The 115,343-nt window shown below is 35.2% G+C and carries 88 protein-coding genes and 1 tRNA gene (2 of these 89 only partly in view); 53 read left to right on the top strand and 36 right to left on the bottom strand.

Features of this window, described 5'->3' with window-relative positions:
• A protein-coding gene (locus ACM55M_RS01925; RefSeq protein ID WP_416855785.1) for a DUF1294 domain-containing protein crosses the window boundary here: on the top strand, nucleotides 1–227 show its 3' portion. Its footprint begins 43 nt before the window's first position; only the last 227 of its 270 coding nucleotides appear in the window; its start codon lies off the left edge, out of view; its stop codon occupies nucleotides 225–227.
• On the opposite strand, the gene ACM55M_RS01920 is transcribed toward ACM55M_RS01925, so the two are convergent.
• From ACM55M_RS01920 to ACM55M_RS01910, 3 genes are all read right to left on the bottom strand, one after another.
• Complete coding sequence (locus ACM55M_RS01920) at nucleotides 206–1,348, bottom strand: ATP-binding protein (protein ID WP_416855783.1); 1,143 nt, start codon at nucleotides 1,346–1,348, stop codon at nucleotides 206–208. The two genes, ACM55M_RS01925 and ACM55M_RS01920, sit on opposite strands and share 22 nt — an antisense overlap.
• Nucleotides 1,349–1,478: 130 nt before the next feature.
• Nucleotides 1,479–1,907 (bottom strand): ribose 5-phosphate isomerase B, encoded by a 429-nt coding sequence (gene rpiB, locus ACM55M_RS01915; protein WP_416855782.1) that lies wholly within the window; start codon nucleotides 1,905–1,907, stop codon nucleotides 1,479–1,481.
• A gap of 725 nt (nucleotides 1,908–2,632) precedes the next feature.
• On the bottom strand, nucleotides 2,633–2,866 hold the full coding sequence (locus ACM55M_RS01910; protein WP_416848600.1) for a DUF2007 domain-containing protein: 234 nt from the start codon (nucleotides 2,864–2,866) through the stop codon (nucleotides 2,633–2,635).
• 119 nt (nucleotides 2,867–2,985) lie between these two features.
• Here ACM55M_RS01910 and rnr point away from each other — a divergent pair, with 119 nt between their 5' ends.
• The 3 genes from rnr to ACM55M_RS01895 are packed head-to-tail and all read left to right on the top strand — an operon-like array spanning nucleotide 2,986 to nucleotide 6,565.
• The gene (gene rnr / locus ACM55M_RS01905; RefSeq protein WP_416855781.1) at nucleotides 2,986–5,178 is read left to right on the top strand and encodes a ribonuclease R; all 2,193 of its coding nucleotides are present in this window, start codon (nucleotides 2,986–2,988) and stop codon (nucleotides 5,176–5,178) included.
• A gap of 5 nt (nucleotides 5,179–5,183) precedes the next feature.
• Entirely contained in the window at nucleotides 5,184–5,849 is a 666-nt protein-coding gene (locus tag ACM55M_RS01900) for a head GIN domain-containing protein (RefSeq protein ID WP_416855780.1), read from the top strand.
• Nucleotides 5,850–5,887: 38 nt separating this feature from the next.
• Nucleotides 5,888–6,565, top strand: coding sequence for a LysE family translocator (locus ACM55M_RS01895; RefSeq protein WP_416855779.1), 678 nt, complete (start codon nucleotides 5,888–5,890; stop codon nucleotides 6,563–6,565).
• Nucleotides 6,566–6,908: 343 nt separating this feature from the next.
• Here ACM55M_RS01895 and ACM55M_RS01890 read toward each other — a convergent pair.
• Both ACM55M_RS01890 and folB read right to left on the bottom strand, forming a co-directional pair.
• Nucleotides 6,909–6,979 (bottom strand) — tRNA-Cys (locus ACM55M_RS01890).
• A gap of 104 nt (nucleotides 6,980–7,083) precedes the next feature.
• Nucleotides 7,084–7,443 (bottom strand): dihydroneopterin aldolase, encoded by a 360-nt coding sequence (gene folB, locus ACM55M_RS01885; RefSeq protein ID WP_416855778.1) that lies wholly within the window; start codon nucleotides 7,441–7,443, stop codon nucleotides 7,084–7,086.
• A gap of 105 nt (nucleotides 7,444–7,548) precedes the next feature.
• Between folB and ACM55M_RS01880 the strand changes: the two genes are divergently transcribed.
• The 4 genes from ACM55M_RS01880 (at nucleotide 7,549) to ACM55M_RS01865 (ending at nucleotide 10,983) form a co-directional block, all read left to right on the top strand.
• The gene (locus tag ACM55M_RS01880) at nucleotides 7,549–9,651 is read left to right on the top strand and encodes a glutamine--tRNA ligase/YqeY domain fusion protein (RefSeq protein WP_416855777.1); all 2,103 of its coding nucleotides are present in this window, start codon (nucleotides 7,549–7,551) and stop codon (nucleotides 9,649–9,651) included.
• 307 nt (nucleotides 9,652–9,958) lie between these two features.
• Nucleotides 9,959–10,291: a YtxH domain-containing protein gene (locus ACM55M_RS01875; RefSeq protein WP_416855776.1), complete on the top strand. Its 333-nt coding sequence runs from the start codon at nucleotides 9,959–9,961 to the stop codon at nucleotides 10,289–10,291.
• Between the two features lie 41 nt (nucleotides 10,292–10,332).
• Nucleotides 10,333–10,683: a competence protein gene (locus tag ACM55M_RS01870; protein WP_416842197.1), complete on the top strand. Its 351-nt coding sequence runs from the start codon at nucleotides 10,333–10,335 to the stop codon at nucleotides 10,681–10,683.
• A 3-nt stretch (nucleotides 10,684–10,686) separates the two neighbouring features.
• Nucleotides 10,687–10,983, top strand: a complete 297-nt coding sequence (locus tag ACM55M_RS01865; protein WP_416848612.1) for a DUF6327 family protein — start codon at nucleotides 10,687–10,689, stop codon at nucleotides 10,981–10,983.
• Between the two features lie 29 nt (nucleotides 10,984–11,012).
• Here ACM55M_RS01865 and ACM55M_RS01860 read toward each other — a convergent pair whose 3' ends face one another.
• Nucleotides 11,013–11,999 carry an SPFH domain-containing protein gene (locus ACM55M_RS01860; RefSeq protein ID WP_416855775.1) on the bottom strand — a complete coding sequence of 329 codons (987 nt, stop codon included), beginning with the start codon at nucleotides 11,997–11,999 and terminating at the stop codon, nucleotides 11,013–11,015.
• Nucleotides 12,000–12,076: 77 nt separating this feature from the next.
• On the opposite strand from ACM55M_RS01860, the gene ACM55M_RS01855 reads away from it, so the two are divergent.
• Nucleotides 12,077–12,718, top strand: coding sequence for an outer membrane beta-barrel protein (locus ACM55M_RS01855; RefSeq protein ID WP_416855774.1), 642 nt, complete (start codon nucleotides 12,077–12,079; stop codon nucleotides 12,716–12,718).
• Nucleotides 12,719–12,815: 97 nt separating this feature from the next.
• Here ACM55M_RS01855 and gltX read toward each other — a convergent pair whose 3' ends face one another.
• Nucleotides 12,816–14,327: a glutamate--tRNA ligase gene (gltX, locus tag ACM55M_RS01850; protein ID WP_416855773.1), complete on the bottom strand. Its 1,512-nt coding sequence runs from the start codon at nucleotides 14,325–14,327 to the stop codon at nucleotides 12,816–12,818.
• 154 nt (nucleotides 14,328–14,481) lie between these two features.
• On the opposite strand from gltX, the gene ACM55M_RS01845 reads away from it, so the two are divergent.
• From ACM55M_RS01845 to ACM55M_RS01815, 7 genes are all read left to right on the top strand, one after another.
• Nucleotides 14,482–17,784 (top strand): hypothetical protein, encoded by a 3,303-nt coding sequence (locus ACM55M_RS01845; protein WP_416855771.1) that lies wholly within the window; start codon nucleotides 14,482–14,484, stop codon nucleotides 17,782–17,784.
• On the top strand, nucleotides 17,781–18,200 hold the full coding sequence (gene ybeY, locus ACM55M_RS01840) for an rRNA maturation RNase YbeY (RefSeq protein ID WP_416855770.1): 420 nt from the start codon (nucleotides 17,781–17,783) through the stop codon (nucleotides 18,198–18,200). Before ACM55M_RS01845 ends, ybeY begins: the two co-directional genes overlap by 4 nt.
• A gap of 152 nt (nucleotides 18,201–18,352) precedes the next feature.
• Nucleotides 18,353–20,224: a tRNA uridine-5-carboxymethylaminomethyl(34) synthesis enzyme MnmG gene (gene mnmG / locus ACM55M_RS01835; protein WP_416855768.1), complete on the top strand. Its 1,872-nt coding sequence runs from the start codon at nucleotides 18,353–18,355 to the stop codon at nucleotides 20,222–20,224.
• A 159-nt stretch (nucleotides 20,225–20,383) separates the two neighbouring features.
• A complete protein-coding gene (locus ACM55M_RS01830; protein WP_416855767.1) occupies nucleotides 20,384–21,232 on the top strand; it encodes a class I SAM-dependent methyltransferase in 849 nt (282 codons plus the stop codon).
• A 290-nt stretch (nucleotides 21,233–21,522) separates the two neighbouring features.
• Nucleotides 21,523–22,086, top strand: a complete 564-nt coding sequence (locus ACM55M_RS01825; RefSeq protein ID WP_416855766.1) for an OmpH/Skp family outer membrane protein — start codon at nucleotides 21,523–21,525, stop codon at nucleotides 22,084–22,086.
• Nucleotides 22,087–22,427: 341 nt separating this feature from the next.
• The gene (locus ACM55M_RS01820) at nucleotides 22,428–24,698 is read left to right on the top strand and encodes a helix-turn-helix domain-containing protein (RefSeq protein WP_416855765.1); all 2,271 of its coding nucleotides are present in this window, start codon (nucleotides 22,428–22,430) and stop codon (nucleotides 24,696–24,698) included.
• A gap of 93 nt (nucleotides 24,699–24,791) precedes the next feature.
• Nucleotides 24,792–25,319 (top strand): energy transducer TonB, encoded by a 528-nt coding sequence (locus tag ACM55M_RS01815; protein ID WP_416855764.1) that lies wholly within the window; start codon nucleotides 24,792–24,794, stop codon nucleotides 25,317–25,319.
• 131 nt (nucleotides 25,320–25,450) lie between these two features.
• Here the strand turns inward: ACM55M_RS01815 and ACM55M_RS01810 are convergent, their stop codons facing one another.
• Nucleotides 25,451–26,398 (bottom strand): HU domain-containing protein, encoded by a 948-nt coding sequence (locus tag ACM55M_RS01810; protein WP_416855763.1) that lies wholly within the window; start codon nucleotides 26,396–26,398, stop codon nucleotides 25,451–25,453.
• Nucleotides 26,399–26,500: 102 nt separating this feature from the next.
• Between ACM55M_RS01810 and dprA the strand changes: the two genes are divergently transcribed.
• A complete protein-coding gene (gene dprA, locus ACM55M_RS01805) occupies nucleotides 26,501–27,601 on the top strand; it encodes a DNA-processing protein DprA (RefSeq protein ID WP_416855762.1) in 1,101 nt (366 codons plus the stop codon).
• Between the two features lie 24 nt (nucleotides 27,602–27,625).
• On the opposite strand, the gene trpS is transcribed toward dprA, so the two are convergent.
• Nucleotides 27,626–28,600: a tryptophan--tRNA ligase gene (gene trpS, locus ACM55M_RS01800; protein WP_416855761.1), complete on the bottom strand. Its 975-nt coding sequence runs from the start codon at nucleotides 28,598–28,600 to the stop codon at nucleotides 27,626–27,628.
• 137 nt (nucleotides 28,601–28,737) lie between these two features.
• On the opposite strand from trpS, the gene ACM55M_RS01795 reads away from it, so the two are divergent.
• A complete protein-coding gene (locus ACM55M_RS01795) occupies nucleotides 28,738–29,514 on the top strand; it encodes a lysophospholipid acyltransferase family protein (RefSeq protein ID WP_416855759.1) in 777 nt (258 codons plus the stop codon).
• Here ACM55M_RS01795 and ACM55M_RS01790 read toward each other — a convergent pair.
• From ACM55M_RS01790 to ACM55M_RS01760, 7 genes are all read right to left on the bottom strand, one after another.
• Nucleotides 29,477–30,916 carry a hypothetical protein gene (locus tag ACM55M_RS01790; RefSeq protein ID WP_416855758.1) on the bottom strand — a complete coding sequence of 480 codons (1,440 nt, stop codon included), beginning with the start codon at nucleotides 30,914–30,916 and terminating at the stop codon, nucleotides 29,477–29,479. The two genes, ACM55M_RS01795 and ACM55M_RS01790, sit on opposite strands and share 38 nt — an antisense overlap.
• A complete protein-coding gene (locus ACM55M_RS01785; protein WP_416855757.1) occupies nucleotides 30,913–31,455 on the bottom strand; it encodes an RNA polymerase sigma factor in 543 nt (180 codons plus the stop codon). Before ACM55M_RS01785 ends, ACM55M_RS01790 begins: the two co-directional genes overlap by 4 nt.
• A gap of 17 nt (nucleotides 31,456–31,472) precedes the next feature.
• The gene (locus tag ACM55M_RS01780; RefSeq protein WP_416855756.1) at nucleotides 31,473–31,886 is read right to left on the bottom strand and encodes a hypothetical protein; all 414 of its coding nucleotides are present in this window, start codon (nucleotides 31,884–31,886) and stop codon (nucleotides 31,473–31,475) included.
• Nucleotides 31,887–32,015: 129 nt separating this feature from the next.
• A complete protein-coding gene (gene recA / locus ACM55M_RS01775; protein ID WP_035674074.1) occupies nucleotides 32,016–33,023 on the bottom strand; it encodes a recombinase RecA in 1,008 nt (335 codons plus the stop codon).
• A 204-nt stretch (nucleotides 33,024–33,227) separates the two neighbouring features.
• Nucleotides 33,228–33,737 carry an acyl-CoA thioesterase gene (locus ACM55M_RS01770; protein ID WP_416855755.1) on the bottom strand — a complete coding sequence of 170 codons (510 nt, stop codon included), beginning with the start codon at nucleotides 33,735–33,737 and terminating at the stop codon, nucleotides 33,228–33,230.
• Nucleotides 33,738–33,780: 43 nt separating this feature from the next.
• A complete protein-coding gene (locus ACM55M_RS01765; RefSeq protein ID WP_416855754.1) occupies nucleotides 33,781–34,164 on the bottom strand; it encodes a DoxX family membrane protein in 384 nt (127 codons plus the stop codon).
• Between the two features lie 4 nt (nucleotides 34,165–34,168).
• Nucleotides 34,169–35,317, bottom strand: coding sequence for a DNA polymerase III subunit (locus ACM55M_RS01760; RefSeq protein ID WP_416855753.1), 1,149 nt, complete (start codon nucleotides 35,315–35,317; stop codon nucleotides 34,169–34,171).
• 466 nt (nucleotides 35,318–35,783) lie between these two features.
• On the opposite strand from ACM55M_RS01760, the gene ACM55M_RS01755 reads away from it, so the two are divergent.
• The 14 genes from ACM55M_RS01755 (at nucleotide 35,784) to ACM55M_RS01690 (ending at nucleotide 66,740) form a co-directional block, all read left to right on the top strand.
• Nucleotides 35,784–36,227, top strand: coding sequence for a hypothetical protein (locus ACM55M_RS01755; RefSeq protein WP_416855751.1), 444 nt, complete (start codon nucleotides 35,784–35,786; stop codon nucleotides 36,225–36,227).
• A gap of 187 nt (nucleotides 36,228–36,414) precedes the next feature.
• A complete protein-coding gene (locus ACM55M_RS01750) occupies nucleotides 36,415–37,701 on the top strand; it encodes a hypothetical protein (RefSeq protein WP_416855749.1) in 1,287 nt (428 codons plus the stop codon).
• A 106-nt stretch (nucleotides 37,702–37,807) separates the two neighbouring features.
• Entirely contained in the window at nucleotides 37,808–39,259 is a 1,452-nt protein-coding gene (locus ACM55M_RS01745; protein ID WP_416855748.1) for a T9SS type B sorting domain-containing protein, read from the top strand.
• Nucleotide 39,260: 1 nt separating this feature from the next.
• Nucleotides 39,261–41,987: a PorP/SprF family type IX secretion system membrane protein gene (locus ACM55M_RS01740; RefSeq protein WP_416855747.1), complete on the top strand. Its 2,727-nt coding sequence runs from the start codon at nucleotides 39,261–39,263 to the stop codon at nucleotides 41,985–41,987.
• A 159-nt stretch (nucleotides 41,988–42,146) separates the two neighbouring features.
• A complete protein-coding gene (locus ACM55M_RS01735; RefSeq protein ID WP_416855746.1) occupies nucleotides 42,147–59,108 on the top strand; it encodes a T9SS type B sorting domain-containing protein in 16,962 nt (5,653 codons plus the stop codon).
• Nucleotides 59,109–59,154: 46 nt separating this feature from the next.
• Nucleotides 59,155–60,126: a PorP/SprF family type IX secretion system membrane protein gene (locus tag ACM55M_RS01730; protein WP_416848639.1), complete on the top strand. Its 972-nt coding sequence runs from the start codon at nucleotides 59,155–59,157 to the stop codon at nucleotides 60,124–60,126.
• Between the two features lie 106 nt (nucleotides 60,127–60,232).
• A complete protein-coding gene (locus ACM55M_RS01725) occupies nucleotides 60,233–60,502 on the top strand; it encodes a hypothetical protein (protein ID WP_416855744.1) in 270 nt (89 codons plus the stop codon).
• A gap of 42 nt (nucleotides 60,503–60,544) precedes the next feature.
• A complete protein-coding gene (locus tag ACM55M_RS01720; protein ID WP_416855742.1) occupies nucleotides 60,545–60,730 on the top strand; it encodes a hypothetical protein in 186 nt (61 codons plus the stop codon).
• Nucleotides 60,731–60,742: 12 nt separating this feature from the next.
• Nucleotides 60,743–60,958, top strand: coding sequence for a pirin family protein (locus ACM55M_RS01715; RefSeq protein WP_416855740.1), 216 nt, complete (start codon nucleotides 60,743–60,745; stop codon nucleotides 60,956–60,958).
• A gap of 178 nt (nucleotides 60,959–61,136) precedes the next feature.
• Nucleotides 61,137–62,324: a phosphoglycerate kinase gene (locus tag ACM55M_RS01710; RefSeq protein WP_416855739.1), complete on the top strand. Its 1,188-nt coding sequence runs from the start codon at nucleotides 61,137–61,139 to the stop codon at nucleotides 62,322–62,324.
• Nucleotides 62,325–62,624: 300 nt separating this feature from the next.
• A complete protein-coding gene (locus ACM55M_RS01705; protein WP_416855738.1) occupies nucleotides 62,625–64,478 on the top strand; it encodes a LysM peptidoglycan-binding domain-containing protein in 1,854 nt (617 codons plus the stop codon).
• A gap of 80 nt (nucleotides 64,479–64,558) precedes the next feature.
• Nucleotides 64,559–65,209: a 3-keto-disaccharide hydrolase gene (locus ACM55M_RS01700; protein WP_416855737.1), complete on the top strand. Its 651-nt coding sequence runs from the start codon at nucleotides 64,559–64,561 to the stop codon at nucleotides 65,207–65,209.
• 76 nt (nucleotides 65,210–65,285) lie between these two features.
• The gene (locus ACM55M_RS01695; protein ID WP_416855736.1) at nucleotides 65,286–66,263 is read left to right on the top strand and encodes a DUF4837 family protein; all 978 of its coding nucleotides are present in this window, start codon (nucleotides 65,286–65,288) and stop codon (nucleotides 66,261–66,263) included.
• A 30-nt stretch (nucleotides 66,264–66,293) separates the two neighbouring features.
• Nucleotides 66,294–66,740 (top strand): GNAT family N-acetyltransferase, encoded by a 447-nt coding sequence (locus tag ACM55M_RS01690; protein ID WP_416855735.1) that lies wholly within the window; start codon nucleotides 66,294–66,296, stop codon nucleotides 66,738–66,740.
• Here ACM55M_RS01690 and ACM55M_RS01685 read toward each other — a convergent pair whose 3' ends face one another.
• The 3 genes from ACM55M_RS01685 to ACM55M_RS01675 form a co-directional block, all read right to left on the bottom strand.
• On the bottom strand, nucleotides 66,741–67,517 hold the full coding sequence (locus ACM55M_RS01685) for an OmpA family protein (RefSeq protein WP_416855734.1): 777 nt from the start codon (nucleotides 67,515–67,517) through the stop codon (nucleotides 66,741–66,743).
• Nucleotides 67,518–67,546: 29 nt separating this feature from the next.
• Nucleotides 67,547–69,184, bottom strand: coding sequence for a S41 family peptidase (locus tag ACM55M_RS01680; protein WP_416855733.1), 1,638 nt, complete (start codon nucleotides 69,182–69,184; stop codon nucleotides 67,547–67,549).
• Nucleotides 69,185–69,288: 104 nt separating this feature from the next.
• Nucleotides 69,289–69,726, bottom strand: coding sequence for a ribonuclease P protein component (locus tag ACM55M_RS01675; protein WP_416855732.1), 438 nt, complete (start codon nucleotides 69,724–69,726; stop codon nucleotides 69,289–69,291).
• Nucleotides 69,727–69,851: 125 nt separating this feature from the next.
• On the opposite strand from ACM55M_RS01675, the gene ACM55M_RS01670 reads away from it, so the two are divergent.
• The 3 genes from ACM55M_RS01670 to ACM55M_RS01660 all read left to right on the top strand — a co-directional run bounded on the left by ACM55M_RS01670 (nucleotide 69,852) and on the right by ACM55M_RS01660 (nucleotide 72,316).
• Nucleotides 69,852–70,586, top strand: coding sequence for a lysophospholipid acyltransferase family protein (locus ACM55M_RS01670; RefSeq protein ID WP_416855731.1), 735 nt, complete (start codon nucleotides 69,852–69,854; stop codon nucleotides 70,584–70,586).
• A 10-nt stretch (nucleotides 70,587–70,596) separates the two neighbouring features.
• The gene (locus ACM55M_RS01665) at nucleotides 70,597–71,583 is read left to right on the top strand and encodes an acyl-ACP desaturase (RefSeq protein ID WP_416855729.1); all 987 of its coding nucleotides are present in this window, start codon (nucleotides 70,597–70,599) and stop codon (nucleotides 71,581–71,583) included.
• A 79-nt stretch (nucleotides 71,584–71,662) separates the two neighbouring features.
• Nucleotides 71,663–72,316 (top strand): HD domain-containing protein, encoded by a 654-nt coding sequence (locus ACM55M_RS01660; protein WP_416855728.1) that lies wholly within the window; start codon nucleotides 71,663–71,665, stop codon nucleotides 72,314–72,316.
• 104 nt (nucleotides 72,317–72,420) lie between these two features.
• Here the strand turns inward: ACM55M_RS01660 and ACM55M_RS01655 are convergent, their stop codons facing one another.
• The 7 genes from ACM55M_RS01655 to ACM55M_RS01625 all read right to left on the bottom strand — a co-directional run bounded on the left by ACM55M_RS01655 (nucleotide 72,421) and on the right by ACM55M_RS01625 (nucleotide 79,164).
• Nucleotides 72,421–72,822: a hypothetical protein gene (locus ACM55M_RS01655; protein WP_416855727.1), complete on the bottom strand. Its 402-nt coding sequence runs from the start codon at nucleotides 72,820–72,822 to the stop codon at nucleotides 72,421–72,423.
• 155 nt (nucleotides 72,823–72,977) lie between these two features.
• Entirely contained in the window at nucleotides 72,978–73,760 is a 783-nt protein-coding gene (locus tag ACM55M_RS01650; protein WP_416855726.1) for an enoyl-CoA hydratase/isomerase family protein, read from the bottom strand.
• Between the two features lie 10 nt (nucleotides 73,761–73,770).
• Complete coding sequence (locus ACM55M_RS01645) at nucleotides 73,771–75,243, bottom strand: sensor histidine kinase (protein WP_416855725.1); 1,473 nt, start codon at nucleotides 75,241–75,243, stop codon at nucleotides 73,771–73,773.
• A 2-nt stretch (nucleotides 75,244–75,245) separates the two neighbouring features.
• Nucleotides 75,246–75,791 (bottom strand): CopD family protein, encoded by a 546-nt coding sequence (locus tag ACM55M_RS01640; protein WP_416855724.1) that lies wholly within the window; start codon nucleotides 75,789–75,791, stop codon nucleotides 75,246–75,248.
• Nucleotides 75,778–77,133 (bottom strand): MATE family efflux transporter, encoded by a 1,356-nt coding sequence (locus tag ACM55M_RS01635; RefSeq protein ID WP_416855723.1) that lies wholly within the window; start codon nucleotides 77,131–77,133, stop codon nucleotides 75,778–75,780. The genes ACM55M_RS01640 and ACM55M_RS01635 overlap by 14 nt, the downstream gene beginning before the upstream one ends.
• Complete coding sequence (gene hemH / locus ACM55M_RS01630) at nucleotides 77,134–78,189, bottom strand: ferrochelatase (protein WP_416855722.1); 1,056 nt, start codon at nucleotides 78,187–78,189, stop codon at nucleotides 77,134–77,136.
• 99 nt (nucleotides 78,190–78,288) lie between these two features.
• Complete coding sequence (locus ACM55M_RS01625) at nucleotides 78,289–79,164, bottom strand: helix-turn-helix domain-containing protein (protein ID WP_416855720.1); 876 nt, start codon at nucleotides 79,162–79,164, stop codon at nucleotides 78,289–78,291.
• 229 nt (nucleotides 79,165–79,393) lie between these two features.
• Here ACM55M_RS01625 and hemA point away from each other — a divergent pair, with 229 nt between their 5' ends.
• The 11 genes from hemA (at nucleotide 79,394) to ACM55M_RS01570 (ending at nucleotide 89,352) form a co-directional block, all read left to right on the top strand.
• Nucleotides 79,394–80,650 (top strand): glutamyl-tRNA reductase, encoded by a 1,257-nt coding sequence (gene hemA, locus ACM55M_RS01620; protein ID WP_416855719.1) that lies wholly within the window; start codon nucleotides 79,394–79,396, stop codon nucleotides 80,648–80,650.
• Nucleotides 80,647–81,567: a hydroxymethylbilane synthase gene (gene hemC / locus ACM55M_RS01615; protein ID WP_416856277.1), complete on the top strand. Its 921-nt coding sequence runs from the start codon at nucleotides 80,647–80,649 to the stop codon at nucleotides 81,565–81,567. Before hemA ends, hemC begins: the two co-directional genes overlap by 4 nt.
• A complete protein-coding gene (locus ACM55M_RS01610) occupies nucleotides 81,567–82,250 on the top strand; it encodes a uroporphyrinogen-III synthase (protein ID WP_416855718.1) in 684 nt (227 codons plus the stop codon). Before hemC ends, ACM55M_RS01610 begins: the two co-directional genes overlap by 1 nt.
• 22 nt (nucleotides 82,251–82,272) lie before the next feature.
• Entirely contained in the window at nucleotides 82,273–83,298 is a 1,026-nt protein-coding gene (gene hemE, locus ACM55M_RS01605) for a uroporphyrinogen decarboxylase (RefSeq protein ID WP_416855717.1), read from the top strand.
• 144 nt (nucleotides 83,299–83,442) lie between these two features.
• Entirely contained in the window at nucleotides 83,443–83,823 is a 381-nt protein-coding gene (locus ACM55M_RS01600; RefSeq protein ID WP_416855716.1) for a hypothetical protein, read from the top strand.
• Complete coding sequence (hemF, locus tag ACM55M_RS01595) at nucleotides 83,823–84,737, top strand: oxygen-dependent coproporphyrinogen oxidase (RefSeq protein ID WP_416855715.1); 915 nt, start codon at nucleotides 83,823–83,825, stop codon at nucleotides 84,735–84,737. Before ACM55M_RS01600 ends, hemF begins: the two co-directional genes overlap by 1 nt.
• Nucleotides 84,738–84,845: 108 nt before the next feature.
• Nucleotides 84,846–85,838: a porphobilinogen synthase gene (hemB, locus tag ACM55M_RS01590; RefSeq protein ID WP_416855714.1), complete on the top strand. Its 993-nt coding sequence runs from the start codon at nucleotides 84,846–84,848 to the stop codon at nucleotides 85,836–85,838.
• Nucleotides 85,839–85,934: 96 nt separating this feature from the next.
• The gene (locus tag ACM55M_RS01585; protein WP_416855713.1) at nucleotides 85,935–86,342 is read left to right on the top strand and encodes a c-type cytochrome; all 408 of its coding nucleotides are present in this window, start codon (nucleotides 85,935–85,937) and stop codon (nucleotides 86,340–86,342) included.
• A gap of 222 nt (nucleotides 86,343–86,564) precedes the next feature.
• On the top strand, nucleotides 86,565–87,035 hold the full coding sequence (locus ACM55M_RS01580) for a methylated-DNA--[protein]-cysteine S-methyltransferase (protein WP_416855712.1): 471 nt from the start codon (nucleotides 86,565–86,567) through the stop codon (nucleotides 87,033–87,035).
• A gap of 85 nt (nucleotides 87,036–87,120) precedes the next feature.
• On the top strand, nucleotides 87,121–87,834 hold the full coding sequence (locus ACM55M_RS01575; RefSeq protein WP_416855711.1) for a 3'-5' exonuclease: 714 nt from the start codon (nucleotides 87,121–87,123) through the stop codon (nucleotides 87,832–87,834).
• A 78-nt stretch (nucleotides 87,835–87,912) separates the two neighbouring features.
• Nucleotides 87,913–89,352, top strand: coding sequence for a nucleoside recognition domain-containing protein (locus ACM55M_RS01570; RefSeq protein WP_416855709.1), 1,440 nt, complete (start codon nucleotides 87,913–87,915; stop codon nucleotides 89,350–89,352).
• A gap of 85 nt (nucleotides 89,353–89,437) precedes the next feature.
• Here ACM55M_RS01570 and ACM55M_RS01565 read toward each other — a convergent pair whose 3' ends face one another.
• From ACM55M_RS01565 to trhO, 6 genes are all read right to left on the bottom strand, one after another.
• On the bottom strand, nucleotides 89,438–90,097 hold the full coding sequence (locus ACM55M_RS01565) for a CoA transferase subunit B (protein ID WP_416855708.1): 660 nt from the start codon (nucleotides 90,095–90,097) through the stop codon (nucleotides 89,438–89,440).
• A 2-nt stretch (nucleotides 90,098–90,099) separates the two neighbouring features.
• Complete coding sequence (locus ACM55M_RS01560; protein WP_416855706.1) at nucleotides 90,100–90,801, bottom strand: CoA transferase subunit A; 702 nt, start codon at nucleotides 90,799–90,801, stop codon at nucleotides 90,100–90,102.
• A 124-nt stretch (nucleotides 90,802–90,925) separates the two neighbouring features.
• On the bottom strand, nucleotides 90,926–93,238 hold the full coding sequence (locus ACM55M_RS01555) for a penicillin-binding protein 1A (protein WP_416855705.1): 2,313 nt from the start codon (nucleotides 93,236–93,238) through the stop codon (nucleotides 90,926–90,928).
• Between the two features lie 9 nt (nucleotides 93,239–93,247).
• Nucleotides 93,248–93,727, bottom strand: coding sequence for a gliding motility lipoprotein GldH (locus ACM55M_RS01550; RefSeq protein WP_416855703.1), 480 nt, complete (start codon nucleotides 93,725–93,727; stop codon nucleotides 93,248–93,250).
• A complete protein-coding gene (locus tag ACM55M_RS01545) occupies nucleotides 93,711–94,991 on the bottom strand; it encodes a PSP1 domain-containing protein (RefSeq protein WP_416855702.1) in 1,281 nt (426 codons plus the stop codon). Before ACM55M_RS01545 ends, ACM55M_RS01550 begins: the two co-directional genes overlap by 17 nt.
• Nucleotides 94,992–95,177: 186 nt before the next feature.
• Nucleotides 95,178–96,545: an oxygen-dependent tRNA uridine(34) hydroxylase TrhO gene (gene trhO / locus ACM55M_RS01540; protein ID WP_416855701.1), complete on the bottom strand. Its 1,368-nt coding sequence runs from the start codon at nucleotides 96,543–96,545 to the stop codon at nucleotides 95,178–95,180.
• Nucleotides 96,546–97,452: 907 nt separating this feature from the next.
• Here trhO and ACM55M_RS01535 point away from each other — a divergent pair.
• The 6 genes from ACM55M_RS01535 to ACM55M_RS01510 all read left to right on the top strand — a co-directional run bounded on the left by ACM55M_RS01535 (nucleotide 97,453) and on the right by ACM55M_RS01510 (nucleotide 109,453).
• Nucleotides 97,453–100,581 carry a SusC/RagA family TonB-linked outer membrane protein gene (locus tag ACM55M_RS01535; RefSeq protein ID WP_416855700.1) on the top strand — a complete coding sequence of 1,043 codons (3,129 nt, stop codon included), beginning with the start codon at nucleotides 97,453–97,455 and terminating at the stop codon, nucleotides 100,579–100,581.
• A 125-nt stretch (nucleotides 100,582–100,706) separates the two neighbouring features.
• Nucleotides 100,707–102,179 (top strand): RagB/SusD family nutrient uptake outer membrane protein, encoded by a 1,473-nt coding sequence (locus ACM55M_RS01530; protein ID WP_416855699.1) that lies wholly within the window; start codon nucleotides 100,707–100,709, stop codon nucleotides 102,177–102,179.
• A 28-nt stretch (nucleotides 102,180–102,207) separates the two neighbouring features.
• A complete protein-coding gene (locus ACM55M_RS01525) occupies nucleotides 102,208–104,127 on the top strand; it encodes an arylsulfatase (protein WP_416855698.1) in 1,920 nt (639 codons plus the stop codon).
• 207 nt (nucleotides 104,128–104,334) lie between these two features.
• The gene (locus ACM55M_RS01520) at nucleotides 104,335–105,402 is read left to right on the top strand and encodes a sterol desaturase family protein (protein WP_416855697.1); all 1,068 of its coding nucleotides are present in this window, start codon (nucleotides 104,335–104,337) and stop codon (nucleotides 105,400–105,402) included.
• Between the two features lie 159 nt (nucleotides 105,403–105,561).
• Entirely contained in the window at nucleotides 105,562–106,638 is a 1,077-nt protein-coding gene (locus tag ACM55M_RS01515) for a formylglycine-generating enzyme family protein (RefSeq protein WP_416855696.1), read from the top strand.
• 274 nt (nucleotides 106,639–106,912) lie between these two features.
• Entirely contained in the window at nucleotides 106,913–109,453 is a 2,541-nt protein-coding gene (locus ACM55M_RS01510; RefSeq protein ID WP_416855695.1) for a PAS domain-containing protein, read from the top strand.
• 82 nt (nucleotides 109,454–109,535) lie between these two features.
• On the opposite strand, the gene ACM55M_RS01505 is transcribed toward ACM55M_RS01510, so the two are convergent.
• The 4 genes from ACM55M_RS01505 to ACM55M_RS01490 form a co-directional block, all read right to left on the bottom strand.
• The gene (locus ACM55M_RS01505) at nucleotides 109,536–109,946 is read right to left on the bottom strand and encodes a BrxA/BrxB family bacilliredoxin (RefSeq protein WP_035668910.1); all 411 of its coding nucleotides are present in this window, start codon (nucleotides 109,944–109,946) and stop codon (nucleotides 109,536–109,538) included.
• A 109-nt stretch (nucleotides 109,947–110,055) separates the two neighbouring features.
• Nucleotides 110,056–111,207: a lycopene cyclase family protein gene (locus tag ACM55M_RS01500; protein WP_416855694.1), complete on the bottom strand. Its 1,152-nt coding sequence runs from the start codon at nucleotides 111,205–111,207 to the stop codon at nucleotides 110,056–110,058.
• Between the two features lie 35 nt (nucleotides 111,208–111,242).
• A complete protein-coding gene (locus ACM55M_RS01495) occupies nucleotides 111,243–111,710 on the bottom strand; it encodes a thioredoxin family protein (protein ID WP_416855693.1) in 468 nt (155 codons plus the stop codon).
• Complete coding sequence (locus tag ACM55M_RS01490; RefSeq protein WP_416856275.1) at nucleotides 111,711–113,972, bottom strand: TonB-dependent receptor; 2,262 nt, start codon at nucleotides 113,970–113,972, stop codon at nucleotides 111,711–111,713.
• 106 nt (nucleotides 113,973–114,078) lie between these two features.
• Between ACM55M_RS01490 and ACM55M_RS01485 the strand changes: the two genes are divergently transcribed.
• On the top strand, nucleotides 114,079–115,343 hold the 5' portion of the coding sequence (locus ACM55M_RS01485; protein WP_416855691.1) for an Nramp family divalent metal transporter. Its footprint extends 607 nt past the window's final position; the window shows 1,265 of its 1,872 coding nt (coding positions 1–1,265); it begins with the start codon at nucleotides 114,079–114,081; its stop codon lies beyond the right edge, outside the window.

The following is a 115,343-nucleotide window of genomic DNA, read 5'->3' as shown; positions in this document are numbered from 1 at the left end:
CTTTTTCAATAATAGGAGTTGACAAACGGCTGGCTATACAGCAAAAATGGCGCATTTCAGAACGTAATTTATTGCTTACGACTGTAATCGGAGGGACAATTGGTTCTGGACTAGCGATGCTGGTTTTCCGACATAAAACTTCAAAAATGTCTTTTTTATGGAAGTTTTTTTTAATTGGTATACTGCAGGTTATTATAGCGTATTTCTATGTTATAAAATCTAAATAATTACTCTTGTTGATTACTTCAAAAGTTGCTTCAGGATAGGCTTTTGCGAAAGCAGTTGGAATTTTTGTCTTTTTATTTTCATTCCATTTAAACTCAAAACCGGCTAAAGTAGACGCTTTTTCCTCTAACCAATCTAATTCTTGTTGATCATACGTACGCCAAAAGTAATTATTTGTTTTTATTTTTTGATAATTTTGCTTTTTTACTCTTTCTGAAGCAAGATAATTTTCCCATAAATCGCCTACATCATTTCTCGAATCCATTCGATTGAAATTATTGATAATGCCATTTCTAATACCATTATCATAAAAATACCAACGGCTGGATTTCACAATTTCCTTTCGAAGATTGCGACTGAACCCTTCTACTTTAAAGATAATAAATACTTTAGAAAGCAAATCTAAATAATTAGTAACAGTATTTTTTGACATTTGCAACTGGTTTGCTAATTCCTGCAACGAAACTTCTTTACCTAATTGATACGCTATCAAACGCAACAAATCATAAATTTTATCAGAATGTTTAATACCTTCAAATACTAAAATATCTTTCAGTAAATAGGAATTAATAATTTCATACAAATACTCTTTTTTATCCTCCCAATTTGAATATTGAATCAATTCCGGGTAACTTCCAAAAAGTAATCTTTCCTCTAATTTTTCGGTAGTTTGTTTGTAATTTTCGTATTGGGAATATTCCATTTGTGCCAATGGAAAAAGATATAAGGTGTTTTTTCGTCCTACCAATGGTTCGCCAAGAGTATTGTTTAAATCAAATATAGAGGAACCGGTAGCAATGATTTTGATTCCTTCAATAGAATCCACAATTAGTTTTAGAATAAGTCCAATATCAGCAATAGTTTGGGCTTCATCTATAACCAATAAATCAATAGTATGTAATAATCGCTTGTAATTCGCTACGGAACGCTCTTTAAGTAAATTAGCGTCATTGATATCTTCTCCGTTCAGTTGTAAATAACTTCCGTCCGGAATGGTTTGAAGGTAATTTTTTATTAATTCAGTTTTCCCAACACGACGAGCGCCCAGTAAAATCAATACTTTATTAGGAAGTACTTTTTTACCAAAATCTTGAAATAGCGCTCTTTTTAAATAATTTTCCATTCTATTTGATTTAGAAACATAAACCAAATATAATCAAAAAATAGTAATTCAGTCAACGTACTGACTGAATTTACATTAATTCAGTCAACGCACTGACTGAATTAATATAAATTCAGTCAATAAAAAGAGTCTAACAAGAAATTTTATCCACTCTTGTTTGGTGTCTTCCACCTTCAAATTCTGTATTTAAGAAAGTTTCCACCATTTCTACTGCTTGTGGAATTGAAGTGTAACGTGCAGGAATACTGATAATATTAGCGTCATTATGTTGGCGAGCTAATACTGCAATTTCTTTCATCCAGCATAAAGCAGCACGTACATTAGACTGTTTATTTACTGTCATTGAAATTCCGTTACCGCTTCCGCAAATAACAATTCCAAAATCAGCTTTCCCTTCAGAAACATCTATGGCAACCGGACGTCCAAAATCAGGATAATCTACACTATCTGCAGAATCTGTTCCGTAATTAGTTACTTTATGTCCTTTTACTTTAAGCATTTCAACGATTGCTTTTTTGTATTCTGGACCAGCGTGATCGTTTCCTATGGATATTTTCATTTTTACTATATATAAGTTGTGTGGTGCAAATTTAAATAAAGAAATTTAGTTTTATTGAATTTAAATATCGCTTTCTTTAATAGAATAACTCAATTCAAATAAATCTTTAAAAATCAAAGCAAATTGTAAATGCCATAACTATCAGAATGCTATTTGATTAGGTGTTATTAACAATTTTAATAAATATATAAATAGCTGTGAATCAATATATATATTATATTAAAAATGTTAATTTTTTACATTGTTAATAGCTAAACGCAATTACTTGATATTCAGTTAACTTTAAATTAACAAAACATGTTCATAACTTTGGATAGAATATTAGAAGTTTTTTTTGGTTCTAACTTAAAAATAAGTAATCCAAAACCCACATTAAAAATCCTAATTTTGTTTGTTGAATTTTTAGAATAGTTATCAGTATAAAAAAACAGTTTGTTAACAAAAATCTAAAAAGTACTTATTTACAAAATCAATTCTATTTGAATTATTAACCATTGTTAATTAAAATCTAAAAACACTTTAAAACTAAACCTTTACCTTAAAATAGCATTGTTGATAAGTCGGTATAACAACTTTAAACTTCATTCCAATACCTTTTGAAATAAATTTATTGTAGCTATTAACAAGCTATAATAACAACCAAAAAATAATTTAAATTTAATTTTTCTTTTTGTTTATATTAATATATGTTGACAACTTAAAAAAAATAAAACTTTCAAATTGAATTAAACGATGGTTAGATTGTTATTCAAACGATCTAAAATTTCCTGAACCTTTTCAAAATCGTTTAAATGTACTTTTAACTTAATTCCACCTAAAGCATTTGAATAAAATGGAGCAACGGATAAAGTCATTTCATTTTCAAAAAAATAAGAAATTCCTTCTTGATCTAAAATATGCTTTAGAACAACAATTTCATGCGAATAATTAAAAATTGCAATTGTTTGAAAATCTTCCATTTTGATTGTTTTTATAAAGATACAACTATTCTGTAAAGTTATATTTTCTTTAAAACTGTTAGCTGGTTATTGATAACGATTAACTATTTCGTAATTTTATGCGCTATAAGAAAAGAAGTATGAGTAAAAGATTAAGAAAGCCGATCAAAAAAGAGAAAGATTTCTCTGATAAAATATTAAAAATATTGTCGCAAAGTGCTAATAAAGCATTCAATTATAAACAAATAGGAGCAAAACTGGAACTCGATGACACCGAAAGTCGAAATCAAATCATAAAAGATTTGAAGATTCTGGCCTCTCAGGATAAAATTATAGAATCTGAACCGGGGAAATATTTAGTAAAAGCGGTAAGCAAAGATTATTACGAAGGTAAGATTGATATGACTGGTCGTAAAACAGCCTATTTTGTTTGTTCCGATTTAGAAGAAGATGTTTTTATTCCAACCAATAATTTAAATCACGCTTTAGATAAAGATATTGTAAGAGTATATGTTTACAATCGAAGAAAAGGAAAACGACCTGAAGGGGAAGTGATTGAAGTGATTGAAAGAAATAAAACTGATTTTGTTGGTGTTATTGACATTCAAGCTAATTTTGCTTTTGTTTCTACTGCCAATCCAAAAATGTATACTGATATTTTTATTCCAAAAGATAAAATAGGCGAGGCGGAGCAAGGAGATGTAGTTTTGGTTCATATTGAGGATTGGCCAGCTAGAGCAGATAGCCCTTTTGGTTCTGTAATAAAAGTTTTAGGGAAACCAGGAGAACACGATACGGAGATTCATGCTATTCTTGCTGAATATGGTTTGCCAGCTGAATTTCCTATAGAAGTAGAAACTTATGCCCAAAAAATAGATACATCGATAGAAGCAAGTGAAATTGCCAAACGTCGTGATATGCGCGACACGTTGACTTTTACAATTGATCCAAAAGATGCCAAAGATTTTGATGATGCCTTATCATTTAAAAAATTAGAAAATGGCAATTACGAAATTGGTATTCACATTGCCGATGTTTCGTATTATCTTGAAGAAGGAACCATCCTGGATGATGAAGCGTATCAAAGAGCGACTTCTGTTTATTTAGTAGATAGGGTAGTACCCATGTTACCGGAAGTATTATCAAATTTTGCTTGTTCGTTGCGTCCAAATGAAGAAAAATATACATTTTCAGCTATATTCGAAATCACCGAAAAATCTCAGGTAGTCAATCAATGGTTTGGTAGAACTGTAATTTTTTCTGATCAGCGTTTTTCTTATGAAGAAGCGCAGTATATCATAGAAACGAAAGACGATGTGATTCCGGAAGAAATTTCAATAACTGGAAGTTCTTATCAAGTTTCGAAAGAAATTGTCTCAGCGACTTTAAAAATGGATGAATTAGCTAAAATTTTTAGAAAAAGAAGAATGGCTGATGGAGCCATTTCTTTTGATAAAGTGGAAGTGAAATTCAATTTAGATGAAGCTGGAGAACCTCAAGGAGTTTATTTTAAAGTTTCTAAAGATGCCAATCATCTGATTGAAGAATTCATGCTTTTGGCCAATAAAAAAGTAGCAGAATTCATTGGAAAACAAAAGAAAACTTTCATTTATAGAATTCACGATGAACCAAACGAAGATAAATTAATTGCTATGCAAACGGTAATTGCAAAGTTTGGTTACAAAATAGATTTCCGTAATAAAGGCGATATTTCTAAATCATTGAATGCGTTGATGGAAGAAGTGAATGGTAAAAAAGAACAGAATTTAATTGATACTCTTGCGATTAGAAGTATGAGTAAAGCCAAATATTCTACTGATAACATAGGACATTACGGATTAGCTTTTGATTATTATTCGCATTTTACATCACCAATTCGTCGTTATCCAGATGTGATGGTGCATCGATTGTTACAGCATTATCTTGATGGAGGAAAATCAGCTGATGAAGAAACGTATGAAACTAAATGTGTTCATTCTTCAACTATGGAAGGTTTAGCTACCAATGCAGAACGGGATTCTATCAAATACATGCAGGTAAAATACATGCAAGATCATCAAGATCAGGAATTTTTAGGAGTAATTTCTGGTGTGACTGAATGGGGAATTTATGTAGAAATTATAGAGAATAAATGTGAAGGAATGTGTAGAATACGCGATATAAAAGATGATTATTACACATTTGACGAAAAACAATATGCACTAACTGGCGCAACTTCTGGTAAACTATTACAATTAGGAGATGAAATTTACGTTAAAGTAAAAAATGCCGATTTAGTTAAAAAACAACTAGATTTTAATTTTTTAAGAAGAATTGAAGAACCAATTAAATAAAAAAAATGAAAAAATTAGTGATTATTGCCTTTGTATTTTTAAGCCAAATAACAAATGCACAGGTAAGCAGAAATTTAGGAGATTTTGATGAAGTTAAAGTATTTGATAAAATTACTGTAAAATTAATTTCATCCACAGAAAATAAAGTTGTTATTACGGGAGACAGAGCAGATGAAGTTGAAACGGTTAATAAAAATGGAGAATTAAAAATAAGAATGCCTTTTCCACAATTACTATCTGGAAACAACATTGTAGTAAAATTGTATTTTAATAGTATTGAAAGTATCAGTGCAAGCGAAGGAAGTTCTGTTTCAAGTGAAACTGATTTTAAACAAACAATGTTAGATTTAAATGCAAAATCAGGAGCAGAGATAAAGATTAAAATAGATGTTGACAAAGTGAATGTAAAGGCTAGTGCAGGAGGAATAATCAATGTATCAGGTAAAGCCACAAATCAAGATGTAGTCATTACATCAGGTGGAATTCTAAAAGCAACCAATTTACATACGACTCAAACATCAATAAGCGTTGCTGCGGGCGGAAAATCTGAAATATATGCAACTACATTAGTTGATGCAAAAGTGAAGGCCGGAGGCTCTATTTACATTTATGGAAAACCAAAACAAATTAATAAAGAAGTTTTTATTGGTGGAACAATCCTAGAAAAATAATAGTTTTGCATTTCTATTCTGATAAATTTTAATTTTTAATGATAAACGATATTTTATCCGGTATTCCCTGGGGAATTTTTTTAAGTTTTATGGTTGGTCCTGTATTTTTTATACTGCTTGAAACTAGTATTATCAAAGGATTTAGAGCAGCTTTAGTTTTTGATTTAGGAGTTGTTTTAGGGGATATTGTTTTTATTACAATTGCATATTTAGGCAGTTACAGATTAATTCAAAGTTTAAAAGATAAACCTGCCCTTTTTATTTTTGGTGGAATCTTGATGTTAGTTTATGGCATCATTTCTTTTGTACTATTAAAAAAAGAAGAAAAAGTAAATACAGATGAAATAGACAATGAGATTATAAGAAAGAATTATGCAGGTCTTTTTTTAAAAGGTTTTTTATTAAATATTATAAATATTGGAGTTCTTGGCTTTTGGTTGGCGATTATTATTTCTGTAGGACCAAAACTAGAAATGCAAACGTCCAGAATGATAACTTTTTTTGTTACTGTAATTGTATCTTACTTAATAATTGATTGTATTAAAATACTACTGGCCAAACAATTAAAAACTAAATTAACACCCAACAATATTCTTAAAATTAAGAAAGGAATCAGCATTGTTATGATGGTTTTCGGAATAGTTTTAATCACACAAGGATGGTTCCCAAAGGAAAAAGAAATGATGAAAAATGCATTTGAGAAGATTGAAAAATAAGTAAATACGTTTTTATTTCAAAAAATAAAAAAAGTCTAAATCCGATAGAAATATTCAGATTTAGACTTTTTTTTTTCTAACAAATTGAATAATTACAGCATTTCTTAAATGAACTTACATTCCTTATATGTTGAAAATTCCAAACTATTTAAGGAATATAAGTTCATTTAAGTTTTAAAAGAATAGTATTAAATTCTATATTTTTCTTAAAAATTAGCTATAAAAAAACCTCCAAGTTTACTTGAAGGTTATGAGTTTCGTTCGGATTCGAACTATATCTTTATTTAATTTTTCTTAAAAATTTAGACATAAAAAAACCTTCAAATTGCTTTGAAGGTTTTAGAGGCATCGTCCGGATTCGAACCGGAGTAGGAGCTTTTGCAGAGCCCAGCCTAGCCGCTCGGCCACGACGCCGTAGTTGAACGGATGGCAAAAGTAACTAAAAAGTTTAAAGTTTAAAAATTTAAAGTTTAAAAATTTTAAAAAATATTTATTAAGCCTTTTGAAACATTTTTAATTTAACTTCTATATTCTTCCATTTCTATTGTAACCGCTTCAACATCACCACCAATAGGCGGATTCAATTTTGAAACACCCAGAATAACTCTTGAAATGGCTGGAACTTCTTTCATAATTCTGGTAATGATACGTTGTGCAACATGTTCTAATAAGTTGGCTCTGATAGCCATTTCTTCAACCACAATTTGATTTAACAACACATAATCAACCGTATCAACCAAGTTATCCGTAATAGATGATTGTCGTAAATCTGTTTTTACTTTTAAATCAACTGAATAATCAGAACCAATTTTTCCTTCTTCAATCAAACAACCATGATAGGAGTAGGTTCTGATATTTTTAAGTTTTATAAATCCCATTTTTTAATTTTTTGTTCAAGTTTTTTAGGTTTAAAGCTATCTCTGGTAACTTTAAACAGTAAACTTTAAACCATTTATTTATCTTTGCTAAAATTAAACAAAAAAATGTCAACCGAAGAAAAATCACTCCATTTTATAGAACAAATCATTGAAGACAGTTTATCCAATGGTTTTCCACAAGATAAATTACGTTTTCGTTTTCCGCCAGAACCTAATGGGTATTTACACATTGGTCATGCCAAATCTATTTGCTTAAATTTTGGTTTAGGATTAAAGTACAATGCGCCAGTTAACTTGCGTTTTGATGATACTAATCCAGCCAAAGAGGAGCAGGAATATGTAGATGCTATAAAAGAAGATTTAAAATGGTTGGGTTTTAATTGGACCGAAGAATTGTATTCTTCTGATTATTTTAAGCAGTTATACGAATGGGCGGTTGCCATGATTAAAAACGGTAAAGCGTATATAGACAGTCAATCTTCTGAAGAAATGGCAATTCAAAAAGGAACGCCAACACAACCTGGAGTTGATGGACCTTATAGAAACCGTTCCATTGAAGAAAATATTAGCTTATTTGAAGGAATGAAAAACGGTGATTTCCCGGAAGGAAGTCATGTTTTACGTGCCAAGATTGATATGAAATCTACTAATATGTTGATGCGTGATCCGTTGATGTACCGTATTTTGCACCGTCATCATCACAGAACTGGAAATGATTGGAATATATATCCCATGTATGATTATGCGCACGGAGAAAGTGATTATATAGAGCAAATTTCGCATTCTATTTGCACACTTGAATTTGTAATGCACCGTGAATTATACGATTGGTTTTTAGACCAGATTTATGATGAATCAAAAGTAAGACCACATCAATATGAATTCGCTCGTTTGAACTTGAATTACACCGTAATGAGCAAGCGAAAACTATTGCAATTGGTTCAGGAAAATATCGTAAATGGTTGGGATGATCCCAGAATGCCAACTATCTCAGGATTGCGTAGAAGAGGCTATACAGCCAATTCTATTCGTAAGTTTTGTGATATTATTGGTGTTGCCAAAAGAGAAAACATTATTGATTTTTCACTTTTGGAATTTTGTTTACGCGAAGATTTAAACAAAAAGGCGCCAAGAGTTATGGCGGTTTTAGATCCGATAAAATTGGTGATTACAAACTATCCTGAAGATAAAGAAGAGTGGTTAGAAGCCGAAAATAATCAAGAAGATGTTAGTGCAGGATTTAGAAAAGTTCCTTTTTCAAGAGAATTATATATTGAAAGAGATGATTTTTTAGAAGAAGCTCCAGCCAAATTTTTTCGTTTGAGTTTGGGCAGAGATGTGCGTCTTAAAAATGGTTATATCATTAAAGGAGAAAGTGTCGTTAAAGACGCTGCAGGAACTATTACTGAAATTCACGTGACTTATGATGAAGACAGCCGAAGCGGAAGTGGGAGTGAAGCCAGTCAAAGAAAAGTGGCCGGAACCTTGCATTGGGTTTCTATAAAACATGCAATTGAAACGGAAGTTCGTTTGTACGATCGTTTGTTTATTGATGAAGCACCAGACAGTCATAAAGAGAAAAATTTCTTGGAGTTTATGAATCCTGATTCTTTACAAATTGTAAAAGGATTTGTAGAGCCAAGTTTGGCAACTGTACAATCAGATGAGAAATTCCAGTTTCAACGTTTGGGTTATTTCAATGTTGATAAAGACACAACTGAAGGTAAAATTGTCTTTAATAGAACCGTTGGATTGAAGGACGCTTGGGAAGAAAAAGGCAAAAAAGAAGAAAATTTATTGATGAATACCCAAAAAGAAATCAATAAATATGTAAAGGAAAAGGATGAAAATAGTGCCAATTTAATATTGAATACTATTATTGATAACATAAGAAGTATTGATAACTACAGTTTAATTATTCAGACTATTGTCAAAAATATTAAGAACGATAATAACTCATTGTTGTTTTCTAATTTGATTTTGCATCATTCAAATAAAGTACATGTAAAAGATATTGAAGAAGAATCTTTGACAAAATTATACACGATGTCATTAAAAAGTCAAATGGCAGCTGTTAGAATTTTAGCTATTCAAAATTTACAAAATGATTTGAATAATTTGAATCTTTTCGAAACTCAGCTTTCAGAATTAAAAAAGAATGAAAAAATTGAAAAAGTTTTGGAATTATTAAACGAACTAAAATTTTAGAATTAAATCTACAGTATAAATTTTATTGATTAAAAGCGTCTTTTATAAGGCGCTTTTTTTATGATTGTAATTTATTATTACAATCAAACTTATCATAACAATTACCAATTAAAAATGGCTTAAATAAATCAGATTTAAAACTTTTTTTTAAGTTTTACGAGTTCTAATATACCTATTAAAGATTCGTTTCAATAGCGAGTTTTATTTCGTTTTTCAGCGTTGTTTAAAATAAATTAACGGCTTGTTAACATCGATATGTTAAATAAAATTTGTAATTTTAGATTATTAACAATCAAAAATCAATATCATGTCGAATAACGCAGGAAATACATTAATTGCTCTATTAACTGGTGCAGCCATTGGAGCTGGGATAGGAATTTTGTTTGCTCCTGATAAAGGTTCAAGAACAAGAGAAAAATTTAGAGATGGTTACGATGACGCCAAAAAAGATTTAAAACATAAATTCGAGAGTGCATCAGATGAATTAAAAAGCAAACTTGCTTTTACTAAAAATTATGATTTACAAGAAACATACGATGATTTGATTTCGAATGTGAGTCATAAAGCTGAAGATGTAATTTCTTTTCTAGAATCAAAATTGGCTGAGTTGAAAGAACAAAACGCCAAACTTCAGAAATAATATTGGTTTCTTCTCCTAATTAGTATTAAAAAAATAAAATTATGGCTTTTGAAGAATTAAAAGAAAATACGGAAAATATACAGGAACAAGTTCAAGCCTTCATCGAAAGCAATGTTTCTTATTACAAATTATGGGGTTTTAAAGTAGCAATGAAATCTACTACCATGATTCTTAAGTTTACATTGATTTTTTTGTGTTTTAGTATGGTTTTATTATTTTGTTCTGTAGCGGGGGCTTTAGCAATTGGAAACTATTTAGATTCTTATTGTTTAGGATTTTTAATTATTGGAGGAATATATCTTTTGCTAACAGGTCTTCTATTCACAATTAGGGATAAATTTTTTGAAGGATCGGTACTGGAAAAATTTTCTGAAATATTTTTTAACGACTAAATTATGGAAACCAAAAAATACTCATCCTACGCTCAAATTGATAGGGAACTAGAAATTTTGAAAATTGAAAAAGAAATCAGTTATCAAAAACTCGTTTTCGGAATTAAAAAAACCAAAGAGAGTTTTACTCCGCAAAATATTGTAAGTGGAGTTATAGGTTCCTCTTTGAATGCTTTTTCTGGTAATTATGGAACGCTAATCAATCTGGCAATTCCTTACGTCACGAAAGCTATTCCATTTGTTGCGAAAGCGGTTCCATTTGTTAAAAATTGGTTATCGAATAGAAAAAGAGGCAATTAAGCCTCTTTTTTATTTTTAAAAATCAAATATTATATTTCTATTTGAGGATTTTCTGGAGGTTGCGGAGCTTGATAACTAGTATGTTCCTCTGTTTTTGGTTTTGGCTTTCTGTTGGTTTTCTTCATCATTTCGCCCACTTGATTCGATGCAGAAAATGAAGCTACCATATTATTCAGCATATCACTTCCGGCTTGAGGAGAATTGGGCAATAAAATCAAATTGGAGTTAGTGTCTGCGCCAATGGCCTGTAGGGTATCATAATGTTGCGTAACCACAATCAAAGCCGAAGCTTCCTGAGAGTTTATACCCACTTTATTTAGTACATCTACACTTTCTACCAGACCTCTTGCAATTTCACGTCTTTGGTCAGCAATACCTTGTCCTTGTAAACGTTTGCTTTCTGCTTCTGCTTTTGCTTTGGCAACAATTCTAATTCTTGATGCTTCAGCTTCAAATTCTGCGACAGTTTTTTCTCTGTCTGCAGCATTAATTCTGTTCATCGCGTTTTTCACCTGAATATCAGGATCAATATCGGTTACTAATGTATTGATAATCGTGTAACCATAAGTAGTCATCGCTTCGTTTAATTCTCTTTTTACAGCAACGGCAATATCATCTTTTCTTTCGAAAACATCATCTAATTTTAGTTTTGGAACTTCGGCACGTACGACATCAAACACATAAGAAGTGATTTGATCGTGTGGATATTCCAATTTGTAAAAAGCATCGTAAACGGTTTCTTTTACAACCATAAATTGAACTGAAACTTTTAGTTTTACAAAAACGTTGTCTTTCGTTTTGGTTTCGATGATCACATCTAACTGTTGGATTTTTAGATTGACACGTCCGGCAATTCTATCAATTAAAGGAATTTTAAGTTGAAGGCCTGATTGTCGAATGCTTAAAAATTTACCGAATCGTTCAATTACAACAGAGGTCTGCTGCTTGACAGTAAAAAAGGAGGAAAGTAAAATAAATAACGCAAATACAAGAAAAATAATCAACGGAATGTCCATAGTATGAATAAATTAGTTAAAAAATTAGGGTTAAATTACAAAAAATCTTTAGGTTTGCCTTTGTTTAATATTATTTTATGAAAAAGAAATTTCTTACTACAGTTTTTATTTTGATTTCCATAGTGGCTTTTGCCCAATATGATTATAGGGATTCTAACAGAATCGGGATTAGTTTTGGTGTCAATCAATTTACGTTGAACACTAATAATTTCCAGACTAAACCTAGAACAGGATGGAACGCAGGACTTTCTATGCGAGGAAATTTTTACAATGATTGGGATATGGTTTACGCAATGCAGTTCAGCGAAAATAATTTTTCAGTAGCCACAAAAAACTTTTTTTCAGCAAATGAGGATGTAAATTATAAATTGGCTTCTGCTCAAATATCGTTGCAATTGAGTTATAAATTGATCGAAAATCATTTGAGTGTTGAGTTTGGACCTTTGGTTCAAGTAAACGGAAAATTTAAAATTGATAACGAAAATGAAAACAATAACATTTCCGGGACAACATTATTAGCCAAAGATATTTTGGATATTTCCAAGTTTAATTTCTATCCAACGGTAGGAATAACTGCCGGAGTGCGTCATTTACGTCTGAATGTTTCCTATCAATATGGAATAAACAATATGCTGGGTAACTTGAACACGAAGAATTTAGGAGTAAATTTCAAAGGAAATCCAGGAATCATAAATGGTGATTTGATTCTTTATTTATAAAAAAAAGCTTCTAATCCTGAATCTGGATAAGAAGCCTTTTATCATTAAACCTTTTCAGAGTTTTATCCCGAAGCTTCGGGACTGAAAGGGTTCTTTTTTATAAAGTAGCTATTGCTTTTTGAATTCTGTTAATCGTTTCGTCTTTTCCAATTACTTCAACGATATCAAATAGGTGAGGACCTTTTAGGGCGCCCACCAAACTCAAACGAAACGGTTGCATTACTTTACCCATTCCAATTTCGTTTTTCGTCATCCAATCTTTTACAATAGTTTCTATATTCATCGAAGTAAAATCAGTTATTTCTTCTATAACAGATATTAATTCTTCCATCAATGTTGGCGTTTCTTCCTTCCAGTTTTTCCTTGCTTTTTCATCATACGATATTGGAGCCATAAAAAAGAAATCACTTAATTCCCAAAATTCAGAAACAAAATGCGCACGTTCTTTGATTAATGAAACAATCTTTGTCAGTTCCACTAAAGAGTAATATCGGTTAACATTCTTAGATTCTACAATAGGAGCAAAGGATTTCGCTAAATCGACATCTTTTTGTTTGACCAAATATTGATGATTGAACCATTTGTTTTTTTCTGGATCAAATTTAGCTCCAGCTTTGTGAACTCTGTTTAAATCAAATGCTTCAACTAATTCTTCCAGTGAGAATAATTCTTTTTCAGTTCCATCATTCCAACCTAATAAAGCTAAGAAGTTAACAACTGCTTCCGGGAAAAATCCTTTTTCTCTGTAACCTGATGAAACACCTTCGGCGGTTTTCCAGTCCAATGGAAATACAGGGAATCCCATTTTGTCACCATCACGTTTGGATAATTTTCCGTTTCCAACAGGTTTCATAATCAATGGTAAATGTGCAAATTTGGGTGCTTCCCAACCAAAGGCTCTGTACAATAAAACGTGTAAAGGCATTGATGGCAACCATTCTTCACCACGAATTACATGAGAAGTTTCCATTAAATGATCATCTACAATATTAGCCAAATGATAGGTTGGCATTCCATCGCTTTTAAACAATACTTTATCATCTAAAAGACTCGTTTCAAACTTTACGTCTCCACGAATGATGTCATGCAAATGTAAGGTTTCGTTTACCGGAGTTTTAAAACGAATTACATAATGTTCTCCATCAGCAATTCTTCTGGCAGTTTCTTCAGAAGAAATAACTAAAGAAGTGTCTAGTTTTTCTCTGTTGTGGTGATTGTATATAAAGGTTTTTCCTTGTTCTTCTTCTAATTTTCTTGCTGCGTCCAACGCTTCTGCAGTATCAAAAGCATAATAGGCATTACCGGAATTGATTAATTTATCAGCATATTGGTGGTATAAATCTTTTCTTTCGCTTTGACGGTATGGACCAAATTTTTCGTTTTTTCCAATGGTTTCATCTGGTGCTATTCCTAGCCATTCCAGTGCTTCGATGATATATTCTTCGGCTCTGGGAACATAACGGTTTTGATCAGTGTCTTCAATTCGTAAGAAGAAAATACCATTGTTTTTTTTGGCAAATAAATAATTGAATAATGCGGTACGTACTCCGCCAATATGTAAAGGTCCAGTTGGACTTGGTGCAAAACGCACACGAACTTGTTTAGACATTGCTGTAAATTTTTTGCAAAGATACAAATTCGATTACTCAATTGGATTATTTGAAAATGAGTTAATGTAAGATTAATCAGTTTGATGTTTTTTAACATTTCTTTATTCATATAAATTATTACTTTTATTGGTTACAAAAAACAAAGTTTACGTTTTGGAAAATCAAAATTTTATTTATCAGAAACTGGAAGCTTTTATCCGAAAGTTTTATACCAATGAATTGATACGAGGAATCATTTTTTTTATTGGTTTAGGATTGTTGTATTTTCTATTTACGCTTTTTGTCGAATATTTTTTTTGGCTTAAGCCAATGGGAAGAACCATTTTATTTTGGGTTTTTGTGGGAGTGGAAGTGTACTTGTTGTCCCGATTTATTTTATTTCCAATATTTAAATTATTCAAACTCCAAAAAGGAATTGATTACAATCAGGCGTCGGCTATTATTGGAAATCATTTTACGGAAGTGAGCGACAAGTTGACGAATTTTCTGCAGTTATCAAATTCGGATAATCATCAGAATAAATCGGAATTGCTTGTGGCTTCGATTGAACAAAAAGCCAATGCGTTACAACCAATCCCTTTTGGGAAGGCCATAAACTTCAATACAAACCAGAAATATTTACCGTTAGCACTAATTCCTGTTTTGTTTTTTGCTTTCTTTTATTTTTCCGGTAACAGCAATGTGATTTCTCAAAGTTTGAATAGAGTAGTGCATTTCAATTCGGCTTTTTTACCTCCGGCTCCTTTTAAGTTTGTGGTTTTAAATTCGAATCTGCAAACGGAACAAGGAAAAGATTTTATACTTCAAGTCAAAACAGTAGGCAAAGTTGTTCCTGAGAATGTGATGATTTTCATTGGGGATGAAAGTTATTTTATGGAAAATACAAAAGGAGGGGAGTTTGAATTTAAAATTTTAAAACCTTCTGAAGCTGTTTTGTTCCACGTGGAGGGAAATGCGGTTTCTTCATCGGATTATGAATTGAAAGTGATTACGGTTCCGTCGATTGCTAATTTCGAAATGCAATTGAATTTTCCTTCTTATTTGAATAAAAAACCAGAGAACATCAAAGGAACCGGTAACGCCATTATTCCCGAAGGAACTCGTGTAATTTGGAAAATGGATACGCAAGCGACACAAAAAGTAGATTGGATGGACGGAAAGTCTAATATTCCCTTTTCGAAAACTGAGAACAGCTTTACTTTATCAAAAAATATACTTCAAAACACAGATTATCAAATTCTTACTTCGAATGACAAGGTTAAAAACTACGAAAAAGTGAATTATCAGCTTACAATTGTCAAAGATCAATTTCCAGCGATTACTGTGAACAATGCGCCAGACAGTTTGAAGGTGGGAAGGAACTATGTTTTAGGGCAAATCTCAGATGATTATGGATTGTCAAAACTTCAGATTGTGTATTACGAAAGAAACAAACCTCAGATTGCCAGACGTGGAACAATTGCTGTTAAAAAAGCTACAGTAGATCAATTTGTATTTTCGTTCCCAAGTAATCTTCCAGTTGAGCAAGGAGTGTCGTATGACTATTATTTTGAAGTGTATGACAACGATGCAATTCACCATTTTAAAAGCACAAAATCTTCTGTTTTCTCGAATCGTGTTTCTACGGATGAAGAGAAAGAAGATGAAGTTTTACAACAGCAAAATGATAATATTAATGGTTTAGAGAAGTCCTTAAAAAATCAAGACAAGCAAATAGCCGAAATTGAAAAAATACAAAAAACAGGAAAAGAAAAAGACAACCTTGAATTTAAAGATCAACAGAAAGTAAATGATTTCATCAAACGCCAAAAGCAGCAAGATGAAATGATGAAACAGTTTGCAGAGAAAATGAAAGATAATTTAGATAAATTCAAAACGGATGAAAAGGATAAGCTAAAAGAAGAGTTGCAAAAACGAATGGATAAAGTCGACAAGGATTTGGATAAAAATCAAAAGTTATTGGATGAGTTAAAAGAACTGAATGATAAAATTAAAAACGAAGAACTACTTTCGAAGTTAGATAAATTTAAGCAAAACAGTAAAAACCAAATTAAAAATTTAGAACAATTAGTTGAGTTGACTAAGAAGTATTATGTAGAAAAGAAAGCAGAACAATTAGGTGATAAACTAGACAAGCTTTCTGAAAAGCAAGATAAATTATCCGATGATGAAAAGGAAAACAAATTGGATAAACAAGAAAATATCAATGCTGATTTTGATAAGATTCAAGAAGATTTAAAAGATTTAGAAAAGGAAAATAAAGAATTGAAATCCCCGATGGATCTTCCTAAAGATGCCACTAAAGAAAAAAGTATCGACGAAGATTTAAAGAAAGCTTCAGAGGAATTGAAGAAAGACAATAAAGCGAAGGCTAAACCAAATCAAAAAAGCGCCTCGAAAAAGATGAAAGAGATGGCCGCAAAGATGGCACAAACTTTGGAAGGAAATGAGAAGGAAGAACTGCAAGAGGATGTTGCTATGTTGCGACAAATTCTGGACAATTTATTGGCATTTTCTTTGTCACAGGAAGATTTAATGAATCAGTTTAAAGGGCATAAAGCCGGTTCTCCAGGCTATAATAAAAACATTAAAATCCAACAGGATTTAAAACAGCAGTTCAAACATGTTGACGATAGTTTGTTTGCGATGTCTTTAAGAAACCCTATAATTGCCGAAGAGGTGACTAAAGAAATAGGCAACGTACATTACAATATTGACAAATCGCTAGAGAGTTTGTCCGATGCTATGGTTCCTAAAGGATTATCCCATCAGCAATATTCGATTGCTGCAGCCAATAAATTGGCTGATATGCTTAGCAATATGCTTAACACGATGCAAATGTCATTGTCTGGAGTGGGTTCAGGAAAGCCTAAGCCGGGTCAAGGACAAGGAATGCAATTGCCGGATATTATTAAAAAACAAGAGGGATTGGGAGAGAAGATGAAAGAAGGAATTAAGAAAGGTCCAAAACCTGGTGATGGCCCAAAAGGGGAAAGCGGGAAAGACGGAAAATCGGGTAAAGGCGAAAGTCAGGATGGTGATGGAGAAGGAGATGCCCAATCCATAATGGAGATTTATAAAGAACAAAAGCAGTTGCGTGAAGCTTTGCAAAATGAACTTAATAAAAAAGGTTTGGGGGGCAATGGACAAAGTGCTTTGGAACAAATGAAACAAATTGAAAAGCAATTATTAAACAAGGGATTTAAAAACGAAACACTTCAAAAGATTCTAAATGTAAAGCAGGAATTGTTAAAATTGAATACGGCGCTACAGCAACATGGAGAAGAAAATAAACGTCAATCTGAAACCAATAAAAAAGAGTTTAATAATCAATCTAATGCACTGCCAGCTGCTTTATTAGATTATTTGAATAGCATAGAAATATTAAATAGACAATCCTTACCTTTGCGGTCGAATTTTAATCAAAAGGTTCAAGAATATTTTAATAAAAAATGATCAATTTTAATTACGAAACCGACTTTACTTTAGACAAAGAAGAAGCTATTGCTTTGTGGCTGTCTAATGTTATTGCTTCCGAAAACAAGAAAGAGGGAGAGATAAACTACATCTTTTGCGACGATGAGTATTTGCATAAAATCAATCTTGAATACCTTAATCACGACACATTAACGGATATTATTAGTTTTGACTACACGATGGGGAATGAGCTAAGCGGTGATGTTTTTGTTTCTATCGAAAGAGTGAAAGACAATGCTGTTGATTTTAACGTCCCTTTTGAAGACGAATTGAAGCGTGTTTTAGTTCACGGAGTTTTACACTACTGTGGATATAAAGACAAAGGCGAGGCGGATGAATTTTTAATGCGCAGTAAAGAAGATGAAAAATTAGCGCTGTTCCACGTGGAACAGTAAACCTCTTTTAATATTTAAAGCCGAAGTGTTCCACGTGAAACATTTTTTTATTCGGCAGAATTGACAATACAATGTTTCACGTGGAACAAAATAAAAATAGATTTCAAAATTACAATCCGGAATATAATTGAAGGATTAAATCATACAAGAAGATGTTTCTAGATGAATATGATGTGATAGTTGTTGGCGCAGGACATGCCGGTTCTGAGGCTGCTGCCGCTGCCGCAAATTTGGGTTCGAAAACCTTATTGGTGACAATGAGTTTGCAGAATATAGCCCAGATGTCCTGCAACCCTGCGATGGGCGGAATTGCCAAAGGACAAATTGTGCGCGAGATTGATGCATTGGGTGGTTACTCGGGAATTGTTTCTGACAGAACTGCTATTCAGTTCAAGATGCTGAATAAGTCCAAAGGACCTGCGATGTGGTCGCCGCGTGTTCAAAGTGACCGTATGCGTTTTGCTGAGGAATGGAGAATGATGTTGGAAGGAACTCCAAATCTTGATTTTTATCAAGAGATGGTGAAAGGTTTGATTATTGAAAACGGAAAAATAAAAGGGATTCGCACTTCGTTAGGAGTGGAGATTCGGTCCAAATCGGTTGTGTTGACCAATGGAACTTTCCTGAATGGCTTGATTCATATTGGTGAAAAACAATTTGGTGGAGGAAGAGCAGGCGAGAGTGCTGCTTATGGAATTACCGAAGATTTAGTGAATGCAGGTTTTCAAGCAGGAAGAATGAAAACAGGAACGCCTCCAAGAGTGGATGGACGTTCTTTGGATTATTCGAAAATGAACGAGGAAAAGGGAGATACTAAGCCGGATAAATTTTCTTATTCGGATGTAACATCACCGTTGGTTATTCAAAAATCATGTCATATGACGTATACGTCTCTTGATGTGCATGATATTTTGAGAGAAGGTTTTGATCGTTCTCCGATGTTTAACGGTAGAATAAAAAGTCTTGGACCAAGATATTGCCCATCAATTGAAGATAAAATTAATCGTTTTGCTGATAAAGAAAGACACCAATTATTTGTTGAGCCGGAAGGATGGAATACGTGTGAGGTTTATGTAAATGGTTTTTCAACGTCACTTCCTGAGGATATTCAATTTAAAGCATTGCGTTCTGTTGTGGGATTTGAGAAAGTAAAATTCTTTCGTCCAGGTTATGCAATCGAATACGATTATTTTCCGCCGACACAATTAAAACATACTTTGGAAACAAAGCTTGTTGAAGGATTGTATTTCGCCGGACAAATAAACGGAACAACCGGATATGAAGAAGCAGCTTCTCAAGGGTTAATGGCTGGTATCAATGCGCATTTAAAAGTGCATGAAAAAGCCCCGTTAATTTTAAAAAGAGATGAAGCGTATATCGGAGTTTTAATTGATGACTTAATTACTAAAGGGACGGAAGAGCCGTATAGAATGTTTACCTCTCGTGCGGAATATAGAACGTTGCTTCGTCAGGATAATGCTGATTTTAGGTTAACACCAATGTCGCATGAAATTGGTCTAGCTTCTGAAGCACGTTTGCGTAGAATGGAACATAAACTGAATGAATCTGAAAAAATGGTGGCTTTCTTCAAAGAAACGAGTGTTTCGATTGCGGAAGCAAATCCTATTTTGGAATCAAAAAATACGGCACTCATTACACAAGGCGATAAAATGTTTAAAGTTTTTTCTCGTCCCCAAATTGATTTGGATGACATGATGAAGTTTGAAAAGGTTGTGGAGTACGTTGCGGCAAATGATGTAGACCAAGAAATTTTAGAACAAGCCGAAATTCAAGTGAAGTATTCTGGTTATATTGAAAAAGAAAGAAACAACGCGGATAAATTGCTTCGATTGGAAGATGTAAAAATCCCTGAGAATTTTGATTACGATAAAATCAAATCGATGTCAATTGAAGCAAAACAAAAATTAAGCAAGATTCGCCCTGTAACCATTTCTCAAGCATCAAGGATTAGCGGTGTTTCGCCAAGTGATGTTTCGGTGTTGTTGATTTATATGGGACGGTAGGATTGTAGATTTTTGATTAACGATTTTGATTGCAGATTTGCAAAAGATCAGAAATCGTTAATCTTAAATCAATTTGTTCCACGTGAAACAAAATCAAATTTGAATAATATATAAAGGGATTCAGCTGCAAACTGCGACTGAAAACTGAAAACTAATAATATGGATATTTCAAACAAAAAGCATTTTTTAAACGTTAAAGATTATTCCGTTTCTCAAGAAACATTTGATTTGTATCACGACGAAGCGTTGGATATGTTAATCACGCATCCGCAACCCAGTTTAGAAAATTTAGGGAAGTATTACGAAAGCGTGGATTACATTTCCCATACGGACAGTAAACGGTCTTTGTTTGAAAAAGCATATCATTTTGTAAAAAGCATCGCGCTAAAAAACAAGCTGAATTTAATCAATTCGCTACAACCGAATAAAGGAAGCATTTTAGATATTGGCGCAGGAACTGGAGATTTTTTATCAGTGGCCAAAGAAAACGGATGGCATACCATAGGAATCGAGCCAAGTGATAAAGCTAAAGCGATTGCCAAACAGAAAGGAGTTTCATTTGTTGGAGAAACCAGCGTATTAGAAAGTCATTCTTTTGATGTCATTTCGATGTGGCATGTTCTAGAACACATTCCTGATTTAGACGAGCAACTCAAAGAATTAAAACGATTATTAAAACCAAACGGAACTCTAATAATTGCGGTTCCAAATTTCAAATCTTTCGATGCAAAATATTACGGGAAGTTTTGGGCAGCTTATGATGTGCCGATTCATTTTTGGCATTTTTCGAAAAAGGCAATAAAAATGCTTTTCGAAAAAGAAGATATGAAATTAGTAAAAGTGCTTCCTATGAAATTTGATTCTTATTATGTGAGCTTACTTTCCGAAAAATACAAAACGGGAAAAATGAATTTCATTAAAGCCTTTTTTATCGGATTACAATCCAATTGGGAGGCGAAGAGTGATTTTGAGTATTCTTCACATATTTACATTCTGAAAAACAGCTAAAAAGTGTTTTAAGCGTATTTAAGCGACGTTTTTTAGGCGAATTGAAGTGTTTGTCGGATTTTTAAACTAATTCGTTTATTTAAAAGATATGAAGTCTGTTTTTAATAGTCACAAATTATACAGTTGTCAATTATAATAATAAAATCTTATATCATAAATATTTTGCATTTTTCAAACTTTATGTCAATGCTATCAATTTTTTTATATTTTTGTCACCAATAGTAAAAACTAGAAACTCACCAAAATGAAACCAGAAGATTCACGAATACAAAAAAATAAATATTAAAAACATGAGTAAAAAAGCATTAGTAATTATCGCACTTTCAATTTCACTTGTATCTTGTAACAAACCGGCAGCGGAAGTTAAGGAAGTAAAAACAGCTTACGTAGATACTTCAGTGTTGATGAAAGAATATACAGAAGCAAAAGATCTAGAAGCAAAATATAAAGCTAAATCGGAAGAGAAAGGAAGACAGCTAGAAGCTGAAATTAATCGTTTCAAACAAGAAGCAGCAGGTTTTCAAGCACAGGCGCAGGCTAATGGTCAAGCTTGGGCACAACAAAAAGGAGCTGAATTGCAAAAAAGAGAGCAACAATTAGGTGCTGCGCAACAACAATTAGCACAAGAGCTGCAACAAGAAAGCGGAAAAGAAATGGATTCGTTGGTTAGCGGTGTAAAAAAATTCATCAAAACCTACGGTAAAGAAAAAGGATACTCTTACATCTACGGAACGGGCGACGCAGCTTCAATTTTGTATGCAGAAGACAAATATGATATCACAAAAGAAATCATTAAAGAATTGAACGACAAATACAAATCTGCAACTCCAAAAGAAGTAGAAGTTAAAAAATAATTTTTCAGATTAATTCAAATGAATGCCTTCGTCTAAAATTTAGATTGAAGGCATTTTTTTTGAAGCAATTTCCCGCTATTCACTATAAACGTAGTTCACGGAACTCCAATTAAAATAAAAGTATAGTGAAGTAATCTCTCGTTTAGAAAGCGTTTTTTCTTACCCATAAAAGGAGCTTCCTGCGGTTGCTATTTTCTGGTGAGAAAAAATTACTTTCTAAATCTCGAGGATTTCCGCTGCTATCGGGGCTAAAAAATTGTGGAATCAAGACATAAATTGTCTTCCAAAAATTAAAATATGAATCCTATTTTCAATACTTTAGCTTTATATATATACGCCTAATGCAAACAATTTCTGAAGCCGCCGCCTACACCTTACGATTCATCAATCAAACCCATCGATCCGTTTTCCTTACCGGAAAAGCAGGAACTGGAAAGACCACCCTTTTACGGGAAATTATCCAAACTACGCACAAGAATACCGTCGTTGTTGCGCCTACGGGAATTGCCGCGTTAAATGCGGGCGGTGTAACGATACATTCTATGTTTCAGTTGCCGTTTGGAGGATTTATTCCCGATAATTCTTCGCCTCAATTTTCTGAAAGTACGAAATTTGAAACCAAAGCTACTTTGCGCAGGCATTTCAAAATGAGCGGTTTGAAGAAATCCGTTATTCGCAATATGGAATTGTTGGTAATTGATGAAGTCAGTATGCTTCGCGCTGATTTATTGGACGCCATGGATTACATGATGCAAACCGTCCGTAAAAAAAGCAGCCCTTTTGGTGGCGTTCAAGTATTGTTTATTGGTGATTTATTGCAATTGCCTCCTGTAATTCGGGATGAAGAATGGAGAACGCTAAAAACCTATTACAAAGGGAAATTCTTTTTTCATTCCCATGTTGTACAACAAAATCCACCGTTATACATTGAATTATCTAAAATTTTTCGTCAGACGGATGATACTTTTATTGCAGTTTTAAACAACCTGCGAAACAACCAAATTACTCAAGAAGATATTCTGACTTTAAATCAATACGTAAAACCGGATTTCGATTTAAAAGCGAATAAAGGGTATATCACCTTAACTACACATAACGCCAAAGCTGACACGATGAATGCGCAGGCTTTGGAAGATCTAGAAGGAAAGTTAGTGGTTTATAAACCAGAAATTGTGGGAGACTTTCCAGAAAAAATATTCCCTGTTGAAGATCAATTAAAGTTAAAAGTAGGAGCACAAATCATGTTCGTCAAAAACGATTTGTCTTTTGATAAGAACTATTTCAACGGAAAAATGGGGATTGTCAAATCACTTTCGAGCCATGAAATTTTGGTTCATTTTCCAGAAGAAAACAAAACCATAGAAGTTGAAAAATACGAATGGCAGAATATACGCTACAAAGTAGACGAAATGACTAAAGAAATTGAAGAAGAGGTTTTAGGAACTTTTGTTCATTATCCGATAAAATTAGCTTGGGCAATAACGGTTCACAAAAGCCAAGGATTAACGTTTGACAAAGCTGCACTCGATGTTTCGCAAGTTTTTCTTCCAGGACAAGCATATGTGGCGTTGTCGCGTTTGCGCTCGTTAGAAGGGCTTATTTTGCTTTCTCCGTTGCGAATGAATGGGATTTCTAATGATCAGGACGTGATGGATTATTCACTCAATAAAGCTTCGGATTCATTTTTAGAAAATGCACTGCACTTTGAAACTAAGAATTTCATCCATAATTATTTGATTAACAGCTTCGATTGGGGCGATTTGGCTCAGGAATGGCGTAATCATAGATTCAGCTATTCGGAAAAATCAGAAAGTTCAGAGAAATCCAAACATGCGGTGTGGGCCAAAAAGCAAACGGAAGTCATCGAACAACTTTTGGATCCATCCAAAAAATTCATATCCCAATTAAATAAATTGTTTAGTCAGGAAACCGCTGATTTAAACCATATTTCGGAAAGAATACAAGCGGCATTTGCTTATTTTCTAGAGCCAATGGATGATTTGGTTTTTGAAATCCTTTGGAAACTGGAAGAAGTAAAACGTATCAAGAAAGTAAAAGCCTTTTATGATGAATTAATAGTTTTGGAAGAATTGCAGTCCAAAGCCGTTTTGCGATTAATGAAAGCCAAATTATTAATTGAAACCGTTGTTGCTGGTGAAACCATCTCAAAAGAGAAATTGACTTCATCAGAAATTAAAAATTACATCAGCCGAAAAACGGAAGCGATTCAAAATCAATTCAAGAAATTGAATATCACGTTGATTGATGACGATAAAGATATTGAGCGTTATACCTCAAAAAAGAAATCAGATAAAAAAGAATCTAAGAAATCTACCGTTCAGGAAACCTATGAATTGTGGCTGGAGAAAAATTCGGTGGCCGAAATCGCTGCCATCAGAAAACTGACCATACAAACTATCGACGGGCATTTAGTGCGGCTTATTCAAGCCGGAACCATTATGATTACCGATGTTTTGCCGGAAGATAAGCTACGGGAACTAGCGGAAGCTTTTAGAGGCTATAAAGAAGAGTCTTTGAATAATTTGAAGGAGCAAGTAGGCGAGAAGTTTACTTGGGATGAACTGAAAATGTTCAAAGCGAGTTTGAATTAAAGAGTGAAGACGGTTCTTCTTTAGTGATCGAATTATTCTATACATTTGTAAAATAAATATTACTAAACAGTTGGGTATAAAAATCTTAAATCTATGAAAAAACTATTCCTTTTATTCTTCGTGCTTTTTATTTCATTTTCTTTTGGACAAACTAAAAAGAAAGAAATTGTTTCTAATCCTTCGGTAGTTGAAGATAAAATCCGCATTGTCAAAGGGAATCCAAATTATGACGCTAAAATAACAATAGACCCGGTAAATGCAGCACAAGCTGTAGTAAATGATGACAATGTTATTTACACTAAAGGACGAGTGGAAGTACATCCAGAATTTCCTAGAGGAATAGAAAAATTTTATGCTTTCGTGGCTAAGAACTATAAAATGCCTGATGAAGAAGGACTCAATGGTACAGTGTTTGTTATTTTTGTAGTTGAAAAAGATGGTCAATTAACTGATATTAAAATTCTTAAGGATATTGGCTATGGAACAGGTAAAGAAGCTATAAGAGTTTTAAAACTTTCTTCAAAATGGAAACCAGCTGAACTAAATGGAAAAAAAGTAAGATGTTCCTATAGTTTGCCGATTACACTTCCTAATCCTCAAGAAGTAATTTATGTTAAGTAAAAAACATAACAAAATTTGCCAGTCATTGCGTTTGTTTTCAGTGTAGATTTTTTTTAGGCTATTATTAGTAAAAAATAGGCTTTCAATACCTAAAAAAAAAACCTATTCAAATCGAATAGGTTTTTTTGTATTTATAATGATTGAATTAATATCCAAGCTTCTGGATTGTGTTTTTTCTGAATTTCAGATTGTGCTTTTTGCGCTTCTGTAAAATTAGAATAACTTCCGTAGAGTACAGGAAACAAGCCGTGTTTATTCGGAGCAATGCGACGGGCTTTGTATCCTAAATGAATTAATTGATTAAATGTCTTATCTGCGTTTTTTTCTTCTCTATAAACACCAGCCATAATGTGATACGGCATTTTTACTTCCTTAACGGCTGATTTAACTGATAAGGTTACAGCTGGTACTGGGCTTTTGATAAAAAAAGTAGCTTCCTGGATTTTATTTTGCACTTGTTTTTGAACAGCAGTTTCAACAAGCATTGTTTCTGCAGCAATTTGGTTTTGGTAAATAGAATATCCAACACTTCCTGTAAGACCTAATCCCAATACAAAAATCGCTGCATATTTTAAATATGGACTTGCTGTTCTTGTTTCAGGAACCAATTGAATTGTTTCTTTTTCTTCGATTGCTTCCAACTCTTTTTCAAAGATTTCTCTTTTTACAAGAGGAGAAACAAATGGAGCTAAACCGAATGAACTTGACAAATAATTGGTTTGATCGTAAGGGGTGAAAACCAAATTATTATCGGCATTCAAACAAAGATCGCCTATGTTTTTTAAAGAAAAAATGTTGTTTTCTTCTAATGTTTTTTTCCAAGTAAAAACTTCATACTGAATAGCGCTTACGGCATATTCATAAGATGTTTTTTCAGACTGAGCAATATGATTCGCTAATAAGCCATCATTATTCTTTAGATTAGCATTAAAAGAAATCATTTTTTTTGGAGGAGAAAATGAATTCGTGCTTTCATTGAGTTGAGCCGACTGAGTTTCGGTCAAAAAAGCTCCGAATCCCGGAACGGTTACACATTGATAACGGTATAAAAGCTGCGCGATGTATAGTTCGATTTTCATACTTACAAAGTTATACAACGAAAATAGTTATCAAAATTTTATTCACAATTTTTATTAACAATCCGCTTTATATTTTATACATTTCACTCACAAACGATTAGCATGAAAGAACAAGATTTATTTTATTTATTGGCGTTGCAAAGAGTAGAAGGGGTTGGCGATATTATGGCCAAAAAACTAATTACGCATTGCGGAAACGCCGAAGAAGTCTTTAATACAAAAACAGGGCAACTCGCCGCCATTGATGGTGTGGGTTCTATGTTGCTGAAAAATTTAAAGGACAAATCAGTTTTCGAAAAAGCCAATCAGGAGCTTGATTTTATAAAATCCAATGACATTAATGCCGTATATTTTCAAGATGAAAGATATCCCGAACGGTTGAAACATTGTATTGATGGACCGCTTTTATTATTCACATCCGGGAATATCAACTTAAAAAACAAAAAAATAATCAGTATTGTTGGGACACGTCAAATCACTTCTTATGGGATAGAATTCTGTAGAAAACTGATTGAAGATTTAGCACCACTCGATCCCATAATCGTAAGTGGCTTTGCTTACGGTGTTGATATCGTGGCGCATCAACTGGCAATGGAACATGATTTACAAACGATTGGAGTTGTAGCCCATGGTTTGAACCAAATTTACCCTAAAACCCATAAAAAATATGTTGCCAAAGTAGAACAAAACGGTGGTTTTATGACCGAGTTTTGGAGTTCCTCGAACCCGGACAAAGAAAATTTTGTACGAAGAAACAGAATCGTTGCAGGCATGACCGAAGCGACTATCGTAATAGAATCAGCCGATAGAGGAGGTTCGTTAATTACGGCAAATATGGCCAATGATTACAACCGTGATGTTTTTGCCGTTCCGGGACGTGTTACCGATAAATACAGCCAAGGTTGCAACAATCTGATTAAAACCCAAAAAGCAAATTTGCTCACCAGCGCCGCCGATTTGATTTATATCTTGAATTGGGATATTCAAAAAGAGTCAAAACCAGTACAAAAACAATTGTTTGTGACTTTAGAAGAAGATGAACAAAAAGTGTATGATTACCTTTTAAAAACCGGAAAAGAGTTAATGGATATTATCGCCTTGCGTTGTGATTTTCCAATTTATAAGATTTCAGGAATGTTGTTGAATATGGAATTGAAAGGGGTGATTCGGCCTTTGCCGGGGAAATTGTTTGAGGCGATTTAGTCCGTCCGGATAGGACTTTTATTTTTAAACACCAAACCCCAGTTTTTCTCTCACTTTATTCAAAACCCCATTGGCTACAACTGTAGCTTTTTGGGCACCAATTTTTAACAATGCGTCAACTTCTGGAAGGTTGTTCATGTAGTAATTATATTTTTCTCTTTCGGTTTTGAATGTTTCTGTGATCAATTCAAATAAAGCCTGTTTGGCGTGACCGTAACCGTAATTTCCACCCAAATAATTGGCTTTCATAATAGCTAGTTGTTCTTCATTTGCTAATAAAGAATAAATAGCAAAAGCATTACACGTATCTGGATTCTTAGGTTCTTCAAGCGGCGTACTGTCGGTTTCGATGCTCATTACTTGTTTACGCAACGCTTTGTCGTCTAAGAAAATATTGATAATATTATTGGCAGATTTACTCATTTTCCCACCATTGGTTCCGGGAATAAGCATGCTGTCTTCTTGAATTTTGGCTTCAGGAATTACAAAAGTTTCGCCCATTTGGTGGTTGAAGCGAGACGCTACATCGCGTGTAATTTCAAGGTGTTGCAATTGGTCTTTTCCTACGGGAACAAACTCGGCATCGTATAATAAAATATCGGCAGCCATCAACATAGGATAGGAGAACAAACCAGCATTGACATCTTCCAGTCTGTCTGCTTTATCTTTGAAAGAATGTGCTAATGTCAAGCGTTGAAAAGGAAAAAAACAACTTAAATACCAAGACAATTCCGCTGTTTGCGGTACATCAGATTGTCTGTAGAAAACTACTTTGTCTACATTCAAGCCACAAGCCAACCATGCTGCAGCAGTGCTGTAGGTGTTTGCTCTTAAAGTTTCTCCGTTTTTTATTTGCGTTATGGAATGTAAATCGGCAATGAAAAGAAACGATTGGTTTTCTGGATTATTCGATAATGTGATTGCGGGAATGATTGCGCCGAGTAAATTTCCTAAATGTGGAGTTCCTGTACTTTGAACGCCTGTAAGTATTTTTGCCATTATATTTTTTTCTTGACCGCAAAGTTCGCAAAGATTTTCGCAAATTTTGCAAGGTTTTCTAAGTTTTTCTGTTACTGATCGTTTTCAAATTTAATTCTTTTAAAAATATTAACATAGGATTCCTTATTTTTGACCTTATGAGAGGAATAAAAATTATTTTATGGTCGTTATGGCGAGTATGGTTTTATGTTTTAATGGCCATTCCTATACTGGTGATGTTTCCTTTTCTGGTTTTGTCAATCCTGACGGAAAGCGGTTATCCTTATTTTTTTAAGATGGCTCGTATTTGGGCAAAATTCATTCTTTTTGGAATGGGATTTTATTACAAGATAGATAAAAATCAAGAATTGGAATCTCATAAAAGTTATATGATAGTGGCTAATCATACTTCTATGACTGATATTATGCTAATGCTCGCTACAATTAAAAACCCTTTTGTTTTTGTAGGTAAAAAAGAACTTTCAAAAATTCCTTTGTTTGGATTTTTCTATAAAAGAACCTGTATTCTGGTGGATAGAAATTGTTCTAAAAGTAAAATGGGAGTTTTTAATCGGGCACAAAAAAGAATAAATCAAGGACTGAGTATTTGTATTTTCCCTGAAGGTGGCATTCCGGATGATGAATCCGTTATATTGGATACTTTTAAAGATGGCGCTTTCCGATTGGCAATAGAACATGAAATACCAATTGTCCCTATTACTTTTGCGGACAATAAAAAAAGATTTTCTTATAAATTTTTTAGTGGAAGCCCTGGACTTATGCGGGTTAAAATACATGCACATGTGGAAACTTTGGGCAAAAAATGTGTAGACCGGAAAGAAATTCGGGAAGAAGTTCGGGAGACAATTTATAGTCAATTAATAGTATTTGATAAAACTAAAAAGTATAACTTATACCAGAGTATAAGCCAATAAAAACAGGTTTATAATCTCCGGAGTTTTTCGAATAGGTATTCAATTGATATTTAACCATAGGTTCTAAATTAATTTGAAATGATTTTACAAATTGGTACTTAAATCCCAAACCAACATTGGTGCTAAAATGGATTTCGTTCAAATTTGTTGCTTCTCCTAATTTCAAATTAGTGTTAGAAGAAACTAACGATATTTTATTCTGATTTAAAAATAAGGTGCTTATTCCTGCAATAACGGTAATGCCAAACTTCTTGTTTAAAACCGCATACGAAAGCTCCAACGGTACTTCATAATAACCCATTTTCTGATTTATGGAGCCAGTATTTGTCTTTTGCAACCCTTTTTCAAAAGTGTTTAGCGTATTAAGAGCAGCTTCGTTTTTAATTTCAATTAATTGGTTTGAACTATAATTAATATTCGCCAAATTCTTGTTAGACAAACCAGCAGAATAGACCACGTTATTAGTGTTGTATCCTAACGTAAGCTTGTTAATACCTGTTCGTAAGGCAATTTTTTTGGAAACAGCATAATTTACCCCAATACCAAAACTTAGACTGTTATCGGCCGTCTTTTGGTTTTCTGAGAATTTAGGATCAATGGCTGATCCACCAGAATTTGAATTCAGATACACTGCGGCAACATTCGGAACAATTTGCCATTTGTTTTTGTTATTAAGAACTACACTTTGTTTTTCAGATGCTTTCTTTTTTAGAATTTCCTCTAATTCGTTTGGAGATTCCGGAATAATTGAAGGTTGTTTTTTAGATTCTATTGCAGTAATTTTAGTCTCCTCATTCGCTTGTGGTACTTTTTTTTCTAAAACCTGATTTTGAATGTTCTCAAACGTGTTTGGGTTTATTTCACTTTTTTTATCCGCAATTAATGAGCTGTAATTGATTGCATCGTTATGTGCTTTAGTTTGTCTTAGCGGTGGATGATTTTTTGAGAAATAAAGGTTAGTATTATTTTGATTTTTCTTTTTGTCAGCAATGGTTTTTGATGGAGTAAAAGTTGTAGTTTCTTTTTCATGGTTTATAAGGATTTTGGGGTTAGTTATTACTATTTGTTGGCTATTTTTTATCTCGAATGGTTTTCTCTCTTTTTCAATTTTATTTGGAATTAACTTGTTATGATTGGATTTTTTGTCTAAAGTTTTCGTGTCTAAAACGATACTATTTTTAGTTTCAGTATTCGTTTTGAAAATCATGTTTAAAGCAAATAAACCCAAAATAAAAGCAGCGGCAATTCCTGAAAATCGCATCCAAAACGGAATTATTTTTCGTTCTTTTTCCTTTTTCTTTAAAGCCGTTTCTATGTTTATCCAAACTTGATCGTTTGGTTCTGCTTCAAAATCTTTGAATCTTTCTTGAAACAGTCGGTCTATGTTTTTTTTATCGTTCATTTTGCCAATGACTTTATTTCAATTCTTGTATATGCTTCTATTTTCTCTTTTAAAATCAACCGTGCCCTGGCAAGATTGGATTTTGTGGTCCCTGTTGTTATTTTAAGCATTTCTGCGACCTCTTTATGAGAATACCCATCGAGAACATAGAGGCTGAATACTAATCTATATTGATCAGGTAATTCTTGGATGATTCGCATTAGATATTCAATTGGAATATTCTCGTCATCAATTTCAATAGCTGTATCAGGAATATTTTCATTGATAACCTCCATATACCGGACACCTTTGTATTTTTGGAGTGCATTGTTTATCATTATTCTTTTGGCCCAACCTTCAAAAGATCCTTTGCCGCTAAACTGGTCTATTTTTCTGAAAATAATTAAAAAACCATCTTGTAAATTGTCCTGGGCATCAGCATAATTACTGGAATACTTCAAGCATACCCCAAAAAACTTTTTAGAAAACAATTGATACAATTGTTCTTGAGCTTTGGAGCAACTTTTTTTACAGTCATTAATTATTTGATCTAATCCCACAGAATTTATTCTATTTGTTAGTTGACTACAGGAACTTCTACTTCTTCAAAAAGTTCTGTACCAGCGGCATCTTTTCCTTTATAAAATTTAAAAATATAAGAACCGGTATTTGTTACATAAAAATTAAAAGAAACCTCTGACGGTACCGCCATGGATTGTATACAAGCCGAATTGTTGTTTATCGCTGCCTGAATCGCTACAGTTCTCTTATTTAGGTCTTTACTATAATAGATGCCTTGAAATAAATGACACTCATTAGGTTTTGTGTATTTTAATTTTATTTCATACGTATTTCCCAATGTAAATTTTTCGGGTAAGGTATAACTGTCTACAGGAAGGACTTCATAGGTGTATGAATCTTGATTGTCATCATCAAGTGTGCATCCTGTCAGGGTTGTAATTAGTAGAATAAACAGGGCAAATTTTTTCATTTTTTTCATTTTATAAATTTAATACTATTCCGCTTCATCAAATGAGGCTGTTTTTTAAATAGATATAAATTTTTGAAAAAGGTTGCGTGTAAAAATAAAAAAACCCGAAAATTATTCGGGTTTTAGTTTTTATGCTTCTGCTAATTCTTTTATTCTGGCTTTAATTTTTTCCTCTAATTCATCCGCTAATTCCGGATTGTCTTTTATTAAAGACTTAACAGCATCACGGCCTTGCCCTAATTTAGTTTCACCATAACTGAACCAAGATCCCGCTTTTTTGATGATTTCAAATTCTACTGCAAGATCTAAAATTTCTCCTGTTTTTGAAATTCCTTCACCATACATGATGTCAAATTCCGCGATTTTAAATGGCGGAGCGACTTTGTTTTTCACCACTTTTACTTTGGTTCTGTTTCCAAGTACATTATCACCATCTTTTATTTGAGTAGAACGACGGATGTCTAAACGAACCGAAGCGTAAAACTTCAATGCATTTCCTCCCGTTGTAGTTTCCGGATTACCGAACATTACCCCAATTTTCTCTCTTAACTGGTTAATAAAGAAAACGGTACAATGCGTTTTACTGATGGTTCCTGTTAATTTACGCAATGCCTGAGACATCAAACGCGCATGAAGACCCATTTTAGAATCTCCCATTTCACCTTCGATTTCACTTTTTGGAGTCAAAGCAGCAACCGAGTCAATTACAACAATGTCAATTGCACCTGAACGAATCAAGTTTTCAGCAATTTCTAGAGCTTGTTCTCCATTATCTGGTTGAGAAATGATTAGGTTTTCGATATCTACGCCCAATTTCTCTGCATAATTTCTATCGAAAGCGTGTTCCGCATCAATAAAAGCAGCAATTCCACCTGCTTTTTGAGCCTCAGCAATGGCATGAAGCGTCAAAGTTGTTTTTCCAGATGATTCCGGACCGTATATTTCAATTATTCTTCCTCTTGGATAGCCTCCAACTCCTAATGCCAAATCGATTCCTAAAGATCCGGAAGAAATAGTTTCTACTTCCTCAATGGCTTTATCCCCCATTTTCATTACGGTTCCTTTTCCGTACGTTTTGTCTAGTTTGTCAAGCGTAAGTTGTAGCGCTTTTAATTTGGATTCTTTCTCTGTACTCATCTTCTCTTTTACCTTTTCTTTCATCTATTTGTATTATTTTATAACTGTAAGAAACTGACAGGGTGACTAATTATCCTGAAAATTTCGTTTATGTTAGAACATTTATTTTCGTAAAAATACTTCTTTTTTCTATGTAAATTTTCTCTTTCAAGAATATTTTTAAATCTAAATTTTAATAAAAAATAACAAGCTAATATAAGATTATTATTGAAACAATGCCTTCAATTCTGTAGCGTCGTGTGGGTTCATCTTTCCCGCTAAAACTAAACTCAGCTGTTTTCGTCGTAATGCTGCATCAAAACGTTGTTTTTCCAGTTCTGTTTCTGGCACTATTTGTGGTACTTCTACAGGTCTTCCGGTATCATCAACAGCAACAAAAGTATAAATAGCCTCATTGGCTTTGGTGCGGTTTCCTGATTGTCGGTCTTCTACCCAAACATCAATAAATATTTCCATTGAACTTTTGAAAGCTCTTGAGACTTTGGCCTCGACATTTACAACACTTCCCAGTGGAATAGCTCTGTTAAACGCCACGTGATTTACGGATGCGGTCACTGTTATTCTTCGGGAATGTCTTCCGGCTGCAATACTTGCTGCACGATCCATTCGGGCTAATAATTCGCCACCAAAAAGATTATTCAAAGGATTAGTTTCGCTCGGTAAAACCAAATCGGTTAATATCGTAAGGGATTCTGAAGGATGTTTTGGAGTCATTTTTCTGTATAAAAAGTAATTATTTTTTTGAAGTAGTGTTGTTTTAGTTTAACCAATAAACGGCCAATATAGCGGGTATAAAATAGATAACAATCGTTCTGGCTCCATCATAATCTTTGGCTAATCGTTGTCCAAAAAGCAACATCAATAAAGTGATACAAGAGAAAACCGCTCCGTAAAACCCAAATATTCTTCCATTGTTTACCAATAATTCGATGCAACCAACCACACATAAAATACCGGAGATTAATTCTAAAACTAAAATATTGAGTAAAGCCAATGGCACTTGATTTTTTAATGGTGTTTTAGCAAAATGACCTTTTAACCATTCAACATTATCTTTCCAATAAAATAGTTTGTCGTAACCGGATTGGAGAAAAGTAATTGCCAGAAAAATTAAAATTAAAATAGAAGTAATGTTGTTCATGTTTTTATTTTTTGTGAATTAAACGGGTTAGTTTTATAGATAAATCGGTTAAAATAATTTTAGCATTTCCGTTGCGTTCAATATGATACATGGCATCCGAAAGTTCTTTAAAAATATCATTTATATTGTTGCCATTTACAAAAGGGGCAAAATTCTCCAGTTTGAATTTCTCCACTTGTGGTTCCATGTAAACTAAGCTTTCCGTTTGATAATTCAACAACAAGGCCTGACGGAACATATCGATACAAAAGTGTAAAAATTTCTTTTGGGTCTCTCTTCCTAAACTGGCAATTTGCTCGCTCCATTGAATCAAATCCTGAATGGCTGCCGCATTTCCTTTGGCTCTAAAAGCGGCTCGGACCCAGTCAACAAACCATTTTTCGAAAAAAACAGATTCGCTGTCCGGTTGTAATAATTGCAATGCTTTGTTATAATTTCCTTGTGCTTGATGTGCTATTTTTACAGCCGTTTTAGATTCTATATTCTCTCTTGAAACTAAAGCTTCTGAGATGACTTTTTCGCTCAAACCATTAAAATGCAACACTTGGCATCGGGAACGAATGGTTTGAATGATATCTTCTTCATTTTCTGAAATCAAGATGAAAACCGTTCTGTCCGTAGGTTCTTCGAGTAGTTTCAATAATTTATTGGAAGCGGCACTATTCAATTTATCGGCCATCCAAATAATCATTACTTTGTAGCCGCCTTCGTAGGATTTTAAAGCGAGCGATTTCAGGATTTCCTGAGCATCATCTACCCTTATTTCTCCTTGCTTGTTTTTAACGCCTAAAATTTGATACCAATCAAATAGACTTCCGTACGGATTTTGGTTTAAAAACTCCCGCCATTCCGTGATAAAATCGATACTTTTTGGTTTCGTTTTTACATCTTCGGTACTTACGGTTGGGTAAATAAAATGCAAATCAGGATGGGATGTTTTTTGGAATTTGATGTTGCAAGCTTCGTTTGAACCCGAATTTTCTGAGTTTTGATTGCTGCAGATGATGTATTGTGCATAAGCAATTGCGATGGGTAAAGTGCCACTTCCTTCAGGACCAACAAATAATTGCGCATGGGGAATTCGGCCCAAATCAGCACTTTTTGTCAAATGATTTTTAATGTGTTCTTGTCCTAAAATTTCTGAAAATTGCATGAAGCAAAGATAGCAGAAAATGGTTTAGTCTAAAATTTTAGGATGCAAAGTTTCAGGAAAAGTAACGTTATAAATGACATTGTGGAAGTGCCTTTTTTAGGGTGAAAATTTAACTTTTTTTAGGGATAAAAGAGCTTAAAATGAATAAAAAAGGTAATTATTTGTGAAAATTTAACAGTTTCAATTTGTTGACGTGTAGGTTTAATATTAATAAATGAAAAATTAGTTTGAGAAAATTAAATTTTCTTTTCACAAGCTTTAATAATACAGTGAGAAAGTGTTAATCCCAATAATATCACTTGTGTAATGAAAAATTAAAGCATCCGATGAAACGCAAATTTATTCGTTATAATACGTTTTTTTTTATATTTTGTAATCTTTTGTAATCAAAAAAAATATTGGCAAAGTTGCATTTTGAGTTTTATTGTATATTTTTGTTTAATAAATTAACGGGTAAATTCAAATTATGAAAGGGAAAATTATTTTTTTCAGTGTGTGTTTTTTGTTAGCGACAGGTGTGGTTTCAGCACAAGATAAAAACGCTCCTAAAAGTATTATTAGCACAAATGCTTTAATAAAAAAATACCATGACCAGAAAGAGTTGCAAGGGATGAAAAAAGGAGAATTATTAGAACTTTATATTGAACGTATAAAAGTTCTGGTAAAAACATTGCCCTACATTGCTTTGGCTACAAAACCAGGAGTTACTATGACTGATCTGGGAATTCCAAATGATGCAGATAATAGAAAAATATTAGCTGATCAAGTGGAAAGTACTACAAGTTTTCTTGATGTAACCGTTGCGTTTCAAAGGAGAATGGTGCCTTATTCAGATACAGATAATTTAGTGGCAGCAATTCTATTTTATGAAAATACTTTGAAATCATTACATGAATTCAATGATATGTAAGGATTACTTTAATTCCTTATTAATGTTCATTTACAAGTGATTTAGAATATTGCAGCGATAATTGAATATTAATTTTTTTTAGACTAGTTATCGATGTATTCTGAGGGGGTTCGAATAACTCATAACGTGTTTTTTTAATTTTATTAATTCAAATAGTTTCTAAGATCAATATTTAAATCTTTTAATCATGAAAAACTTTACTCAAAGTATATGGATATTCTTTTTAGTGGTTTGTGGAATGAATGCACAGCAAGAAAAAGGAATAACAGGTTCTAGTAACTGGTTAAATAATTGGACAGAATTTAAGCCTAACAAAACTGATTACGGTGAAGCAAATCAAATATTGGCTGGTAATATTACTGTAAATACAAAACTATACAAGAAAAACATTTACATATTACAGGGAAATGTTTACGTGACAAATAACGCGACTCTTACCATAGAACCAGGTACTGTAATAATTGGGGATTTTGAATCTAGCGCAGCTCTTATTGTCACTAAAGGTGCTACTCTTATTGCCGAAGGTTTAGAGACTGATCCAATTGTTTTTACTTCTAACAGAAGTGTAAAAAAGGCAGGAGATTGGGGAGGAATAGTTATACTGGGAGATGCACCGACTAATAAATTTGGAAATGTTTCCTCTATAAATTTTGATTTAGATAATTCTTTGACTTTTTATGGAGGGACTAATACAAGCAGTAATTCGGGTATTTTAAAATTTGTAAGAATAGAATTTGCTGGAAAAAAAATTAAAGGTTTAGGAAATTTCAATGCGTTATTATTAGCGGGTGTAGGTAACAAAACAATATTAGAAAACATAATGATAAGTTATTCAGCGGGTGATTCTTTTGAAATATTTGGCGGAGAACTTTATTTGAATAAGATGGTTTCTTTTAAATCAAGTAGTGATGATTATAAATTTAATTTTGGAACACAATGCCGAATTGATAATTCGTTAGCAATTCGTTCTTCTTATTTAACAAGCAATACAGGCTCTCGATGTATAGATGTTGCTTCTTATGATAAAAAAGAAGAAGTGGATTTTACTAAAAAACAAACATTGGTTACCGCAACCAATTTAACATTGATTAATAATAGCGAAAATATAAGTGCCGATATTCAATCAGGCTTAGTTAAGGAAGCCATATATATTGCAGAAAATGCTAATATCGAATTTAGAAGAAGTGTTATTTCTGGTTTTAACCCCGCAGTATTATTGAATAATAAAATTGAAATTAATGGAGAGAATTTAAAAAAAATAAAATTTGAAGCGATGTATTTTAATTTTTGCAAAGGAAATATTTTCACAGAATATAACTCCAATAACGAAGATTTAGAAAATTGGTACGGCAATAGTGCATTCTCTAATGTGTATTCTCAAAGTGATAATAAGGAAACATTTATTGACCTCATAAATGAAAAAAAGCCGGACTTTAGATTGCGAATTGCAAAAATAACAGCATTAAATCATTAAAATAACTATTGTTTTCGTGTGATTTTATCTCAAACACAAAAGTTTAAATAATGAAGTGGCTATTTGTTATGTTTATGAATGCTATTAAATAAAGAATACATGCGGAATGACTACTATTGTAAATAAATATTTTTTTTATTTTTTATTTTTGGCTTTACCTTTAACTAATAGTGTAAAAGCTCAGATAGTTATAGGAACTCCTTCTTTATCGTTTAGTCAAATCTGTGCTAATTCCTCGTTTAATACTTTTAACGTAACTTTTTCTTTTTCACCAGTTGCGGGTTTGAATTCGGCAAATCAATTTATAGTAGAACTATCAGATCCAAACGGAAGTTTTACCAGTCCCACTGTTGTTTTTACCTCTGGCGCGGGTACTGTTACCGTTTCTCCAGCAACTTTAACTTTTCCGGTACCAACTACAACTGCCGGGGAAAAATATAGACTGAGAATAAGAAGTACAAGTCCTGCGGCTATAAGTCCTAATTCTATTGCTTTTTCGGCCTATTATAAAGCTCAGGATACCCCATTTTCTATTAACAATTTTATTGCAACTGCCACTTATTGCTCTGGTGGGAGTTATGTTTTAACGATAGATAATCCCGGAATAGGATCAAACGATTCCCCATTAAAATACCCTTCATTAACCTATAATTGGTTTAAGGAACCGAGTTTAACTCCTATAGCTACAGGGCAAAGTTTAAGCGTGAACCAACCCGGAAAATATTATGTTGAGACCAATTATGGTTCTTGTACTTCAGATTCCTATTCCAACAGGGTAACCGTAAATGAGGCTACTTCTTCGGCTCCAACCACAATAACTTCCAGTCTTGGGAATCCTTTTTGTTCAAGTTCAGGTGCTACGACATTGACGACGTCAGCAGGAAATAGTTATCAATGGTATAAAAACAATGTGGCTATATCAGGAGCAACAAGCCAAACGTATGCAACCAATCAGATAGGGGCCTATTCAGTAGCTGTCAATTTTGGTAGTTGTGTGGCTAATGCTGCTATCAATTTACAAAATTATCAATTCACCAGCAGTATCAATGTTCCCGATACAAATACTATTTCGCCGGATGAAACTCTGGCAGTAATTGTAACCACATCTGCTTCGAATCCTGATTATAAATGGTATCTCAATGGCGCTATTATTCCAGATGCCACAGGAAATACTTATGATGTGAAAAGTAAAGGAAGCTATAAGGTTGTAATTACTCAAACTACAGGATGCGGTACTTCAAGTGAATTTCCTTTTACGGTAAACGCGACAGTTGATCCCAATTCATTTCCAGATGTTGTAAACATACCAAATTTAATAAGTCCTAACGACGATGGCATAAATGACACTTGGATTATTCCTCAAGAATATATAAGCGGAACAAATACTGAAGTGTTATTATTGAGTTCTCAGGGAGAAATAGTGCTTAAAACAAATGATTATCAAAATAATTGGCCCGAAAACAAATTGGATTTTAAAAATGTCAATCAAGTGTATTATTACATAATAACCACCCAAGACAAAAAAGTAAAAAAGGGTTCAATAACGGTGTTAAAATAATATGAGGAAAGCGTTACTATTCATAGTTTTTTTTTACGGTACACTTCAAATACTCTATTCTCAAGATCATGAGGACGGAGTTGTTTCGTTTTCATTACCTATCAGAAATTCTTTGAAGTTTAATAAATTCCTTATAAATCCAACCTTTAGTTTTGTAAGAGAACAAAGTACAAGTATCAGTTTTTATAATAAAAGACAATGGGTTCAGTTTGATGATGCTCCGCAGACTTATTTAGCGAGCTATTCCGGAAGATTTAGCGAGAATGAAGGAATCGCCATTGGATTGTTCCAGCAAAATTATGGCGTTTTAACCACTTTTGGTGCTGTTGCAAATTTCGCTCATAATGTTATACTTCAAGAAGACAGTAATTTAACTTTTGGAATGAATGTAGGATTCTATAAAAGTGGCTTAAATAAATCCAAGGTTATCACAAATTATTCAGATCCATCATTAGAAAATATACCTTCAAATTCTTTAATTACGGTTAATCCCGGTATAAACTATGGAACCGCTTTTCTTGATTTTGGCCTATCCGTAAATAATTTGATCTTGTATAATCTTAAAACTTCTAAGATAATTGAAGACGATCCCGAAAAAAGCATCGAGGCCCACATAATGCATACGGGATATTTAGACACGTATGGTTTTTTTGATAAAAGTAAATTTTCTGCCTTACTTAAGACAGAGTTAAAGAAAGACAAAACTATCCTTTCAGGTTTAATGATGTTTGCCATTCCAAAAGGAGTATGGGCGCAAGCAGGGTATAATACTGTATATGGAATGTCTGGAGGAATAGGGATGAATATTACCCCAAAAATTTCTATTGAGTATAATTTCGAAAAAGCGACTGGCAATCTATCCAATTTTGGTTCTTCTCATGAAATAGTTTTTGCTTATAAATTTAAAAGTAATTCCTACTATTATGGTGATGATGAGGAAGAGGGTTCTATTATTACTCCTGTCGAAGCGAGAAAATCACGTTCTGTAGCACCAAAAGAATCAGCGATTTTATCCCCAATTGATGCTCAAAGATTGAAGGAACTTAAACTTGCCATGATTGCTGAGAAAGAAGAAATCCGATTGTTTAAACTGAAAGAAATTGCCGAAGCAAGAGCTAAACTAGCGGCTGATAACAAAGCCAAGTTGGATGCTGCAGCCTCTGCCAAACATGTGGATGCTGCAGCTATCAAAGCCAAATTAATTGCCGATGCTGCTGCCAAAGCCAAACTTACAACTAATCTTCAGGTGATAGCCAAACCGGTAACAGAGGCTAAAGCCAAGTTGGATCCTACTTCTAAACCCAAAGCCGATGCCCTTGCTCAGGCAAAATTAGCCGCTGCTAAAGCCAAAGCGCTTACTCAAGCAAAATTAGCTTCGGACGCCAAAGTCAAAGCAGATGCTGACATGCAAGCAAGATTAGTTGTTGCTGCTAAAGCCAATGTACTTGCCCAAGAAAAATTAGCCGCTGATACGAAAGCCAAAGCAGATGCTGATGTGCAAGCAAAATTAGTTGCAGACGCCAAAGTTAAAGCCGATGCTCTAGCGCAAGCAAAATTAGCTGCGGATGCCAAAGCTAAAGCCGATGCGCTTGCTCAGGAAAAATTAGTTGCAGATGCTAAAGCCAAAGCCGATGCGCTTGCCCAAACAAAATTAGTTTCGGATGGTAAAGCTAAAGCCGATGCGCTTGCTCAGGCAAAATTAGCCGCTGATGTTAAAGCCAAAGCAGATGCTGACATGCAAGCAAAATTAGCAGCTGATGCTAAAGCCAAATCAGATGCGTTAGCTCAGGAAAAATTAGCTGCAGATGCCAAAGCTAAAGAAGATGCTGACATACAAGCGAAATTAGCTGCTACAGCTAAGGATTCGGACATTAAATCTATGGATAATTTGGCCAAATTAGTTGAAGATTCTAAGAACACACAACAGCAATTATTGACGCGACTCGATGCAACGGTCGCTAGTAAAGAAAAAGACCTTAAAGATTTAAAAGAGGAAAATGATTTAAGTGATAAAGGTATTTTAAGTGAGCCAAAACCGTTCAAAAGTGTGTCTGCTGAAAACAGTGCATTAGAAGCTTTAAAACTAGAAATAGCTGTGGTAAACAAAACTCAAAATGAAAAGATTATTTCGTTAGATAACTTATACAAAGAAAGAATCCAAAAAGTGCCTAATAAAAATGATGCAACAAATCAGTATTATTTAAAAACAATAGAAACACTAAAAGCAGAACAATTAAAAGTAATACAGGCAAATATGAATTTAATTTCTTCATTAGAAAAAATTAAGGCTGAGACCGAAATTGAGAAAAAGAGAAGAATTAAACGTGCAGGTTTTGAGAATGATCAAAGTAGGTATTTGAAAGATAAAGCGACATTAAGCCGAATAAAAGAGAAAACTCCTTTTAGCGCAATTCCTTTAAAGGCGGAAGATTTTGATTATGGTGATGAGCAGTCTAATATGCAAATTCTAAAAAATATTAAAAATGTCGAAAGTGGCTATTATTTAGTAGTTGCGGTTCATAATGATGTTGCTAAAAGAGATGAGTTTTTAACAAAATCAGTAGCAGCGGGCCAATCAAATATAGATTTCTTTTATGATATCAATACAAGTAAATATTTTATTTACTACGACAAATTTGATACTATAGAACAAGCAAAAAAAGCATTACAAGCAAAAGGGAATAAGCCTTATAATGGTAAGATGTCTATAGCTAAAATTGAAAATTAATAAATAAAAATCCGTTATGAAAAGACAGTAATAATTAATTTTTTTTTTTAATAAGTCCAGTTTTATGCAATTTTAAATTAGCCCTCATGCCCCTGAGAGTCAGTTTAAATTAATAAAAAACCTTCAGGCATTATTGCTTGGAACAATAATTTTGCCCCAATGAAATTAAAAAACTACCTACTAATTGCTGCTTTTTTTTCAGCAAATAATTATACCGTCTTTGGGCAACCTGCCTTTTCTTTTCCGACCAAATTTTTAGGCGATATTGTTAAAGTAAAAAGAGATTTGCTATTAAAAAGGACCAAAAAAACTATTTTTTTTAAAACGGTTTTAGCGCTCTTAATGGTATTGTTGAGTGTAACATCCTACTCTCAAACGTATAAGACTTTTTCTATAAGAGAAAAAATTGATATTAGAGGTAGTATGGTTGTTGCAGGAAATAATATTCTGGGCAAAGACAATCTTCCTTTCAACGATGGCACAAAAGCCAATCAAGACATAGCAATGAAGTATATTGATATTGATAGTGATGTCACTACTTTTAGTTCCAGTAGTGCTGATCTTTTAGTACCAAAACAAAAAGATGGCAGTTCCAGTTCTTGTTATAGAATTGCCTACGCCGCTTTGTATTGGGGAGCAATACTTCAAAGCGGTAGCAGGACAGATATCAATAAGGTAAAATTGAAATTGCCCGGAGCTATAACTTACAATGATATAACCGGCGAGGTGATTTATGATGCGGTTGTCAATCCCATAATTCCCGATGCAAATAAGCCTTATGCCTGTTACGCTAATGTGACTAACTTGTTAAGAGGTTTATCAAGTTTGGCAGGTACTTATACTGTGGCTAATGTTACTGCGGGTTTGGGTTCTAATGGCACGACGGGATTGTCCGCTGGTTGGACTCTTTTTGTGGTTTACGAAGACCCTAGTCTTCACATGAAATCATTTAATATCTTCGATGGATTTAGTCATGTGTATTCTTCTCATTTTGAAAAAATTCCTGTTACGGGATTTATAACCCCACCATCGGGTAATATAGATTTACAATTTGCCTATGCAGCTTTAGATGGAGATAAACCTCAAGGGGGAACTAAACTGGAATTTGGAACAAAAGAGGTTACAACTCCATTACGATCTGCTAATAGATTCTTTAATTCTACCATTGAAAACACCAATGGGGTTTCGACGCCAAGAAATCCTTCGGGGACTAACACTTTGGGTTATGATACCGGCGTATTAGAAGTGAAGTCAGCACAGCCGGAGTATGTTAATAACAATCAAACTTCTACTGATTTTACATTGCAAGTGGCTAAAGGACAGGCGGATCCCGTTTTTGTTTTTTTTAATGCTTATGCCGTAGACATTATTTCACCAAAAATAGACTTAACCAAACTGGTAAAGAACACTTCAGGGGTTAATGTAGGTGGAGCTAATGTTGTTTTAGGGCAATATTTAACCTATGAGATTAGTTATCAAAGTGTTGGTAATGACAATGTGAATAATTTTACCATAAAAGATGTACTTCCAACTAATATTATTTTTGATTCGGCAACCGGCATAGATTATACTAACGCAGGAGGCGCTACATTACAATCTTATAATGCAGCAACAAGGACAATTATTTTTAAGATCCCGAATAGTTCGGTATTAGTCAATGGATCTACTTATACCATACGATTAAATGTCCAAATCGTTCCAGATTGTAATTTGTTAAGTGATGCTTGTTCTAACATAATTATGAATCAGGCCTTCGCAACTTATAGCGGTATAATTAATCCAAAAATAGTTCAAGAAGAAGGTAGTTTTGACTCGACTGCCTGTAAATTGGGTTCCCCTCAATCTACAAATTTTTTGGTGGACATTACTAATTGTAAATTTACTCAAAAAGTAGTTCTATGTGGAGCCAGTGTGGTATTATCAGCCTCAGACGGATACGATAATTATTCTTGGTCAACCAGTTCTACCGGGTCACCAATTATTGGCACCAATAAAACGTTTACGGCCACACAAACAGGAACCTATTACGTTCGTTCCACATCCACATCCACATGTTTGCCTATTACTGAAGAGATTACTGTAATCCCTTTTGGTAACACGGTTACAAACCCCGTTATCCCTTTTGCGGATCAGGTAGTAACCTGTCCAAATAATGGAAAATTATTACCTAATATCTTTCTTTGTGGCTTGGGGGATATCCGTTCAATCAATACAGGGATTACCGATGCCTTATCAATTGTTTGGGAAAAATTGAACGAGGGAAGTTGTGCTGTAGCCATACCAAATTGTGCCAATGAAGATAATGCATGTACCTGGAGTCAGGTAGGAACAGGGGCTAATTATAATGCAAATACTTCGGGACAATTCAGGATTACGATAAATTATACCGGAGGATGTTTTAGTCGGTTTTATTTCAATGTATATCAAAATCTTTTAAATCCTACTTTTAGGACTAAAGATATTATTTGTACTACCGTTGGGCAGATAATCGTTGAAAATGTTCCCGCTGGATACGAATATAGTTTAGACGGAGGAGGTAATGGAATATACCAGTCAAGTAATATATTCCCTAATGCCGATTTCCCTGTTGTTGCCGAAGGATATCATACGGTTTATATAAAACAGATAGGGGTAGCTACCAATCCGTGTAAATTCCCAGTGCCTAATATACTGATCAGACAGCGCAATTTTATGGGAGAGGCAGAAGTAATTCAACCTTTATGTAATGGAGATAGCGGTAGTATTATTTTACGGGCTTATGACGCTCTTCCACAATATTATTATAGTGTTTATCAAGGGACAACACTGGTTAATAGTGTGGGACCAATAATGGCTAGTGAATATACATTTTCGGGTTTAAATCCGGGTGTTTATAAAGTAAGGGTTTGGACTGAGGATGGTTGTGATTATTCTACTGATGTTGAAATAAAAGAACCTGCTTTATTAACAGCAACTTCAGCACTTACTAAACCATTGACATGCTTAGATGGGGAGATAACAGTATATCCTGTAGGAGGGACACCACCGTATACCTATTATATTAACGGTACTGACAATTTCCAATTTATTCCACAAATTGTAGTTACAAATCCACTTCCTACTGGTGGAATATATACTGTAATTGTTGAAGACAGTAATAATTGTAGAGCAACTACTACAATAACGGTCGCTGCAACACCCCCACCAGTTTATACGGTTAGTAAAACAGATATTAAATGTTATAATGACAGTACTGGTACAATTAATTTTAATGTAACTAATACTAATGGTTATACTCTGGCTTATAGTATAGATAATGGGGTTACGTATGCTACAAATTCGATTTTTTCCAATCTTGTAGCAGGAACTTACAACACTATTGTACGTTATACTTTGGGTACATCTGTTTGTTATGGGACTATGGAAGCAATCACCATAACACAACCAACGACTGCTTTAACGGCCTCTGCAGGAGTTTCTGAATTAGCGGGTTGTGGCCCATCGGGAGAAGGAAAAATAAGCATTACCAATCCGCAAGGAGGAACTGCTCCATATGAATATAGTTTTGACAATCAAGTTACGTGGGCCACGGTTAGCAATGCTTATAAGGCGCCAGGGAATTATACATTATACATTAGAGATATTAATGGCTGTATTTACACAATGCCAAATATAATTATTGAACCAAGACCGGTACAACCCACTATTTCGGCTACAGATCCTGTTTTTAATTGTGACGGTACTGCAACGAGTACGGTAACAGTTACAACTATTGCAAATGCAAATTATAGTTATCAATATCTTTTAGATGGAGTATCAAATACAAATATCCCTTCAAATATTTTTGTTGGAGTAACTTCGGGTAATCATACGATTTCGGTTAAATATAATTCGACAAGTACTGCTTTATCCTGTATTCCACAAAGTGATTTTTATTTCGTGGTAGCATCAGGAAACGCATTAACCGCTGCTATTACAAGTTTTAAAGCTATAAGTTGTTCAGGAGTTTTTGATGGGGCAATTACAATTGCGGCTCAAAATTTTGATACTACAAAAGGCTTTCAATATTCTACTGATAATGGAGTGACTTGGTTCACCCAAATGACATCTCCTTACACGATTACAGGATTGGCCAATGGTACTTATGCTGTTCAAATACGCTACGATGCCACTTCAACTGGAACTTGTGTTAAAACATTTTCTCAAATTATCACGGCTCCAACACCTCTTACGGTTACGGCTTCGGTAACCACGACAGCAACTTGTTCTACAGGCGCCACCATTACTGCAATTGGGGCAGGAGGAACTTTGGCTTACCAATACGAATTAAGGGATGCTGCAGGAGTTGTCGTTATTCGACCATACCAATTAAATACCCAGTTTACCAATGTGCCTGTAGGGAATTATACTGTTTTTGTACAAGATGCCAATGGCTGTATTAGTGCTGTTGGTGCTGCGATAAATGTCGTGGCTCCACCAACCTTAACGGCTACTTTAGACGCCAGTTCCGACATCTGTTTTGACAGCGTGAATCAAGCCTCATTAGTTGTAAATGCATCAGGAGGAAAAGCCCCGTTTGCCTATAGTTTAGATGGTACAGCGTCTCAAAACAGCAATACTTTCACTAATGTGGGAACGGGAACCCACAACATAGTGGTTACAGACAGTTACAATTGTACAGCTACAATAAATAATATTGTCATTGCTCCTCAATTAATTGCCGTGGCCAATACCACCAAGACATTGGATTGTACTACCAGTCCTAATGCCGTAATTACAGCAACCATTTCTGGTGGAACGGCTCCTTTTACAGTAACTGTACTTTCTGGAACAGGTCCGGGAACAATAGCGCAACCAACGGCAACTACTTTTACTTATACAACAGCTGTTGCCAGTACATATCAATTTCAAATACAAGATGCCAATGGTTGTATCACTACCGCCACGGCAACGGTAAATCCTTTGGTTCCGATAACGGCAACCACTATTGATGTTAACCCTTCATGTAGTGGCGCTTTGGATGGGTCGGTACAAATAATTCCATCAGGCGGAGTAGGGCCTTATACTTACAGCAGCGATGGAATTACTTATGTTTCGGGTTCGTTATTTTCAGGTTTAGGAGATGGAACTTATACTTTTTATATCAAAGACAGCAATGCATGTTTTATTACTAAAACGGTTACTCTAACACAGCCTACTGCTTTAGTGACTTCGGCAACGGCAACCGCGTTTAGTTGTAGTGCTACCAACACGAAACAATCAGCAACAATAACCATTGCAGTTCCTACAACAGGAACAGCACCATACCAATACAGTTTTAATGGAGGCGGTTATACCAATACCAATACTTTGACCCTAAATGACGACGGGACAGATCAAACAATTTCGTATTCCGTAAAAGATGCCAAAGGATGTATTTATGGAAGCACCGTTACATTATTAAAATTAAATCCACCAACGGATTTGAGTTTTACGGCCGCCCCAATAACGTGTTCGGCGACTACAACAACCGTGACAGCTAATGGAACAAATGGAGTCGGGACTTTGACTTACGAAATTGTGTTTCCAGTTGCTGCCGCGACTTTAAATACTACGGGTATTTTTGCGGGATTATCTCCGGATACTTATATTTTCAAAGTAACCGATGCCAATGGATGTTATTATACGGAATCATATATTGTAAATCCAGTTACGCCAATTGCGGTTATCGGAAACAAATTGAGCGATGTATTGTGTAATGGAGGAAATACAGGATCAGTTCAATATACCGTTTCTGGATTTTCGGGAATGTATAGTTATAGTGTTAATGGAGGTTCAACTATTACGGGACAGACAGCAACAATAATCAACCTGACCAATCAATCTGCTGGAACGTATGCAATTTTGATTACTGATGAGGTAACCGGTTGTACGGCTTCAACTTCAATAACAGTAACACAACCTTCAGTTTTACTAGCATCTTCTGCAACTGTAACCCATGTTAATTGCAACAATGATAATTCACAAATCACGGTAACTGCTTCAGGAGGAACAGTAAATTATACTTATGCGGCTGTAATTTCAGGTGCTAGCGCTCCGACAACTTATAATATTAGCAATGTAGTAACAGTTGACACAAACTCGGCAACTGATTTAATTTGGGATGTTTATATAAAAGATGCCAAAGGCTGTATCGCAACCACCACGGTAACAGTGATTAGTGATGCTTTACCCACGATTGATACCCCTGCCATCCAATGTTATGTAGGATCACCAATAAACATTAGCATTACCGGAACATCTGTTGGAGTGCCAACTTACAGCATCGGTACCGGGTATCAATCCAGTCCAAATTTTACAATCAATGCCGCAGGAACTTATACTTTAAGTCTTAAAGATGCCAGCGGATGTATTGCAACAACAACTTACATCGTTTATCCCCAGTTGACAGTTTCACCAGCGATTACAAAAGAGTTGGATTGTTCAGCATCACGAGCTGCAACTATTACAGTTACAGCTGCAGGAGGAAAAAGTCCGTATTCATATGCAGTTTCCACAGATGGAGGAAGCACGTATGCCGCAATGGGAACCAATGTGTATTCGACTTTGGTAGCCGGTACTTTCCAATTTAGAGTTACCGATGCCAACGGCTGTATCATAACCGCCACGGCCACGGTAAATTCTTTGGTTCCAATAACGGCAACCACTACCAATATTGATCCATCTTGTAATGGTGTTTTGGACGGATCGGTACAAATAATTCCATCAGGCGGAGTAGGACCTTATACCTACAGCAAAGATGGAATTACTTATGTTTCGGGTTCTTTATTTACTGGTCTTGGAGATGGAACGTATACTTTTTATATCAAAGACAACAAAGAATGTTTTATTACTAAAACGGTTATTCTAACACAGCCCGCCAGTTTAGCGGCAACATCATCAGTAACTCCATTTGCTTGCAGCACTACGAACACCAAACAAGCGGCAATAGTAACAGTAACTGCAACATTAGGAACGGCACCATATCAATACAGTTTTAATGGAGGAGGTTATACGAATGTCAATACATTAACATTGAATGATAATGGATTGGATCAGCCTTATACTTATGGTGTAAGAGATTCTAAGGGTTGTATTGTTTCAGGTGGCGGTACCTTATTAAAATTAAATCCACCAACGGATTTGAGTTTTACGGCCGCCCCAATAACGTGTACTGCGACCACAACAACCGTGACAGCTAATGGAACAAATGGAGTCGGGACTTTGACTTACGAAATTGTATTTCCAGTTGCTGCAGCGACTTCAAATACGACAGGTGTTTTTGTGGGATTATCTCCAGAAACTTATATTTTTAAAGTTACGGATGCCAATGGATGTTATTATACGGAATCACATATTGTAAATCCAGTTACGCCAATTGCAGTTATAGCAACAAAATTGACCGATGTAGATTGTTTTGGAAATACAACAGGCGCTATACGTTACAATGTAAGCGGATTTACAACCTATAGTTATAGTGTAAATGGAGGAACGGCCATCACAGGTCAAACAGCCACAGTAGTTACTTTGCCAAACCTTGGGGCGGCTACTTACAATGTTGTTTTTACAGATGAAACTACAGACTGTACTGCTCCTACATCAATTACAATAACACAACCTACAGCTGCTTTATCAGCAACCATAGCACAAGTAAACGCCAACTGTTTTACACCAACTTCACAGGTTACGGTTACTCCAGGTGGAGGAACAGCTTCTTATACTTATGCCTACAAACAAAACAATATAGCTCCAATAACAACAGATTATGCAGTTGTTAATGTCGCCAATTTAAATCCTGTCACAAATGCAAATTGGGACGTATGGATAAAAGATGCTAATGGATGTACCGTTAAATATGACATTGTCATTACTACAGATCCAGTTCCGTTAGTTACAGCAACCGCTACAACACAATGTTTGGGAATGGGAAGTTACACTATCACCGCCGCAGGTTCAGGTGGAGTTGGAGCATTGACTTACAGTATTAATAATGGAGGTTCCTATCAAGCAGCAAATACTTTCGTGGTTGCTACAGCAGGCAGTTACACCATTCGAGTAAAAGATGCCAATGGATGTACCGCCGATAGCGCACCAGTAATAGTTGCGCCACAATTGACATTGACTGCCGTTTTGAATAAAGGAATTACTTGTAATCCAGTACCGACCGCAGCCCAAATAACTATAACTGCAACAGGAGGCACCACTCCGTTCACTTATGAATCGAAAGAAGCTTCGGGTTCTTATACCGATATGGCAAGCAATGTGTTTAATTCAAGTGCCGCGGGAAGTTATACTTTTAAGGTTACGGATGCCAATGGTTGCAGTGCTGTAACGACAACTCCAATTGTTACCATATTACCTATAAATCCTGATATTACTGGAGTTACGCAAACACAATTCATTAATTGTAATGGTGACGCAACAGCAGCCATTTCGATTGCAATTGACAATACCAAAGGGCAATCACCATTTGTGTTTAATGTAAAACAATATACTGATGCTACTCATACAGTGTTAATAAAAGATTTTCTTACCCAAACATCAGGTTTGCCGGCAGGGTATTATTTAATTACGGTTACTGATGCCAAAGGTTGTACCGATACCGAAAATATTACTATTGCTGAGCCAGCAAAAATGGTTATTGAAAAAACAATTAAACCAATTACGTGTGATGGTACTGGTATTTCAAAAGGTTCAATTATAATTGATAAAATAACAGACGGTATTAGCACCATAGGAGGAACCGGAGGAACTGCTCCATATACTTACTATGTGACAGGGATTAATGGATATAATCAATCGGAACCAAATCCAACTGGAAATACATCAACTACTTTTGATATCGTAGATTTTGGTTTATATCAAATAAGAGTTGTCGATGCGAATGGTTGTTCGGTTATAGAGAAAGATATTTTAGTTGCATCACCACCCAATTCTTTAGGTATTACAATTAATCCTTCGGTTACTTGTGCCACTGGAGGAACTGCTATAGTAAAAATCACCTCAACTTTTGCAGGTTCTGGACCTTTTCATTTCAATATTTATAATGGACCTGGTCAAGTTTGGGTTGCCGATGGGACAAATGGTTGGCAAGGTGAAACTCCTCCAGACAGTAAAGAAACTCTTTTTACCAATTTATCACCTGGGGTGACTTACACTTTCATAGTATATGATGAAGACACTAAATGTTATTATTATGAAACTTCGACTATTCCAGTACCGTCAAATACCTCTCTTTCTGTTGCTAATTTAGTTCCAAAAAATATTACGTGTATTGGAAATAATGATGGGAATGTGTCTTTTGATGTTACAAATGCTGGGGGCACTTCATTAGATTATACCTATGAAATATTTGAAGCGTTTACCAACATCTCTAAATATGTATCAGGCACTTTTTCAGTTTCAGGATCAAGTACAATTAACATTCCAAATATTCCTATAAATCTTGGAGTTGGAACGTATTATGTTTATATAAAAGAAACCTCTGGAGCAAATGCAGGTTGTGGTAAAGCTTCTGCTAATTTTAATATTAAGGAATCTACCTCAATGTTGTTATTCACGGCAGCTAAAATCAAAAATGTAAATTGTAATGAAGACGGTATTATTGCGGCTCAAGCCAAAGACGGTACAGCACCTTACACTTACCAATATTTACTGGCTTCTGATCCTGTGCCGACCGCAACAACTCCGGGCTGGATTGCTAACACTACTTTTGCGACAAGTGTAACAGGAAATTACATTGTTTATGTGAAAGATGTATATGGTTGTATCAAACAAGATGCCATAACATTAGATGCTGATGATACTCCTACAATTTCATCACCGGTAGCTCCAATCTGTTACGATGGTAGCACACCGTTTATAATTACAATTACTGGAACAGTAGATTCAGACATTGTTGGAGGTGCAACTTACAGCGTCAACGGAAGTGCTTTCCAAAATTCATCAAGCTTTACATTCAATGCCGCTGGAACGTATAATTTGGTAATTAAAGATGGAAATGGCTGTACTGCAAACGTGAATTATGAAGTATATCCAAAGTTAAATTTAGCGGCCACTTTAGCCAAAGAATTGGATTGTACAGCAACACCAAATGCCGAAGTTACTTTAACAACAACAGGAGGAAACACAACACCGTCTGCTAATTATACTTATGAAGTATCTACAAATGGTGGCGGAACTTGGACAGCTATGGCTACCAATGTATATTCTGCAGCAATAGCTGGAACGTATGATTTCAGAGTTACGGATGCCAATAATCCAACGCTGTGTCAAGCAACGACAACTTTTACTTTAGATCCAATTGTGCCAACGGTATTTACAACAACACAAACCAATGTAAGTTGTAATGCAGGTACTGATGGAACGATTACGGTGAATGTAACTTCTGGAGTTGGTCCTTACACATATCAATTGAATGCTGGACTTTTCCAATCTTCAAATGTATTCACGGGATTAAATGCAGGAACTACTTATGTCATTACGGTCAAAGATGCAAAATTGTGTCTTTATCCGAGTGCTCCAATTACGATTACGGAGCCAACGGCTTTAACGGCAACTACATTCTTGACCACGCCATTAACTTGTGGTGCAGGAAATGTGGCACAACCCGCAACAGTAACCATAAAAGGTGTTGGCGGAACAGTCCCATACGTTTATAGTTTTGATTTAGGAACCAATTATTCTTCTACCAATACCTATCAATCGTATGTTGGAACTACTTTTAATGTTCTTGTAAAAGATGCAAAAGGTTGTGTTTATACTTTACCAAATGGTGTAAACATACCAGCTTTAGTTCCACCAACGGATTTAATGTTCAGCACAACATCAGCAGTTACTTGTTTAGCACCTGGAACAGTTGAAATTACGGGTAACACGGGAGGAGTTGGAATATTGCAATATGAAACCATTGCACCATCGCCAATAATAGCACCTCAACAAACGACAACTACTTTTGCAGGTTTGACACCGGGAACCTATTTATTTCAAGTAACGGATGCCAATTTCTGTACCTATCAAGAATCATACACGGTTAATCCAGTAATAAATATCACTGTTTCAGGTCGGTTGGTTAGTGACGTGACTTGTAATCCGGGAACCAATGGAGAAGTGTTGTTTACGGTTGGAAATTTTTCAGGCACCTATACTTATTCAATCAACGGAGGAGCTGTAAGTGCACCACAATCAAATCCGACGATAACAGTTTCAGGATTAAGTGCTGCTAGCACGCAAACTATAGTAGTGAATGATGTGGTTACAGGATGTACAGCCACAACTTCTGTTACTATTGCACAATCTGCCTCATTAGCCTTGGTGGCAAACCCATTTATTAATGCCAATTGTAATTTTGGTGCCCAAGTAAGCGTGACCGCTTCTGGAGGCGTTGCTCCTTACAGTTATTCGTATGTAATAAGCGGTTCACCGGCCGGAACTTATTCTACTTCCGCTTCGGCAGTTTTAGACCCAGCTATGGCAACCTCTTGGGATGTGTATGTGAAAGACGCCAATAATTGCGTGATAACAACACCATTAGCAATTACTATTACAAAAGATGCTCTGCCAATTATCGTTATGCCTGCGTCACAATGTTTTGTGGGAACACCATTAACGATCGATCTTTCAAATGGTGAAACGGTAGCAGTGGGTCCAGCAACTTATGTTATTAACGGTTCGAATCAAACGAGTCCAATTTACACCATTACTGCTCCGGGAACTTATAAATTGAGCATTGTGGATGCCAATGCTTGTAGTTCGAATATGGTAGATTATATCGTACAGCCACAATTAGTATTGAATGCTGCCTTGACAAAAGAGCTAGATTGCAAGGCCAGTCCGAATGCTGTTGTAACATTAACTGCAAATGGAGGTACAGCACCTTATACTTTATATGAATATTCTACAAATGGAGGAACTAGTTATACGGCTATGGTCAGTAATGTACTAACGACATCAACCGCTGGCACCTATGTTTTTAGAGTAAGAGATACTCAAGGTTGCCAAGCTGTTTCTTCGCAAGTAACAATAACCCCACAAACTAGTCCAACATTTACATTGGTACAAACGAATGTAAGTTGTAATGGAGGTTCCGATGGCAGTATCGTGATTACTGCATCAAATGGGATTGCACCTTACCAATACAGTATTAACAATGGGATAACTTACCAAGCTTCAAATGTATTTACAGGCTTGAATGCTGCAGGAACCTATACAGTTGTTGTAAAAGACAGCAAAAGTTGTGCTTCGGCAACAAGTTCATTAACAATAACAGAACCAACCATTGTTAGTGGAACTGCATTTTTAACCCAAGCATTAACTTGCGGTGCAGGCAATGCGACCCAAGCTGCCATTGTTACTGTAACAGGAAGTGGAGGAACAGGTTCTTATGAGTATAGTTTTGATGGAGGCGTGAATTATACGGCAACAAATACCTATTCTACAAACATTGCGGGAATGGTAACGGCCTATATTAAAGATGCCAATGGTTGTATAAGTACTGTTCCGGCAACAGTAAATGTTCCAGCATTGAACCCACCAACAAATTTAGATTTTGCTTCAACGGCTGTAACTTGTTTGGCTTTGACAAGCGATGTTCGCTTAACGACAACAAACGGAGTTGGAGCATTAAGTTATGCGATATTGTCTCCTGCAAGTGCGACATCAAATGTTACAGGCGTTTCAAGCGGAATTTTCACAGGATTATTGCCTGATACTTATTTATTTCAGGTAACAGATGCCAATTTCTGTACGTATCAAGAATCATACACTGTTAATCCGGTAACAAATATCACCGTTTCTGGTCAGTTAATTAGTGACGTGACTTGTAATCCGGGAACCAATGGTGAAGTATTGTTTACAGTTGGAAATTTTGCAGGCACCTATACTTATTCAATCAACGGAGGAGCTGCAAGCGCACCACAATCAAATCCAATGATAACGGTATCAGGATTAAGCTCTGCAAGCACGCAAACCATAGTAGTAACTGATGTGGTTACAGGATGTACGGATACAACTTCTGTTGCTGTTGCACAGTCGGCACCATTGGCCTTGGTGGCAAACCCATTTATTAATGCCAATTGTAATTTTGGTGCCCAAGTAAGCGTGACCGCTTCTGGAGGAGTTGCGCCTTACAGTTATTCGTATGTGATAAGCGGTGTGCCGGCAGGAACTTATTCTGCTTCCGCTTCGGCAGTTTTAGAACCAGCTATAGCTACTTCTTGGGATGTGTATGTGAAAGATGCCAATAATTGCGTGATTACAACACCATTGTCAATTGTTATTGCAACAGATCCGCTTCCATCAGGAATCACGGTTAGCGGTTTAAGTCAATGCCCAAGCGCAACGGGAACTTATACTTTTACCGTAAATGTAGCAACAGGCGTGGGGCCTTATGAATTCAGCATTGGAAGCGGATTCCAAACGAGTCCAACCTTTACCGTGAACGTACCGGGAACCTATGATGTAATTGTAAAAGATGCCAATGGTTGTTCAACAACAGCAACCGGTTTAGTTGTTATTTTGCCAGCCTTACAATTACAGTCAAACATTACCGCTTTACCAAGTTGTACGGATGGGGATGGAACATTAACACTTTTATCTTCTGGAGGTTCAGGCAATTATGAATATAGGATTGACTTAGGAACGTATCAAGCTTCCGCAAATTTTACCAACATTTTTGCAGGAACTCATACGCTAACCGTTAGAGATGTTACCATAACTTGTACCAAATCTATTCAGGTAACTTTCTCTGTGGCAACTCTGATCACTGGTTTTGCCCTTTCAAAAACGGATGTTACTTGTAATGGAGGAAATGACGGAACGATTACTGCGACAATGAGTATTCCTGCTGCAGGAGTGAACGACAATCCAATATACACTTACAGTATTGATGGCGGAACTACCACTCAAACGTCGAATATTTTTAGTGGATTGATTGCCGGTACATATACTGTTGACGTGACTTCAGGAAGAGGCTGTGTGACAACTCAAACCATTCCTGTGGCTGAGCCTGCTATTATAGAAGTTCCTGCTCCTGTTGTGGTGCAATTTGGCTGTAATTCAGGTTCAAACGCAATGAACTTTGCCACGATTACAGTAACGGGAGTTACAGGAGGTTCTGGAATCTATACCAATTATGAATTCCTAAAAGGAGGAACTCGAGTTAAGTTTGGCGCCAGCAATGTATATACGGAAGCCAATTTATTGGGAGGAAGTTATACTGTAAATGTTTATGACAACAAAGGTTGCTTAGGTACTACGACAGCACCTATTGTTATAAATCCATTTATTGCTTTAGACAAAATAAATATTGCTATTAACAATGCCATTACCTGTACGAATCTGGAAGATATTACGGTTTCGGTAAGCAGCATTGGAGGAACACCGACGAACCTGCAATATACTGTTGCTGATTCTAATGCGACAACAGGCGTGATTGGAGTTAATTATAATTTCACCAATTCGATTGGAATTTTCACAGGATTAAATAGTGGTAATTACCTGATTACAGTTAAAAATTTAGATACTGGATGCAGCATACAAAACGTGCATTATGTAACTAATCCAAATACTTTCGACCTTACAATAGACACAATTGTTGATGTAATGTGTTTTAATGGAAATAACGGTAGCGTTAATGTCACTTTTATCGACAGAGTAGTAATGGCAACTAATCCGAATCAATCCGGACCATTCAATTATTCTATAGTTGATGCCCTTGGTAATTCGGTTACTGCTGGGACAGCTGTAACTGCAGGACCAATCACTATTAATAATTTGGTATCTGGTTCGTTCACTATTACTGCTACATTGACGAATAGTCCGTTTTGTTCAGTGAGCAAAAACTTCACCATTACGCAACCTATAGCAACTTTGGCTATAGCCAAAACCCATTCTGCGATAACGTGTGTTACAGGTAACAATGATGGGAGTATTGCAGTATCAGCTGTTGGTGGATGGCCAGGAGGTTATGCGTTTGAATTAACAGGGCCAACTACTGTTGCATATTCTACTCAGCGTAATTTTACAAATTTGATAGCAGGAACTTATACAATAAATGTACGAGATAGTAAAGGATGTGTGGCTACAACAAGCGTAACTTTGGCTATTCCAACGCCAATCACCGCAACAGCAAGCTCAAATATAGCGATGCTAAGTTGTTTTGGAGATAAGACCGCTACGATTACTGTTAATTTACCTTCCGGAGGTCAGGGATCGAACTATATGTACACGTTAAATACCACTTCTTTAGTTCCGGCTACTGCCAGTGGTCCGCAAGCTTCTCCTGTGTTTAATGGTTTAGGCGCAGGAACTTACACTATTACCGTGACTGATGGCTACAACTGCGCGGCTACTTCAAGTCCTATTGTCATTACTGAACCAACAAAGATAAAATCTAGTTTAGTAGTTGCTTCTAAGCAAACCTGTTTGACGCAAACGATGCTTGCATTGAGCGCAACGGGTGGAACAGGAATTTATTCCTATAGTGCCAATGCAGCCTTTACCACTATTTTAGGTTCATTTGCATCATCAGTAACTTTCCCGGTGCCAGTTGGAACGTATCATTACTATGTTAAGGATGCTAATGGTTGTGTTGGTGTTGTTTCAAATGAGATTGAGATTGTGCCATTGGAAACACTTATTTTGAATGTGAATAGTACCAATGCTGTAATCAATTGTAAAGGAGATCTTTCAGGAGTAATTGTTTCCAATGCTCAGGGAGGTTTAGGGAATTATGTTTATACCTTACTGGATGGAGCAGGAATACCTATTGTTCCGCCACCAACACAAATTACACCGGGTAATTTTACCCAATTGGCAGCAGGCAATTATAAAGTTCGCGTGGACAGTGGAGATTGTAGTACAACCACCGGTACTCCAATAGCTATCAAAGAGCCTTTGACTGCAATTAGTGTTGTACATACTGCAATTAATGTTACTTGTTTCGGACAAGGAAATGGACAAATAAACGTTACCGCCTCTGGAGGTACCGGTATTATTAAATATGCTATTTCTCCTAGATTGGATCAGTTTTTTAATACAGGAATTTTCATAAATCTTCAACCGGGTCTTTATGACATTATCGCTCAGGACGAAAAAGGATGTTATCAGTACATTACAGGTATTGTTATTAGTGAACCCAATGCAATAGTTCCGTCACTTACTGCAGGATCAATGCTTCCGGAAATTTGTTTTGGAGATAAAGACGGAGCATTTAGTATTGATATTGTTGGAGGAACCATACCGTATAGTGTCAGTTTAGATAATACAAACGGAGTTTATACAACAGGTACTTTGACTCAGACACAATTTGATTTCACAGGATTAGCAGGAGGAACCCATACGGTTTATATTAGGGATGCCAATGGCTGTGCCGTTGAATTAGTTGTTGTTATGCCGGAATCAGTTAAAATAAATCCTATAGCTCTTGTGGATTATGGTTGTGTGAACAATTCGGCAAGTAATTCAATTACGGTAAAAGTAGATGCAAGCATAACTGATCTTACCGATCTGGATTATTCACTGGACGGTGCAGCTTACCAACTTGCTAATGTATTTACAAATGTGGTGCCGGGCACAAACCATTTTATCGATGTCAGACATACCAATGGATGTATCCAAAGAACTGCAACTTTCGATATTTTGCAGGTTGATCCGCTGGCATTAGTACTTAACGATGGAGGATTAAATGAAATTATAGCGGTTGCTACTGGAGGAGCAGGAGAATATCAATATACTTTCAATGGTGAATCTAATGGAAATTCTAATTCATTTATTATAAGAGAATCTCGAGATTACACGGTGACTGTTACAGATGCTAATGGTTGCGTTGCTACTGCCACTAGGTATTTTGAGTTTATTGATGTGTGTATTCCAAATTACTTTACACCGAACGGTGACGGAGTAATGGATGGATGGGCTCCTGGATGTACGATTAATTACAAAGACTTGACATTCGATGTTTTTGACAGATACGGTCGAAAAATAGCAACCTATCGTCTTGGCCAATATTGGGATGGTAAATACAATGGTAATGAACTTCCTTCGGGAGATTACTGGTATGTTTTAAAATTGAATGATTTGAAAGATGCTCGAGAGTTTGTTGGTCATTTTACCCTTTACAGATAATAAATAAACACTAATGACCAATTTGTCCCAAATTAAAATGATTCCAATGAAAAAAATAATAGCACTTCTTCTCTTGACTGTAACCTCGGGTTATAGCCAGGAGTTAAATTTGCCGGTTTTTACGCAATATTTAGCAGATAATCATTTCGTAATATCACCGACATTCGCAGGAATTGGAGATAATCTTAAAATTAGGGCTAATGGGTTGACCCAATGGGTTGGTATAAAAGATGCCCCAGAAAATCAATCCGTTTATGCCGATTTTAGAATTGCGGATCGCTCTGGGGTAGGAGTGTCTTTTTACAATGACAGTAATGGAAATACTAGACAAACGGGTGCAAAATTCTCTTTTGCACATCATTTAATACTAGATTATTATTCTAAACAATACTTGTCTTTTGGAATCTCCTACAACATTAATAATTTTAGAATAGACATTAATAATTTCAACACTACTTATGAAATTCCTGTTATAGACCCTAGTATTACAGACAATAGGTCGAATTCGAATAATAACTTTGATGTAGGAGCTTTATACAGAAATAAAGCATTTTATTTCAGTTTTAATGCAAGTAACATTTTAACAAAGAATATTGATAAGTACATGGGTGTAGAGCCAAGTTTACTTTTGAATTATCAGATTTATTCCGGATATGTTTTTAAAAGTCCTACTAATAGTAGGGTAGAATACGAACCTTCTGTTTACTATCAATTATTTGCGAGCGATAAACGTTCCAGTACTGACGTGAATATAAAATACAGGCATTTTAATAAATATGATGATTATTACTGGGCTGGAATATCCTATCGCTTTCTTAACGATCAACTGTTAAAGCCGTTAAATGTGGGACCCATGTTGGGTTTTAAGAAGTCTAATTTTTATTTTGGGTATTCCTACCAGATTACCCTCAATCAATTGGCAGTCTTTAATACAGGAACGCATGTTGTTACAATTGGACTTGATTTTCTGGCAGGCATCAGCAACTGTCCTTGTACACAAAGTCCGGTTCACGATTAATATTTCAAATAGATTGATTTAAACGTTACAATTTATTATATTTAATACGTACTATTCCTTTAAATGGGAGAGAAATCGCAACAATCGATGTTTTTACCGCAATAATTTGAATGCCTCCAATAAGAATCTTAAATCTGATTGGTTAAGTAGTATTCATGAAAAAGATATTTCCCTTTATGCGTTGCATTTGCGCTTGTGTTTGGCATTTATGTTGTTGCCATATGCATTTACTTCGTCAGGAAGTTATTTCGAAGAAAGTAGAAAAACATTCGGGATTTTACATTTTTTAAATGAAATTATAGTCGCACCCCAACATTCGATGAAAACGGTTTTGGAAGCTAATAATACGGTGCTTATTTTACCGCTGTTTGGCTGAGTTGATTATAAAGACAGCTTAGGAAATGAAAGTTTTATTGGAGTGGAACAGACTCGAATTAATTCTGCCGAAAAAAGAATGTCTTTCGAGCTTACTAATTCTTACGAGGAAGAAAATGTCAGTTATATACAAATAGGATTCAATACCAAAAGTCAAGATTCTGAAAGCAATTTTCAACAGTTTCATTTTGGTTTAACCAATGAAAACCAATTAATTCCAGTATTCTAAATTTCAAATACATTGGGTTTTATAGGAATGTATGATGCACGAAAAGAGGGGTTTTATTCGCTAAAAAACAATTCGAACGGCGTTTTTGTTTTTGTAATTAATGGTGCTTTTGAAATCGAAAATCGGCTGTTGGAATCAAAAGACGGGTTAAGTGTATCCGGAATTGACTCCTTAGAATGGGAAGCATTATCCGAAAATGCGCTTCTTATCGTTTTAGAAATTCCATAAAGGAACCATTTAGTGACAAATGCTCTTTGAAATTAATTCCAAAAAACAAATAATTTGAGACAATTACAACGTTTTCGTTAGTGGATTTCCCTAATTTTCAAACTATTCTTATTTTTTAGTTCCTGAAAAGTTCTATATTTGTTATTCTTTCAAAAAAAACAAACTAAAAATATACTTAATGAAAACTTTAAACGATTTTGATTTTAAAAATAAGAAAGCAATAATACGTGTTGATTTTAATGTGCCTTTGGACGAAAATTTCAATGTAACAGATGCCACACGTATCGAAGCGGCAAAACCTACAATTGATGCTATTCTTGCTCAAGGTGGAAGCGTAATTTTGATGTCACATTTAGGCAGACCATCAGGTGTTGAAGAAAAATATTCATTGAAACACATCCTAAAAACTACTTCAGAAGTGTTAGGAGTACCTGTTCAGTTTGCTTCAAACTGTGTTGGTGTGGAAGCTAAAAACGCTGCGGATAAATTACAAGCTGGAGAAGTTTTATTATTAGAAAATTTACGTTTTCATAGCGAAGAAGAAGCTGGAAATGTTGCTTTCGCAAAAGAATTAGCTTCACTTGGAGATATTTATGTAAACGACGCTTTCGGAACAGCACACAGAGCACACGCTTCGACTACAATTATCGCACAATTTTTTCCAACTGAAAAATGTTTTGGATTGTTATTGGCTAAAGAAATCGAAAGTTTAAACAAAGTTTTGAAAAACAGCGAAAAACCAGTAACAGCAGTTCTTGGTGGATCTAAAGTTTCTTCTAAAATCACGGTTATCGAGAATATTCTGGATAAAGTGGACCACATGATTATTGGTGGTGGAATGACATTTACTTTTGTGAAAGCATTAGGAGGTAAAATTGGAGATTCTATTTGTGAAGATGACAAACAAGAATTGGCATTGGAAATCTTGAGATTGGCTAAAGAAAAAGGAGTTCAAATCCACATTCCAGTTGATGTTGTTGCAGCAAATGATTTTTCAAATACTGCCGATACTCAAATTGTTGACGTAAAAGAGATTCCTGATGGATGGCAAGGACTTGATGCTGGACCAAAATCATTGGAAAACTTCAAAAAAGTCATTATGGATTCTAAAACGATTCTTTGGAATGGTCCATTAGGAGTTTTTGAAATGGAAAGTTTTGCTAACGGAACAATTGCACTTGGAAACTTTATCGCTGAATCAACTGAAAACGGAGCGTTCTCACTTGTAGGTGGTGGAGATTCAGTAGCAGCAGTAAAACAATTTGGTCTGGAAGACAAAATGAGTTATGTTTCAACTGGTGGAGGAGCCATGCTAGAAATGCTTGAAGGAAAAGTATTGCCAGGAATTGCTGCGATATTGGATTAACACATTGATTTAAAAAGGGTTTATTTTAAGCTGTAATTCAGATTTAAAAAACACCGTATCTATAATATTAAGAAACCTTAGCGATGGACTATTTGTCGCTAAGGTTTTTTTTAGTTTTAAAAATTTGATGAATTGTATTTTTAAAAGGAATTTTTACAATCAAATCACGGAAAATTCTTCATAATTGAACTGAAAGTTGCATTTTTAACAATATTTAAAGAAATTTTCAGTTTTAACCTATTATGTTTGTAAAAAATACCAATGTAATCGTTTGAAATATAGGCCTTTGATCATTAAAATATGAATATAAAAAACACCACCCTATCGTTATTGCTATTGTTATCCATGCATTTGTTTTCGCAAGAAGTCGTTGGAAATAAAGATATTATAAAAATAGAACCAAAATTATCCTATTTAGATTCCATCAAGAAAACTTTCGTAAAAGATGAAATGGCATCTTGTGTTGATAGCTTGTGGATGAAGGAATTAACCAACTTAGATTTATACAAGAACATAACGGATGATATAAAAAATATCAATATTGACGAAAAAGTGGATTATGAATTGCCTACGGAACTTTTGAAAGAAAGATTGGCGGCGATGGATTCAAAATCACCTTTCAATATTGAGTATAACCAAGGTCTGGAAAACATCATCAAATCATTCCTCAAATACAGAAAGAAATCTTTTGAACGTTTAATGGGTATTTCCGAATATTACTTCCCCCTTTTTGAAGAAGCGCTTGCCAAACAAAATGTTCCTTTAGAAATAAAATATTTAGCCGTTGTAGAATCTGCTTTAAACCCAAAAGCCGTTTCAAGAGTTGGTGCCACGGGACTTTGGCAGTTTATGTATCAAACCGGAAAACAATATGGTTTGAAAATTGATTCCTATATTGATGAACGAAGCGATGCTCTGAAAGCTTCTGAATCTGCGGCACAATACATGTCTAATATGTACAAAATATTTGGCGATTGGGATCTCGTTTTAGCCTCGTATAATTCGGGACCGGGAAATGTTTCCAAGGCGATCAGACGTTCTGGCGGGCAACAAAATTATTGGAACATCAGAAAAAATCTTCCAAAAGAAACGCAGGGATATGTACCAGCTTTTTTAGCAACAATGTACATTTATGAATACCACACGGCGCACGGTATAAAACCGGACAGAGCAATAATTAAGCATTTTGCTACGGATACCATCCTGATTAAAAAGCAAATGTCGTTCAAACAAATTTCAGATTTGCTGGATGTTCCCGTTGCACAATTGCAGTTGTTGAATCCATCGTACAAGTTAAATGTGATTCCGTTTTATCATGATGAAAATCATTTTTTAAGATTGCCACAAGATAAAATAGCTGTTTTTGTTTCAAATGAAGACCGAATTTATGCGTACGCCGAACATGAATTAAGCCTTCGTGAAAAACCATTTCAGATTGTAAAAGCTATTGTTGTGCGTGATCCGATGAATTATACCACAGAACGGATTACGCTTCCTAAAACAAAATATTACAAAGTAAAACGCGGAGATAATCTGAGTGAAATTGCGGATAAATATGACGTAGCCATTTCTGATATTAAAAAATGGAATAAATTGAGAAGCAATGCTGTTCCTTATGGTAAAAGTTTAAAAATCATTTCTGAACAAAGTGTCGTAAGAACAGTTAGGAAAGAACCAAAAATGGAAACAGTTCCTTCAGAACCAATTGCTGAAAGTCAAAGAGTAGCAACTTCGGAAGTTAAAGTTAATAAAGAAGAAGAATTCCCTTCGAATCCAGAACGAAAAGACATTGAGTATATGGTTCAAAAAGGAGATAATTTAGGGAATATCGCTAAGAAATTTGGTGCTACTTTAACTGATTTGCAGCAGTGGAATAGTTTGTCAGATCATAATATTGCTTTGGGTGCTACTTTGATTGTTGCCAAAAATGAAATTATGATTACTACTGATAAAGCTGCTTCCAGTTCTTTCAAGAAAAAAAATATAGCTTCGGTTTCTAAAAAAGAAGCGGCTGAATATTATGTAAAAAAAGGGGATTCTTTATTTAGCATTGCCCAAAAATATCCTGGAGTAACTATTTCAGATATTAAAAAATGGAACGATATTCGCGATGGACATATTAAACCAGGAATGAAGTTAAAAATAAACGGATAAATTGGAATGGTTTAAGTTTCATTTTATTAATTTCAACCGCTAATTAAATAGAGTAAATTCTTCGTTTTAAATAAAACAGTATGTTGAAAAAAATAATTTTTGTTGGTCTTATATTTCTAAATTCATGTGCTGTTCAGAAAAAAACCTTGTCAATGAATGATTGGTATGGGTATACTAAAAACAGCAACGAAAGAATAGCGCCGTCAAAAGCATATGATTTTACGGATGGCATGATTAGAATGCATGGAGAGAATAATGGCTATCTAATGACAAATGGATCTTACAAAAATTTTGAGTTAAGTTTAGAGTTCAGGTGGAATATAGAAAAGGAATTTTATAGAGGGGATGTGAAAAAAAATAGTGGTGTTATGTACAACATCCCTTTAGATTCACCCGATCACATTTGGCCTAAAGGAATTCAATTTCAAATAAAAGAGAATACTACCGGCGACTTTATTTTTTTAGATAATGTAACAGCAAAAGTAAACGGAAAATTGATTGAGGCTGGTGCAAGCGTAGTTTCTCCAAAATTCAGCAGTAATGAGAGTCCTTATGGAGAATGGAATACGATTCTCATTCGATCATTCAACGGAAAATGTACCCAATATTTGAACGGAAAGTTAGTAAATGAATGTGTTGAGGTATCTTCTAAAGAAGGAAAAATTTCTTTAAACTACGAAGGTTCACCAATTGATTTTAGGAACATTCAATTAAAAAAAATCCACAATTAGTTTTTTGCTTTTTTCTATAAAAGCTGATCTTTTTTCTCTTTATTTGGTAATTAAGATTTTATAACATACCGAATCAATGAATAAAATCCATTTTTTGTGCCTTCTTGTTCTCTTCTTATTTTTTTCTTGTGCAAAGAAAAACGATAATTTGCATCGTAAAACGGAGGGTAAAATCAATACAATTTCAGTAATTATTGATGATCAGCTATGGAATGGTGAGATAGGAGACAGCATCCGAAATAAGTTTGCATCGCCAGTAATTGGATTGCCACAGGAAGAACCGCTATTTACCATAAATCAATATCCGGTTAAACTTCTGGAAGGGTTCATGACGGATACCAGAGCGATTATTGTGGTAAAGAAGGAGCAGCAAAATAAATTTGAAATAAAGAAAAACCAATACGCATCACCTCAAAATGTGTTTCATATTTCAGGAAAAACTGGGGCTGATATCATAGCATGCTTGGAAAAAAATGCTTCCCAAATGATTCAGTTGATCAAGCAGGCAGAAATAGCCGAAAGCCAGAGAATCAATAGTCAGTTGCTACTTAATCCACAATTGATCAGTAATAAATTCCAAATCTCCATAAAGATTCCTTCCGGTTATATGTATGTACTGCACAAAAGCAATTTCATGTGGTTAAAAAAGGAAATCATTGGTGGAAATACAAGTTTGCTAATTTATCAGGTTCCTTTAAACTCCATTAAAAAGAACCCAAATTTGATTTCAAATATCATAAAAATGCGAGATTCAATAGGTAATTTATATATCAGCGGAACAGAACCCAATACGAATATGATTACCGAAGAAGCCTATGCACCCTATCTTTCAAAGATTACTCTTGACGGGAAAGAAGCTTATGAGACCAAAGGAACTTGGGAATTAAAAAATGATTTTATGGCGGGTCCTTTTATCAATTATGCCATTATAGACAAGGAATCTAATAGAATTCTAGTTTTGGAAGGTTTATGTTATGCGCCGTCCAAGGAAAAACGAGACTTGATGCATGAGTTGGAATCTATTATAAAATCGGTTGAAATTGAGAAAAGGTAATCTATTTTAAATTAAATAAGGAATAATAAAATGGCATTAGAATGGAAAATAAAGTCTTTTGAGGCGCTTACTGTTCATGAACTATACGATATACTCAAACTAAGAAGTGAGATCTTTGTAGTGGAACAAAACTGTGTTTATCTTGATCTTGACGGTAAGGATAAAGTCGCGTTACATCTCTTTGGAGAATTTGAAGGTGCAATTGTGGCTCATGCCCGACTTTTCAAAGCAGGAATCAGTTTTGATAATGCTTCTATAGGAAGAGTAACCGTTGATGCAAATTACCGCGACAGGAAATGGGGTCATGACTTAATGCGGGAAGCTATCGCAGGAATTTTGTCTCATTTTGGTGAAAGAAAAATTACCATTGGAGCTCAATTGTATCTGAAAAAATTCTACGAAAGCCAAGGTTTTGTGCAAACCAGCGAAATGTATTTAGAAGATGATATTCCGCATATTGAGATGCAGAAAATATAATTATATTTTTAAAATAATAAATTCGACTCTTCGGTCAAGAGCTGCCCCTTTACTTAAAGGGAATTTATTTCCACAACCTTTGTAAGTCATTCGTTGTGGACTAATTTTTTTGGAGATTAGATAAAGATAGACATTTCGGGCACGATTAAATGAAAGTTTTCTTTCATGAGTAAATTCATCTATTGCATCTGTATAATAACTTGGGGTGCAGCATACATGTCCTCTAATTTCAAATTCTAGTTTTTGATTTTTTTGCAATATTGCTGCGATTTTGTCTAGTTCTTTTTTCGATTCTAATGGCAAGGTGCTGCTTCCAAGCGCAAATAGTATGTTTTCTAAATAAACACGATCACCAACTTTATGCTTTTCCTGAAAAGAATTGTAAATGCCTTTTCCGAAACTATTTTTTTTAACCATAAACAAATCGACGCGTCTGTTTTCAGATCTGGTTTCATTGATGTTTCCTTCGGAGTCTTTGTTCAATATCACGCGTCCCTTACCTTCAATAACAACAATTTTATTTTTGTTGAAACCATTGGAAGTGAGTATGTCCTGAACTGTTTTTACACGGTTTGTCGATAATTCAAAATTATAATCATTGTCACCTCTGTCGTCACAATAGCCATAAATTTGGATAGATTCAATTTTTGTAGTGTCTGATTTTTTTGCAAAATCGATTATGGTCTTAATTTGGTGATCATTAAGATCATATTTATCAAAATCAAAATAGACTGTTTGTACTGGTTTCTGTTGGGCTGAAAGATGTCCAAAAAACAAAAAAAGGATTATTTTAAAGTATTTATGCATTACAATTTCAAAATGGATTTGTATTCTGAAGTGTTGTTTAAAATGCTAACGGCTTTCTTGATCTCAGAATTATTTTTTATGTAATATTGATATAAACCTTCCTGATATTGGTAGCGTTTAATGATTTCCTCTAAAATCAGATTCTTGATTTCTTTTTGATTTTTATCCAATAAAGCATCTTCGCTTTTTTGCAAAGTAGACAGCAATTGTTGGTACTCGGCAGTTATGGATCCGTCTATTTTTTCTTTTTTGGCTACCGCCAAAGTGTTTTTCAGTGCCAACTCAGTCTCGGTGTCAAAAGAGAATTTCTGTGCTTTTAAAAACTGTTTGAAGTCTAAGAAATCCGCATCAGAAATCGTTGGTATGGTAGTGCCTAAAGTTGGATTTTTGTAATAATAACTCGTCACATAATTAAAAACGCCATCGTTTTTGACCAATGCATGTGTTATCGGGCTTAATTTTGTTTCATCCAGTTCCACATCGGGCTGAATGCCTCCGCCGTCATAAACCGTTCTTGCTTTTCGGGTTTTGAAAGCATTATAATTCTTCTCTTCGGTTTTTACGGCCAATCCATTTTTGTCTTTATGGGCGTAATCCAACGCTTGAATACATCTGCCGGAAGGCGTATAATAGCGCGAAATGGTCACCTTTAGTTGCGTTCCATACGTTAAATTAATGGGTATTTGTACCAATCCTTTTCCAAAACTTCTGCTTCCCAATACCACGGCACGATCTAAATCCTGTAAAGCACCCGAAACAATTTCTGAAGCCGAAGCACTTTTTCCATTTACAATAATAATTAAAGGAATTTCAGTGTCAACGGGTTCTCTGGTTGTTTTATAAGTGTTGTTGTATTTTTCAATCTTTGATTTTGTAGTGACTATAATTTCATTTTTTGGAACAAAGAGATTACAAATATTTACAGCTTCATTTAAAAGTCCTCCGGGATTGCCTCTTAAGTCCAAAACAATTCTCTTAGCACCTTCGTTTTTTAGCTGTTCCAACGCCATTTTGGTTTCTACAGAGGCTTTGTTGTTAAAATGGGATAAAACGATATAACCGGTTTCGGCATCTATTTTACCAAAGAAAGGAACCGATTTTATTTCCACTTCATCACGAACAATTTGAGTGGTATACGGTTTTCCCTGGCGGATGTATTTGATGTCGATTTTAGTGTTTTTTGCACCTTTAAATAATTCGGAGGCATCGTCTCTAAAATCAGATAAAAGAATATCTCCTACTTGAATGATTTCATCACCGGCTCTAAGTCCCGCTTTGTCTGCCGGAAAATTTTTATATTGTTCTTTTACGATGAGTTTGCCGTCTTTTCGGGTAAGTAAAGCGCCAATTCCAGTATATTCTCCGGTATTGTTTATTTTAAAACTGACCACATCTTGCTCATTAAAATAAACGGTATACGGATCTAAACTGGCCAACATGCCTTTAATGGCTTTATCCATTAAGTCACCAGGATTTGTTTCATCGACATAGTTCTTGTTCAATTCCTTGAAAAGGGTGGTGAAAATCTCTATTTGTTTGGCGATCTCAAAAAAATCGTCTTTGAAACTCACGCCAACATATAGAAATGCCGAAGCGACAATAGGAATTATGATTTTTTTTTGGAAAAAAGAATTCATGGTTTTTTGGACTAAATTTGAGATTACTAAATTAAGAATAAATCACCAATAATTATACGGGATAAAGTGTAAACGCAATTCTACGGTATTTAGTAAAATTGGACTTACTTGTTTTCTAGATTTGAGTCGCTTTCTGGTAAAGGCTTTTTACTGTTTTGAGCAATAAACTTCTCAAACAGTTGAATGGTTTTGGTATTGATTTCTTCATAACTTAATCGGTCCTTACTTTGGTAAAAAAACATAAAAGCATGAGGTTGATCCAGATTATCAATCAATAAATGTTTGTTGAGACGGTAGGTTTCGCGAAGCACACGTTTAAAATAATTGCGGTCCACGGCTTTCTTAAAATGTTTTTTAGAAACGGAAACGCCCATTTTAATTTTTTCATCTGTCCCGAAATTTCGGGATTCAGGATTACCTAAAGCGCCGGAATAATAAACCAATCGCAACGGATATTTAGAAACTGATTTCCCTTCAGAAAACAATAATCCAATGGTTATTTTACTTTTTAGCTTTTCGTTTTTTGGGTAAGTGAAGTTCATTTTAATAGAAAAAAGAAATAGATTTTGACTGGCAAAGTTACAATTAAACGTTGAGCCTGTATATTGTTTCCGATTTAAATCGGGCTAAAAATATATTTCTTACTTTTGTGCCAAATTTTTAAAGCATGCAAAAACTAATTTCGTATCCCATATCCATAATTTATTATTTATGTTTTGGTCTTACCTTGGTTATTTTTCACCCAATTCAGTGGGTTTGCTTCCATGTTTTTGGCTACCAAGCCCACAAAATAAGTGTTGATTATCTAAATTTTTTCTTATTAAAATGTACGAATCTTTTAGGAACAACCTATAAATTTGAAAATATAGAAAGCATTCCTAAAAATGTCCCTCTGATTTTTGTCTCCAATCATCAAAGTATGTACGATATTATTGCTATGATTTGGTTTTTTCGCCGATTTCATTGTAAATTTGTCAGTAAGAAAGAATTAGGAAGCGGCATTCCAAGCGTATCTTTTAATTTACGTCATGGCGGTTCCGTTCTTATTGATCGAAAAGACCCTAAACAAGCCATTCCAGCTATCAAAGGATTGTCGGAATATATAGAAAAATACAACCGTACGGCAGTTATTTTTCCGGAAGGAACAAGAAGTAAAACAGGGAAACCAAAAGAGTTTGCTCAAAGCGGATTGAAAATTTTGTGTAAATATGCACCATCAGCATACGTGGTTCCAATAAGCATAAACAATTCTTGGAAAATGGTTAAATACGGATTTTTTCCTTTAGGTTTAGGAAATCATCTTACCTTTGTAGTACACAAACCATTAGCGGTTAAAGATTATAATTTTGCTGAATTAATGGAAAAAACAGAAACAGCAGTTGTTCAAGGAATAAAAATTTAATTTATATATAATGTCAATAAAAAACATTCGATTAGAAGTAATGCAGTTTTTAGAAAAAAACGTAGATAGCTTTGTCGATCAGTATCTAATTCCAGTAGAAAAAATATGGCAACCAACAGATTTTTTGCCTAATTCTCAAAGCGATACTTTTTTTGATGAGGTCAAAGAATTACGTGAAATTGCAAAAGAATTACCATATGATTTCTGGGTGACTTTAGTAGGGGATACTATTACAGAGGAAGCATTACCTACATACGAATCCTGGTTAATGGACGTAGAAGGTATTGATAATGTGGAGAGAAACGGCTGGTCTAAATGGATCAGACAGTGGACTGGAGAGGAAAATCGTCACGGTGATTTGCTAAGTAAATATTTGTATCTGTCAGGTCGTGTCAACATGCGTGAAGTAGAAATGACAACGCAACACCTTATCAACGATGGTTTTGATATTGGAACCGGAAGAGATCCTTATAAAAACTTTGTATATACCAGTTTTCAAGAGTTGGCAACTTATGTTTCTCACAACAGAGTAGCTCAAATGGCTAAGAAATATGGAGATAACAAATTGTCTAAAATGTGCAAAATGATTGCTGGTGACGAAATGCGTCATCACCATGCGTACAGTGAATTTGTAACTCGAATTTTTCAGGTTGACCCTAGCGAAATGATGCTTGCTTTTCAATACATGATGAAAGCAAAAATTGTTATGCCAGCGCATTTCTTGAGAGAATCCGGTGAAAAAATAAGCACTGCTTTCGAACAGTTTTCTGATTCGGCACAAAGAATTGGGGTTTATACAGCAGCGGATTATGTGGATATCATGCAGAAATTAATCGACAAATGGGAAATTGACAAGATTACCGGTTTGACTGATGAAGCAGAGAAAGCGCGTGATTATTTGATGAAATTACCGGGAAGAATGGCAAAAATATCGGAAAGATTAGTGATTCCTCAAGAGTCACATATTTTTAAATGGGTAGAGCCAGCAAGACTTTAGATTTTTGATTTAAGAATAAGGAATGTTGGTTTTTGAAGGTAGTCTTTGAAAATCAACATTTTTTTTACAAAATATAACAATGAACAACCCCGATTTAATTAGTAAAACAATTCTTTTTGTAAAAACAAAACTAGAAAATGCCGAAGGTGGACACGATTGGTTTCATATCGAAAGAGTGTATCGAAATGCTATTTTGATTTCTAAAAACGAAGCTTCTGATACAACGATTGTTCAGCTTGGTGCCTTGCTTCATGATATTGCAGATAGTAAATTCCATAACGGAGATGAAACTATTGGCCCAAAAATAGCTCGAGAATTCCTGGAATCAGAAACTGTTGCCGAAGAGACCATCGCTCATGTGGTGAATATCATTACTAACATTTCCTATAAAGGCGGTAATTTCGAAAAGAAATTCTCTTCAATTGAACTGGATGTTGTTCAGGATGCAGATCGATTAGACGCTATTGGTGCCATTGGAATTGCAAGAGCATTCAATTATGGCGGATTTAAAAATAGAACGCTCTATGACCCTAAAATAGCCCCAAACACAAGGATGACAAAGGAAGAATACAAGAATAGCGATTCTCCGACAATCAATCATTTTTATGAAAAGTTATTGCTCCTAAAAGATAAAATGAATACCGAAACCGGAAAACAAATTGCAAAGGAAAGACACCGTTATATGGAAGGTTTCATTTCGCAGTTTTATGCGGAATGGGAAGGGGAGAAATAGGATTTTTGATTATGGATTAACAATTTTAAATTTCAGCTGGTTTTTCGATTGCTGGTTTTTAAATCAAAAATCAGTCCCGATAGCTTCGGGATTAATCAAATATCTTAAATCGAAATCCCTTTGGATTTCATTTCTATAATTACATCCGAAGCATTTTTAAAAGTTGGCGCTTGCTCAATAATGCTTCCCACTCTTTTTTTATTGAGTTTAAAGGTGATATCATTCTCCGTTGTAAACAACAAAGCCGTTAAAAATGGGTTATTCATATACGGAGCCAATATAATAAAAGCTTCATCGAGTGTGTGGAAACTTTCTACTTCTTCCGTTTTATAACGCGCCGTAACCGAAAGACTAAAAACGTCATCGTTCAAAACGGGACGTACATAGATATTTTTTAATTCCGTATCACCAATAGTTTTGGCTAGCGTTAATTTAGCATAAGTACCATTTTGGATGCTTTCTTTTACCTTTTCCCAGAAAAGTGCAAATACAGGTTGGTAAGACATAAAGTAAAATTTTAAATGTTGGATTATATTCCGAGACGGGTTTGCAAAATTAAGTTTTGTAAATCAAACAACCCGTTTTTTGAAGAAAGATTATTTGAAATGATTTCACATTGGAGTTAAATACAAAAGAGAACCAAAACAGCTCTCTTTCGTTATTATTTTCCGGTAAACACCGCTTTTCTTTTCTCTAGAAATGCTGTTGTTCCCTCTTTAAAATCAGTCGTTCCAAAACATTTTCCAAAAGCTTTTATTTCGGTTTCATAGCCATTTTTGCCTTCTTTGAAATTGGCATTGATTGCTTTTATGGCTTTAGCAATTGCATATGGAGCGTTTTTCGTTATTCTTTGTGCGACACTAGTACAGTAATCTAGAAGTTCGGCATCAGGCACCACGTGATTTACCAGTCCGGTTCTATAAGCATCTTGGGCGGTTACCATTCCGGCGGTCAGGATCATTTCCATGGCGCGTCCTTTTCCTATCAATTGTGGTAAACGTTGCGTTCCGCCATAACCAGGAATCAATCCAAGTGAAACTTCAGGCAAACCCATTTTTGCATTTTCGGAAGCCACTCTGAAATGACACGCCATCGCTAATTCTAATCCGCCACCCAATGCAAAACCATTAATAGCTGCGATTACAGGAGTTTTAAGATTTTCGATAAAATCAAATAATTTTTCCTGTCCTTCAGCTGCTAATTGCATTCCTTCTTCGATAGAAAAATTAGCAAACTCAGCAATATCAGCTCCTGCAACAAAAGCTTTTTCACCACTTCCAGTTAGAATAATGGCACGAATTTCATTGTTTTTTCCCAATGTTTTGAATGCTTTATACAAATCAGTAATGGTAGCTTTGTTCAAAGCGTTTAGTTTTGTAGGGCGATTAACGGTTATCGTTGCGATAGTATTCTCTGTTGTAATTAAAAGATTTTCGTAATTCATGATGGTAATTTTAGGAGTTAATTATTGGAAGTGAAACCGTGAAAGTGGTTCCTTTTCCAAATTCAGTATCAAAGGTAATCGTTCCTTTATAATTTTCGATGATGTTTTTAATAATACCAAGACCAAGACCCATTCCGCTACTTTTGGTAGTGAATTTAGGTTCGAATATGCGGCTGATGTCTTTCGGTTGAATCCCAATTCCGTTGTCCATAACAGTAATCAGAACGTTGTTTAAATCTTTTTTTATGGTTACAATAATAGATTTTTCTTCTTGGTTCTCAGGAATGGATTGAATCGCATTTTTAACCAAATTCGTAATAATACGGATGAGTTGGGTTCGGTCTATTTTCGAAATAATTTCGGGAGAATCACTTTGAAATACAATATATTCTTCATTGAAAATATCCATTGCCAGTTCTACTACTTGTACCACATTCAGGGTTTCATTTTGTTGCGCCGGCATCGATGCAAAATTCGAAAAAGCCGATGCAACGGCATTCATCGTATCAATTTGTTGTATCAAAGTTTCGGAGTAATCCTTCATCTTTTGCTTTATATCGGCATCATTTGGATCAAATTTTCTTTGAAAACTCTGTACGGTCAGTCGCATTGGCGTAAGCGGATTCTTGATTTCGTGAGCCACCTGTTTTGCCATTTCGCGCCAGGCTTCTTCTCGTTCACTTTGCGCTAGTTTAATGGCACTTTTTTCCAATTCATCAACCATCCCGTTGTATGCCTTTATCAACAAATTAATTTCTTTGCTATTGGCCTCTAATACAATTTTCTCGTTTTTTTGATACAGGCTAGTCTCGCTTAATTTGTCTGAAATGGTTTTCAAAGATTTTGTGATGTAGGAAGAAAGAAAATAAGCAACCGCAAAAGCAACAATCAACATGAAGGAATACACTTGACCTAATCGGATGAGGAAACTATTTAATTCATTTTCATAAAACCCGTCATCTTCTACATAAGGCAAATTCAAAATGCCTAAAGGCTTAAATTTGTCGTCTTTTATCTGGCTGTACGAAGAACGATTTTTAACGCCGTTAATGGTTTTGATGTCAACGTATCTTTTTTCAATAGAAGAACGAACTAATTTCAGGATATATTTTGGGATAGAAGGCGAAACTTTATCAACCGAAAAGGATTCTTTAGAGGATTTGAGCAGTTTTCCATCTAGGCTGTAAATGTTGATTTCAATATTATGAATTTGTGCTAATTCATGTATTTTATCTTTAAAAATCAGACCTAAATTCGCAGTTGTTAACGGATAAGTTGTTGTGGAAAGTACATAATTTATATGTTGCTTTACTGCATTTTCATTCCGTTCTAAACGTTCTTGATGGTATTCTTTGGCTTCGTTTTTAAATTGAATAATAGAAATGGTAGCTAATAGAATGGAAGCCATAACTATCAATACAATCATGGAAAGGAAAATCCTAACCCGCAATGAAAGCATTGTTGTTTTGAAGCTATTAAACATAATTAAGATTGATTTCTTTCTCGAAATCGTTTGTAAAATTTAAAACCCAGCATAATCAAAACGGAAAATAGAAAGATTCCAATTACACCATAAATCCAATTGACCGCATCTTTAACAATGATTAAAAAAACGACCGCAAATAAAATTATGGTTGCGCCTTCATTCCACAACCGCATAAAGTTTGAAGTGTATTTTATGTCATCATTTTGCAAATGATTGTAAATTTTCTGGCATTTTCCATGATATAGATAAAGTGCAAAAACAAAGCCAAACTTGACTTGCATATAATCTAACTGAATTAAACTTGGATTCAGATAAAGTAATGAAAAGGCAAATGTACTCGCTAAAACAGCAGAAGGCCAGGTGATAATATACCACAAGCGATAAGTCATTATTTTGTATTGTTTTTGGAGAATTTCTTTCTCTGGCGATGGTTTTTGTGCCGCTTCAATTTGGTAAACAAACAAGCGAACAATATAAAATAATCCTGCAAACCATGTGATTACAAAGATGAGGTGTAAAGATTTTAGGTAATTATAATATTCCATCAGTAGTTTGAATCAATTTTGTGTTCATTTCTTTTTTTAGAAAATAGCCAGTTAGTATTGTTGATAAAATATCGGCAATGGGGAATGCAATCCACACTCCAAAAATACCTAAAAAATTTGGTAGAATCAGCACTAATGGAATTAGGAAAAATCCTTGTTTGCTTAATGTCAAAAGCAATGCTTTTTTTGCCTTTCCCGCAGCTTGAAAATAAGCAGCCCCGATCAACTGAATCGATATGATTGGCGAAGCCGCAAAAACCCAACGCAAAGCTTCGGGAGTTTGAGCAATCACTAATGAATCTGTGGTAAAGATGGCCACGATTGGTCTGGCAAAAATCAAAATGACAACAAAAATAAGCGTTGCTAAAAAAGCAGCGTATTTTATCGAAAGCTGGACACTTTCCTTGACCCTTTCGTAATTCATTGCGCCATAATTAAAGCCTGCAATGGGCAGAAATCCTTGCGTAATACCCAGAATCGGAAACAATGCAAACATCAACATGCGGCTAATAATTCCATAAATTACCACTGAATGCTCGCCACCGTAAGTATATAAAGTATGATTTATGATTATGGCTAAAATACTCACTACGCCTTGTCTTGAAAAAGTCACAAAACTGAGTTCGGTGATTTCTCTTACGATGGGAATTTTAAACTCAAAATGTTTCGCTTTTAACTTTAATTCACTTTTGAAAACAAAGAACCATAGCACAAATACAAAACACATGAAATAGGAAATTGCTGAAGCCAATGCAGATCCAAACATTCCTAAATTCATCACTTTTATAAAAAGAATGTCGAGTGCAATATTTACAAAAGCGGGAATAATCATGGCAATCATAGCAAATTTGGCTTTGCCTTCTGCACGAATAATATTGTTTCCCATCATGCAAAGTGCCAAAAACGGAACAGAAAGAATAATTGGAAAGAAAAATTCCTTGGCGGGTTTCATTATTTCTCCCTTGGCACCAAAAAGCAACAGCATTTCGTCGCTAAAAAACACACCAAAAAACACAAAAACAGAAGATAATAAAAAGGTCATCATGATTTGATTGCCAAAAACATGCAGTGCTTTTTCCTTGTGATTGGATCCCAAAGCTCTCGAAAGAACGGAGCCTCCGCCCACGCCAATTGCCATTCCTAATGATGAAATCAAGAAAGTAATTGGCAATACAACAGTTACTGCCGCAATGGCTAAAGAACCAATCCATTGTCCAACAAATATAGTGTCGATTAAAATATTAACCGACATGAATAAAATTCCAATAGAAGACGGAACTGCTTGTTTTATCAAGAGTTTTTTGATGTCTTGAGTTCCTAGTTCATCAGCGGTAACAGCCATTTAAGCGTTTATTTTTTCTGAGTCGACTTTAACTGACATAGATGTGTTGGACCAATTCGTAATCCAATTACTCACGGTTTTACACCAATCATCGCTATCGTTTAAACAAGGAATTGCCAAGAACTCTTCACCTCCGTGTTCTTTAAACTGATGATTAGCTTCCATCGCAATTTCTTCCAAAGTTTCCAAACAATCGGATACGAATGCGGGTGTTACAACGGCAAGTTTTTTAATGCCGCGTTCAGGCATTTTATTTATTTCCACATCTGTGTAAGGTGTCAGCCATTTGTCTCCTGCCAGTCTCGACTGAAATGTCTGACTGTATTTCCCTTCCGGAATTCCCAGTAATTTTACGACTTGTTTTGTGGTTTCGTAACATTGGTGACGGTAGCAAAATTCATGTGCCGGTGAAGGCGTGTTGCAACAAGAACCGTCAATTTTACAATGTGATTTGGTAATATCCGTCTTGCGAATGTGACGCTCCGGAATTCCGTGGTAGGAGAATAATAAATGATCGTAATCAAAACCTTTTAAATGATCTTTGATAGAATCGGCTAGGTTTTTTAAATAGTCCGGTTTGTTGTAAAATGCAGGAACGATAGTAAATTTCATTTCCGGAAAGTGCTTTTTACGCAATTCTTCGGCCAGTTCCAGAATGGTAGTCGTGGAAGCCATCGCATGTTGTGGATACAATGGAAAAAGTAGTACTTCATTTACGCCCTTATGATGTAGTTCTTGTAAACCAGATAATAAAGACGGATTTCCATAACGCATCGCTAAGGAAACAGGAATGTCAACTAATTGTTTTACTTTGGCGTGCATTCTTTTGGAAATAACCACCAGCGGAGAACCTTCGTCCCACCATATTTTTGCGTAAGCGGCAGCTGATTTTTTTGGCCTTGTTTGCAAAATTATTCCACGAACTAATAATGCTCGTAACAAAAACGGAACGTCAATTACGTATTTGTCCATTAAAAATTCATCTAAATAGGGTTTTACATCTTTTGGAGTTGGACTTTCTGGAGAACCAAGATTTACTAATAATACACCTTTCATGTTATCTTTTTTTGTTGGTACAAAAGTAAATAAACTTACTTTTTTATAAATTGGGATTAACTATTTTTTATTTATTGTTTAATATAAGAAATCAATTATTTACTGCGTATTTGGATTGATTGACATCAAATATTTTTTGGGCGTGGTTGCAAATTTCTTTTTGAATGCCGCTATAAAATGACTTCCGGTGCTGTACCCAATTTTCAATCCTACTTCGTTTACATTATACGAACCACTGTCCAGTAATTTTCGGGCAAAATCCATTTTGTAGTCAAATAGAAACCCATAAACCGTATCACCATAAATTTGTTTGAAACCCATTTTTAGTTTCTTTAGATTCAAACCTATTTCATCCGCCAATTCCTGTAATCCTGGTGGTTCGGCCATATTAGCAATAATAATTTCTTTGGCTTTTTTAATTTTCATTACATTGTCCTCGTCTATTAAAAAAGGACATTGTTCCGCGTTTGGATCTTCCGTCCGGTTGAAATACAAACTCAATAATTCATATCCTTTCCCTTTATAATATAGGTTTTTGATGGAAGGATGCAAACTGTAATGAAACAATTGAGATAAAACAATTGCCATTGACGGACTGATATTTCCCTCGTTATAATATTTTTTGTCCTTATTGTCAGCACTTAAAAAAGTAATGTAATCGGCTTCTGTCGAAAACAAAGCGTGGAACTTTTTGATCGAAATAATAACAGAAATCACCCAGGAATTTGGCGCCAGCTCCAGATTTAAAGGCAATTCTTTCTGAGGATTGTATAAGAGCAATGATTTTTCTTCTTTTAATTCCAAAGCATAATTCCCTTGATTGAAGATGAACTTGGCACTTCCTTTTAATCCAAAATGAAACTGAATCAAACCACTGCCCACTTCACGCTGCGCATTGAAAGTATCAATACTGTCATTTTGAAAACGAATCAGGGTAAAATCATCTTCTATTTTTATAATTTCCTGAGAACCCATAGCGATATTTTTTTAATATGAAAATGATATTTATCAGATGTTTTTATTTAGAACAGCTCTAAATAAAGCGATTCAAACAACTTGATTTCATTACAAAAATAGAATTTTTTACAATAAAATAAGCAATTAGAATCAAAAAATCATTTAACGATACAAAAAGAACTTCTAGCGTTACTTTTATAAATACTATAGTGATAATTTTGTCTCACTTTCTGGTAAAGTGCAAAATATGGAAAACAATAACACATCAAAGCATCATTATTTTTACTCCGTTGGATTGAGTTATAAAAAAGCAGATGCTGAGATTAGAGGGAAGTTTAGTTTAGATGCTGCTGCAAAAACGCGTTTATTGGAGCAAGCCAAAACTGAGGGAATAGAAAGTTTAATAGTTACTTCTACCTGCAACCGAACCGAAATTTACGGTTTCGCGGAGCATCCTTTCCAATTAATCAAATTAATTTGCGAAAACAGTCAAGGTTCTGTTGAAGCATTTCAAAAAGTTGGGTTTGTTTATAAAAACCAAGAAGCGATAAGTCATTTATTTCGCGTAGGAACCGGTTTGGACAGTCAAATCTTGGGTGATTTCGAAATTATTGCTCAAATAAAATCCAGTTTTGCACAATCAAAATCTTTTGGTTTAGCCAATACTTTTATGGAAAGATTGGTGAATGCCGTTATACAAGCCAGTAAAAAGATAAAAACCGATACGGAGATTAGCTCTGGTGCTACTTCGGTTTCTTTTGCGGCGGTTCGATATATTATCAACAACGTAGAAGACATTGGAAATAAAAATATTCTATTATTTGGTACTGGTAAAATTGGTAGAAATACCTGTGAAAATTTAGTAAAACATACTAAAAATGAGCATATCACTTTAATTAACAGAACGAAAGCCAAAGCTGAGGAGCTAGCCGGAAAATTGAATTTAATTGTAAAAGATTATTCGGAATTGCATCTTGAACTGCAAAAAGCAGATGTTGTTGTAGTGGCTACCGGCGCTCAAAATCCTACGGTCGATAAAGCCATTCTGAATTTGAAGAAACCATTATTGATTCTGGATTTATCCATTCCGAAAAATGTGAATGAGGATGTGGAAGAAATTGAAGGCGTTACGCTAATTCACATGGATTATTTGTCACAACTAACGGATGAGACTTTAGAAAATAGAAAAAAACACATCCCTGCTGCCGAAGCTATCATTGAAGAAATAAAAGAAGAATTTATTACTTGGACCAAAGGCAGAAAATTTGCTCCAACAATCCATGCTTTAAAAGCAAAATTGAACGCTATAAAAATATCCGAATTGGATTTTCAAAGCAAGAAAATTTCAAATTTCAATGAAGAACAAGCAGAGATTATCAGCAATAGAATTATCCAAAAAATAACCACACATTTTGCAAACCATTTAAAAGATGATGATACCATGGTAGATGAAAGTATCGAATGGATTGAGAAAGTTTTTAAAATTGGAGCGACTACAAAATAATGAATAAAACCATACGAATAGGAACACGCGATAGTGAACTCGCGCTTTGGCAAGCCCATACTGTCGAAAAAAAGCTAAACGATTTAGGGTATAAAACCGAAATCATAGCGGTAAAATCACAAGGAGATATTCTTCTCGACAAACCACTTTACGAATTAGGAATTACAGGAATTTTTACCAAAACACTGGATATCGCTATGATTAATGGTCAGGTCGATATTGCAGTGCATTCCATGAAAGATGTACCTACGGCTTTGCCAATAGGAATTGTGCAAGCAGCTGTTCTGGAAAGAGCCAATACTTTGGATATTTTGGTATACAAAGGAAATCTTGATTTTCTTAACGGAGAAGGAACAATTGCAACAGGCAGTTTGCGTCGTCAGGCACAATGGTTAAATAAATATCCCAATCACAAAGTAGTAGATTTGCGTGGAAACGTAAACACCAGAATGCAGAAATTGCAGGAAAGTGATTGGAATGGAGCTGTTTTTGCGGCAGCAGGACTGGAAAGAATCAACTTGAAACCTTCCAATTATATTGATTTGGATTGGATGATTCCGGCGCCGGCTCAAGGTGCAATGGTAATTGTAGCCATGGCAAATGATGATTTTTGCAGAGAGGCAGTTTCTGAATTGAATGATATTGAAACTGAAGTGTGTACCCATATTGAAAGACAGTTTCTGAAAACACTCGAAGGTGGATGTACGGCACCAATTGGCGCTTTAGCTGCTTTTGTTGAAGATGATATTTGGTTTAAAGGTGTTTTATTTTCTATCGATGGAAAGCAAAAAATCGAAATCGAAAAAACTGTTCCGATGCAAGAATGGAAGAAACTAGGCTTTTATTGTGCCAAAGAAATTTTAGAAAATGGCGGAACGGAACTGATGACAGAAATTAAAATTAATTTGAAGAAATAATGAGTCAAACAAGCATTTTATCCACCAAAACATTGTCGGCAGAACAAAGGCAAGTATTTATTGATGCTAATTTTGATCTTTTAGAACAAGATTTCATCGAAATTAAAAACAACCTTTTTGAACTGAATAAAATCAACAACAACTTAATTTTTAGTAGCCAAAATGCTGTTTTAAGTTTGATAGAACAAAACGGTTGGGAAGTTTTAAAGACTAAACCTGTTTTTTGTGTAGGTATTAAAACTAAGGAATTACTGGAATCGCATGGCTTTACAGTTGATGTTTATTTGGATTACGCATCTGAATTAGCCGAAATAATCACTTTAATTTACAATAAAGAAAGCTATACTTTTTTAAGCGGAAATTTGCGTAAAGAAACGTTGCCTGAAGCATTAAAAAGTGCAGGAATAACTTTTAACGAAATCGAAGTTTATCAAACAACACTTGCGCCTTTTAAAATATCAGACCAAGAAAATTTTGACGGAATTATGTTTTTTAGCCCATCTGCCGTTGAAAGTTATTTTACAAACAATAAAATCAAGAATGAAGTTTGTTTTTGCGTAGGCACTACTACAGCATCAGCATTAGAAACAAAGAAAATTAAAAACATAGTAATTGCCGAAACACCAACTATCGAAGAGGTGATTTTGGAAGTTATTGAATATTATACACCGGAAAGCATCTAGGAATCTGCTAAAATTTAAATACATGATTAAGAACGAACTATTTTTAAGAGCACTAAAAGGAGAAACAGTACAACGCCCACCAGTTTGGATGATGCGTCAAGCGGGAAGATATTTACCGGAATTTATCGCTTTGCGTGACAAGTATGATTTTTTCACCCGTTGTCAAACTCCAGAATTAGCTGCTGAAATCACCGTACAACCGATACGCAGAATTGCTCCGGATGCTGCGATTTTATTTTCGGATATTTTGGTCATTCCGCAGGCCATGGGAATTGAGGTGTTGATGAAAGAAAACTTTGGTCCGTTTTTACCAAATCCTATTCGTACGATTCAAGATGTGGAGAAAGTAATTGTTCCTGATGTACATGAAACATTAGGATACGTTTTTGATGCTATCAAATTGACCAAAGAAATGTTGAATGATGAGGTGCCATTAATTGGTTTTGCAGGTTCTCCTTGGACAATTATGTGTTACGCTGTGGAAGGGAAAGGTTCTAAAAGTTTTGACATGGCCAAAGGATTTTGTTTTCAACATCCAGAAGCAGCGCATGTTTTATTGCAAAAAATTACCGACACCACTATTTTATACTTGAAAGAAAAAGTGAAAGCGGGAGTAAACGCTGTCCAGATCTTTGACTCTTGGGGCGGAATGCTTTCACCGGTTGATTATCAGGAATTTTCATGGAAATACATCAACCAAATCATTGAAGCTTTAGCTGATGATGCACCGGTAATTGTTTTCGGAAAAGGATGTTGGTTTGCATTAGGCGAAATGGGAAAAAGTAGAGCTTCAGCACTTGGAGTGGATTGGACGTGTTCTCCACGAAATGCACGATACTTGTCTGGAGGAAACATCACGTTGCAAGGAAATTTTGATCCGTCAAGATTGTTGTCTCCAATTCCGGTGATTAAGAAAATGGTTCATGAAATGATTGATGAATTCGGAAAAGACAAATACATCGTGAATTTAGGTCACGGAATTTTACCAAATATTCCTGTGGATCACGCGAAAGCGTTCATTGATGCAGTTAAGGAGTATAATCAATAGTAAACATTGTTCAGAGAACTGGACTAAAGTCCAACCTTACAAAATGTACCGAGCCGATGGCTCTCAGAAGTACGTAAAAGTTCCATAGGAACGGCGTGTCTTGTAGCAACGGATTTTATCCGTTGAATAATAAATAATTAAACAATGCTAAACAAAGGATTACGAGACCAGGAAAGTATTCGAATAGACAATGTGCTAAAGACATTGCTTTCTATAGTTTTTGTGCCTAAGTCTTGGAATTTAGAAGATAAAACAAACATAGAAGATCAATTGAAAGACTTTGGATTAAACATTCAAAGTCTGATCGATTGTAATGAAAAGGATTTAATTACACATTTATTACGTTGTCACTTGGATTGGAATCAGCTAGAACAATTTGCTGATTTTTTAGTGATTGGTTCGAAAGACAATCCGTTTGATTTTTCTGAAAAAGCGATTGCCATTTACAATTACATTCAAAAGGAAAGCAAAATATTTTCGTTTGGAATCAATAGTAAAATAGCCGCTGCAAAAGCAAATTTATAATGAAACAACAATTCTATCAATACATACTAAACCTTCAAGACCAAATCTGTAAAGGTTTGGAAGCTGTTGAAGGTCAAGCCAAATTCCGTGAAGACCTTTGGGAACGTCCGGAAGGCGGAGGAGGAAGAACACGCGTGATAGAGAACGGAAAAGTTTTCGAAAAAGGCGGGGTTAATATTTCGGCAGTTCACGGAAAATTACCGGAAGCCATGCAGAAAATGTTCAATGTAGGCGAAGCTGATTTTTTTGCCTGCGGATTAAGTTTGGTCTTGCACCCAAAAAGCCCAATGGTTCCTACAGTTCATGCCAATTGGCGCTATTTCGAAATGTATGATGATAACGGAAATGTGATTCAGCAATGGTTTGGTGGCGGACAAGATTTAACACCGTATTATTTGTTTGAAGAAGATGCCATTCATTTTCATCAAACCTGTAAAACCGCTTGTGATAAACACTCCCGAAGCGTCGGGACAGAGTTTTATCCAAAATACAAGAAACAATGTGATGCTTATTTCTGGAACGCACATCGTAATGAAGCCCGTGGAATTGGAGGATTATTTTTCGATTATTGTAAAGCAACTCTAGAAATGAACATGCAAGATTGGTTCAATTTCGTATCCGAAGTGGGGAATAGTTTCCTCGAAGCGTATGTCCCAATTGTAGAAAAAAGAAAAAATTTACCGTATACTCCAGAACAAAGAACGTGGCAGGAAATCCGTCGTGGTCGCTATGTAGAGTTCAATTTGGTTCACGATAAAGGCACTTTATTTGGTTTAAAAACTAACGGAAGAATCGAAAGTATCCTGATGAGTTTGCCACCACATGTGCAATGGGTGTACGATCATCATGCAGAAGCCGGAAGCGAAGAAGAAAAATTAGTAAACGTATTAGAAAACCCAAAAAATTGGATTTAAATACTTTAACCATTAAGAGATTAAGAAAAATTAAGTTTAAATCTTAATGAACCTTAATTTCTTAATGGTTCAAAAAATAAATTAAAGTTTAACTTTAAACTAAAAAATATGTTCCCATTACACAGAGGCAGAAGATTAAGAACTAATGAATCCATTAGAAGTTTAGTTCGCGAAACCAGTTTAAGTCCATCGGATTTTATGTTTCCAATGTTTATTGCGGAAGGCGAAAATGTGCAAGTGGAAATCGCGTCCATGCCGGGTATATTTCGTCGTTCTATCGATTTAACCGTAAAAGAAATCAAAGAATTATTCGATTTAGGCATTCGTGCGGTCAATATTTATGTAAAGGTCAGTGAAAATTTAAAAGACAATACGGGACTGGAAGCTTGGAATCCAAACGGATTGATGCAAAATGCCATTCGTGCCATCAAAGCCGCTTGTCCGGAAATGATTGTAATGCCTGATGTGGCTTTGGACCCTTATTCTATTTATGGTCATGACGGAATTATTGCAAACGGCGATATAGAAAACGATTCGACTGTGGATGCTTTAGTCAAAATGGCTGTTTCTCATGCGCAAGCTGGTGCCGATTTTGTAGCGCCCTCGGATATGATGGACGGACGTGTGTTGCGTTTGCGCGAAGGTTTAGACGCTGCCGGTTTTCATAATGTAGGCATCATGAGTTATTCTGCAAAATATGCCTCTGCTTTTTACGGACCATTTCGCGATGCATTAGACAGCGCTCCAGTTGATGCAACTGAAATTCCAAAAGATAAAAAAACATACCAAATGGATTATGCCAATCGCATTGAAGCCATCAAAGAAGCGTTATGGGATGTGGAAGAAGGTGCCGATATGGTGATGGTGAAGCCCGGAATTGCCTATTTAGACATCGTTCGTGAGGTTAAAAATGCGGTAAATGTTCCCGTAACGGTTTATCATGTTTCAGGAGAATACGCGATGATTAAAGCTGCTGCCGAAAGAGGTTGGCTCGACCATGACAAAATCATGATGGAACAATTAATGTGTATCAAAAGGGCAGGGGCAAGCTTGATTTCGACCTATTTTGCTAAGGAAGCAGCAGTACTTTTAAACAAGTAAAATTGAGATTTTTTTGATTCTAATAATTTTAATTCTTTTTTTTGATTTTAATTTCAAAAAATGATTTATTTTTGAGAAAACTAAAAAAAAACCAAAATGAAAAAAGTATTAATAATTGCAATTGCATTTTTAGCTTTTTCTTGTAAAAAACAAGAAGCTGAAAAACAATCCGAACCTGCAGCATCAGAGGCAGCACCTTCTGAAGGAATGGCAGAAGAAGTTCAAACACCAGAACAATTAGGAAAGCAAATTTTTGAAGGAAAAGGAACTTGTATCTCTTGTCATAAAACAGATGTAAAGTTAATAGGACCAAGTTTACAAGACATTGCCAAAATGTACAAAGAGAAAAATGGTAATATCGTTACTTTCTTGAAAGGGGAGAGCAAACCTATTGTTGATCCCGCTCAATATGCATTAATGCAACCAAATATTGTCCTTACAAAAACGTTTACTGACGAAGAATTACAGGCGTTAGAAGCTTATGTATATTCAAATCTGAAATAGATTTTTATTATCGTCGAAATATGGAGCTAATCCCGCTATCATTCCAATCTTTTATTTTTTAAAGAAAAAAATAAAAGGATTTTCCCTTCTATCGGGGCTAAAACACAAGAACCATTCGTGTAATCGAATGGTTTTTTTATTTCTAATACGATTCGATTTTATTTTTTTACAACTTTGTGTCTTCTACAGGAACATTGCGGTTAATTTTTTTATCTTTAAAATATGGAAACAGCTTATATTAAAACTCCTTTAGGAATTGCAACAATCATGGGCGATGAAAATGGTATTTCGGTGATTTCAGTTACTGATGAAGGAACTGTTTCATCAGTAATCCCAACTGTTTTACAAGAAGTAGTCTCGCAACTCAACGATTATTTTGATGGAAAAAGAACGGGTTTTGATTTTACCATGAATCCAAAAGGAACTGATTTTCAACAAAAAGTGTGGAAAGGATTACTGGAAATTCCATTTGGGAAAACCATGTCTTATATGGATTTATCTAAAAGATTAGGCGATGTCAAAGCGATTCGAGCAGTGGCTTCTGCCAATGGAAAAAACCCGCTCTGGATTGTCATTCCCTGTCATCGAGTTATTGGAACTGATGGTTCACTTACAGGGTATGCAGGTGGTTTATGGCGTAAAAAATGGCTATTGGAACACGAAAATCCAACCACACAACAAAGTTTGTTTTAAAATAGAGCCTTAGATTTTAAAAGCCCAATATAGTCTAATAATCTAAAATGTCTAAAAATCTAAGAAGTCTAACAAAATCTAAAATATGATTGAAAAAATAAACCTCAATAATATCTTATTCCTCGACATAGAAACAGTTCCGGAAGCGGAAGATTTCAATGCATTAGATTCTGAAATGAAAGATCTTTGGGAACACAAAACCCAATACCAGCGGAAAGACGAATACAGTCCAGAGGATTTCTATGACCGTGCCGGAATTTGGGCTGAGTTTGGTAAAATTGTCTGTATCTCCGTAGGCTTTTTTACGATCAAAGGGGGTATTCGAAATTTTAGGGTGACTTCTTTTTTTGGAGAAGAAAAGAAAATTCTCCTAGATTTTAATAATTTATTAAACACTCATTTCAACCAACCGCAACATGTTTTGTGTGGTCATAATGCTAAAGAATTTGATATCCCATTTATCGCCAGACGAATGATTATAAACCAAATTGCTATTCCCAACAAACTGAACCTATTTGGAAAAAAACCTTGGGAAATATCACATTTAGATACGTTGGAATTGTGGAAATTTGGAGATTATAAACACTACACTTCTTTAAAGTTAATGTGTAAAGTACTTGGAATTCCTTCACCAAAAGGCGATATCGACGGCAGTCAGGTAGGACATGTTTTTTATGTTGATAAAGACATCGATCGAATTGTAACTTATTGTGAAAAAGACACGATTGCAGTAGCGCAAATTTTCCTTCGTTTGCGACGAGAAGATTTGTTGATTGATGAGGAGATTATTCATGTTTAAACTGTCGCAACCCAATCAGGGTTGAAAATCCTGATGAGGTTTGTTAATAAATATTTACATTTACAAAAATTATAAATTATGGTATTGAGTAGATTCTGGTTGGTTATTTTTATTTCAGCAATTGTATTTGTAGTGTTTAGTTTGTTTTCTGGAGACAGTTATACTATTGACCACGTTTTGAACGGAAAGAAAGATGATCCAATTCTGGTTTCGGAGAAATTTACCGAAGAACTTCCTGCTTTTATAAAAGACAGCATTAAGACAGCACCAGAACAAACCATGATTATCAATCGGGACACGCTGAATGCGGACACGACTTATGTTTATAAAAACAAAACCGTAAAAATTTACAGTGGTGTTCAAAAATCAGATGGTTTATTGCCAACGTGTAAAAGTACTTTACTAGAATTAATCCTGCCGCTGATGGCTTATTTGGCTTTTTTCTGTGGATTGATGGAGCTTTTAATCATTTCCGGAGCTTCTGGAAAGTTGGCTAAAGCATTGAGTCCTGTTTTTGTAAAAGTGTTTCCGAGTATTCCCAAAAACCATCCTTCTATTTCCTACATGACTTTAAACTTTGCGGCTAATTTTCTGGGCTTAGATTCTGCTGCAACTCCTTTTGGTCTAAAAGCCATGGAGAGTTTGCAAGAAATAAATCCAGACAAAGACAAGGCCAGTGATGCACAAATTATGTTCATGTGTTTGCATGCTTCGGGTCTTACTTTAATCGCTACTTCTATTATAGGATATCGTGCTGCAGCTAATGCAAGCAATCCTGCGGATGTAATGTTGCCTTGTATTATTACTTCTTTTATAGGAACAATTGCGGCTTTTCTGATAGTTGGAATCAAACAAAAAATAAATTTCAAAAGTGCTTCTTTGGTTATCGTATTGATAACATTAATAGCTGCAATTGTTGGTTTGTTGATGTATGTGAACCATTTGGATTTAATTGGAAAAAACTATTTTACCTCTAATCTTTCGGCTTTAATATTAATTGGAATAATTGCCTTTACCTTGATCTTTTCGTTTATTCATGAAAAAAAATTTACTGAAGCATCTACTACAGTTTTTGAAAGTTTTGTAGTGGGAGCCAATAATGGTGTGAAAACTGGCGTGACTATTTTTCCTTATGTATTGGGAATGTTGGTTGCCATTTCTTTATTCAGAAACAGTGGTTTATTTGAAATTATTAGCAATTGGATCGCTTTCATTTTTTCTAATATGGGAGTAAGTAAGGAAATTACGGACGCTTTACCAGTCGCTTTACTTCGTCCTTTTAGTTCGGCCGGATCAAGAGGATTTTTGATTGATTCGATGAACACTTTTGGGGCAGATTCCTTAACGGCAAGATTGAGCAGTATTTTTCAATGTAGTGCCGAAAGTACTTTTTATGTGATAGCAGTTTATTTTGGTTCAGTAAATATTAAAAATACTCGTTATGCACTAGGAACGATGCTTATAGTCGATTTGATTTGTGTGATTACGGCAATTTTTGTGGCGACTTGGTTTTTTTAAACTAAAAGTGGAGGAATTATAAAACATAAAACCACGAATTTCAAGATTGAAATTCGTGGTTTTATGTTTTATAAAAGTGTTGATTTTAATCAATAACCATCTCCGGAACGTCACCTTCAATAATTAAATTTGCTTCAGTGGAAGCAATAATATGTTCTACGGTTACACCTGGTGCGCGTTCCAAGAGTTTGAAACCTTGTGGAGTTATTTCTAAAACGGCTAATTCAGTAACTATCTTTTTGACACAACCTACACCAGTTAGCGGTAAAGTGCATCTTTTAAGAATTTTTGATTCTCCGGCTTTGTTTACGTGCATCATGGCAACAATAATGTTTTCGGCAGAGGCAACTAAATCCATTGCACCACCCATTCCTTTGACCATTTTACCTGGAATTTTCCAGTTGGCAATATCACCGTTTTCTGCAACTTCCATAGCACCTAGGATTGTCAAATCAACATGTTGCCCACGTATCATTCCAAAACTGAATGCTGAGTCAAAGAAACTTGCTCCGGGCAAGGTAGTTATCGTTTGTTTTCCTGCGTTGATTAAATCAGCGTCTTCATCGCCTTCAAAAGGGAACGGACCCATTCCCAGAACGCCATTTTCACTTTGAAATTCAACGTCAATTCCTTCTGGAACATAATTAGCCACTAATGTTGGAATTCCGATTCCGAGATTCACATAATAGTTGTGTTTTAATTCTTTGGCAATGCGTTTTGCAATTTGATTTTTATCTAAAGCCATAATTAGAAAATTTTTCTCACGGTTCTTTGTTCAATTCTTTTTTCATAATTCACGCCTTGAAAAATTCTATTTACAAGTATCCCTGGAATATGAATTTCATTTGGATCTAAACTTCCTGCAGGCAATAATTCTTCTACTTCTGCAACAGTAATTTTTGCTGCTCCGGCCATACAAGGATTGAAGTTTCTTGCAGTTCCTTTGAATATTAAGTTTCCGGCTTCGTCACCTTTCCATGCTTTTATAATGGCAAAATCAGCTTTGAAGGCCAATTCCATGACATGCATTTTTCCATTGAATTCGCGTGTTTCCTTACCTTCGGCTACTTCAGTTCCAAAACCGGCAGGTGTGAAAAAAGCAGGAATTCCCGCTTGTGCTGCACGACAACGTTCCGCAAGTGTTCCTTGTGGAATTAGATCCACTTCGAGTTCACCGGAAAGCATTTGACGTTCAAATTCAGCATTTTCTCCTACATAGGAAGAAATCATTTTCTTGATTTGACGCTTTTGCAAAAGCAATCCAAGTCCAAAATTATCAACACCGGCATTGTTGGAAATGCAGGTTAAATCCTTGTTTTCTTTTTTTACTAATTCGGCAATGGAGTTTTCGGGGATTCCACAGAGTCCAAAACCGCCCAGCATTATGGTCATTCCGTTTTCAATGCCTTGCAGTGCATCTTGAACGGTATTTACTTTTTTATTGATCATAGTATGTTTTTTAGCCCAGATGGAAACGGCATCCTTTCTAGTACTGAACTGGTTTCAGGATTCTGAAACCAGTTCAGTACTAGAAAGATATAGTGTACAGCTGGAATAGCTCCTAATAAAAATTTTACAATTCAAATTCTTCAGTGTCCTGTTGGACATCAGTAGTGTCTTTTACGACGGCTCTTGGCGTATAACAATCTACTTTTATAGAAAGATTTGCGGGTCTGTCAAAATCGCTTTTGGATACATGAAGACCTGGATCGGCATAGCAAAGTTTCATGAAATAACCCCAAACAGGAAGTGCTGCAGTTGCTCCTTGACCATACGTAATGCTTTTGAAACGAGCTGAACGATCCTCGCAGCCTACCCAAACTCCAGTTACAAGATTAGGAACCATTCCCATAAACCAACCATCAGACTGGTTTTGAGTGGTACCCGTTTTACCAGCGATAGGGTTTCTGAATGAATAAGGATAACCGGTCCAACGATTGTCACCGCTTCCGCCACCTGTTGTTCGCAAACGATCACCTGAACCGCCTTCGGTTACACCTTCTAATAATTTGATGACTGCAAAAGCGATGTCTTTATTTAAAACATCATGTGATTCCGGGATTGGTTCGTAGATCACCACACCACTTTTGTCTTCAATTCTTGTTATAAATTGCGGTTTCATGTAAACCCCTTGATTGGCAAAAGTACTGTAAGCAGCTACCATATCCTCGACGGTTATTTCTACAGCTCCCAAAGCAATGGAAGGCTGTACTGGAATTTCGGATTTCACACCTAATTTATGGGTTAATTCTACAACCGCTTCTGGACCAGTTTTGTCAATTAACTTTGCTGATACGGTGTTTATAGAGTTCGCTAAACCTCGTTTTAAAGTAACCATTCCGCGGTATCTATTGTCAGAGTTTTTTGGTTCCCAGTCTTCGGTAACATGATGGCGCCCTTTTCGAATCATAAAAGGACCATCCAGAATAGAATCGCAGGGAGACATGTTCAGTTGCTCAATAGCTGTGGCGTAAACAAAGGGTTTAAACGTTGATCCTACTTGTCTTGCTCCTTGTCCTACGTGATCGTATTGAAAATATTTATAGTTGATACCGCCCACCCAAGCTTTTACATTACCCGTTTGCGGCTCCATAGCCATCAATCCGGATTGTAAAAAGTGTTTGTAATAACGGATGGAATCTAGTGGCGTCATTATAGTGTCTCTTTCTCCTTTCCAAGAAAAGACGGTCATTTTTGCTTTTTCGCTGAACGATTTTATAATTTCTTCCTCACTTTTATCATTTGCCTTCATAACCTCCCAACGGTGCGAAGATTTCATAGCCTGATTCAGAATTCGTTGTGTTTCTACAGAGGAGATATTGACAAAAGGAGCGTTTTTATTGCCTTTAGATTGAATAAAAAACTCTTCCTGAAGGTTTGCCATATGTGCCGAAACGGCTTCTTCAGCATGTAATTGCATTCTTGAATCAATAGTGGTGTAGATTTTTAAACCATCTTTGTAAATGTCATAATCAGAACCATCCGGTTTTTTATTTTCTTCGGCCCATTTTTTCATGTAATCACGTAAATATTCTCTGAAATAAGTAGCGGTACCGTCTTTATGTGTTTCTAATTTGAAATTTAATTTGATGGGTAAACTTTGTAATTTTACTTTTTGTTCGTCGGTAATTATATTTCCTTTTTCCATTTGCAAAAGCACGACATTTCTGCGATTTTTTACCCCTTCCGGATTTCTTACCGGATTGTATAAACCCGAATTTTTAAACATTCCAACTAATATTGCCGACTCGTCAATGGTCAAATTTTTTGGTTCTTTTGAAAAATAAGTTTTTGCCGCAGAACTTACTCCAACTGAATTATTACCAAAATCATATACGTTACAATACATGGCAATGATTTCATTTTTAGTGTATTGTCTTTCTAATCGAATAGCGATAATCCATTCTTTTATTTTTTGTACAATTCTAAAAGGTAAAAATTTAGAACCTTCTCCGTGGAATAATTGTTTGGCTAATTGCTGTGTCAATGTACTCGCCCCTCCACTGGTTCCTAAACTTGCAATGGCTCTCAAAGTTCCTCTGCCATCAATACCGGAATGTTCATAAAAACGAGCATCTTCAGTAGCTACCAGTGCCTGAACTAGGTTTTTTGGTAAGTCAGAATATTTTAATTGCGATCTATTTTTTTGAAAATATTTACCCAAAACTACTCCATCTGCTGAAATAATTTCTGTGGCTAAGTTTGAATCGGGATTTTCTAAATCTTCAAAGGAAGGCATCGAACCAAAAAGTCCCCATGAAGCAAATAAGAAAAACAAACCGATAGCGCCCATTCCATAAAAGAAAATTTTCCAAAACTTCTTTTTGTAGTAGGTTATATCTTTATCTATGTTTTTTGTCTGATTGTTATTTTTTTTGATCGCCATAATACTTTCTTAATCTTTTTTTTCTATTCTAAAACCTACTTCAGTAATCCCGTCCAAAGCTGTCACGCCAGGAACTTTACCAGTCTCTCTGACTGCTTGTTTTATATGGACTTTATATTTTCCTTTAAACGTTGCATTTTCTTTAAAGTACAATTTACTTTCTTTTATATCCGAAAATCCATTACCTAGCAAGGTTCCATCAGGTTCTGCCATTTGGTATTCAAGTGTGTCCACTTTTGTGTACCCATTTGGTTTTTCCAGCGCCACAATCAAAAACAGGTTGTTGAATTGATAATTGTTGTTGTCTCTTAAATTGATAAACAAATTATATTGTTTTGTAGAGTCCAGTTCCGGTAAATCGAACGTTACAATGCTGTCTTTATGCCATGCGCTTCCAACAGATTTATATTTATCAAACACTCTTTTTTTATCACAGGAGAAAAAAAGAATTGCCACCAAAAGAAGTAAAGCGCTATTTTTTAGCCTCATTTTTAGTAATAATTATAGGTTTTCTTGGTTCAGTTGGTTTTGCAGCTACTGGTTTTTTTTCATTTGGAGCCTGACGATTATTATTGTTGTTGTTTGCAGGTTTGTTGGTGTTTGCCACAATTGCATTTTCACCGGCCGGTTTGCGTTTTTTATTCTGTTTTTTCTTTGGTTTTGGCTGGTCAAAACGAGTTAAACTTTCCTGACCCATCGCATTATTGAAGTTTTTCTCTGGTTCTACAACAATTTCTATAGCAAAATCTTCTAGTGAAGAGACTTTGTTTTTTAGTTTATTTTCGGCAACAATTTCTTTGACTTGTTCAATTTTCAGAACATGCCAATTAGCAAAATTATTGGTGTAAGCAAACCACATCAGTCCTTTGAAAATGTCTTGTTTTTGACAAATGGCATCCCCTTTTTCAGTTACTAATTTTGTTTCGAAATCTGGAAAATCTTTCAACGCATCCATGTAGGTATCTAACTCATAGTTCAAACAGCATTTTAATTTTCCGCATTGTCCTGCCAGTTTTTGTGGATTCAAAGACAGTTGTTGGTAACGCGCTGCAGAAGTATTTACACTTCTAAAATCCGTTAGCCAAGTGGAACAACACAATTCTCTACCGCAAGAACCAATGCCACCTAAACGAGCCGCTTCCTGACGGAAACCTACTTGTTTCATCTCAATTCGGGTACTGAATTCTTTAGCAAAATCCTTAATTAACGCCCGAAAATCGATGCGATCATTTGCAGTGTAGTAAAAAGTAGCTTTTGATCCATCGCCTTGAAATTCAATATCTGAAATTTTCATTTCCAGTTTTTGGGCAATTGCTAATTCACGAGCACGAACCTTCATAGGCTCTTCCTTGTCTCTTGCCGTTGACCAAATATCGATGTCTTTTTGGGATGCTTTTCTATAGATTTTAGGAACATCATTGCTTAAATGATTCACTCCTTTTTTCTTCATTTGAATTTTTACCAATTCGCCTGTCAAAGTTACAATTCCTATGTCGTGTCCTGGTGAAGCAACGGTGGCAACGATGTCGCCCATGCTTAACGTTAATTTCTCCGTGTTGCGATAAAATTCTTTTCTCCCGTTTTTGAAACGTACTTCAACACAGTCAAATGGAGCATCGCCATTAGGTAAACTCATATTAGAAAGCCAATCGAAAACAGTTAATTTATTGCAGCTATCGGTGCCGCAAGTCCCATTATTTTTACAACCCTTAGGTGCGCCACCATCAGAAGTTGAACAACTTGTACATGCCATAATTTTATATGTAGTGTTGTGACTGGCACAACTTAAGTTCTTAAAACGATTAATGTGTAAAGATAGTATTTTTTAGTTTTAAGTCGCAACGGATAAAAGCACCAATAAATCATAAATATTTAATAAAAAAAACCATTACAAATCAAATTGTAATGGGTTAGTTCTGTAAGATTTTTGTCTTATTTTCTACTCTATGATTTTATACAATTTATCAGATAATCGGATCCGGAATGGCAGTTTAAAAGTACAAGTGTCTCCAGAAACTGCTTTTTCTTGTGCTAAATCGTTAACCAGCATTTCTAGGATTACTAATTTTTGTTCTCCGGTTGTGGAGCCTTTTATTAGAATCGTATCACCAATTTTGATTTCGTTTTCTTCAATTAGAAATTGACCAATACTGGGTTTTGGAAAGAAATGGGTTCCTTTTCCAATATAAATTTTCTTGATTTTTGGTTCTTTTTTGACGGTAGTTCCGAAGCTTCGAGATGGTTTTTCGGAAACAAAAATACCATGCGTTTCTTCGTTGTTTTTGAAAGTCAACACGTCGGATTTTCCTTTTTTGAATATCTTATTTCCGTTTTTTATTCCTCTTCGAATGGCTTTTTGTTCTTCTTCCGGTAAATGAATCACACTCACACATTCAGCAGAACAACAACCTTCCATGGCCGTTGCACATTCCTCACATTGGATGAAAAGTAAATGACAGCCTTCGTTCACACAATTGGTATGTACGTCACAAGGTGCGCCGCATTGATGGCATTGTGAAACGATATCGTCCGTGATTCTTTCGCCCAAGCGGTGATCAAATACAAAGTTTTTCCCGATGAATTTACTTTCTAAACCTTCGGCTTTTACCTGGCGCGTGTATTCTATAATTCCGCCTTCGAGTTGGTATACATTTTCAAAACCTTTGTGTTTGAAGTAGGCGCTGGCTTTCTCGCAACGAATTCCTCCGGTGCAATACATCAATAGTTTTTTGTCTTGTTTGTGTTCAGAAAGTTGCTGTTCGATAATAGGTAATGATTGCCGAAAAGTATCAACGTCTGGTTTTATGGCTTTGGTAAAATGTCCAATTTCACTTTCGTAATGATTGCGCATATCGACCACAATGGTGTTTGGGTCTTCGAGAAGTTCATTGAATTCCTTGGCTTTTAAATGGATTCCGATATTGGTTACATCAAAAGTTTCGTCGACTAAACCATCTGCCACAATCTTATCACGGACTTTTACCGTCAGTTTTAAGAATGAATGGTCATCTTGTTCCACGGCAATGTTCAAACGGATGTCTTTCATGAAATCATAGACTTCGATCGAATCTTTGAATGCGTAGAAATGATCGGCAGGAAGTGACAATTGGGCGTTGATTCCCTCACTGGCTACATAAATGCGGCCCAGGACTTCCAGAGCGTTCCAAGCCAGAAATAATTCGTTGCGAAATTGTGTTGGATCTTGGATTTGCGCATAAGCATAGAAAGACAACGTAAGACGTTGTTTTCCGGCATCATCAATCATGATGGCTCTTTCTTCTGCGCTTAAGGTGTTATACAGTTGCATGCTATAAACAGTTTTAAGTTGAGAAATTTATTTTCGATAAAATAGTCAAGTCATTTTCTTGAACGATGCAAAAGTAACAAATTGTAGAATAATTGCTTTATGATTATCAAAAAAATTAGCTATCTAACTTCTTTATGGGAATGGGTTTTAGTTTGGATTTAAAATGACAATAAAATTAGTATACGGCACTTTTATGTCAAGAAGAATCAGTTTTTCTTTCTTTAAAGATCCATTGAATGGTATTAAAGTGTTGTTTTTAGGATATATTTCCCCAAAATGTCATGAAGTTGATTTGGTATTATTTTTTTCTAAAAGATGAAAAGGTAAGTCACTTTTAATAATTAAGATGCTTATTTTTAGTAATTTAAATTATTTTTAAAGCCGGCTTTATTGAAATGAAAAGCTTTTTATTTTTGATAAAATTAACTTTTTTTTAAAAACTTTAATAAAACTTTTGGTGGTTTAATTTTATAACTTACATTTGTCTATAGAAATAGTAGAGTTTAAATAACTACATTTATCACAACAAAAGCATAAATTTTGAAGACTATCAAATACATCTCTTTTTTGATCATGCAAATCTCGTTTGCATTTGGCGCTCCATGCCGAATGTGTTGCTGTTAAGATACTTCGACCTAAATCATTTTACATTTTTCTAAATATCAAATTCAACGTAATTTACTACGTAAGTTTTTTGATGTTTTGGAATAAAAAAACCTCAAAATTTATATGAATAATAATCCAAAATAAAAAAAAATGAAAAAACGAATGTGCTGTAAATAAAAAAAGCCATTTCTGCGGGAACAGAAATGGCAGGCTTAAAAAAAAATGTTCATCTCTTAAAAGGAAAACGAAAGTTGATTAGTCAACCTTCAAGACTCCTTATTTATTAAACCAAAACAAAGTAATGAAAAAAAAATTAAATATACACTCGTGGATATTCCTTTTACTAGTATCAGTAGGAATTAATGCGCAAAACACCACACCTCTTATTCAGTCTAAACTCGACGGAACTGTAATAGAGGCGATAACAAACCAACCGGTAATAGGCGCTTCTGTCACTATTAAAGGGACTACACACGGAGTAACAACAGATACGGAAGGAAAATTTTACTTTCAAACAGGGCAAAAATTTCCGTATACTTTAATTGTAAGTTATATAGGGTATAAAAAAGCAGAAGTTGTCGTTAATGGAAACCCTGTTATTATTAGTATAAAGGAAGATATTCAAGAACTGAATGAATTAGTTGTTGTTGGGTATGGGACTCAAAAGCGAAAAGATATTACGGGCTCCGTATCTTCAGTTCCAAAAACAAATCTCAATCAGGTTACCTCTTCAGCAGACAATTTATTGCGAGGTGCGGTATCTGGGGTGGTTGTTACTCAAAGTTCCGGACGACCGGGTGCGACTTCGAGTGTCCGTATAAGAGGAGGAAGTTCCATTACAGCAGGTAATGAACCACTTTATGTGGTAGATGGAATATTGATTTACAATGATAATACGAATGGCACGGCCGGAGTGGCTTTTGCAGGAGCAGGAGTCAATGTATTGTCAACCATTAATCCCGGTGATATTGAGTCTATCGAAGTATTGAAAGATGCTTCCGCAACTGCTATTTATGGGTCGCGTGGTGCTAATGGTGTGATCATTATTACTACTAAAAAAGGAACCAAAGGACAAGATATTATTTCATATCAAGGGTATTTTGGATTTCAAAAAGTCTCAAAAAAGTTAGATTTATTAAACGCCAGTGAATGGGCCAGTTTGCGTAACGACGTTCAGGCAAGTATAGGGCAAGCGCCTTCTTTTTCTGCCGCTCAAATAGAAGCACTAAAAACTTCGGGAGATTATGACTGGCAATCGGCAGTTTTTAGAAATGCTCCAGTTCAAAATCATCAATTGACATTTTCAGGAGGTGATGAGCGTTCTAGATACGCTGTTTCAGGCGGTTATTTTGATCAAGATGGAATCGTTATTGGATCTGATTTCAGACGAATTTCGCTGCGGACTAATTACGAAAGAAATTATTCGCAAAACTTTAAATTTGGTGTAAATGCCAATTATAGCAATTCATTATCGAATGGTGTCGGGACCAATGGTGGTGCTGCTGCCGGAAGACAGCCGAATCCACTAGTAGTTGCTTTATATACGCCATCGGTAGTTCCTATTAAAAATGATGACGGCTCATATAATTTAACTAATAATCCCTATTCGACGGCGGTTAATGGGATTATAGGCAATCCAATTAATGATTTGGAAAATACGCTCAATGAAACCAAAATTGATAGAATTTTGACCAGTTTGTTTGGCGAATATAAAATAAACAAACAAATCACCGCTAAGGTTTCGGTTAGTGGAGATGTGATTAATACCAAACAAAATTACTACGCTCCATCCAATACTACAACTGGTGCCGGAACTAAAGGATTGGCCTCAGTTGGTAATCGATTAGTAAGTTCGGTATTGAATGAAAACACGTTGAATTACAATACTCATTTTGGAGAAAATCACAAGTTTTCGGCTTTGGGAGGCTATACGCTTCAATATACACAAGGGGAGATCGTTACTGCAGGAGCGAATACTTTTGTAAATGATGCCAATACGTACAATGCCTTACAAGACGGTGTGGCTGTAAAACCGTATAGTGATGCATTCGAAAGTGTGCTGAAATCGTGGTTGGCCCGAGTAAATTATTCGTATAAAGGGCGATACAATTTTACGGTATCAGCACGGGCCGATGGTTCGTCAAGATTTGGTTCGAAATCGCTTTGGGGTTATTTCCCGTCAGCAGGTTTTTCTTGGAACATTACCGAAGAGGATTTTGCCAAAAATATCAAAGGCGTAACTGACGCAAAATTGAGATTAAGCGCAGGAACAACAGGAAATCAGGAAATTGGAAATTACCTTTCTTTGGCTTCGATCGGTTCTGTTAATTATGCTTTTGGAGGTACTTTACAAACAGGATTGACACCCACTCGTTTGGCAAATCCAGATTTAAGATGGGAAAAAACGAATCAATATAACATCGGTTTAGACTGGTCATTATTGGACAGAAAAATAAATTTTGTTTTTGATGCATACTATAAGAAAACAAACGATTTGCTTATCAATGTACCAGTTCCGTTGATTTCAGGATATTCTAGTGTTCTTCAAAATATTGGAGGCGTTGAGAATAAAGGAATTGAAATTGGTTTGATAACAGAAAACATAAAAACAGAAAACTTTTCTTGGAATTCTAACGTTGTGTTTTCAGCCAATAAAAACAGAGTAGTTGAAATTGGAAATGGAGTGGATCAATTTTTTCCGGTAGTTCCAAATGGTTCTTTATTGCAACAACAGCCCGTAACGGTAAAAGTAGGATTGCCGCTAGGAACTTTCTGGGGATACCAAACCAATGGTGTTTTTCAAACGCAAGAAGAAATCAATGCACAACCAAAAATAAACAGTCTGGCCAATACAAAAGTAGGAGACAGAAGATACGTGGATACTAATGGAGACGGAATAATTTCGGCTGCTGATAAAGGAAGTCTAGGAACTTCACAACCTAAATTTGTTGGAAGTTTCAGTAACACGGTTTCTTATAACAACTTCGATTTGAATTTTTCTTTCCAAGGAACTTATGGCGGTAAAATATTCAATGCCCTAAATCAACAATTAGAAATTTCTACCCTTGGAACGAATGTAGCGGCTACTTTATTGGATCGTTGGACGCCTGCTAATCCAAGTATTGAAATTCCCAGAGCAACAAGTTCTCCGCTGGGAATAGTTTCAGAACGCTATGTAGAAGACGCCTCTTTTGTGAGATTAAAAACAATCACTTTAGGATACACATTGCCTAAAAGCCTTTCTTCAAAAATAGGAACAAAGAGCATTAAACTATATGTATCTGCCGAAAACTTGATTACCTGGACTAAATATACCGGCTATGATCCAGAGGTAAGTTCTTATGAACAAAATAATTTATACCCCGGAATTGATTTTGGATCATATCCAAATTCCAAAACATTCATCACGGGCTTGAACGTAACTTTCTAATCCTCCCCCCAGCCCCCTAAGAAGGAGGGGGAGACCAGAGGCGAATGTAGTTGGTTATAAATACAAACGCATTAGCAAGAATTCTATTTACAGAAGCAATAAGGCTTTAAATAAAAAATTAAACGATGAAAAAAATAATAATAACATTTATACTAAGTGCAGGTCTCTTTGTATCGTGCACGGAGCTAGAGGTAACACCAACCTCTTTTATAACAGAAGAAAATTTTTTTAAGACCCAAGATGATGCTGTTGCCAGTGTGATTGCAGTTTATGCTTCTTTGAGTCTTGATCCAGGGGAACAAAGCCTTTTCGGAAGAAATCTTTATTTCTTGACCGATATGGCCTCTGATTATGCTGCGGCTGGAGTTTCGGCTACGAATCCTCAAGTAAGAGCTTTAAGCAGTTTGACTCATGATGCGACTTCCGACCGTGTTCAAGTAGCTTGGCGCCAAATTTATGCCGGAATAAACAGGGCCAATGTGGCGATTGATAATATTCCTAAAGTTTCTGGTTCTGATGTAGTTAAAACCAGATTGATTAATGAAGCCAAATTCATCAGGGGGTTGTTGTACTTTCAGGCAGTGCGTCTTTGGGGTGGAGTTCCAATCGTTTTACACGAGCCAACTTCCATTAAGGTGGAAAGTCTAAAATCAAAAAGAGCAACCCCAGAGGAAGTTTACGCACAAATTATTTCGGACTTGACAGCCGCCGAAAGTTTGCCGGCCACGTATGCTGCCAATGAGGCTGGACGCGCTACTTCCGGAGCGGCAAAAGCTATTTTAACCAAAGTGTATTTGACCAGAAAAGATTGGCCCAATGCTATTGGCAAAGCCAAAGAAGTCATTAATGGCGGATATGGATATGCCCTTTTCGAAAATTTTGCAGATGTATTCAATAAAGCGAAAAAGAATGGAAAAGAACATATTTTTTCGATACAATTCGAACCCAATCAATCCGGAAACGGTTCTAGTGGGAGCACTTTTCAAGCTACGTCTTTTACGGGATTCACTGCTACAGAACCAGCAGATATTATTTCGGATGTCGCCTTGTTTTATGATATTTATGCAGCAGGAGATACTAGAAGAGATGTGAGTTATGTGAAAGAATTATTGAATCCTGCCACAGGAACGCTGTATACTTTTCCGAAACCCATTTTCAAAAAATACCTGGACCTTACAAACTTAGGTACACCAGCTAATGTGGCTATTAATTTTCCATTGATTCGGTATGCCGATATTCTATTGTCTTTTGCAGAAGCGATTAATGAAAAAGATGGGGCAACTGCGGAAGCTCTTGAAGCTGTCAATCAGGTAAGAAGAAGGGCTTTTGGAAAACCAATTTTCACGCCCGATGTAACAGTGGATTTAATAGGGCTTTCAACGATTCAATTAAGAGAAGCCATTCGAGAAGAGCGTAAAAAAGAATTTGTTCAGGAGGGACAAAGATGGTTTGACTTAGTGCGTTGGGGAACTTTGGTGACCGAAGTGAAAAAAGTGACTGCAAAAAACTCGGTTTCAGCACGTAATAATTTGTACCCAATTCCTCAAAGTGAGCGCAATATTGATCCAACAGGATTGCCACAAAACGAGGGTTATTAATCTATTAAAACAATAAAAAAATATAACAATGAAAAATTTTAAATCTAATTTCAAATTCAAAAGCCCGCAAAAAGGGCTTTTGATTACTGCTGTACTTGTAGCACAATTTGGCTTTGCCCAAAATAAACCAGACGCCAGTTTTAAAGGCGTTATTGGAAAAACCTTGGCAGAATCAAAAGAATATTGGCCACAGCCGGTAAAAGCTGCTGCTGGTGCTCCTAATGTGGTTTGGATCTTGCTGGATGATGTAGGATTTGGGGCTTCCAGTGCTTTTGGTGGGTTGATACAAACACCAACTTTTGATGCTTTGGCGAATAATGGGCTGCGCTATACCAATTTTCATACTACGGCAATTTGCGCTCCCACCCGTGCGGCATTATTAACAGGCAGGAATTCAGGAAAGGTGCATGTCAGTGGTTTTTCACACACGGTGTTATCGGCAGGTTTCCCGGGTTGGGACGGTAGAATTCCAGCGGATAAAGGAACGATTGCCGAGATTTTAAGAGAGAATGGATATAACACTTTTGCAGTGGGTAAATATGGAGTGACCCCTGATGAGGATGCTACCGATGCAGGACCATTTGACAGATGGCCAACCGGTAAAGGATTTGATCACTTTTTTGGTTTCTTAGGATCTCAAACCGACCAATACAACCCGGATTTAGTAGAAGATCAGGCACACGTGAAACCTGACGGACGACATTTAACCGATCAAATTACCGATAAAGCGATTAGTTATATTACCAAACAACAAAAGGCCGCACCGGGAAAACCGTTCTTTTTATACTATGCGCCAGGCGCAGTTCATGCACCACATCAGGTAGCGGCGTCTTGGAGCGACCAGTACAAAGGAAAATTCGACGAAGGTTGGGATGTATACCGTGAGAAAGTGATTGCCAATCAAAAGAAATTAGGGGTAATTCCTGCCAATGCAATATTGCCGGAACGCAATCCGCTTATTGCGGATTGGAAAAAACTAACTCCAGACCAAAAGAAAGTGTATGCAAGATTTATGGAAGTATATGCTGGATATCTTACATATACGGATCACGAGATTGGAAGAGTCGTGAATCATTTGAAGGAAACCAATCAATTAGAGAATACGTTGATTTTTGTTGCCATTGGAGATAATGGAGCGAGTAAGGAAGGAACTTTACAAGGTACGATTAGCCAAAATCTTTTTGCTCAAGGCGTATCTGACGAGAAAAATTTTCAGGATAATTTAAATAAAATTGGAGAAATTGGTACTGTAAAAGGGTTAAATACTAATTTTCCTTTAGGATGGGCGCAAGCAACTAATGCCCCTTTTAAAAATTGGAAACAAGATGCACAATCAGAAGGGGGAACACGTAATCCATTGATTATTCATTATCCAAAAGGGATTAAAGAAAAAGGAGGAATCAGAAACCAATACAGCCATGTGACGGACCTACTTCCTACTACATTGGAAATTGCCGGAATTAAAGCACCTGAAAAAATTAGAGAAATTAAGCAGGATGCTATCCAAGGATCTTCCCTATATACTTCTTTAAATGACGCTAAAGCCGAATCACTACACAAAGTGCAATACTATTATATTTTTGGAAACAGAGCCATTTACAAAGAGGGTTGGAAGGCCGGCGCAGCACATCTTCCGGATTCTTTTGCCTTAAAAAACACATTGGGTAAAAACGAAATACCAACCGCAAGTAATTTTGATACAGATGTTTGGGAATTGTACAACTTAAAAGAAGATTTTAATGAGCGTGTAAACTTGGCTAATAAGTATCCTGAAAAATTAGCGGAGCTTAAAAAATTGTTTGATGAGCAAGCCAAAGAGAATAATGTTTATCCGTTGATTGATTGGCAAGATGTGTTTGTTAGAAGAATACATAACACTGGGGCAGATAAAGGCAAAAACCTTCAAGAATTGATTCGAAAAGCAACGCAATCTGGAGAAAATCAGTAAGAAAAAAAATCAAGAATTCAGGTCTTTATTTAGAATTCAAAAAAGACCTGATTCTTTAAATATAATATAAAAAATAAAATCATGACACGAATAGATTTTCAAATAATAGGGAAGAAGATTGTCGTTGGGGCAATTGTGTTTTTAGTACCTTTAACCATTTTGGCTGGAGGTTTAGCATTAGTAAATCAATTTTTAAAATAAGAAATTATGGCATTAGATCAAAATTTAAAAGGAAAATTAACCCGAGACTTGAGTATAAGTCTTTTAATTTACACCTTGCCAGTATTGGCCATTTACCTTTATTTTAAACTGAATAATGGTATCATAGCCGAATCACATATTGCATTACCATCGTTTTTAGAATTTGTGCAACCTGCCTTCGTAAATATAAGAAGCTGGGGATTAATAGCTTTTATGTTGGTTTTAGGAGCCATCGAATTTGGTGCAGGTTTATACGATGACCAATGGACAGGAGAAGAACGCAAAGTAGATATCATTTGTTTTCTGGCGCCTAAATTGCTTTTACCTCCAGTAGTTGCTTTTTTTAGCTTAACAGCTTTACCATTTTTAATTCCAAATCTTGAAAATACACTTTCTTGGGTTCCGTTTTGGGGCGGCTTTTTCTTAATTGCTATAGCCGATGATTTAACACAATATTGGTACCATCGTTTGCACCATCAAGTGCCATTTTTATGGCGTTTCCATAGAACACACCACTCGGCTCCATACATGGGAATGGCGATGGCTTCAAGACAAAACTTCATTTACACGGTGTTTTTCTCTCAAATTTATCTGACAGCTACTTTAACGTTTTTAGGTTTAGGATTACCTGCTTTATTTGTTCTGGTTATAAAAAGTTTTATCACATTAGGAGCACATTCGAGTATTGCTTGGGACAAACCATTCTATAAATACAGAATATTGCATCCAATTGCTTGGGTTTTGGAGCGTTTTATTTCGACTCCAGCCACGCATCACGCCCATCATGCAGATACTAGTGGTGACGGAATTGGTCATTTTAAAGGTAACTTTGGAAATATGTTTTTCCTCTGGGATGTGATTTTCGGAACAGGTTTAATTACTCGAAAATTTCCAAAATCATACGGAATGAAATCCTATAAACAAGAAGAATGGTATGCACAGTTTCTTTGGCCAATATTTAAATCTAAAAAAGAAGGAAGTGCTTTAGCCGCTGGTGTTCTTGCCGTTCCAATTGCTCAAAAAAAGGATACGGTTCTAACACATCCAAACAGATACGAGCCAATTCAATCCTAAAAAATAATAAAACACTCATCAATTGTCCCAGATTGTTATTTGAAAATTGGATTAAGCGAAGGATTATAATTCCTAACCGATCAAAAAACGTGTTAGGAATATTTTTTAAAACACAATGACATTTAGCAATCGGGGAGAAGGATAATGAATAATAAAAACATGAAAATATATCGTTTAATTACTGGAATTATTTTATCAGGTTTATCCTCTTTTGCACAAGAAAGTAAGGGTGTGGCTGTTGCTGCAACTAGCTGTCAAGCAATGTGCAAGGCAAATACTTCCAAAAAAGCATTGTTGTTACAATCCATTGGAAATAGTTCCACAGCGATTACTGTCACTACTTCAACGAATGGAATGGTTTGGGTTGCAGGAGGGGAATTTAATATGGGAACCAATGATTATGCGGATGCAAAACCCGTTCATAAAGTGCGTGTAAAAGGGTATTGGATGGATGAACACGAAGTGACGAATGCTCAGTTTACTGCTTTTGTAACAGCCACTAAATATATAACAATAGCAGAAAGACCGTTAAATCCCGATGATTATCCCGGGGTTCCGCTAGATAAATTAGTGCCGGGTTCGGCGGTGTTTTCAGCACCAACAGATAAAGTCTCTTTGGATAATATCCAACAATGGTGGAAATACGTGCCGGGAGCAAACTGGCAACATCCTGCAGGGCCGGAAAGCAGTATCGTTGGACTTGAAAATAATCCGGTGGTACAAATCAGTTATGTAGATGCTCAGGCGTATGCACTGTGGGCGGGTAAAAGACTACCTACCGAAGCTGAGTGGGAGTTTGCCGCTAGAGCAGGAAGACCGCATGCTAAATATTATTGGGGAACAGAACTCAAGCTAAATGGCAAATGGTTAGCCAATATTTTTCAAGGAACTTTTCCAAATAATAATACAGCCGAAGACGGTTTTGTAGCAGCAGCTCCAGTGAAATCTTTTCCTAAAAATCCTTTTGGAATTTATGATTTGGAAGGAAATGTATGGGAATGGTGTAGCGATTTATACCGTGACGATTATTATAAAAATAGTGCTAATGATAATCCCAAAGGCCCCTCGACCAGTAATGATCCCGAAGAACCTGGAGTAGAAAAACACGTTCAAAGAGGCGGATCTTATTTGTGTAGTGACCAATATTGCATTCGATATGTCGCAGGAAGCCGTGGAAAAGGAGAAACGACAAGTGCTTGTAATCACTTGGGATTTCGATGTGTGAAGGATAACTAAAGCCAAGAGATGTTGTCAAAAATTTGTTCAAAATAGCAAAGAGAAGTTACTTTAGGGTTTCTTCTCTTTTTTTATCCTAAAGATTCTTCAAATACCGTGGTGTATTTATTTATGGATGTAAATGTTTCTTTTCTGGTTTAATGGATCGTTCAGGGTGTATGTGTTAAAACAGTCTTTGATTATTGGATATAATTCACTAACTTTCATCTGTATAAGTAGATGATTATTCGGTTTTTTGAGGTTAATGAATGTTACATTTAACGCCATTTTTACTATGAAAATTTCCTTTGAAAAAAAAATATTATTAGGATTTATTATCAATTTATTAGTTGTTATTGCTTCAGGATGGGTTTTTATTTCTCGGCTTGACAAACAAAGAGATCAAACAAATGATTCCGTTTTATATGGGATAGAACTTTCCTTGTTTGTCCTTTCAATTATGTTACTGACCATCGTCTATTTTATAATTAAGGCTCAATTACGGGCTAAAAATATTTCCCAAAACTTGCTCTTAGAAAGCAAACAACAGATTCAGTCCATCATTGATAACACTTCGAATCCCATCTTTATAAAGAAAATAAATGGAGAATATTTATTGGTCAATAAACAATTTGGATCTTTATTTCAAATTCCGAACGAAGAAATAATAGGGAAAACGGATCATGATTTTCTGCCAAAGGAAGTGGCTGATGTTTATAGGAATTCTGATCTTGAAGTGGCAAAAGCATTAAAAGAACTAAAAACAGAAGAAACTATCCGACAACCGGATGGTCCTCATACTTATATCGCGGTAAAATTTCCTTTGTATGATTCAACAGGGAGGATTTATGCAATCGGCGGAATTTCGACGGATATCTCAGAAAGAAAGAAATTAGAAGAGTCATTCAAAGCGGCTGATAAATTTTTTAACATGTCATTAGATATGATGGTTATAGCCTCAAAGGATAAATTTATAAAGGTTAATCCGGCTACCAGTAAAATCTTAGGATATTCAGAGCAAGAGTTATTGAGTAAACCCTTTCTGGAATTTACAGTTCCTGATGATATTGACGTTACAAAAAAAGAAGTTGCTAAACTTCAGTCCGGTGTTTCAACAATAAATTTCGAAAATAGATATATCTGTAAAGACGGGTCAATAAAATGGCTTTCTTGGTCAACTTATCCAGACCCCTCAACCGGATTATTGTATGCTATTGCCAGCGATATTACCGCTAAAAAAGAAATTGAAGACTCTTTGGTCGTTGCCGATAAATTTTTCAATATGTCTAATAACTTACTTGTCGTTTCAAAAGGAGACCATTTTATAAAAATAAATCCAGCGTTTACCAAAACATTGGGTTACACTCAAGAAGATATGAATACCATAAAATTTACGGAATTAACACATCCAGATGACAAAAAAATAGCCGATGAAGTATTGGCTAAGCTTCTAAAAGGAGATGAAATTGTAAATTTCGAATACCGTGTTCTTTGTAAAGATGGGGCCTACAAATGGCTGGACTGGCATAGCACTATTGATTTACAGCAAGGTATAGTATATTCTGTTGCGCGTGATATTACTGAAAAAGTTAAAAATGAACAATCCTTAAAAATAGTCAACAATTTTTTTGAGATGTCATTTGACGCTTTTTTTGTTGAAAAAGGAAATAAAATCATAAAAATTAACCCTGCGTTCACTAAAATTTTGGGTTATGATCAAAATGACTTAGAGAAAATATCACTTTTAGATCTGCTGCATCCAGATTATGTGAAAATTGTCAGTGAAAGAAGGGAAAAACGTTTAAAAGGAGAGCCGGTAGAGGCAGATGTTATGTTCCCTTTATTATGCAAAGATGGTTCGTATAAATGGACTGAATCAGTGATAGCAACGGATATTAAAGGAGGAATGATCTATGCAGTTTTACGGGATATCACCCAAAAAAGACTAGATGAAGAAATGTTAAATAATTACACTCAGAAATTAAAAGATAACGAACAGCAAATACAAAGCATTTTTGATGGTGCTCCTGATCCGGTTATTGTCATTGATAGTGAAAGCAATGTTTTGAGATGGAATCCAAAGGCTGAATCTGTTTTTGGATGGAAAATTGCCGAAATTATGGGGAAACACCTTTATGATTTCATTATTCCGGAACGATATAGAGAAGAGCATAAAAAAGGGATGGAACATTTTTTAACGACAGGAATCGGACCACTTTTAAATAAAACATATGATATAGAAGCGGTCAATAAGGAAGGAACTGAATTTCCGGTGTCTATTAGTGTTTCACCGATCAAAATGGGAGAAAAATATTTTTTTATTGGTTTTGTAAGAGATATAACTGAAAGTAAAAAAGCCGTTGATGAATTGTATGAAAATGAAGAAAAGCTACGATTGATTTTAGAGAATATTAGTGAGGGTGTTATCGTAGCCAATGCAGATAGAAAAGTAGTAATGGCAAATTATATGGCCAATGAAATTTTTGGGATTGAAGAGGATGATAAAATATCGTCTAATTTAACCGATCATTTTGAGTTGTATTTTCCAGATGAGAAAACTATTTTTCCTTCCCAAAACTTACCAATGGAACGCGCGTTGGATGGAGAGGAAACAAATGATGTTGAAGTCGTTCTTTGGAATCCCGTTGCGCAACAAAAGAGAAGGGTTCTTATTAGCGGCAGGCCATTAGTCGATCAGGATAATAAGGTAGTAGCAGCTGTTGTTACTATAAAAGATATCAGTAAATACAAACAGATGGAAGAAGAACTAAAAGAAACAGAATTAAAGTACAGACAGTTAATAGGTTTTAGAAAAGGGGGGGACACTGTTACTTGATGTTTTCTTATGAGAAACAGTTATAATAAAAAACCACGATTTGCTTTCGCTGAATCGTGGTTTTTTATTTCTTTTTATTGAATTAACAATACTCGTTGAAAGCGTCTTTTAGGTTTTCAGCGATTAATTCTGCTGGGCGACCTTCAATGTGGTGACGCTCTAACATGTGAACTAATTCTCCATTTTTGAATAAAGCCATACTTGGCGATGACGGAGGAAAAGGGAACATATGTTGTCTGGCAGCGTCAACAGCTTCTTTGTCAACTCCTGCAAAAACGGTAATTAAATGGTCTGGTTTTTTTGCCCCATCTAAGCTCATTTTTGCTCCCGGACGTGCGTTTCTTGCAGCACAACCACAAACTGAGTTTACTATCACTAGTGTTGTACCTTCAGCTTTCATTGCGTTTTCAACTGCTTCAGCACTATGTAAATCTTGAAAACCTGCAGCTGTTAATTCAGCTTGCATCGGTTTTACCATTTCTTCTGGATACATATTTTTTATTTTAAAAAGTTTGAAATTTTCTTTGTTTAATCTTGCAAAGTTACAAAGTTTAAAACCAACACGTTTATTTGTGCCATAAAGTTTTGTTATAGTTTGATTGTTATTTTATTGTTTTGAAAATAACATGAAATACCGCTTTGATAAATAGTATTTTAGGGCATTTTAATATCACTTGAATGTCTTCTGAAAGAGTCGTTTCTTCGTCCAAGAATTTAAAAATTAATGTTGGATTTCCCTTTTTGAACAGGGAAGAAAAAATAGTGCTTCCCAATACATTTTTTCGGTCTAAAATATCCAAAAGCAACAAATCATAAAACCAGAATTTATTCCTTTTATGGAACTTGGTGAAATCAGTTTCCGTTTGCAGAAACGAAACCAATTCAGTGGATTTTTTATCAGAATTTTTAAAAGTGTACCCTGTGCTGGCTTTAGTCCAACCGCCAGAAGTACCTATATTAATGACATTTTTAGTGTTCAATTTCCAAAAAGGATAACACGTCATAGGGATGCTTCCTTGTTCTTTCTCTATAATTTCGTAATTTGTAATGCCGAGATTTTGAATGTATTTTTTGATTTCACTTTCATATTCCGCTTTTTCAAGATGATGGTGAGAAAACAAAGTATATTCTAATAAAGCTTCGGTTCTGGAAGTTGGCAAGACATACATAAAGCGTGTATTTCCTCTTTGTTCTACCGAAAAATCCATGAATGTGGCCTGTTCCGGATTAAAAACAGGCTGTTCACTTTTTATAAACCAACCAATGAAATGCTGCTGTAAAACAGGATATTTGGATTGATTTTCTATTTTTTGTCTGTTGTAAATACTATTGAATAGTTTTGAACAGGAGAAACTATCAGCATCAGTTTGTATCAGAATTATATTTTCGGATTCTTCAATTTCCAATACTTTTTGATTAACAAAAGAGATGTTTTTTTGTTTCGAAATCAAATCAAATACTGGGTTATAAAAATCCAAGCCGCGTATCATGTTGTATTGATACGGTTTTAAATCTAAATTCCGACGAAAGTCTTCATTGGCAAACAAAGCAGAATCCCATTGCTGTGAAATTGAATCTTCCCAGAGAGTATCGTTTTTCTCCCAAAAACACCAAGTTCGGTCGTTCGTTTTTTTAGTATTTTCATCAATAAGCAAAATGCTTTTATCGTTAAATTTTCTCGAAAGCAGCATTTTATAAACGGTCATCAAAGCTGATAAGCCAGTTCCGGTAAAGATGTAATCGAAGTGTTTCATTGGAAAATTTGACAATTACATCAAAAATAGACATTTTATTCTTTTAGTTTCTCTAAAATGAGTTGAAACTCTTTCGGTTTTATGTAGTTGTTGTCTTGAAAAATGATTTCGTTTTCACTGTTTAATACACATAAAGCAGGATAATTCAGCTGTTTGTTAATGGTTCCTAATTGTATGGCCAGTTCATGAATTCCGGAAGTATTTCCCGTGGATTTGAACTTAAAAGAAGCTTTGTTAAAAGTAATTGTCCGTTTTTCTTCGGCATTAAAATCAATAAAATAAAAAGTATTGTTTAGTTCCTTTATGATGTTTTCGTTTTTTAAAGTCGTGTTTTTTATAGCATGGCAGAATTGGCACCAATCCGTATGAATAAAAACGATAACTTTCCTTTTTTCAATATTTTGCAGACTATCTATTTGTTCAAAAGAGACCATGTTTAGCTGCGCAAAACCAGATGGAATCACCAAAAATAAAAGCAACAGTAAAAGGAGTTTTTTTCTCATCTACTTTAAATTATAGCGCAGTCCAAAAAAGCTGCGAATACCTTGGTTAGGGCCATACACATAAGTCGTGTCAAATGTTAATCCGTAAGGGTTTTGTGGTGTAGCCAGTACTTGTCCGCTAGTGTCATATTCTACATTTTTGTCAAAAGGATCATTTGTTCTTGCAATTAAAAACGGATTATTTTGTTTGGGTAAAAAGTTCAATAGGTTTTTAATTCCGGCATAGAATTCAAAGTTTTTTAAGCCAGAATACGTGAATTGAATGTTTTGCAAACTGTACCACGGCGAATTAGCACTTCGAGGATCTAAAGTACTTAATAATGGTAATTTCATTGGTCCATACAAATTTCCGGTATAGTCAATGTTCAAATCGATAGTTTTTATTTTATATGATACACTCCATGTTGCAGTAAAATTTTCGGTTAGAAAGGGTGTTTCTTTTACGCCGTTTTCAACATTTTTATTATTAAGTAAGGAAGCGCCTGTTATAATCTTTAATCCGTTGGGGAAATTGACGTCTATATTGGTGCTAATTCCTTGGCTTATGGCGTATCCGTTGATGTTATCATAAATTATTTTATTGGGGTCAGTCTTGTAATCGGAAACAATTTTATTGCTGAATCGGGTGTGGAAAAGGGCTGTTTCAATTCCGATAAATGTTCCATTGCCGAAATTTATTTTCTTGATGTAATTCAAATTTGCGTTTACAGATTGTTCGGGTTTCAAGTTATTGGCCACTACAATTTCCCGAGCGCCTGTTAAGGCAGCATGGTCTTCTGTAAATAAATTCACAACTCTAAAACCCGTTCCGGCATTTAGCCGAAGAATATTATTGTCGTTCAATTTCCATTTATAGGCTAGTCGTGGGGTCAAAATACTCCCATGAAATGAGTTGTAATCGTAACGCATTCCCAGTAATAGTTTGTGTTTTTCAGTGAAGGTGATTTCGTCTTGAACAAAAATTCCGGGTAGCCAAGTTTTTTCCGGATTGTTATTTCCAAGAGCTGCAGTCGCAGGGGTATTGTCGTCATAATAATTGTAACGTGCTGCTATTCCTGTGAGCAGGTCATTTCTCCCTAATTTCTTATCCCAGGTTAATTGCATGAACCCAATTTTTTGGTTGGCAATGTAGTTTGTTATGCCATAACGACTGTCTTGATAATGCACGTTTCCAGAAAATGAAAGCATCAATTTCTCTTGAAATGGCAATTGATAACTTCCTATAAGTTCTGCTCGTTTTGTGTAGATGCTTTCGCCGTAAATTTCGTCTCCTCCACGGTATTTTTTCTCCCAGCGCATATCTCCGCCAAAACGATCTTCATAGAAAGCACGTGCTGCAATAGTGAATAATCGGTTTTCTTTTCTGTCAAAAGTCCATTTTTGAAAAAGTGAAATTCGGTCTGAGAGTGAAACATCGGTAAATCCATCTTTATCATTGTCAATTCTATTGTTGTACTTGAAATAATTTAGACCTAATAACGCCGTTGCTTTCTTACCAACATTCAATTTTACACCTAAGTCGATATTGGTTTCCAGCCAAGAAGTACTAAAAACATCCGCCGAGAATAATGGGGCATTTATCGGGTTTTTAGTGATGATATTAATTAAACCACCCACAGCTTCACTGCCGTATAATGAGGATGCAGGACCCTTTACAATTTCAATTCTTTCTACTAAAGAATTTGGTATTCCGGATAATCCATAAACAGTGGATAAACTGCTTACAATGGGCATCCCGTCTATTAAAACCAAAGTATAGGGACCTTCCAGTCCGTTAATGTGAATGTCACCGGTATTACAAACGCCACAATTAAGTTGCGGTCGGACTCCGTTTACGTTTTGAAGTGCTTCATAAATACTTGCGGTAGGATTTTTTTTGAAAAATATTGGGGAATAGACTTCAACTGGGACGGCACTTTCTAGTCTTTTTACCGCTTTCAAAGTTCCTGAAACAACTACCTCGTTCAGTTGGTTTTCAGTATTGGAAAGTTCAAAATCCACTATGGTATTTTCGTCTTTTTTGACACTAATATTTTTTCTGGATGTTTGAAAACTGTTAGCTGCAACCTGAATTTTATAAGTTCCTTCTGGGATATTCTCTAATCTATAGTTGCCTAAGCTATCGGTTTTAGTTTTATAATTAGTTCCCATTACAACAATACTTGCACTAGGAATCGCTTTTTTCTCTGATGAAACGAATCCTGAAACAAAAGTTTTTTCTTGTGCATAACTGAAGTTTACAACAAGAAAAACAAATAACATAAATATTTTTTTCACAATGCTTAAATTAAATTTAGGCAAAGCTAAAAATTATATTTCGTAAAACAAATTTTTTAATTACTTTTGTATCAATAATTTAATTTCAACCATGGGAAAATCTTTAGAAGAAGTTCACGGATCGGTAGTCACACAAAATAAAAAATCAGTTTTCAGAAAAATATTAGCTTTTTTCGGACCAGCCTATTTAATCAGTGTTGGTTATATGGACCCGGGAAATTGGGCTACTGATATTGCCGGCGGGAGCCAGTTTGGTTATGCCTTACTTTGGGTTTTATTGATGAGTAACATTATGGCTTTGTTGTTGCAAAGTTTGAGTGCTCGATTGGGAATTGTTACTCAACGCGATTTGGCACAAGCCTCACGAGAAACGTATTCGCCATTTATCAATTATATATTGTATTTCCTTGCTGAAATTGCTATTGCAGCCTGTGATCTAGCCGAGGTTTTAGGAATGGCAATCGGGATCAACTTATTGTTTGATATTCCGTTGATCGAAGGAGTGTTAATTACAGTATTAGATACTTTTTTGTTATTATTCTTGATCAATAAAGGCATCCGTAAAATGGAAGCTTTCATTATTGTATTGGTAGCAATCATTGGGTTCTCTTTTATTTTTGAGATGATTTTTGCCCAGCCTGAGATGGATAAAGTGTTGTTTGGGTTAATTCCTTCGATGCCCAATCAAGCGGCATTATATATCGCTATTGGAATTATTGGGGCAACGGTTATGCCGCACAATTTGTACCTGCATTCCTCATTGGTGCAAACCAGAAATTTCGATAGAAGCAATGGGGGGATTAAGCAGGCTTTAAAATACAATTTCATCGATTCTGCAATTGCATTAAACTTAGCCTTTTTAGTGAATGCCGCCATTTTGATATTGGCTGCAGCCACATTTTACAAAAACGGAATGTTTGAAGTGGCAGAAATTCAAGATGCCCATCGCTTCTTAGAACCTCTTTTAGGAAGTAAATTTGCCCCTATTTTATTTGCAGTAGCCTTGATTGCTGCCGGGCAAAGTTCCACAATTACAGGAACACTTGCCGGTCAAATTGTGATGGAAGGGTATCTTAATTTACGTATTCAGCCTTGGGTTCGAAGAATCATCACCCGACTGATTGCCATTGTTCCTGCGGTTATTGTAATTACGATTTATGGGGAAAGTGTCACTGGGAAATTACTGATTTTGAGCCAGGTTATCCTGAGTTTACAGCTGGGTTTTGCGATTATTCCGCTGATCCATTTTGTAAGCGACAAATCAAAAATGAAGGGATTTCATATTGGTAAGGTTACCCAAATTGCTTCATGGGTTATTGCAACCATTATTGTTTCATTGAATGCAAAATTGGTTTT

It is taken from the genome of Flavobacterium galactosi, assembly GCF_048158585.1.
GTDB lineage: Bacteria > Bacteroidota > Bacteroidia > Flavobacteriales > Flavobacteriaceae > Flavobacterium > Flavobacterium galactosi.
The sequence above is the reverse complement of the archived record's forward strand: the minus strand, read 5'-3'. Positions and strand labels throughout refer to the sequence as shown.

Excerpts from the sequence above, each read along its gene's own strand:
- ACM55M_RS01625 (WP_416855720.1), bottom strand. The coding sequence starts at position 79,164 with ATGGGTTCTCAGGAAATTATAAAAATAGAAGATGATTTTACCCTGATT.
- recA (WP_035674074.1), bottom strand. The coding sequence starts at position 33,023 with ATGAGTACAGAGAAAGAATCCAAATTAAAAGCGCTACAACTTACGCTT.
- ACM55M_RS01585 (WP_416855713.1), top strand. The coding sequence starts at position 85,935 with ATGAAAAAAGTATTAATAATTGCAATTGCATTTTTAGCTTTTTCTTGT.
- ACM55M_RS01600 (WP_416855716.1), top strand. The coding sequence starts at position 83,443 with ATGCTAAACAAAGGATTACGAGACCAGGAAAGTATTCGAATAGACAAT.
- ACM55M_RS01810 (WP_416855763.1), bottom strand. The coding sequence starts at position 26,398 with ATGAAAATCGAACTATACATCGCGCAGCTTTTATACCGTTATCAATGT.
- ACM55M_RS01655 (WP_416855727.1), bottom strand. The coding sequence starts at position 72,822 with ATGTCTTACCAACCTGTATTTGCACTTTTCTGGGAAAAGGTAAAAGAA.
- ACM55M_RS01555 (WP_416855705.1), bottom strand. The coding sequence starts at position 93,238 with ATGGCGATCAAAAAAAATAACAATCAGACAAAAAACATAGATAAAGAT.
- ACM55M_RS01880 (WP_416855777.1), top strand. The coding sequence starts at position 7,549 with ATGTCAACCGAAGAAAAATCACTCCATTTTATAGAACAAATCATTGAA.
- ACM55M_RS01680 (WP_416855733.1), bottom strand. The coding sequence starts at position 69,184 with ATGAATTCTTTTTTCCAAAAAAAAATCATAATTCCTATTGTCGCTTCG.
- ybeY (WP_416855770.1), top strand. The coding sequence starts at position 17,781 with ATGATCAATTTTAATTACGAAACCGACTTTACTTTAGACAAAGAAGAA.
- ACM55M_RS01670 (WP_416855731.1), top strand. The coding sequence starts at position 69,852 with ATGCAAAAACTAATTTCGTATCCCATATCCATAATTTATTATTTATGT.
- ACM55M_RS01795 (WP_416855759.1), top strand. The coding sequence starts at position 28,738 with ATGAGAGGAATAAAAATTATTTTATGGTCGTTATGGCGAGTATGGTTT.
- ACM55M_RS01860 (WP_416855775.1), bottom strand. The coding sequence starts at position 11,999 with ATGGACATTCCGTTGATTATTTTTCTTGTATTTGCGTTATTTATTTTA.
- hemF (WP_416855715.1), top strand. The coding sequence starts at position 83,823 with ATGAAACAACAATTCTATCAATACATACTAAACCTTCAAGACCAAATC.
- ACM55M_RS01920 (WP_416855783.1), bottom strand. The coding sequence starts at position 1,348 with ATGGAAAATTATTTAAAAAGAGCGCTATTTCAAGATTTTGGTAAAAAA.
- hemH (WP_416855722.1), bottom strand. The coding sequence starts at position 78,189 with ATGAAAGGTGTATTATTAGTAAATCTTGGTTCTCCAGAAAGTCCAACT.
- ACM55M_RS01755 (WP_416855751.1), top strand. The coding sequence starts at position 35,784 with ATGAAAGGGAAAATTATTTTTTTCAGTGTGTGTTTTTTGTTAGCGACA.
- ACM55M_RS01535 (WP_416855700.1), top strand. The coding sequence starts at position 97,453 with ATGAAAAAAAAATTAAATATACACTCGTGGATATTCCTTTTACTAGTA.
- rnr (WP_416855781.1), top strand. The coding sequence starts at position 2,986 with ATGAGTAAAAGATTAAGAAAGCCGATCAAAAAAGAGAAAGATTTCTCT.
- rpiB (WP_416855782.1), bottom strand. The coding sequence starts at position 1,907 with ATGAAAATATCCATAGGAAACGATCACGCTGGTCCAGAATACAAAAAA.
- ACM55M_RS01580 (WP_416855712.1), top strand. The coding sequence starts at position 86,565 with ATGGAAACAGCTTATATTAAAACTCCTTTAGGAATTGCAACAATCATG.
- ACM55M_RS01510 (WP_416855695.1), top strand. The coding sequence starts at position 106,913 with ATGAAAATTTCCTTTGAAAAAAAAATATTATTAGGATTTATTATCAAT.
- ACM55M_RS01750 (WP_416855749.1), top strand. The coding sequence starts at position 36,415 with ATGAAAAACTTTACTCAAAGTATATGGATATTCTTTTTAGTGGTTTGT.
- ACM55M_RS01705 (WP_416855738.1), top strand. The coding sequence starts at position 62,625 with ATGAATATAAAAAACACCACCCTATCGTTATTGCTATTGTTATCCATG.
- ACM55M_RS01610 (WP_416855718.1), top strand. The coding sequence starts at position 81,567 with ATGAGTCAAACAAGCATTTTATCCACCAAAACATTGTCGGCAGAACAA.
- ACM55M_RS01865 (WP_416848612.1), top strand. The coding sequence starts at position 10,687 with ATGGAAACCAAAAAATACTCATCCTACGCTCAAATTGATAGGGAACTA.
- ACM55M_RS01545 (WP_416855702.1), bottom strand. The coding sequence starts at position 94,991 with ATGGCATGTACAAGTTGTTCAACTTCTGATGGTGGCGCACCTAAGGGT.
- ACM55M_RS01870 (WP_416842197.1), top strand. The coding sequence starts at position 10,333 with ATGGCTTTTGAAGAATTAAAAGAAAATACGGAAAATATACAGGAACAA.
- ACM55M_RS01520 (WP_416855697.1), top strand. The coding sequence starts at position 104,335 with ATGGCATTAGATCAAAATTTAAAAGGAAAATTAACCCGAGACTTGAGT.
- ACM55M_RS01635 (WP_416855723.1), bottom strand. The coding sequence starts at position 77,133 with ATGGCTGTTACCGCTGATGAACTAGGAACTCAAGACATCAAAAAACTC.
- ACM55M_RS01565 (WP_416855708.1), bottom strand. The coding sequence starts at position 90,097 with ATGGCTTTAGATAAAAATCAAATTGCAAAACGCATTGCCAAAGAATTA.
- ACM55M_RS01825 (WP_416855766.1), top strand. The coding sequence starts at position 21,523 with ATGAGTAAAAAAGCATTAGTAATTATCGCACTTTCAATTTCACTTGTA.
- hemE (WP_416855717.1), top strand. The coding sequence starts at position 82,273 with ATGATTAAGAACGAACTATTTTTAAGAGCACTAAAAGGAGAAACAGTA.
- ACM55M_RS01550 (WP_416855703.1), bottom strand. The coding sequence starts at position 93,727 with ATGAGGCTAAAAAATAGCGCTTTACTTCTTTTGGTGGCAATTCTTTTT.
- ACM55M_RS01710 (WP_416855739.1), top strand. The coding sequence starts at position 61,137 with ATGAAAACTTTAAACGATTTTGATTTTAAAAATAAGAAAGCAATAATA.
- ACM55M_RS01695 (WP_416855736.1), top strand. The coding sequence starts at position 65,286 with ATGAATAAAATCCATTTTTTGTGCCTTCTTGTTCTCTTCTTATTTTTT.
- ACM55M_RS01660 (WP_416855728.1), top strand. The coding sequence starts at position 71,663 with ATGAACAACCCCGATTTAATTAGTAAAACAATTCTTTTTGTAAAAACA.
- mnmG (WP_416855768.1), top strand. The coding sequence starts at position 18,353 with ATGTTTCTAGATGAATATGATGTGATAGTTGTTGGCGCAGGACATGCC.
- ACM55M_RS01515 (WP_416855696.1), top strand. The coding sequence starts at position 105,562 with ATGAAAATATATCGTTTAATTACTGGAATTATTTTATCAGGTTTATCC.
- ACM55M_RS01735 (WP_416855746.1), top strand. The coding sequence starts at position 42,147 with ATGAAATTAAAAAACTACCTACTAATTGCTGCTTTTTTTTCAGCAAAT.
- hemA (WP_416855719.1), top strand. The coding sequence starts at position 79,394 with ATGGAAAACAATAACACATCAAAGCATCATTATTTTTACTCCGTTGGA.
- trhO (WP_416855701.1), bottom strand. The coding sequence starts at position 96,545 with ATGCAACTGTATAACACCTTAAGCGCAGAAGAAAGAGCCATCATGATT.
- ACM55M_RS01900 (WP_416855780.1), top strand. The coding sequence starts at position 5,184 with ATGAAAAAATTAGTGATTATTGCCTTTGTATTTTTAAGCCAAATAACA.
- ACM55M_RS01505 (WP_035668910.1), bottom strand. The coding sequence starts at position 109,946 with ATGTATCCAGAAGAAATGGTAAAACCGATGCAAGCTGAATTAACAGCT.
- ACM55M_RS01780 (WP_416855756.1), bottom strand. The coding sequence starts at position 31,886 with ATGAAAAAATTTGCCCTGTTTATTCTACTAATTACAACCCTGACAGGA.
- ACM55M_RS01525 (WP_416855698.1), top strand. The coding sequence starts at position 102,208 with ATGAAAAATTTTAAATCTAATTTCAAATTCAAAAGCCCGCAAAAAGGG.
- ACM55M_RS01790 (WP_416855758.1), bottom strand. The coding sequence starts at position 30,916 with ATGAACGATAAAAAAAACATAGACCGACTGTTTCAAGAAAGATTCAAA.
- ACM55M_RS01820 (WP_416855765.1), top strand. The coding sequence starts at position 22,428 with ATGCAAACAATTTCTGAAGCCGCCGCCTACACCTTACGATTCATCAAT.
- ACM55M_RS01700 (WP_416855737.1), top strand. The coding sequence starts at position 64,559 with ATGTTGAAAAAAATAATTTTTGTTGGTCTTATATTTCTAAATTCATGT.
- ACM55M_RS01675 (WP_416855732.1), bottom strand. The coding sequence starts at position 69,726 with ATGAACTTCACTTACCCAAAAAACGAAAAGCTAAAAAGTAAAATAACC.
- ACM55M_RS01910 (WP_416848600.1), bottom strand. The coding sequence starts at position 2,866 with ATGGAAGATTTTCAAACAATTGCAATTTTTAATTATTCGCATGAAATT.
- ACM55M_RS01665 (WP_416855729.1), top strand. The coding sequence starts at position 70,597 with ATGTCAATAAAAAACATTCGATTAGAAGTAATGCAGTTTTTAGAAAAA.
- folB (WP_416855778.1), bottom strand. The coding sequence starts at position 7,443 with ATGGGATTTATAAAACTTAAAAATATCAGAACCTACTCCTATCATGGT.
- ACM55M_RS01815 (WP_416855764.1), top strand. The coding sequence starts at position 24,792 with ATGAAAAAACTATTCCTTTTATTCTTCGTGCTTTTTATTTCATTTTCT.
- ACM55M_RS01690 (WP_416855735.1), top strand. The coding sequence starts at position 66,294 with ATGGCATTAGAATGGAAAATAAAGTCTTTTGAGGCGCTTACTGTTCAT.
- ACM55M_RS01730 (WP_416848639.1), top strand. The coding sequence starts at position 59,155 with ATGAAAAAAATAATAGCACTTCTTCTCTTGACTGTAACCTCGGGTTAT.
- dprA (WP_416855762.1), top strand. The coding sequence starts at position 26,501 with ATGAAAGAACAAGATTTATTTTATTTATTGGCGTTGCAAAGAGTAGAA.
- ACM55M_RS01740 (WP_416855747.1), top strand. The coding sequence starts at position 39,261 with ATGAGGAAAGCGTTACTATTCATAGTTTTTTTTTACGGTACACTTCAA.
- trpS (WP_416855761.1), bottom strand. The coding sequence starts at position 28,600 with ATGGCAAAAATACTTACAGGCGTTCAAAGTACAGGAACTCCACATTTA.
- ACM55M_RS01495 (WP_416855693.1), bottom strand. The coding sequence starts at position 111,710 with ATGAGAAAAAAACTCCTTTTACTGTTGCTTTTATTTTTGGTGATTCCA.
- ACM55M_RS01645 (WP_416855725.1), bottom strand. The coding sequence starts at position 75,243 with ATGTTTAATAGCTTCAAAACAACAATGCTTTCATTGCGGGTTAGGATT.
- ACM55M_RS01490 (WP_416856275.1), bottom strand. The coding sequence starts at position 113,972 with ATGTTATTTGTTTTTCTTGTTGTAAACTTCAGTTATGCACAAGAAAAA.
- ACM55M_RS01875 (WP_416855776.1), top strand. The coding sequence starts at position 9,959 with ATGTCGAATAACGCAGGAAATACATTAATTGCTCTATTAACTGGTGCA.
- ACM55M_RS01830 (WP_416855767.1), top strand. The coding sequence starts at position 20,384 with ATGGATATTTCAAACAAAAAGCATTTTTTAAACGTTAAAGATTATTCC.
- ACM55M_RS01760 (WP_416855753.1), bottom strand. The coding sequence starts at position 35,317 with ATGCAATTTTCAGAAATTTTAGGACAAGAACACATTAAAAATCATTTG.
- ACM55M_RS01575 (WP_416855711.1), top strand. The coding sequence starts at position 87,121 with ATGATTGAAAAAATAAACCTCAATAATATCTTATTCCTCGACATAGAA.
- ACM55M_RS01770 (WP_416855755.1), bottom strand. The coding sequence starts at position 33,737 with ATGACTCCAAAACATCCTTCAGAATCCCTTACGATATTAACCGATTTG.
- ACM55M_RS01560 (WP_416855706.1), bottom strand. The coding sequence starts at position 90,801 with ATGATCAATAAAAAAGTAAATACCGTTCAAGATGCACTGCAAGGCATT.
- ACM55M_RS01640 (WP_416855724.1), bottom strand. The coding sequence starts at position 75,791 with ATGGAATATTATAATTACCTAAAATCTTTACACCTCATCTTTGTAATC.
- ACM55M_RS01500 (WP_416855694.1), bottom strand. The coding sequence starts at position 111,207 with ATGAAACACTTCGATTACATCTTTACCGGAACTGGCTTATCAGCTTTG.
- ACM55M_RS01855 (WP_416855774.1), top strand. The coding sequence starts at position 12,077 with ATGAAAAAGAAATTTCTTACTACAGTTTTTATTTTGATTTCCATAGTG.
- ACM55M_RS01765 (WP_416855754.1), bottom strand. The coding sequence starts at position 34,164 with ATGAACAACATTACTTCTATTTTAATTTTAATTTTTCTGGCAATTACT.
- ACM55M_RS01895 (WP_416855779.1), top strand. The coding sequence starts at position 5,888 with ATGATAAACGATATTTTATCCGGTATTCCCTGGGGAATTTTTTTAAGT.
- ACM55M_RS01650 (WP_416855726.1), bottom strand. The coding sequence starts at position 73,760 with ATGAATTACGAAAATCTTTTAATTACAACAGAGAATACTATCGCAACG.
- gltX (WP_416855773.1), bottom strand. The coding sequence starts at position 14,327 with ATGTCTAAACAAGTTCGTGTGCGTTTTGCACCAAGTCCAACTGGACCT.
- ACM55M_RS01570 (WP_416855709.1), top strand. The coding sequence starts at position 87,913 with ATGGTATTGAGTAGATTCTGGTTGGTTATTTTTATTTCAGCAATTGTA.
- ACM55M_RS01745 (WP_416855748.1), top strand. The coding sequence starts at position 37,808 with ATGACTACTATTGTAAATAAATATTTTTTTTATTTTTTATTTTTGGCT.
- hemB (WP_416855714.1), top strand. The coding sequence starts at position 84,846 with ATGTTCCCATTACACAGAGGCAGAAGATTAAGAACTAATGAATCCATT.
- ACM55M_RS01530 (WP_416855699.1), top strand. The coding sequence starts at position 100,707 with ATGAAAAAAATAATAATAACATTTATACTAAGTGCAGGTCTCTTTGTA.